The sequence below is a fragment of the Qipengyuania sp. L-5Y genome (assembly GCF_056859455.1).
In genome coordinates, this window is sequence record NZ_JBSXOM010000031.1 from 56,797 (window position 1) to 172,139 (window position 115,343).

At 59.2% G+C, this 115,343-nt stretch carries 87 protein-coding genes and 4 pseudogenes (2 of these 91 only partly in view); 47 read left to right on the plus strand and 44 right to left on the minus strand.

What is annotated here, in order from left to right; all coding sequences use genetic code 11:
* The 6 genes from AC13F2_RS11270 to AC13F2_RS11295 all read right to left on the minus strand — a co-directional run.
* Positions 1–1,060, minus strand: the 5' portion of a protein-coding gene (locus AC13F2_RS11270) for a DUF2254 domain-containing protein (protein ID WP_103022706.1). Its footprint begins 257 nt before the window's first position; the window shows 1,060 of its 1,317 coding nt (coding positions 1–1,060); the start codon lies at positions 1,058–1,060; its stop codon lies off the left edge, out of view.
* A gap of 59 nt (positions 1,061–1,119) precedes the next feature.
* Positions 1,120–3,237 (minus strand): prolyl oligopeptidase family serine peptidase, encoded by a 2,118-nt coding sequence (locus tag AC13F2_RS11275; protein WP_482965262.1) that lies wholly within the window; start codon positions 3,235–3,237, stop codon positions 1,120–1,122.
* Between the two features lie 24 nt (positions 3,238–3,261).
* Positions 3,262–4,248 carry a quinolinate synthase NadA gene (nadA, locus tag AC13F2_RS11280; RefSeq protein ID WP_103022442.1) on the minus strand — a complete coding sequence of 329 codons (987 nt, stop codon included), beginning with the start codon at positions 4,246–4,248 and terminating at the stop codon, positions 3,262–3,264.
* Between the two features lie 70 nt (positions 4,249–4,318).
* The gene (locus AC13F2_RS11285) at positions 4,319–5,095 is read right to left on the minus strand and encodes a hypothetical protein (RefSeq protein ID WP_482965263.1); all 777 of its coding nucleotides are present in this window, start codon (positions 5,093–5,095) and stop codon (positions 4,319–4,321) included.
* Positions 5,096–5,185: 90 nt separating this feature from the next.
* Positions 5,186–5,872: a DUF4230 domain-containing protein gene (locus AC13F2_RS11290; protein ID WP_482965264.1), complete on the minus strand. Its 687-nt coding sequence runs from the start codon at positions 5,870–5,872 to the stop codon at positions 5,186–5,188.
* Positions 5,857–6,729, minus strand: a complete 873-nt coding sequence (locus AC13F2_RS11295; RefSeq protein WP_482965265.1) for an MBL fold metallo-hydrolase — start codon at positions 6,727–6,729, stop codon at positions 5,857–5,859. Before AC13F2_RS11295 ends, AC13F2_RS11290 begins: the two co-directional genes overlap by 16 nt.
* Before the next feature lie 62 nt (positions 6,730–6,791).
* Between AC13F2_RS11295 and AC13F2_RS11300 the strand changes: the two genes are divergently transcribed.
* A complete protein-coding gene (locus tag AC13F2_RS11300) occupies positions 6,792–8,255 on the plus strand; it encodes a glycerol kinase (protein ID WP_482965266.1) in 1,464 nt (487 codons plus the stop codon).
* On the opposite strand, the gene AC13F2_RS11305 is transcribed toward AC13F2_RS11300, so the two are convergent.
* Together AC13F2_RS11305 and AC13F2_RS11310 are read right to left on the minus strand one after the other, a co-directional pair.
* The gene (locus AC13F2_RS11305) at positions 8,256–8,711 is read right to left on the minus strand and encodes a DUF1465 family protein (protein WP_103022447.1); all 456 of its coding nucleotides are present in this window, start codon (positions 8,709–8,711) and stop codon (positions 8,256–8,258) included.
* A gap of 94 nt (positions 8,712–8,805) precedes the next feature.
* On the minus strand, positions 8,806–9,015 hold the full coding sequence (locus AC13F2_RS11310) for a YdcH family protein (RefSeq protein WP_103022707.1): 210 nt from the start codon (positions 9,013–9,015) through the stop codon (positions 8,806–8,808).
* Positions 9,016–9,180: 165 nt separating this feature from the next.
* On the opposite strand from AC13F2_RS11310, the gene AC13F2_RS11315 reads away from it, so the two are divergent.
* The 5 genes from AC13F2_RS11315 to tilS all read left to right on the plus strand — a co-directional run bounded on the left by AC13F2_RS11315 (position 9,181) and on the right by tilS (position 14,667).
* Positions 9,181–9,336, plus strand: coding sequence for a YdcH family protein (locus AC13F2_RS11315; protein ID WP_103022448.1), 156 nt, complete (start codon positions 9,181–9,183; stop codon positions 9,334–9,336).
* Positions 9,337–9,407: 71 nt separating this feature from the next.
* Positions 9,408–11,678 (plus strand): phosphoenolpyruvate--protein phosphotransferase, encoded by a 2,271-nt coding sequence (ptsP, locus tag AC13F2_RS11320; protein ID WP_221597962.1) that lies wholly within the window; start codon positions 9,408–9,410, stop codon positions 11,676–11,678.
* Between the two features lie 142 nt (positions 11,679–11,820).
* Positions 11,821–12,648 carry a helix-turn-helix domain-containing protein gene (locus tag AC13F2_RS11325; protein ID WP_482965267.1) on the plus strand — a complete coding sequence of 276 codons (828 nt, stop codon included), beginning with the start codon at positions 11,821–11,823 and terminating at the stop codon, positions 12,646–12,648.
* Between the two features lie 104 nt (positions 12,649–12,752).
* A complete protein-coding gene (locus AC13F2_RS11330) occupies positions 12,753–13,682 on the plus strand; it encodes a tetratricopeptide repeat protein (protein ID WP_196846801.1) in 930 nt (309 codons plus the stop codon).
* A 64-nt stretch (positions 13,683–13,746) separates the two neighbouring features.
* Positions 13,747–14,667, plus strand: coding sequence for a tRNA lysidine(34) synthetase TilS (gene tilS, locus AC13F2_RS11335; protein ID WP_482965268.1), 921 nt, complete (start codon positions 13,747–13,749; stop codon positions 14,665–14,667).
* A gap of 9 nt (positions 14,668–14,676) precedes the next feature.
* Here the strand turns inward: tilS and AC13F2_RS11340 are convergent, their stop codons facing one another.
* The 8 genes from AC13F2_RS11340 to rimO form a co-directional block, all read right to left on the minus strand.
* Entirely contained in the window at positions 14,677–15,333 is a 657-nt protein-coding gene (locus AC13F2_RS11340) for a L,D-transpeptidase family protein (RefSeq protein WP_482965269.1), read from the minus strand.
* A gap of 83 nt (positions 15,334–15,416) precedes the next feature.
* Positions 15,417–16,028, minus strand: coding sequence for a bifunctional 4-hydroxy-2-oxoglutarate aldolase/2-dehydro-3-deoxy-phosphogluconate aldolase (gene eda / locus AC13F2_RS11345; protein WP_375246823.1), 612 nt, complete (start codon positions 16,026–16,028; stop codon positions 15,417–15,419).
* Positions 16,025–16,996, minus strand: coding sequence for a glucokinase (gene glk, locus AC13F2_RS11350; protein WP_103022455.1), 972 nt, complete (start codon positions 16,994–16,996; stop codon positions 16,025–16,027). Before glk ends, eda begins: the two co-directional genes overlap by 4 nt.
* 2 nt (positions 16,997–16,998) lie before the next feature.
* Positions 16,999–18,816, minus strand: a complete 1,818-nt coding sequence (edd, locus tag AC13F2_RS11355) for a phosphogluconate dehydratase (protein WP_482965270.1) — start codon at positions 18,814–18,816, stop codon at positions 16,999–17,001.
* Entirely contained in the window at positions 18,806–20,248 is a 1,443-nt protein-coding gene (gene zwf / locus AC13F2_RS11360) for a glucose-6-phosphate dehydrogenase (protein WP_482965271.1), read from the minus strand. Before zwf ends, edd begins: the two co-directional genes overlap by 11 nt.
* Positions 20,249–20,330: 82 nt before the next feature.
* The gene (locus tag AC13F2_RS11365) at positions 20,331–21,128 is read right to left on the minus strand and encodes a transglutaminase-like domain-containing protein (RefSeq protein ID WP_482965272.1); all 798 of its coding nucleotides are present in this window, start codon (positions 21,126–21,128) and stop codon (positions 20,331–20,333) included.
* Positions 21,129–21,324: 196 nt separating this feature from the next.
* Positions 21,325–23,595, minus strand: coding sequence for an EAL domain-containing protein (locus AC13F2_RS11370; protein ID WP_482965273.1), 2,271 nt, complete (start codon positions 23,593–23,595; stop codon positions 21,325–21,327).
* A 333-nt stretch (positions 23,596–23,928) separates the two neighbouring features.
* The gene (gene rimO, locus AC13F2_RS11375; RefSeq protein WP_482965274.1) at positions 23,929–25,305 is read right to left on the minus strand and encodes a 30S ribosomal protein S12 methylthiotransferase RimO; all 1,377 of its coding nucleotides are present in this window, start codon (positions 25,303–25,305) and stop codon (positions 23,929–23,931) included.
* Positions 25,306–25,382: 77 nt separating this feature from the next.
* On the opposite strand from rimO, the gene AC13F2_RS11380 reads away from it, so the two are divergent.
* The gene (locus tag AC13F2_RS11380) at positions 25,383–25,781 is read left to right on the plus strand and encodes a DUF1761 domain-containing protein (protein ID WP_482965275.1); all 399 of its coding nucleotides are present in this window, start codon (positions 25,383–25,385) and stop codon (positions 25,779–25,781) included.
* 1 nt (position 25,782) lies between these two features.
* Here the strand turns inward: AC13F2_RS11380 and AC13F2_RS11385 are convergent, their stop codons facing one another.
* From AC13F2_RS11385 to serS, 3 genes are read right to left on the minus strand one after another with little or no spacing between them, the layout of a single operon-like run.
* Positions 25,783–26,901, minus strand: coding sequence for a potassium channel family protein (locus tag AC13F2_RS11385; protein ID WP_103022462.1), 1,119 nt, complete (start codon positions 26,899–26,901; stop codon positions 25,783–25,785).
* 48 nt (positions 26,902–26,949) lie between these two features.
* On the minus strand, positions 26,950–27,714 hold the full coding sequence (surE, locus tag AC13F2_RS11390; RefSeq protein ID WP_222828352.1) for a 5'/3'-nucleotidase SurE: 765 nt from the start codon (positions 27,712–27,714) through the stop codon (positions 26,950–26,952).
* Positions 27,714–28,994 carry a serine--tRNA ligase gene (serS, locus tag AC13F2_RS11395; protein WP_482965276.1) on the minus strand — a complete coding sequence of 427 codons (1,281 nt, stop codon included), beginning with the start codon at positions 28,992–28,994 and terminating at the stop codon, positions 27,714–27,716. Before serS ends, surE begins: the two co-directional genes overlap by 1 nt.
* A 125-nt stretch (positions 28,995–29,119) precedes the next feature.
* Here serS and AC13F2_RS11400 point away from each other — a divergent pair, with 125 nt between their 5' ends.
* Positions 29,120–30,424 carry a sulfotransferase family protein gene (locus tag AC13F2_RS11400; RefSeq protein WP_482965277.1) on the plus strand — a complete coding sequence of 435 codons (1,305 nt, stop codon included), beginning with the start codon at positions 29,120–29,122 and terminating at the stop codon, positions 30,422–30,424.
* 61 nt (positions 30,425–30,485) lie between these two features.
* On the opposite strand, the gene AC13F2_RS11405 is transcribed toward AC13F2_RS11400, so the two are convergent.
* Positions 30,486–32,807, minus strand: coding sequence for a TonB-dependent receptor (locus tag AC13F2_RS11405; protein ID WP_482965278.1), 2,322 nt, complete (start codon positions 32,805–32,807; stop codon positions 30,486–30,488).
* A 126-nt stretch (positions 32,808–32,933) separates the two neighbouring features.
* Here AC13F2_RS11405 and AC13F2_RS11410 point away from each other — a divergent pair, with 126 nt between their 5' ends.
* The gene (locus AC13F2_RS11410) at positions 32,934–33,557 is read left to right on the plus strand and encodes a TetR/AcrR family transcriptional regulator (RefSeq protein WP_482965279.1); all 624 of its coding nucleotides are present in this window, start codon (positions 32,934–32,936) and stop codon (positions 33,555–33,557) included.
* Between the two features lie 53 nt (positions 33,558–33,610).
* Positions 33,611–33,883: a hypothetical protein gene (locus AC13F2_RS11415; protein ID WP_196846785.1), complete on the plus strand. Its 273-nt coding sequence runs from the start codon at positions 33,611–33,613 to the stop codon at positions 33,881–33,883.
* A 431-nt stretch (positions 33,884–34,314) separates the two neighbouring features.
* On the opposite strand, the gene AC13F2_RS11420 is transcribed toward AC13F2_RS11415, so the two are convergent.
* Both AC13F2_RS11420 and AC13F2_RS11425 read right to left on the minus strand, forming a co-directional pair.
* The gene (locus tag AC13F2_RS11420; protein ID WP_482965280.1) at positions 34,315–36,588 is read right to left on the minus strand and encodes a putative bifunctional diguanylate cyclase/phosphodiesterase; all 2,274 of its coding nucleotides are present in this window, start codon (positions 36,586–36,588) and stop codon (positions 34,315–34,317) included.
* Positions 36,589–36,649: 61 nt separating this feature from the next.
* Positions 36,650–37,750, minus strand: coding sequence for a FecR family protein (locus AC13F2_RS11425; RefSeq protein WP_482970471.1), 1,101 nt, complete (start codon positions 37,748–37,750; stop codon positions 36,650–36,652).
* Positions 37,751–37,898: 148 nt separating this feature from the next.
* Here AC13F2_RS11425 and AC13F2_RS11430 point away from each other — a divergent pair, with 148 nt between their 5' ends.
* Positions 37,899–39,539, plus strand: coding sequence for a ShlB/FhaC/HecB family hemolysin secretion/activation protein (locus tag AC13F2_RS11430; RefSeq protein ID WP_482965282.1), 1,641 nt, complete (start codon positions 37,899–37,901; stop codon positions 39,537–39,539).
* On the opposite strand, the gene AC13F2_RS11435 is transcribed toward AC13F2_RS11430, so the two are convergent.
* Positions 39,536–40,858 carry a sensor histidine kinase gene (locus AC13F2_RS11435; RefSeq protein ID WP_482965283.1) on the minus strand — a complete coding sequence of 441 codons (1,323 nt, stop codon included), beginning with the start codon at positions 40,856–40,858 and terminating at the stop codon, positions 39,536–39,538. The genes AC13F2_RS11430 and AC13F2_RS11435 overlap by 4 nt on opposite strands.
* 502 nt (positions 40,859–41,360) lie before the next feature.
* Between AC13F2_RS11435 and AC13F2_RS11440 the strand changes: the two genes are divergently transcribed.
* Positions 41,361–41,510: a hypothetical protein gene (locus tag AC13F2_RS11440; RefSeq protein ID WP_482965284.1), complete on the plus strand. Its 150-nt coding sequence runs from the start codon at positions 41,361–41,363 to the stop codon at positions 41,508–41,510.
* 731 nt (positions 41,511–42,241) lie between these two features.
* Here the strand turns inward: AC13F2_RS11440 and AC13F2_RS11445 are convergent.
* The 4 genes and pseudogenes from AC13F2_RS11445 to AC13F2_RS11460 form a co-directional block, all read right to left on the minus strand.
* Complete coding sequence (locus AC13F2_RS11445) at positions 42,242–42,928, minus strand: M13-type metalloendopeptidase (protein WP_482965510.1); 687 nt, start codon at positions 42,926–42,928, stop codon at positions 42,242–42,244.
* 105 nt (positions 42,929–43,033) lie between these two features.
* A pseudogene (locus tag AC13F2_RS11450) lies at positions 43,034–44,350 on the minus strand (M13 family metallopeptidase); the annotation flags it as partial.
* Positions 44,351–44,389: 39 nt separating this feature from the next.
* Positions 44,390–44,776 (minus strand): hypothetical protein, encoded by a 387-nt coding sequence (locus AC13F2_RS11455; protein ID WP_482965285.1) that lies wholly within the window; start codon positions 44,774–44,776, stop codon positions 44,390–44,392.
* 176 nt (positions 44,777–44,952) lie between these two features.
* A complete protein-coding gene (locus AC13F2_RS11460) occupies positions 44,953–45,237 on the minus strand; it encodes a hypothetical protein (protein ID WP_482965286.1) in 285 nt (94 codons plus the stop codon).
* Positions 45,238–45,409: 172 nt separating this feature from the next.
* On the opposite strand from AC13F2_RS11460, the gene AC13F2_RS11465 reads away from it, so the two are divergent.
* The 9 genes from AC13F2_RS11465 to AC13F2_RS11505 all read left to right on the plus strand — a co-directional run bounded on the left by AC13F2_RS11465 (position 45,410) and on the right by AC13F2_RS11505 (position 61,183).
* A complete protein-coding gene (locus tag AC13F2_RS11465) occupies positions 45,410–45,856 on the plus strand; it encodes a hypothetical protein (protein ID WP_482965287.1) in 447 nt (148 codons plus the stop codon).
* Between the two features lie 1,269 nt (positions 45,857–47,125).
* Positions 47,126–47,947 carry a tyrosine-type recombinase/integrase gene (locus AC13F2_RS11470; protein WP_482965288.1) on the plus strand — a complete coding sequence of 274 codons (822 nt, stop codon included), beginning with the start codon at positions 47,126–47,128 and terminating at the stop codon, positions 47,945–47,947.
* A gap of 322 nt (positions 47,948–48,269) precedes the next feature.
* The gene (locus AC13F2_RS11475; RefSeq protein ID WP_230279155.1) at positions 48,270–49,439 is read left to right on the plus strand and encodes a tyrosine-type recombinase/integrase; all 1,170 of its coding nucleotides are present in this window, start codon (positions 48,270–48,272) and stop codon (positions 49,437–49,439) included.
* A 570-nt stretch (positions 49,440–50,009) separates the two neighbouring features.
* Positions 50,010–51,851 carry an AAA family ATPase gene (locus AC13F2_RS11480; RefSeq protein ID WP_230279154.1) on the plus strand — a complete coding sequence of 614 codons (1,842 nt, stop codon included), beginning with the start codon at positions 50,010–50,012 and terminating at the stop codon, positions 51,849–51,851.
* A 192-nt stretch (positions 51,852–52,043) separates the two neighbouring features.
* Complete coding sequence (locus AC13F2_RS11485; protein WP_230279153.1) at positions 52,044–52,958, plus strand: ADP-ribosylglycohydrolase family protein; 915 nt, start codon at positions 52,044–52,046, stop codon at positions 52,956–52,958.
* A gap of 128 nt (positions 52,959–53,086) precedes the next feature.
* Positions 53,087–54,079, plus strand: coding sequence for a helix-turn-helix transcriptional regulator (locus AC13F2_RS11490; RefSeq protein WP_230279152.1), 993 nt, complete (start codon positions 53,087–53,089; stop codon positions 54,077–54,079).
* Between the two features lie 56 nt (positions 54,080–54,135).
* Positions 54,136–56,850: a PD-(D/E)XK nuclease family protein gene (locus AC13F2_RS11495; protein ID WP_230279151.1), complete on the plus strand. Its 2,715-nt coding sequence runs from the start codon at positions 54,136–54,138 to the stop codon at positions 56,848–56,850.
* Positions 56,843–60,016: a UvrD-helicase domain-containing protein gene (locus AC13F2_RS11500; RefSeq protein ID WP_230279150.1), complete on the plus strand. Its 3,174-nt coding sequence runs from the start codon at positions 56,843–56,845 to the stop codon at positions 60,014–60,016. The genes AC13F2_RS11495 and AC13F2_RS11500 overlap by 8 nt, the downstream gene beginning before the upstream one ends.
* A 33-nt stretch (positions 60,017–60,049) precedes the next feature.
* Entirely contained in the window at positions 60,050–61,183 is a 1,134-nt protein-coding gene (locus AC13F2_RS11505) for a hypothetical protein (RefSeq protein ID WP_230279149.1), read from the plus strand.
* 22 nt (positions 61,184–61,205) lie between these two features.
* On the opposite strand, the gene AC13F2_RS11510 is transcribed toward AC13F2_RS11505, so the two are convergent.
* The 6 genes from AC13F2_RS11510 to AC13F2_RS11535 all read right to left on the minus strand — a co-directional run bounded on the left by AC13F2_RS11510 (position 61,206) and on the right by AC13F2_RS11535 (position 72,658).
* Entirely contained in the window at positions 61,206–63,950 is a 2,745-nt protein-coding gene (locus tag AC13F2_RS11510) for a DEAD/DEAH box helicase family protein (protein WP_230279148.1), read from the minus strand.
* Entirely contained in the window at positions 63,943–65,889 is a 1,947-nt protein-coding gene (locus tag AC13F2_RS11515) for a phospholipase D-like domain-containing protein (RefSeq protein WP_230279147.1), read from the minus strand. The genes AC13F2_RS11510 and AC13F2_RS11515 overlap by 8 nt, the downstream gene beginning before the upstream one ends.
* Entirely contained in the window at positions 65,886–67,268 is a 1,383-nt protein-coding gene (locus AC13F2_RS11520; protein ID WP_230279146.1) for a hypothetical protein, read from the minus strand. Before AC13F2_RS11520 ends, AC13F2_RS11515 begins: the two co-directional genes overlap by 4 nt.
* Before the next feature lie 213 nt (positions 67,269–67,481).
* Positions 67,482–69,209 (minus strand): hypothetical protein, encoded by a 1,728-nt coding sequence (locus AC13F2_RS11525; RefSeq protein WP_230279145.1) that lies wholly within the window; start codon positions 69,207–69,209, stop codon positions 67,482–67,484.
* Positions 69,206–72,310: an SNF2-related protein gene (locus AC13F2_RS11530; RefSeq protein WP_230279144.1), complete on the minus strand. Its 3,105-nt coding sequence runs from the start codon at positions 72,308–72,310 to the stop codon at positions 69,206–69,208. Before AC13F2_RS11530 ends, AC13F2_RS11525 begins: the two co-directional genes overlap by 4 nt.
* 81 nt (positions 72,311–72,391) lie before the next feature.
* Complete coding sequence (locus AC13F2_RS11535) at positions 72,392–72,658, minus strand: DUF4258 domain-containing protein (protein ID WP_230279143.1); 267 nt, start codon at positions 72,656–72,658, stop codon at positions 72,392–72,394.
* A 75-nt stretch (positions 72,659–72,733) separates the two neighbouring features.
* On the opposite strand from AC13F2_RS11535, the gene AC13F2_RS11540 reads away from it, so the two are divergent.
* From AC13F2_RS11540 to AC13F2_RS11565, 6 genes are all read left to right on the plus strand, one after another.
* On the plus strand, positions 72,734–73,726 hold the full coding sequence (locus AC13F2_RS11540; protein WP_482965289.1) for a helix-turn-helix transcriptional regulator: 993 nt from the start codon (positions 72,734–72,736) through the stop codon (positions 73,724–73,726).
* Between the two features lie 33 nt (positions 73,727–73,759).
* On the plus strand, positions 73,760–74,560 hold the full coding sequence (locus AC13F2_RS11545) for an ATP-binding domain-containing protein (RefSeq protein ID WP_230279139.1): 801 nt from the start codon (positions 73,760–73,762) through the stop codon (positions 74,558–74,560).
* 193 nt (positions 74,561–74,753) lie between these two features.
* Complete coding sequence (locus AC13F2_RS11550; protein WP_230279138.1) at positions 74,754–75,185, plus strand: thermonuclease family protein; 432 nt, start codon at positions 74,754–74,756, stop codon at positions 75,183–75,185.
* Complete coding sequence (locus AC13F2_RS11555) at positions 75,083–75,361, plus strand: hypothetical protein (RefSeq protein ID WP_230281957.1); 279 nt, start codon at positions 75,083–75,085, stop codon at positions 75,359–75,361. Before AC13F2_RS11550 ends, AC13F2_RS11555 begins: the two co-directional genes overlap by 103 nt.
* Before the next feature lie 333 nt (positions 75,362–75,694).
* Positions 75,695–76,840, plus strand: a complete 1,146-nt coding sequence (locus tag AC13F2_RS11560; RefSeq protein ID WP_230279137.1) for an exonuclease SbcCD subunit D — start codon at positions 75,695–75,697, stop codon at positions 76,838–76,840.
* Positions 76,837–79,911 carry an AAA family ATPase gene (locus AC13F2_RS11565; protein ID WP_230279136.1) on the plus strand — a complete coding sequence of 1,025 codons (3,075 nt, stop codon included), beginning with the start codon at positions 76,837–76,839 and terminating at the stop codon, positions 79,909–79,911. Before AC13F2_RS11560 ends, AC13F2_RS11565 begins: the two co-directional genes overlap by 4 nt.
* 474 nt (positions 79,912–80,385) lie before the next feature.
* Here AC13F2_RS11565 and AC13F2_RS11570 read toward each other — a convergent pair whose 3' ends face one another.
* Positions 80,386–80,841 carry an RES family NAD+ phosphorylase gene (locus AC13F2_RS11570; protein ID WP_482965511.1) on the minus strand — a complete coding sequence of 152 codons (456 nt, stop codon included), beginning with the start codon at positions 80,839–80,841 and terminating at the stop codon, positions 80,386–80,388.
* Positions 80,833–81,158: pseudogene (locus AC13F2_RS11575) on the minus strand (transposase); the annotation flags it as partial. The pseudogene AC13F2_RS11575 and the gene AC13F2_RS11570, both read right to left, overlap by 9 nt.
* Positions 81,159–81,486: 328 nt before the next feature.
* On the opposite strand from AC13F2_RS11575, the gene AC13F2_RS11580 reads away from it, so the two are divergent.
* The 6 genes and pseudogenes from AC13F2_RS11580 (at position 81,487) to AC13F2_RS11605 (ending at position 86,287) form a co-directional block, all read left to right on the plus strand.
* The gene (locus tag AC13F2_RS11580; RefSeq protein ID WP_230279134.1) at positions 81,487–81,888 is read left to right on the plus strand and encodes a hypothetical protein; all 402 of its coding nucleotides are present in this window, start codon (positions 81,487–81,489) and stop codon (positions 81,886–81,888) included.
* 389 nt (positions 81,889–82,277) lie between these two features.
* On the plus strand, positions 82,278–83,057 hold the full coding sequence (locus AC13F2_RS11585; RefSeq protein ID WP_230279133.1) for a hypothetical protein: 780 nt from the start codon (positions 82,278–82,280) through the stop codon (positions 83,055–83,057).
* 221 nt (positions 83,058–83,278) lie between these two features.
* Complete coding sequence (locus AC13F2_RS11590; protein WP_230279132.1) at positions 83,279–83,926, plus strand: hypothetical protein; 648 nt, start codon at positions 83,279–83,281, stop codon at positions 83,924–83,926.
* Positions 83,927–84,045: 119 nt separating this feature from the next.
* Positions 84,046–84,423 (plus strand): annotated as a pseudogene (locus tag AC13F2_RS11595) (DUF7146 domain-containing protein); the annotation flags it as partial.
* Between the two features lie 20 nt (positions 84,424–84,443).
* Positions 84,444–84,782 carry a toprim domain-containing protein gene (locus AC13F2_RS11600; RefSeq protein WP_482965290.1) on the plus strand — a complete coding sequence of 113 codons (339 nt, stop codon included), beginning with the start codon at positions 84,444–84,446 and terminating at the stop codon, positions 84,780–84,782.
* Complete coding sequence (locus tag AC13F2_RS11605) at positions 84,779–86,287, plus strand: DUF3987 domain-containing protein (protein WP_482965291.1); 1,509 nt, start codon at positions 84,779–84,781, stop codon at positions 86,285–86,287. Before AC13F2_RS11600 ends, AC13F2_RS11605 begins: the two co-directional genes overlap by 4 nt.
* A gap of 51 nt (positions 86,288–86,338) precedes the next feature.
* On the opposite strand, the gene AC13F2_RS11610 is transcribed toward AC13F2_RS11605, so the two are convergent.
* Genes AC13F2_RS11610 through AC13F2_RS11620 form a run of 3 tightly spaced genes read right to left on the minus strand, consistent with a single transcriptional unit; the run spans position 86,339 to position 89,411 of the window.
* Positions 86,339–86,836, minus strand: coding sequence for a hypothetical protein (locus AC13F2_RS11610; RefSeq protein WP_482965292.1), 498 nt, complete (start codon positions 86,834–86,836; stop codon positions 86,339–86,341).
* The gene (locus tag AC13F2_RS11615) at positions 86,837–87,559 is read right to left on the minus strand and encodes a hypothetical protein (protein ID WP_482965293.1); all 723 of its coding nucleotides are present in this window, start codon (positions 87,557–87,559) and stop codon (positions 86,837–86,839) included.
* Positions 87,552–89,411: a hypothetical protein gene (locus tag AC13F2_RS11620; RefSeq protein ID WP_482965294.1), complete on the minus strand. Its 1,860-nt coding sequence runs from the start codon at positions 89,409–89,411 to the stop codon at positions 87,552–87,554. Before AC13F2_RS11620 ends, AC13F2_RS11615 begins: the two co-directional genes overlap by 8 nt.
* 592 nt (positions 89,412–90,003) lie before the next feature.
* On the opposite strand from AC13F2_RS11620, the gene AC13F2_RS11625 reads away from it, so the two are divergent.
* From AC13F2_RS11625 to AC13F2_RS11650, 6 genes are all read left to right on the plus strand, one after another.
* Positions 90,004–90,897, plus strand: a complete 894-nt coding sequence (locus AC13F2_RS11625) for a 3'-5' exonuclease (protein ID WP_482965295.1) — start codon at positions 90,004–90,006, stop codon at positions 90,895–90,897.
* A gap of 86 nt (positions 90,898–90,983) precedes the next feature.
* Complete coding sequence (locus AC13F2_RS11630; RefSeq protein ID WP_482965296.1) at positions 90,984–91,850, plus strand: hypothetical protein; 867 nt, start codon at positions 90,984–90,986, stop codon at positions 91,848–91,850.
* 205 nt (positions 91,851–92,055) lie between these two features.
* Complete coding sequence (locus AC13F2_RS11635; protein WP_482965297.1) at positions 92,056–92,733, plus strand: hypothetical protein; 678 nt, start codon at positions 92,056–92,058, stop codon at positions 92,731–92,733.
* A gap of 2 nt (positions 92,734–92,735) precedes the next feature.
* Positions 92,736–93,533: a hypothetical protein gene (locus tag AC13F2_RS11640; RefSeq protein WP_482965298.1), complete on the plus strand. Its 798-nt coding sequence runs from the start codon at positions 92,736–92,738 to the stop codon at positions 93,531–93,533.
* 122 nt (positions 93,534–93,655) lie between these two features.
* The gene (locus AC13F2_RS11645; protein ID WP_482965299.1) at positions 93,656–94,201 is read left to right on the plus strand and encodes a hypothetical protein; all 546 of its coding nucleotides are present in this window, start codon (positions 93,656–93,658) and stop codon (positions 94,199–94,201) included.
* A 1,651-nt stretch (positions 94,202–95,852) separates the two neighbouring features.
* Positions 95,853–96,983: a hypothetical protein gene (locus AC13F2_RS11650; protein ID WP_348032438.1), complete on the plus strand. Its 1,131-nt coding sequence runs from the start codon at positions 95,853–95,855 to the stop codon at positions 96,981–96,983.
* 65 nt (positions 96,984–97,048) lie between these two features.
* Here the strand turns inward: AC13F2_RS11650 and AC13F2_RS11655 are convergent, their stop codons facing one another.
* Positions 97,049–98,791, minus strand: a complete 1,743-nt coding sequence (locus tag AC13F2_RS11655; protein ID WP_348032436.1) for a hypothetical protein — start codon at positions 98,789–98,791, stop codon at positions 97,049–97,051.
* Between the two features lie 219 nt (positions 98,792–99,010).
* Positions 99,011–100,171, minus strand: a complete 1,161-nt coding sequence (locus AC13F2_RS11660; protein WP_482965300.1) for a S41 family peptidase — start codon at positions 100,169–100,171, stop codon at positions 99,011–99,013.
* A gap of 495 nt (positions 100,172–100,666) precedes the next feature.
* Between AC13F2_RS11660 and AC13F2_RS11665 the strand changes: the two genes are divergently transcribed.
* From AC13F2_RS11665 to AC13F2_RS11690, 6 genes are all read left to right on the plus strand, one after another.
* On the plus strand, positions 100,667–101,713 hold the full coding sequence (locus tag AC13F2_RS11665; protein ID WP_482965301.1) for a fatty acid desaturase: 1,047 nt from the start codon (positions 100,667–100,669) through the stop codon (positions 101,711–101,713).
* A gap of 149 nt (positions 101,714–101,862) precedes the next feature.
* Positions 101,863–102,507, plus strand: a complete 645-nt coding sequence (locus AC13F2_RS11670; protein WP_348114780.1) for an SRPBCC family protein — start codon at positions 101,863–101,865, stop codon at positions 102,505–102,507.
* Positions 102,507–103,688, plus strand: coding sequence for a zinc-dependent alcohol dehydrogenase (locus tag AC13F2_RS11675; protein ID WP_348114782.1), 1,182 nt, complete (start codon positions 102,507–102,509; stop codon positions 103,686–103,688). The genes AC13F2_RS11670 and AC13F2_RS11675 overlap by 1 nt, the downstream gene beginning before the upstream one ends.
* 2 nt (positions 103,689–103,690) lie before the next feature.
* Positions 103,691–104,485, plus strand: coding sequence for an SDR family NAD(P)-dependent oxidoreductase (locus AC13F2_RS11680; RefSeq protein ID WP_482965302.1), 795 nt, complete (start codon positions 103,691–103,693; stop codon positions 104,483–104,485).
* A 44-nt stretch (positions 104,486–104,529) separates the two neighbouring features.
* Positions 104,530–105,147 (plus strand): flavodoxin family protein, encoded by a 618-nt coding sequence (locus AC13F2_RS11685; protein ID WP_348051876.1) that lies wholly within the window; start codon positions 104,530–104,532, stop codon positions 105,145–105,147.
* A gap of 121 nt (positions 105,148–105,268) precedes the next feature.
* A complete protein-coding gene (locus tag AC13F2_RS11690) occupies positions 105,269–106,060 on the plus strand; it encodes an SDR family oxidoreductase (RefSeq protein WP_348110743.1) in 792 nt (263 codons plus the stop codon).
* Between the two features lie 87 nt (positions 106,061–106,147).
* On the opposite strand, the gene AC13F2_RS11695 is transcribed toward AC13F2_RS11690, so the two are convergent.
* Positions 106,148–106,645 (minus strand): MgtC/SapB family protein, encoded by a 498-nt coding sequence (locus AC13F2_RS11695; protein WP_050599070.1) that lies wholly within the window; start codon positions 106,643–106,645, stop codon positions 106,148–106,150.
* A gap of 252 nt (positions 106,646–106,897) precedes the next feature.
* Between AC13F2_RS11695 and AC13F2_RS11700 the strand changes: the two are divergent.
* Positions 106,898–107,095: pseudogene (locus AC13F2_RS11700) on the plus strand (plasmid stabilization protein); the annotation flags it as partial.
* A 14-nt stretch (positions 107,096–107,109) separates the two neighbouring features.
* On the plus strand, positions 107,110–107,319 hold the full coding sequence (locus AC13F2_RS11705; protein WP_050599068.1) for a hypothetical protein: 210 nt from the start codon (positions 107,110–107,112) through the stop codon (positions 107,317–107,319).
* A 268-nt stretch (positions 107,320–107,587) separates the two neighbouring features.
* Here the strand turns inward: AC13F2_RS11705 and AC13F2_RS11710 are convergent, their stop codons facing one another.
* The 3 genes in view from AC13F2_RS11710 to AC13F2_RS11720 are tightly spaced (at most 8 nt apart) and all read right to left on the minus strand, a layout consistent with a single transcriptional unit that may run on beyond the window.
* Positions 107,588–109,306: a hypothetical protein gene (locus AC13F2_RS11710; protein WP_482965303.1), complete on the minus strand. Its 1,719-nt coding sequence runs from the start codon at positions 109,304–109,306 to the stop codon at positions 107,588–107,590.
* A gap of 8 nt (positions 109,307–109,314) precedes the next feature.
* Positions 109,315–110,028, minus strand: a complete 714-nt coding sequence (locus AC13F2_RS11715) for a hypothetical protein (protein WP_482965304.1) — start codon at positions 110,026–110,028, stop codon at positions 109,315–109,317.
* A protein-coding gene (locus AC13F2_RS11720) for a hypothetical protein (RefSeq protein WP_482965305.1) crosses the window boundary here: on the minus strand, positions 110,028–115,343 show its 3' portion. The gene runs 501 nt beyond the window's last position; only the last 5,316 of its 5,817 coding nucleotides appear in the window; the start codon falls outside the window, past its right edge; its stop codon occupies positions 110,028–110,030. The genes AC13F2_RS11715 and AC13F2_RS11720 overlap by 1 nt, the downstream gene beginning before the upstream one ends.

A 115,343-nucleotide genomic window follows, 5' to 3' on the forward strand; every position in this document is an offset into this window, starting at 1 on the left:
GGGGGATGACCGGGCAATCGTCCGCATCCTTACCACAGATGTCCTTACGCAGATCCCGTCGCCCGATTTCGGCTGTGGCTGCCCCCAGCCAATGCAGGGCTGTTATGGCGGTAAAGGGATCATTAATCCCCGGCGATAAGGCCCGCAGTCCGATCTCTACCAGCTCGTCGATCAGAAATTGCGGATCCTGCTCGGGAGTGCGTGATGGGCCCAGGGTAAAGCATTTGCGAACCCGCTCCTCGACGTCGTCCGGGTTGCATCCGTCGACATCAATGAAGGGCATCTCGCAATGGACGAAATCGCCGGTGCGTATGCGTAGCGAAAAGGTACAGCCGCATTCTTTGGCGATTTTCTCCAGATCTTCGAAATCAATCAGCTGCACATACCCGGTATGCCAAGCTCTCAGCGGCTCGCCGCCTTTCTGTTCAACCGCGTCGCGAAACTCTTCCTCGACAGGATATGTTTCCCTGATTGCCTTGAGTAATCTCTCTCCGATCCCCTCGAGAACCTTGTTGATGCGAATGCTGGAAGGGATGTGGTTGAGGAAATAAACGAGGACGGCCACGCACATGCCCATGAGGGCATATGCCACAAGCAGTGATAATTGCGGTACGAAACCGGGAAGGGCCGTGGTTGCTGCATCGAGGGCATTCGTCGGCGTTTCGTCTTCTGTCCTGACAGCGCGCAGAACGACGAGGGCGTAAACGAAACTACCGATGAAGGTCGCCAGACTCAGTTGGTTGCCACGATCTTCCATGAAATTCGTGAGCAGCCGCGGACCGTAATTGCCACTGGCATAGGCAACTGCAGCGATTGTAATCGAAAATACGGTCGAGGCGACGCCGATCATGCTGCCAGCCATGACAGTGAGCATGTCGGACGCGCCCTTGGGACGTGCGGGGACGATCCAGCTTATGTCGTTCAGAAACTCCGCGAAGCCTGCGCGGTCGAGGGCGACCATAACGAAAGCCAGCACTCCCGCGACGATGGAAAACAACGCCGGATAGAACCAGTAATTCGCGTTAAGCCGTGCCCAGAAAAAACGAATGTCGGCGGTCAAGCGGCCATCCCCTGCCAATGTTGATCAGGGGATGAACGCTTCACCTGCAATTGCGTGCCTTAATCCGCATCCTTGCCGATTTCCCGGGTCAGATAGGAGAGCAGCAGGGCCGCGCGCTTTGCGTCTTCTTCATGGTCGGAACCGACCGAATGCCCACCTTCGCGGTATTCGTGATAATAGAATGTCTGGCCGTACGCTTCGTGCTTGGCGGCAGCCTTGCGAGCATGGCCGGGATGCACCCGGTCATCCAATGTGGACAGATAGTAAAAGGCGGCCGGTACGTCGGGCCCGTCCGACATATTCTGGTAGGGGGACCATTCCTTAATGAAGGCCCAATCCTCGGGAACATCGGGATTGCCGTATTCCGCCATCCAGGACGCACCCGCGAGAAGCTTGTTGTAACGGCGCATATCGATCAGCGGGCTTCCGCTGATGATGGCGCCGTAAAGGTCGGGCCGCTGGTTGGCGACGGCGCCCACCAGCACACCGCCGTTCGACCGGCCGCTCGCAGCGATGTGGCCCGGCGTCGTCAGACGGCTCGCCACGAGATCGTCGGCCACCGCATGGAAATCATCGAAACTGTTCTGCCGCTTTTCGCGCAGGGCGTCCTCATGCCAGCGTGGCCCGTATTCGCCGCCGCCCCGGATATTGGCGAGCACATAGGCATTGCCGCTTTCAACCCAGAACAGCCCCAGCGGCCCGCTTCGATAGGGTTCCGCCGTGAGGTACTTGGGTGTCTGCGCCGCGCGGAAGCCGCCATAGGCATGGATTAACGTGGGCAGCGGTCCTTGCGCATCTTTCGGCCGAACGAGGTAATAGGGAACCTTGGTGCCATCCTTCGAAGTGGCGAATTTCTGTTCGACCGTGAACTTGCTCGCGTCGAACTGGGCGGGTTCGCTGGCGATGGCGACCGCTTCGCCTTCGCTTGGAACGGCGTAGAGCGTGGGAGGCGTGAGCATGCTCTCTACCGTGACGAAGGCGGTATCGCCCCTGCCGCTGGTTTCGGCAATCTGGACCGTGCTGTTCGCAGGCAGTTCCATGTCGCGCGCCGTCCATCCCGACTGGCCGGGCGAAAGTTCGATCAGCTTTCCTGAAACGTCATCGAGAACCTTGACCCACAGCTTGGTTTCCGAAGCGGCCACTTCTTCGATTGCCTGCGTGTCGCTCGGCCGGAAAACGGCGAATGGCGCAGGGTCGGAGCCGTCGAGAACGCTTTGGAGCGACCATGCAACCAGGGCTCCCGGCTGTTCGGTGCCGCCCGTCGTTTCGAGCGCGGAATTGAGCTTTGCAATGACAAGGCCGTTCAGCACCGCCTCGAATTCGGCATCCTCGGGCAGGGGCAGGGGAACCGTGCTGCCATCCGCCTTTACGAGGGATATCTGGTTGGTCCAGAAGCTCGGACTACGATTGACGAAGCGCCAGCGTGTATCCCCATCGAGCACCGAAAAGCCAGAAGCGCTGATATCGGCCTGCTCGCCTTCCGCAATCTGGCGCGCAGTGGAGAAATCCGTGCCACGATCCCAGAGTTTGACCAGGCGCGCATAACCCGAATCCGTCAGCGATCCCTCGCCTTCGTCCGTGCCGACGAACAGCGTATCCTCATCGAACCACGCGACGTTCGACTTCGCTTCCGGCAAGGTGAAGCCGCCATCGACAAAGCGACCGGTGGTGACATCGAATTCGCGGACGACATCAGCGTCGGTGCCACCGGGGCTGAGCGCGATAAGGCAGCGGGCGTAGTCGGGGGCAAGGCAATTGGCTCCGTGCCAGACCCAGCTCTGTCCTTCGTCTTCGCCCAATTTATCGACATCGATCAGAACGCGCCACTCGGGAGCCCCGGCGATATAGCTTTCCAGGCTGGCGATCCGCCACAGCCCGCGGGGGTTATCCGCATCGCGCCACAGATTGGTCACCATATCGCCCTGGATGGCATCGGGCAGGGCGATCTGGCGCGTATCGTCGAGGATCTGCTTCGCCCATGCCTTGGCAAGCGGATATTCTGGCTGATCCGTCAGGGCGGCTTCGGTATCGGCGTTCCACTGATCGACCTTTGCCAGGGCCCGTTCGCCCTGGATTTCCTCAAGCCAGATATACGGATCGTTTGCGTCCGTATCCTGTGCGGCTATCGTCGTGGGAGCGAATGCAAGTGCGGCGGCCAGCGCCCAGCGTGCGACCATGATGTAATTCCCCTCGTACTCAGTTCAGACTTTGCCCAGATCGCCTTTGCCGATCGTTCCGCTTGCCATTTCCAGCATGCGGTCGAGGCTCTGCTTGGCTTTCAGGCGCAGGCCTTCCTCGATCTCGATGCGCGGTTCCAGATCCCGCAAGCAGGCGTACATCTTCTCCATCGTGTTCAGCGCCATATAGGGGCAGATGTTGCAGCTGCAGTTTCCATCCGCACCGGGGGCGCCGATGAAATTCTTTTCAGGCAGCGCCTTTTCCATTTGATGGATGATGTGCGGTTCGGTCGCGACGATCAGCGTATCGCCTTCGAAGGTCTGCGCGAACTGCAGGATGCCGCTGGTCGAGCCGACATAATCGGCATGATCGACGATCGTCGGCGGGCATTCGGGGTGGGCGGCAACCGGGGCGCCGGGATGCTGCGCCTTGAGCTTCAGCAGTTCAGTTTCGCTGAAGGCTTCGTGCACGATGCACACGCCCGGCCACAACAGCATTTCGCGGTTGAACTTGCGGCTCATATAGCCGCCCAGATGCCGATCGGGGCCGAAGATGATTTTCTGGTCTTCAGGTATCTGGCTGATAATCGTTTCTGCGCTCGAGCTGGTGACGATAACGTCGCTCAGCGCTTTCACTTCCGTCGAACAGTTGATGTAAGTGAGCGCGATGTGATCCGGATGCGCTTCGCGGAAGGCTTTGAACTTTTCGGGCGGGCAGCTGTCTTCAAGACTGCAACCGGCGTCCATGTCCGGCAGAACCACGATCTTTTCAGGGCTGAGGATCTTGGCCGTATCGGCCATGAACTTCACGCCGCAAAAAACGATCACGTCAGCATCGGTATCGGCAGCCTTGCGCGACAGTTCGAGGCTGTCGCCGACGAAGTCGGCAATATCCTGAATATCGGCGGTCTGGTAATAATGCGCGAGGATGATCGCGTTCTTCTCCTTGCGGAGGCGGTCGATCTCGGCAAGCAAATCCTGTCCGGTGGGCAGGTCGGTCTGTGCGGTCATTGCGTGTCCCGTTGGTCCAATTGTGGCCTCTATAGACCGAACGGGCCGGAAGGCGAGGGCGTTCCGGGTTTCACATGGTAAAGCCAGGCGGAAGATAAGCCTCGATCGGGCGTTCGGCTCCGGGCGTGCCTGCAATCACCCAATTGGTGATGGCATAACCGGCCGGAGAGAAAGCCAGAACCATCGATACGGCGAAACTTCCGACGAGAATCCCCATGCCCCACCAATAGGCAGGATGGACGCGCCCGAACTTGCGCTTGTCGGCCACCATGCCGATCACGGGAAAGGTCAGCGTCACGCAAAAGGAAATTGTCCACGCATTGGGTATCAGGAGGGGCATGGGCAAAAGCCGCCCGATACCCGGGCCGGTCAGAATGCTCATCGCGAACAGCATCAGCCGTCGGTGCCATCCCGTGTAGCGTTGGATTCTGAGCGCCCACCACGCCAGACCGCCAAAGGTCATCACTCCAACGAGATTGCCAATCAGAAATTCGCTGACATTGAAGAAGAATGGCCCACCGGTACGCCGAGCGACGAATATCATGATCGTACAGCCCGCTGCCACCATGGCAGGCACCCAGAAATAGGAGAGTTTGCCCAGCGATCTGTGCAAGGCCCATTGTCCACGCGAGGCAGTGACGTGTTGGGCTACATACAGGCCGACCCAACCCATGAAGATCATGGCATGCACATGAAAAACGATAGGCGATGCGAAGGTTGATCGGCCCATCGCCAGATTGAGCGAGAAACCGGCAACAATGACCGCCGCCATTGCGAAAGCCATTGTGGTGAAAAAACGCGTATTGCCGCGATCGACAAGAACCTGCGGCGCTGCAGCAGTGGCCATACTCGAAATCCTCAGGCGATGAACCGAGCGACCTTGTTCTGTGTGCGCAGATTTACTCCCAGAGGTGCCAGTGCGTCAATCCGGGATGGATCAGCCCGGCTGCTTCTCGCCATCGAACCGCACATTCACGGTGACATTGCCATACCCTGCCACTTCGAGTGGAATGGCGAGGTTCTGGCGCACCGCTTCCTTGGCCGCCTGGCGTGCCAGGGCGAGCACCTCTGGATTCTTGGCAAACTCCGCCGCCTTGCGTTCGGCCTGACGGGAATTGTTCCGTGCTAGATCGGCGCTGGCATCGCGGCTCACATAGGTGCCCTCGGTGAAGGTCTTCTGCTCGGCCTCGTCGAGATTGGGGCGCGAAATGCGCAACTGCGGCAACACCACCGTCATTGTGTCGTTGCTGTCATTCCATTCGAACCTGTCGCGGTCCATGGTCGAAAGATCGAGCCGATATTCGACTGTTGCGGGTATGATGGCCGCTTGCCTGCTCTTCAGCAGATCCACTCCCATGATGCCGCGTCGATCCTCGCTTTCCGCCACGACTTCGAAGCGGCTGGAGAACACTGTCAGCGAATTCTGCTTCTCGAAGGCCAGCATGGCGCTACCCACCGGATCGCCTTCCTCGTGATAGAAAAAGGCACGCCAGCCGAGCCAGGCTGCCGCGGCGAGCAGCACGATGACGATCAGCCACGGCACCGCCTGCGTGCGAGCGAGTGACTGTTCGCGCCTGACTTGCGGCTCTACGGTGGTTTTGCGGGTCTTCAGATCGTCTGCCATATATCGCCCGAACGAGCGACTAGGCCGCGCTGTTCCAGATCGATGAGATGGGCCGTCACCGACATCTCTGCTGCCTTGAACAGTTTGGGATCGAGACCCTTGTACATCTTGGGTATGAAATCGGCCGCCCGGTGTGGCCCTTCGGCAAGATGCCGAACAATCTGATTCTCCCGCTGGCGACGATGACCGATCATGCCGCGTACCAGCTGACGAGGCTTTTCGACCGCTTCGCCATGGGCAGGATAGAAAACCGTGTCGCTACGGGCGTAGAGCTTCTCGAGGCTCTTCATATAGTCGTTCATGTCGCCATCCGGCGGAATGACCACGCTGGTCGACCAGCCCATGACGTGATCGCCCGTAAACAGTGCGCCACTCTCCTCCAGTGCAAAGCACAAATGATTGGATACATGCCCCGGCGTTGCGACGGCGCAAAGCGTCCAGCCCGGGCCGATCATCTGTTCGCCATCTTCCATCACGCGATCGGGTTCGTACGTCCGGTCGAAGGCGGCGTCGGCACGCGGGCCGCTATCGTCCAGCACCAGGGGGGCACAACCTACGATGGGCGCACCGGTCCGTGCTGCGAGTGTTCTGGCGGCGGGCGAATGATCGCGATGCGTATGCGTGCACATGATCGCGCAGACATGCTCATCGCCAATGGCCGCATCCAGTGCAAGCAGGTGCGCTTCCTCATCCGGTCCGGGATCGATAACCGCGCATCCATCGCCCATGCCGACAATGTAGGTCTGGGTGCCGGTATAGGTATAGGGCGACGGGTTCGGCGCGAGTACGCGGCGCACCAGCGGCTCGAGCTGCATTGCCTTGCCTGTGGGCCACGGTTTGGGAGGAGGTCCAGCCATGGTCTTGCATATGGGGGCTGGGGTGCGCCATGTCACGTCCAGCCTGATGCAAGGGAGAGAGCATGGCCGACTGTATCCTCGTCCTGGACGCCGGGACCACTTCCACCCGTGCAATGATTTTCGCGGGCGATGGAACGATGGAGGCAGTCGCACAGGCCGAATTGACCCAGCATTACCCGCGGCCGGGTTGGGTAGAGCACGATGCAGGCGAAATCTGGGACAAGACCCTGAAATGCGCGCGAGAGGTCGTCGGCCAGGATGCTCCGCGGATCGCCGCCATCGGGATCACCAATCAGCGCGAAACAGTTGTGGCCTGGGACCGCAATTCGGGCGAACCGCTCGCTCGCGCAATCGTCTGGCAGGACCGGCGTACCGCGGATTTCTGCGCTACCATGAAAGCCGATGGCCACGAAGCGATGGTCCAAAAGCGAACCGGCCTGTTACTCGATCCGTACTTTTCCGGCACCAAGATGCGATGGATGCTGGATCACGACGCCGCGGTGCAGGCTGCCGCACAAAATGGTGCGCTCGCCTTCGGCACGATAGAGAGCTGGCTGGTCTACAAGCTATCCGGCGGGGCACATATCAGCGATGCCAGCAATGCCAGTCGATCGTTGCTGCTCTCGCTCGATGGGGCGCAGTTCGATAGCGATCTATGCGAATTGTTCGGGGTCCCGCCTGCTGCCTTGCCCGAAGTGGTGGATTCGCATGGGAGGCTCGCCGATTGCGATCCGCAATGGCTGGGCGCCGCCGTTCCCATTTGCGGTCTCGCCGGCGATCAGCAGTCGGCGACAATCGGGCAGGGTTGTCTGTCCTTCGGGGAAACCAAGGCGACATATGGTACCGGTGCTTTCGTTCTCACCAACAAGGGACGGGCGATTCCGCATTCGGATAACCGCCTGCTGGGCACCGTGCTCTATCAGGAAAATGGTGAGAGGACCTATGCGATCGAAGGGGCGTGTTTTGTTGCGGGCAGCCTGATCCAGTATCTGCGCGATCAACTGAACCTTATTGGCAGCGCAGCGGAAACGGAAGAACTCGCGCGCTCGATATCCGATAGCGGGGAGGTGGTTATTGTTCCGGCTCTGGCGGGGCTCGGTGCGCCGCACTGGCTGCCCGATGCGCGGGGGGTCATCTCCGGGCTCAGTTTTGCCAGCGGACGCGCGCAGATCGCCCGGGCCGCGCTGGAGGCAATGGCCCATCAGACGCACGATCTCGCATCGGCCTTCGCTGCCGATGGTGCTCCCTGGACGCATTTGAGAATCGATGGCGGGATGAGCGCCAATGACTGGATGGCGCAGGACCTTGCAGATATTCTCGAAATAGAAGTCGAACGACCGGACTTTATCGAAACCACAGCTCTCGGGGCTGCCATTCTGGCCGCGGTCGGATGCGGTCTCCACGCCGACCTCGAAACGGCAGCTCTCACCATGCGCAGCGAAACGACTACATTTTCGCCGAAGATGGATGGCGATGTGAGAACGTCGCGTCTCGCCCGCTACTCGAAAGCGCTCAGCGCGGCCTGATCAGCCTGTGGCAAACGCCTTGGCAATGCGGCCCTGTAGGGAGGCCACGGGCATCTTTACGGCGATATCTGCGCGCCTTTCGCGATCGAGTCGCGCGACCCGGGCATGCAGCCGTTCGCTCTCCTCGATCAACGCGCGCGTTTCCGGTTCCAGCCGGGCAAGATTGTCGGCATCGGCCTGTCGTTCTTCCGGCAAGGTGCCGCAATGCTCGAGCTGCGTATCGGACAATTCGCCGGCCATGTAGGCGCGGTGATTGAGAAGCCACGCCAGTACATGCATCAGGCGCGTGGTGGTGCGCAGACCTTCAATCGAAAGTGCAACGCGCGTCAGATCATTGCAGTCGGCTGCATTGTCCTGAAAGCGGAGGTCGAAGGCTGCCCGTGCGTCGTCCGCCAGGACCAGCGCTTCCGAATACAGTTCTTCGATGATTTCGTGATTGATATTACGTGCCGACATGGTGGGGGCCGATAAACCCAACCAGTCGAAGGCTCCAGCGGATTAATCTTTGTTGTCCCGGCCTGACGCACTCCGGCGGCGTGGGCCGGTCCGTCTACGCGATGATATCGGGCAGGAGAACGTCTTCGATCGCGGCGATGCGATCCTTCAGGACCAGCTTGCGCTTCTTCAGTCGCGCCATTTGCAACTGGTCCACGAAGCCGCGCTGGTCGCCGGCTTCGGTCAGTGCGGCTATTGCCACGTCGAGGTCGCGATGCTCGCTACGGAGCAATGCCAGCCTCTTGCGCAGTTCCTGTTCGTTCACCACGACCTTCCCGGACAATCGCCCCAATCGACCGCCTTGCCGCATGCCCGCAAGATGCCCCTTTGTAAATTGGCAATCCTATGGTTTCATGCTCTCCCGGCGGCTCGTTCCGCACAAGCAAACGAGTCGTTCCTGGGGTCGCACAAACGTCAAGGAGACAACCCGATGCAATCATCCCATGTCGACGCGCTCAAAGCCAAGCACGCCGGGCTCGAGGCTCGCCTGCACGAAGAACAGATCAGGCCTTCGCCCGACATTGCGATGATGCAGCAGATCAAAAAACAGAAGCTGCGCATCAAGGAAGAAATCGCTTCCTGCTGACTTTGACCAAAACGAAGCGGGGCCATGCGTCCCGCTTCCGCCTTTCGGTATATTTGCTATAGGCTGTAGCCATGTCAGCTGCAGCATCCGCCCGCCAGATCCTCACGCGCCTTCACGAGATCATGGCTGGGCGTACCCACGCGCAGCACAAGCTCGACCGGGTCGTCGAAATCATCGCCGAAAGCCTGTTGAGCGAAGTCTGTTCGATTTATCTGCTTCGTGAAGGCGCTCTGGAACTTTATGCGACGCAGGGCCTCAATCCCGAAGCCGTCCACGTCACGCGCCTGGCGATCGGCGAAGGCCTGACCGGCACGATCGCGAAGAATATCGAGACGCTGAACCTGGCAGAAGCCAAGGCTCACCCCGATTTCGCCTATCGCCCCGAAACGGGCGAAGAGAAATTCCATTCCTTCGCCGGTGTGCCGATCGTCTACCGGGAACGCGCCGTAGGTGTGCTGTGCGTCCAGCATGTCGACCCGCGCCGCTACGAAGAGGTCGAGATCGAGGCTTTGCAGACCACCGCCATGGTGCTGTCGGAGCTTATTGCCCACAAGGAACTGGTCGACGACGAGGAGCAGATCGACCTCGAAATCGCGCATGTCGAAAACGATGTGCTCGAAGGGCTGACCCTGGTGAAAGGTCTGGCGGCGGGCAAGGCGGTCTTCCACCAGCCCCGGATCGAGATCGATCAGGTCGTGGCCGAGGATATCGAGGCCGAACGCCAGCGCGTCTACCGCGCGTTCGACAAGATGCGCGACCAGATCGACACGCTCGGCAGGGAAGCGGAATTCGGCAAGGGCGGCGAACACATCGAGGTTCTCGAGACCTACAAGATGTTCGCCTACGACGAAGGGTGGAGCCGCCGGATCAACGAGGCGATCGACAGCGGCCTCACCGCCGAAGCGGCGATCGAGCGCGTCCAGCAACGCACCCGGATGCGCATGCGCGAAATCGACGACCCGCTGCTGGCCGATCGCATGCATGATCTGGAGGATTTGTCGAACCGTCTGCTGCGCATCGTCTCGGGCCAGCTCGGCACGGCCGCGACGCAAGGTCTGCGGCGCGATGCGATCCTGTTTGCGCGCAACCTCGGCCCGGCGGAACTGCTCGAATACGACCGGCGCCGCCTCAAGGGTGTGGTGCTGGATGAAGGGTCACTCACTGCCCATGTGGTGATCGTGGCACGCGCCATGGGCGTGCCGGTGCTCGGGCGCGTCACCGGGATCCGCTCGCGCGTCGCCGAAGGGGACGAGGTGATACTCGATGCCGACCGCGGCATGGTCACCCTGCGTCCGAACCAGCAGGTCCTCGAAGCGTTCGAAACACGCTTCGCCAAGACGCGCGAGAAACAGGCCGCCTATGCCGAACTGCGCGAGGTGGAGCCGTTCACCCGCGACGGGACGCGCATAACCGTCATGATGAATGCCGGCCTGCGCGACGATATGAGCGCGCTGGCGATGAGCGGTGCCGACGGGGTCGGCCTGTTCCGCACCGAATTCCAGTTCCTCGTCTCCTCGACCCTTCCCCAGCGGGATCGGCAGATGCGCCTCTATCGCGATGTGCTCGACGCCGCCGGCGACAAGCCGGTCGTGTTCCGGACCGTCGACATCGGCGGCGACAAGGCGGTGCCCTATCTCGACAATGCCGTGGCCGAGCGTGACGAGAACCCGGCCATGGGCTGGCGCGCCCTGCGTCTCTCGCTCGAACGCGAAGGCCTGCTGAAGGCACAGGCCCGTGCCCTGCTCGAAGCGGCAGCCGGGCGCACGCTGTCCGTGATGTTCCCCATGGTCAGCGAACCGTGGGAATTCGACGCCGGCCGCCAGGTCTTCGAAGACCAGCTGAAATTCCTGCGGGATCGCCGCAAGGTGGTGCCCGAAACGATCGAATACGGCTGCATGCTCGAAGTACCCGCGCTTGCGGACGTGCTCGATCTGCTTGCGCCCAAGCTGTCCTTCATCTCGGTCGGGACCAACGACCTCACCCAGTTCCTCTTTGCGGCCGACCGCGCCAATCCCAAACTGGCGGAGCGTTACGACTGGCTGAGCCCCGCGATCCTGCGGTATCTGGCGCGCGTCTCGCAATCGTTGATCGGCCAGAACGTCAGGCTGGGCGTGTGCGGCGAAATGGGTGGCCGGCGGCTGGAAGCATTGGCCCTGCTCGGCATCGGCTACCGGCGCCTGTCGATCACTCCGGCTGCGGTCGGCCCGATCAAGGAACTGGTCCGCAAGGTCGACCTTGGCGAGATCACCGAATTCATGAATCGTCTGCTGGCATCGCCGCCCCCCAACATGCGCGCCGAACTGCAGCAGTGGGCGAACGAGCGGGATATCGAGTTCGACTGATTTCGTCTCGAATGCGCCTCTTTTGGTCGGTCGTTCGGATATGTGTTATTAAGCATGCTTGACAGTTGCCCGGCAGGTTCGCTTTGCGTGGCAACAGGACTACATGCGGAACAACCGCAGGATCGGATAAATCGGGGATCGCATGAGCGACGAAGAAACTCTTGAACACGAAGCGGTGCCAGAGGCTGGCGGCGTCGGTGCGCGGCTCAAGCGCGCGCGCGAACAGGCCGGGCTCGATCTCGAACAGGTCGCCGCCGAAACGCGCATTCCGCAGCGGCACCTGCTGACGATAGAGGAGGGCGCCCTGACAGATCTGCCGGCGCGCACCTATGCTGTCGGCTTCTCGCGTACCTATGCCCGGCTCGTCGGGCTGGATGAACGGGAAATAGTCGATCAGGTGCGCGAAGAACTGGCGCAGGGCAACGATCGCAGCGTCACCCCGGCCAAGTTCGAACCGGGCGATCCTGCGCGTGTACCCGGCCGTGGTCTTGCATGGTTTGCGCTGTTCGCCGCCGTGCTTCTGATGGGCGGCATCTACGCCTTCTACAGCAGCTATTTCGCGCCGGGCCTCGGCCCCGCACCGCTGAAGGGGCCCGAAGAACAGGTGGCGACGAATGCCCAGGGCGCTGCCACGCCTGCCCCGGCACAGACTCCGGCTGCGACCGGGCCCGTCGTCTTCACCAGCGAAATGGATGATACCTGGGTCAAGTTCTACGACAGCAAGGGTGATCGGCTGTTCGAAGCGCAGATGGCCAAGGGCGACAGTTTCACCATTCCCGCCGATGCCGAAGGGCCGCAGGTCTGGACCGGGCGTCCCTACGCCCTCGCAATTACGGTCGGCGGCCGCGCTGTTCCCAAGCTTTCGGAAGAGGACGAGATCATCAAGGATGTTCCGGTGACGGCAGAGGCATTGCTGGCGCGCGCCGATCGGCCTGCCGGCCCTGCGACACCGGCGCCCAGCGGCGGCTGAATCGCCCTTCTGTCGAAAGGGGATAAGCCCCTTCATGGCCTCGACAGCTTCGCGGCCCTAGTGCAGTTTTGGTTACTATAAATACTCGTGTGGAGCTTCTCCCGATGACTTTCGGATCGTTCGCCCGTCACCTCTCCTTCGTGGGTGCGGGTTTTGCCCTGCTGGCTACTTCGACGCCTGCCTTGCCGCAGGACGGCAATGACGAAGCGCGCCTGCGCCGTCTCGAATCGGAAGTTCGTGCGCTTCAGCGCAAGGTATTCCCCGGCGCCGACGGGCGCTTCTTCGAACCGGAAATCAGCGCACAGCCCACAGCGCGGCCCACTGCTCCGTCGACATCCACCACAGCGGTCACGGATATTCTGGCACGGCTCGATGCGCTGGAAACGCAGCTCCAGCGCCAGACTGCCCTGAACGAAGAAAACGGCAATACCATCCGTCTGCTGGCGGAACGGGTCGAAGCCCTCGAAGCGGCGCGGTCGGGCAGCATGCCAGCGCCTTCGTCGACTTTCACACCGGTGCCCACCTCGACCTCGTCGTCCAGTGCCGGTGCGACGCCCGCACCGGCTCCAGCCCCTGCGGCCCAAGCCGGGCCTACGCAGGAACGACTGGCGAAGGTCCAGGCCATCGCCAAACCCCAGACGGACGATCCGCTCGACGATGAATATTCCTATGGCTTCCGCCTGTGGGAAGCGAAGCTTTATCCAGAAGCGCAGCAGCAGCTGACCATGTTCGTGGAACAGAACCCCAATCACTGGCGCGCTACCTATGGCCGCAACCTCCTTGGCCGTGCCTATCTCGACGATGGGAAGGCCAAGGAAGCGGCCCCCTGGTTCCTGAAAAACTATCAGGACGACAAGACCGGTGCGCGCGCTGGTGACAGCTTGCTGTATCTGGCGGAATCGATGATCGCGCTGAACGATACGCGCCGTGCATGTATCGCCCTGGCGGAATTTGCAGAAACATATCCCGCGCTCGCCTCTGGCCGCCTGCAAACCCAGTACGATGCCAATCGCGGCAAGGTGAAGTGCAATTGACGGATCGCTCGATCCGCCGCTGATCGAGCGTTTTCGGGGCGACCTCGCTCCCCTCTGGCCGGGAATGGACAGGCCCGGGGCCGCATTGGGCCTCGCTGTTTCAGGGGGCGGGGACAGCCTCGCCCTGCTCCTGCTCGCCAATGCGGCACTGCCCGGCAGGGTAAAGGCGGCAACGGTCGATCACGGCCTGCGTCCGGAAAGCGCCGATGAAGCGGACAGGGTGGCCCGCTATTGTGCCGAACTCGGCATCACGCACACGACGCTCACCGTATCCGTTGCGCGCGGCAATACGCAGGAACAGGCGCGCAAGGCCCGTTACGCGGCGCTCGGCGATTGGGCCGAAGAAAACGATCTCGACGCCTTGGCCACGGCTCATCAGATGGATGACCAGGCCGAAACATTCCTGATGAGGCTCAATCGCGGCAGCGGTCTGGCCGGGCTGTCGGCAATCCGGGCCCTTGGCTCGGTACCCTCGGTTCCGGTCGGGCTAGTCCGTCCCTTGCTGCGCTGGCGCCGCGATGAACTGGCGGCGATCGTCGAACGGTTCGGCTGGTCGGCTGTCGATGACCCGTCGAACCATGACGATCGATACGACAGGGTGCGCATGCGCCGGGTTCTGGCCGAATGCGACTGGCTCGACATTTCGGCGATCGAGAAAAGTGCCGGCTATCTTGCCGAAGCCAACAACGCGATCGAATGGATGGTTAACCGCGAATATGCCGAATGCGTGACCCCGGTCGACGACGCGGTTTGCTATGCGGCCCTGCGCACCGGCGTACCGCATGGCCTGATCAGGGCAGGCGTGATCCGCACGATCTACCGCCGGTTCGGCAAAAGCATCGGGCAGGGCGAGGCGGCGGAACTGGCGGACAGTCTGGTCGCCGGCAGAAAATCGAATGTCGGCGGCTTGCAGGCCCATGTGGAAGACCGTGGGGGCGAACGTCTGTGGGTCTTCCGCGCGGAAGTCCCGCGCCGGACCGGATGACCCGCATCGCTAGATGATGCTGTCGCCGTGGCTCATCCGCTGGCCATTGGTAATCACGACCTTGTCGCCCTTCTTGGCAATGGCGAACAGCCGCTCGGCGATCTCGTCCGGCACGCCTACGCAGCCGTGGCTGGCATAGCCGTTCTGGACTTCGCTACCGCCATGAATGGCAACGCCGTCGGATGTCAGGAACATGCTCCATGGCATGGGGGCATTACCGTATTTCTCGGACACATTGTGCCGCTGCTTCCACAGGATCGGGAATACGCCAGTGGGGGTCGGGTGGTCGTCCGTGCCCAGCATGACTGCAGCCGCGCCGATTTCATAACCGCCCCGGAAGATCGAGATGACCCGCGCTTCCAGATCCACCGTCACCAGCAGCGGGCCGTCCGGCACGCCTTCGTCGTCCCAGTGCCATTCGCCGTATTTGATCGGCCCTTCGATCGGAAGGATGCGGCGCACGGTATAAAGCCGCTTTGCATCGGCAATGGCCTTTGCAGCGATCGCACCATGGGCATGAACCGGTTTCGCCGCGACAGGCGCCTTGGATACGGATGGGCCGGCAAGCGGGTTTTCGGCGGACGCTCCGCTACCGATCGCAACGCCCGCCAGAACGAGCGCAGCCGCGACGGTTCCGCCGCCAATCCACTTCAGAATCACATCCATGGACAGGTTATGCCCGCAAAACGCTTAATGTTCCACTTTGCGCAAAAAGCCGTCCCATTGGGGCACGATGGCAGGCGGTCGCGCTAACCGCGCAGCGCGCAAGCCTCACGGGCGAGCTGTTCGACTTTGGCTTCATCTACCGCTCCACGCGGCGCGACCCAGCTGCCGCCCACGCAGAGCACGGGATCGAACGCCAGCCACTCTGCCGCATTGTCCAGCGAAACGCCGCCGGTCGGGCAGAAGCGACACTGGCCGAAGGGCGCTGCCAAGGCCTTGAGGGCCGGCAACCCGCCAGCCGCCATCGCGGGGAAGAACTTGAAATGCGTCAGCCCCAGATCGAGCCCGCGCATGATGTCTCCGGCATTGGCGATGCCCGGCAGAAACGGAATGTCGTCGCGGATTGCCGCCTTGCCCAGCGGCTTGGTCAGGCCCGGCGAAACGATGAACCGGCTTCCCGCATCGACCGCGCTGGCAAGGTCGCGCTCATTGGTCACAGTGCCTGCACCCACGATAGCACCTTCGACCTCGCTCATCGCGCGGATCGCATCCAGCGCGGCGGGTGTCCGCAAGGTTACTTCCAGGATGGGCAGGCCACCAGCGACGAGCGCCCGTGCCAGCGGCTTGGCATGTTCCAGATCGTCGACCACGATCACCGGGATTACCGGGGCGGTCTGCATGATGTCGGCTATGGTCATGGGTGTTCCCTGACGAAGGCTGCGGCGGCCCCGAACAGGCCGGGCTGCGGATGAACGATGAGCTTGACCGGGATCGAGGCCATCAGCTCCTGGAAGCGTCCCTTGGACTTGAACCTTTCGGAAAAGCCCGATTTGAGCAGCGTGTCCCGGATGCGATAACCAAGGCCGCCCGCGATCACGACACCGCCGAAACCGCCTTGGGCAAGGGCGATGTCGCCCGCAACACTGCCCAGCGACATGCAGAAACGATCCACTGCCGCAGCAGCTAGGCTGTCGCTGCCGTCCTGCCCGCGCTTCCAGATCGCGATATCGTCTTCCTCGGCGACCGGCCGGCCCTCCATGGATGCCAGCGCCTGATAGATGTCGGAGATGGCCGGGCCCGCCACCACGCGCTCGACCGATACCCGTACGTGCCGTTTGCGCAGACGAGCCAGGATGGCATCGTCGATCTGGTCGAGCGGGGCGAAATCGATATGGCCGCCTTCGGTCGCCGACACGCGGTATGTGCCGTCAGCTTCGCGATAGAGATGCGCCACCCCCAGGCCGGTACCGGGGCCGAGCACACTCAGCCGGCCCGTCGGCGCCAGCGGCTTGTCGGGGCCGGTCAGGTGGATGAACTGGTCCTCGTCGACACGCGCGACCGCATGGGCGACCGCTTCGAAATCGTTGACGATGCAGTATTCTTCGACGCCCAGCTTTTCCCTCACCAGTGCCGGGCGAATGATCCAGGGATTGTTGGTAAAGCGGATGACGTCGCCGCCGACGGGGCCCGCGATCGCCATCGACACGCGCGGCGGCAGGGATCCGCCCATCCGGCCGCGAAAATCCTCCCACGCCGTCTGGAAGCTGGCATGATCCTCGGTATGCAGCGTTTCCGGTTCGCTCAGGCTGATCGTGCCGTCATCGGCAACCGTCGCAATGGCGAAGCGTGCGTGGGTGCCCCCGATGTCGACGCTGACCAGTTCCATCGTCACAGGCCTGCCATCGCCATCATCGAAGACGCTCCCTGTTCGGCACCGTCGGCATTGCTGCGGAACATGGCGAACAGTTCGCGGCCCATTCCCGTTTCGGGTTCGGGCGCAGGGGCCGGCTCGCGTGCATCGAGATCGGCATCGGTCGAAAGCTGACCCGTAGCTGCGCAAACGCGCACGATATCGCCGTCGCGCAGTTTCGACAGCGGCCCGCCGCCCAGCGCCTCGGGCGTGCAGTGGATTGCCGCGGGCACCTTGCCCGATGCGCCGGACATGCGACCGTCCGTTACCAGCGCGACCTTGTACCCTCGGTCCTGCAGAACGCCGAGTGCAGGGGTCAGCTTGTGCAATTCGGGCATACCGTTTGCTCTCGGCCCCTGAAACCGCACTACAACCACTACATCACACTGTAGTTCGCCCAATTCAAACGCTTGATTGACATCCTTTTGCGTTTCGAAAACCCGGCAGGGCGCTTCGATGGTCCAGCGCTCGCGTTTCACTGCGGAGGATTTGAAGCACGCCCTTCCTAAATTCCCCTGCACGAGACGCATGCCGCCGTCTGCCTGAAACGGGTCCGATGCCGGCCGCAGCATCTCCGTATCCCCCGACGGTCCCGGGTCTCGCCACGTCAGATCGTCGCCGTTCATGCCGGGTTCTTTGCTGTAGCTTTCGAAGCCGCCGTCCCAGATGGTAAGGATATCGCGGTGCGCCAATCCTTCATCGAGCAGCGTGCCGATCACATAGCCCATGCCGCCAGCTTCATGGAAATGGTTCACGTCGCCCGATCCATTGGGGTAAACGCGCGCTACCAGCGGCACGGCGCTGGACAGCTCCGACAGATCGTTCCAGTCGAACCGGATGCCTGCCGCGCGTGCCATCGCCGGTATGTGGATCGCATGATTGGTCGACCCGCCCGTCGCCAGCAAGCCGATGGCTGCGTTCACGATGGCCTTTTCATCCACCACTCGCGCCAGCGGACGGAAGTCTTCGCTCGATTTCCCGATTGCGGCAAGGCGGTGGGTAGCTGCGCGGCTCAGCTCCTGCCGTAACTTGGCGCCAGGCTGCACAAAGGCCGCGCCCGGTACATGCAGGCCCATCATTTCCATCATCATCTGGTTGGAATTGGCGGTTCCATAGAACGTGCATGTGCCCGGCGAATGATAGCTGCCCATTTCGCTCGCCAGCAATTCATCGCGGGTGGCCTTGCCCTCTGCGTAGAGCTGGCGGGTGCGCTGCTTTTCCTTGTTGGATATGCCTGTGCCCATCGGTCCAGAGGGCACAAAGATCGCTGGCAAGTGCCCGAAACGCAGCGCCCCCATGAGGAGCCCCGGAACGATCTTGTCGCAAATGCCCAGCAGCGCCATGCCATCGTACATCGCATGGCTGAGGGCGATCGTCGTCGAGAGCGCGATCGTATCGCGGCTGAAGAGCGAAAGCTCCATTCCGGCCTCGCCCTGAGTGACGCCGTCGCACATGGCCGGGGTCCCGCCGGCCACCTGCATCGTCGCACCGACTTCGCGTGCCCAGATCTTCATCCGCTCGGGATAGCGATAATAGGGCTGATGCGCCGACAGCATGTCGTTGTAGGCGGTCACGATGCCCAGATTGGGTCCCCTCGCAGCACGAATAGCCTCCTGATCCTCTTCCGCCCCGGCAAAGGCATGGGCGAGGTTGGAGCAAGACAGGGAGCCGCGATTGACCTGTCGCTCGCCCTCCCGATCCATCAAGTCGAGATAGTCGGCCCGGCTGTCCCGGGAATTCTCGATCACGCGCTGGGTAACGCGATGAATAGTATCGTTGAGCGTTTTATTCGTCATGCCAGCTCACCCCGTCCCGTTCTGCAAGAGCGATCGCAGCATTTGGTCCCCAACTGCCCGCCCCATAAGTTTTTGGCTTTATGCCTTTGTCTGCCCACAATTGGCGGATGGCATCGATCCACTCCCACTGCGCCTCGATCTCGTCACGCCGCACAAACAAGGTCTGGTCGCCCTCGATGAGGTCAAGCAGCAAACGTTCGTAGGCAATGCGCCTCACAGTCCCGGAAAAAGCATCCGGCATGGCAATATCGAGCGGAATCTGGCGCAGCCTGATCCCTTCGCGATCGAGCCCGGGGACCTTTGCCATCATGGAAAGCTGGACATTTTCTTCCGGCTGGATTCCGATGACGAGGCGGTTGGGCTGAGTGGTCGCACCCCGGCCTTCGAAGATCGAATGCGGGACACACCGAAACTGCACGACGATCTCGGTTACCCGCTCGGGCAACCGTTTGCCGGTTCGTAGGTAGAAGGGGACTCCCTTCCAGCGCCAGTTGTCGACATGCGCCTTCAGCGCAACGAACGTCTCGGTAACGCTGTCCCTGCCTAGCTCTTCATCATAGCCGGGGACCGGGCTGCCATTGACTGCGCCGGCCCTGTATTGGCCGGTAACGGTTTCATCGGCAGCTACTGGACGAAGGGCGCGTAAAACCTTGACCTTTTCGTCGCGCACTGCGGTAGAGCCAAAGCTCGTCGGAGGCTCCATCGCCACCAGCGCCAGCAGCTGCAGCATGTGGTTTTGAACCATGTCACGCAACGCACCGCTATCGTCATAATAGGCTACGCGCGATTCCAGGCCGACGGTTTCCGCTACGGTGATCTGGACGTGATCGATGTAGTTCGAGTTCCACACGGGCTCGAGCAGTATGTTGGCAAACCGCAAAGCGAGAAGGTTCTGGACCGTCTCCTTACCGAGATAGTGATCGATGCGAAAAATGCGGTCTTCGCTGAACGCCTTGGCTACTGCATCGTTTATTTCTTCGCTCGATGACAGATCGATGCCGAGAGGCTTTTCCAGACCGATACGAACATTGCCTTTGGTCAGCCCGGCGTGAACAAGACCGTCGATCGTCGCTTCGAACAGGCTTGGTGCGGTCGACAGGAAGATCGCCAACCCCTTCACGTACTCGCCCACCTCGCGGGCAAGTTCGTCATAGCCTTCGAGCGTGGTAGCATCGACCGGCACGTAGCTTAGGCGATTGAGGAATTCGGCTACACCGCCGCGTCGGTGATCCGGCAGGTATTTTTCGAGCGCCTCCCGAGCGAAATCCCGAAACTCCTTGGTGGACATTTCCGATCGAGCCGTCCCCACGATCTTGAGGTCGGGTTCGAGCAGTCCATCGGCGTCGAGGGCGCATAAGGATGGAAGCAGCATGCGCTGCGACAAGTCGCCAGTCGCGCCGAACAATAGCAGTCGATCTGCGGTCAAGGTCATGCCTGGGGCCACCCACTCACATCTTTTCTCCCTCGAGCGGCGGTTATCAGGGGCACACAATGCATGCCAGCCGGCTGCATTCCTATTCTTTCGTAACGCGAATTGAACTTGAACGGAAATCATTGGCGCCGAAGCTTGTCAGAAAGCTGACGTCGGCGGCATCCCTTCCTACGCCGATCTTTATGGTTTCGGCGGGGTCGGCCATGCCCGTGGCATCCACGAGCTGCCATGTGCCCCCGTCGCGCGTGTACGGATCGGCCAGAAAAACCTCCGCTACCGCGTGGAAATCGGGCGGATCGACGCCGGGCGCGTAACATGCGACATAGCGGGCAGGAATGGTGCTAGCGCGCGCAAGCGTTACGAGCATATGCGCGTAGTCGCGACAGATGCCTTGGCGAGCGATGAAGCTTTCGGCCGCACCGGTCTTGGTCGTCGAACTGCCAGGAACGTAGCTGAAATGTTGGTTAATCCAGTCACGGATTGCCGCGATCCTTGCTCCACCGGTTGTATCGGCGAAGCGCGATTCCACGAATGTCTGAAAGTCGTCGGCGGGGCAGTAACGGCTATCGAACAAATACTCGACCACATCTCCGGGCATTTCATGGGGGGGAAGGCCTGATAGCTCTTCGAGCGGCGATAGCTGCCGATCAAGTTCAACTTTGGCCCGATACGCGACTTCGAAGTCGCCTTCGGTACGAATCCAGATTCTCTCACCGATGTCGTCTTTCGCAGGAACGCGCGCGCAATGGGCACCGCTGCCCAGCCGAGTATCGGTCGAAAGAATTCTCTGTTCCGGAATTTCCGCAGCTTCGAATTGCAGCAAGACATCCGTCGGGGCGCCCAGGTGAAAGGCGAAGCGGGTTTCTATGATGATCGGCATATGCGTGGTGAACGCTGCACGGGGGCGTTCGTTTCACCGGGCCCAGAAACGGTAAAGGGCTCCGCAAGGGAGCCCTTTGAAACTCGTTAGTCAGACACTTAGTCAGCCGTGAACAGCCACTTCCAAATGCTCCACATGGTGATACCTCCTGTTGGTGCAGGAGTTAAGTGCCATTAACCATACTTGTTTGTAAAGCCTAAACCATGTTTGCGGCGCCTCTGGTTTGGTCTGAACTGTTTAGTTCCAGTAAGTTAGTTAATGAAATCGGACGCGAAAAAGCGAAGCCTTGAACCTGTTGGCAGCCAATCAGCTCCAGCATGTCGATATCGTTAGGGTTTTCCAGACCTTCGGCTACGACATTGATTCGGGCCTCTCGACCCATCGCGGCGACGCTTGAGACGATGGCCCGGGCTTTTGGATCTTTCGCCATGTTCGATACGAAAAGGCGGTCAATTTTAATTTCGTCAAACGGCAACTCGTAGAATGCTTCGTAGCTCGCTGAGCCAATCCCGAAATCGTCCATCGAGACCTTTACGCCAACCAATTTGATTTCATCTAGAATACTTGCCGCAACGGCATAATCCGAAATGCGGGATGTTTCGGTAATTTCTAGTACCAGATATTCCGGATCGAAGCCTGTCGATTGAAGTGCATGTTGGATGATCCCGACTATTCTCATATCCCCGAGCAAAGTGGCCGAGATGTTGACCGACATCGTGATCTTACTCCCGCGAAAATGAAGTAGCTTTCCGGCTGAGCAAGCAGTGTGCAAAACGTATCGAGTGAGATGTTCCATCCTTCCAGCCTTCTCGCACTGCTGGATAAAGTGGACAGGCGATATGAATCCGCGCGCCGGGTCGTGCCAGCGAACTAACGCTTCAACGCCTGCTAAATTCTTAGACGCTAGGCAGATTTTCGGTTGGTAAACGCAATAAATTTCGCCGACGTCCATAGCCTGATCGATGCGTGCACGTAAGGAAATATCCCAGAGAAGATCGTTTTGCGATCCAGTCTCTGCAAAAGTTATTGGATCATGGGCTTCCGAGGTTTCTTCCGCTGCTGCGACAGCCGCTGCTAATCTAAGAGGGGGGTCCCCCTCAACCGCGGCGACGCCGAAGGTTATCCCGACATCAACTGAGAAACCGCCCACTTGTATGGGTGCTGCGAAAATCGCCCTTAGGCCCTCGAGATGCTCAATGACGCTTTCTGCATCATCATTTGCTACGTGCCAGCCAAGATGGTGACCTTCACTGTAGATAGCTAGTTTTGAGTCTGCGGCGCGCAAACGATCTACCAATTTGAGTACGTAAATTCCTTTGTCGTCCGATTTGAGGGTTTTTAGAACGCGCTCATAATTTTGTATCTTGGCAACCACTATATGGCCCGTCCCGACGTTCTCCTTGCCCAGGCGAGCTTCAAGAGCACGGAGCTTGGGTAGCCCAGTTTCAGTGTTAACCATCTCGACACGGCGCTTCCAGCGACTACGTGATCTGAATGCGGCGAAAGTTGCAAGCAAGGTCAGGGCGTACGATAGGTCTACACGTACTGCCAATTTTGAAGTAAAAAACAGCAATATTGGAGCAAATATTGCAATTGCGGTATACCCGACCCAGCGTCTTTTGCGTGAGTTTCCGAGAATTATTATAATACAGAGTAGCGCGGCAAAGATAAATAAGACAACCGCTCCTCGAAGATAGTTTGTATGCCCGGATTTAAGAGTCTCGCCGGCGTATATATCTACGAAGCTCAATGGAGCATCAATCATCATAGGTATGGGTTGCTGTGCCCCGGCAACCCGGTTGCTATGGCCCAGAATGGCCACCTTGCCAGTGACATCGACTCTCGAGGAATCGAGCGTCCCTCGAGAGTTGATGAGATCACCGATTGAAATGGTCGGGATTTTAAAATGTCCAAAGCCATAATCGACAGGGTATTTGGACGAGCGCTCTCCAATTGTGCCAGCTATAGCCGACCCAAATGCACGATAATCAGTGCCATTATACTTATATGTATGGTGAAGTTCCCAAGCAAAGCCAAACCAGTTTCGATCCGTCTGGTCGGAGATTACTCGTTCGGCTGAACCGGAAATAGATTTGTCGGTGGCCCGATGCGTTTTGTTGACACCGGAGGCAAATGCAACTCTATCCACAACGGTGATCCGAGCGCCCAAGTCGGCAATCGCGCGGGCTAGACGAGCATCGGCATTGGGATCATTTGATTTGGCAAAGGTCACATCGAGAAATACTTTCCCAACTCCGCGACGATCTAGCTCATCCAGGGCCTCGGCTACTTCATACCGCGCTTGGGGCTCGTCCGGATCATTCAAGGCCTCATCTGAAGATATGAAAACCACATCACCCGATGGGCTGCGTTCAGCTATTCGCGACTGCACCAGCCACAAGAACTGATCGACCGGTTCGAGCAGTAAGACGGCAAACATTGCGAGGCTTATGAAACCGGCCCACATCACGTGTCGCAGACGCTCTAACAGGCGCCCGCTAAAAAGCGAACGTGTCCGGGCAAGGAGATGCCTGGCAGGGTTCGAGGTGCGTGTTTCGCCCATCGATTACCCTTATGGAGGTCTTAAGTTTAAAAAAGGTTTGACGAAGGGTGAGAGAATCCACCGGGTTCGCAGCAAGCCGTGGGTTTCAGTGGTAAATTTGGCTTTAGGAATTACCGGTAAAACCCGCTGATACGTCGACAGGCAGTTGCGAACGCGCCGGTAAATTACCCTTGTTGCTGAACCGCATAAGGGTCGCGGTGTCGAAGGGGCGCATTCCGACGACGCCCTAAGTTCGCATTAGGCGCAGGCTGCTCCAAAAAGATCATGCGCATCGCTATCTTCGATCAAAACATCCACGATGTCGCCTGCCGACAGGCCTGGACGTACGTTGCGAAGGTAAACCGCGCCGTCGATTTCTGGCGCGTCGGCTTGGCTGCGACCGGTTGCGCCAATGTCGCCATCTTCGTCGGGCTCGCCAACCTCGTCGATTATCACGGGGATCGATTTGCCGATCTTGTCGCGAAGCTTGGCGGCACTGATACGCTCAGTCACTTCCATGATGCGGGCATAGCGGTCTTCTTTGACGGATTCCGGCACCGGGTCAGGCAGATTGTTGGCCTGTGCACCATCGACAGGTTCGAACCGGAATGCGCCCACACGGTCCAGTTGAGCCTCTTCCAGCCAGTCGAGCAGGTACTGGAAATCCTCTTCGGTTTCTCCAGGGAAGCCGACGACAAAGCTAGAACGAATAGCGATTTCAGGACAAATTTCCCGCCAGCCCTTCAAGCGTTCCAGCACCTTCGCCTCATTGGCAGGACGCTTCATTGCGCGAAGGACCTTGGGGCTCGCATGTTGAAACGGTATGTCGAGATACGGCGTCAGCAACCCTTCGGCCATGAGCGGAATGACCGCATCTACATGGGGGTAGGGGTACACGTAATGCAGCCGAACCCACGGAGGGGTGCCGCCGCCAATGTCGAGCTGTCCCAGTTCCCGCGCAAGATCGGTCATATGCGCACGAACATCACGACCCTTCCAGGTGCGGGTTTCGTGGCGTGTGTCGACACCGTAGGCGCTGGTATCCTGACTAATTACCAGCAGTTCCTTTGTTCCCGCGGCAACCAGCTTCTCTGCTTCGCGCAGCACCGCATCGATCCTGCGGCTGGCTAGCTTGCCCCGCAGATCCGGAATGATGCAGAAGGCGCAGGAGTGGTTGCAGCCCTCGGAGACCTTCAGATAGCTGTAATGGCGCGGCGTCAGTTTGATATCCGGCTGGGGGATCAGGTCGACATACGGACCTTGGGAGGGCGGGGCATAGGTATGGACCGCGTCCACCACCTGTTCGTACTGATGCGCACCTGTCACGGCGAGGACCTGCGGATGGGCAGCGCGGATGGCGTCGGCCTCCTCGCCCATGCAGCCGGTCACGATCACACGACCATTTTCCGCGATTGCTTCGCCGATGGCAGCAAGGCTTTCTTCCTTGGCCGAATCGAGAAAGCCGCATGTATTCACAAGGACCACATCGGCACCGGCGTAATCCGGGCTCATCGCATAGCCATCCGCGCGTAGACGGGTAAGAATGCGTTCGCTGTCGACCAGCGCTTTCGGGCAGCCGAGGGAAACCATACCGACCTTCTTCTGGTCGGGGATTGGGGTGGTAGTGGTGGTCATGATTGCGCGCGCCTCTACACCTCTATGCACCATTGCGCTAGCGTCGTGCGTATTGCGCATTAGCGGAAGGATGGGAAATGGGCGAAATCAACTGGTTGGCGGTGGTGCTCGGTGCCGTGGCGTTCTTTCTGGTCGGCGTCATCTGGTATGGAATGGTGTTCGGAAAGGCTTGGCAGAAAGCGGCAGGCATTTCCGATGAACAGTTAAAGCGCGGCAACATCGGCCTGATTTTCGGTCTCGCCTTCATCGCCGAACTGATGATCGCATTGACACTTGGACACTCGATTGCGCGTAGCGGGGCCAGTGATCGTGCTGTGATGATGATGGCTGTAGGCTTCGGCGCCACCATTATGGTGCCGGCGATCGGCATCAACTATCTTTTTATGCGCAAAACGCTGACGCTCTTTCTTATCGATGCCGGGCACTTCATTGTCGGCATGGCAGCGATGGGCGGAGTTTTTCTGCTGTTCCGTTAGTCTATGCGTCGATCAGATCGTCGCGATCCCGCCCATCGCCATTGGTTTCGCCATTCGGCGTGGGTATGATTTCCACCACGACATCGCCGCTCTGAAGAGTTTGGCATTCGTCTTCCCAGAAACCGAGCGCCCGGCCGTTGCGATAAACGCGCAAGCCGCGGCCTCCTGTTTTTAGCTCGCTGATGGCCAGGCCGCACTCTTCATCGGTAATCCGGCGCTCGACAAGCTGCACGCGGCCCGAAACGCTGGCGAGGTCGGCAAGATATTCAGCGATATGTTCGCCCTTTGCGCTTCCGGCGAGAAGCAGTCCGGTAAAACGAACGGGGTTGATCACATTGTTTGCGCCAGCCTGCCTGGCCAGGGATTCGTTATCGTCCGCCCGCACAACCGCGCTGATGGGCACATGCGGCGCAAGGGCGCGCACGGTCAATGTAATCAGGATCGTCGTATCATCGCGACCCGCGGATACCAGAACGTTCTGGGCTTCGCTAATGCGGACGGCCTTCAGCGTCTGATCGCGCGTCGCATCGGCAGCCATTATGTTGCAGCCCAGGGCTTCTGCCTCGTGAAGCCTTTCCTCGCTTGGATCGATAACGACGATGCAGGACGGGTCGGTTCCACGCTCGATCAGTTCACCGACTGCTTCGGAACCGGAAATGCCGTAGCCGAGCACCACGATGTGGTTGGAAAGCTGTTCCTGAATGCGGGCCATGCGCCATTTCTCCCAGCTGCGCTTGATGATGAAATTGTAGGCCGTACCCACAAAAATGAAGAAAACCGCGAAGCGAATTGGCGTGACGATCACCGCCTCGACCAGCCGCGCGCGATCCGAAATGGGGGCGATGTCGCCAAAACCGGTCGTGGTAATGGAGATCATCGTGAAATAGATGACGTCGAGAAAGCTTACCTCGCCGTCGAGATTGTCGACCAGCCCTTCACGGTCCCACCAGTGGATCATGACGACCACGAAGATGAGGAACAGCGCGAGACCGAGGCGGATACCGAGGTCCCCCCACACCGGTATCTTTAACGCGCGCCTTAGCGGCTGAAAGCGCGGACCGCGATAGGTGCGCACCGTGGTGCTGGCGGCAATCCGGTCGACCTGCTTATTGCTGCTCATGCTTACGCTAGGTGGGCGGGGAACGGTGCAAGGTCAACATAATCGCGCTTACGAAGTAAAACGGTCTGCGAGCGCGCCGAGCGACGAGTGGTGGGTCAGGTCCAGCTGGAGTGGGGTGACCGAAATGTAACCTTCGTCGATCGCCTCCAGATCAGTGCCATGATCCAGCGTGTGTTCGATCGCTTCTAGGCCAAACCAGTAGTATTTGAACCCTCGGGGGTCGCGGCCCTCGACTACGGTCCCGCGCGAATAGTCATGGAACCCTTGCCGAACTGCGCGGATACCTTTGACTTCCGCTGGGGGAAGGGGGGGGAAGTTGACATTGACGAGGGTGCGCTGCGGCAGCGGTGTGTCGAGCAGCGGCGCCAGCACCTTGGCACCCCATTCGATGGCGGCGCTGAACGGCACGTCCGCGCCCATGCCTTCCTTCGCATAAACCTGGCTGAGCGCGATTGAGCGGATGCCGGCTAGTGCTCCTTCAATCGCGGCCGAGACAGTGCCGGAATAGGTAATGTCGTCAGCCAGATTGGCACCGCGATTGACCCCTGACAAAATCACATCAGGTTGCGCGTCCATGACCTTGCGCATGCCCATGGTCACTGCGTCGGTGGGTGTCCCGGTCACGGAAAAGCGACGATCGTCGTGCTTGCGGAGCCGCACGGGGCGCGCGAGCGTAAGGGCGTGTCCCATACCCGACTGTTCCTCGTCCGGGGCGCAGATCCAGATATCGTCGCTGAACTGGCGTGCGATGCCTTCCAGAACCTTGAGGCCAGGAGCGTGAATGCCATCATCATTGGTAAGGAGAATACGCATCAGGACACGGCCTCCAGCCTGTCTACTCCGCCCATATAGGGCGTGAGCGCATCCGGCACGGTAACGCTGCCATCGGCGTTCTGGTAATTTTCCATCACAGCGACCAGGGTGCGCCCGACTGCGAGGCCCGAGCCGTTGAGAGTGTGAACGAAAGCGGTCTTCTTTTCACCTTCCGGGCGATAGCGTGCGTTCATGCGGCGAGCCTGGAAATCTCCCGTATTCGAGCACGAGGAGATCTCGCGCCAGGCGCCCTGGCCAGGCAGCCAGACTTCCAGATCGTATGTCTTTCTCGCGCCGAAACCCATGTCGCCGGTGCACAACAGTACGCGACGGTATGGCAGATCAAGCGTTTGAAGTAGCTGTTCTGCACACTCTGTCATACGCTCGTGTTCGGCAGCGCTGTCTTCAGGGCGGCAGATACTGACCATCTCCACCTTTTCGAACTGATGCTGGCGGATGAAGCCGCGCGTATCGCGGCCCGCGGCGCCTGCTTCCGAGCGGAAGCACAAGGTGTGCGCCGTCAGGCGGATCGGTTGGGTGAGATCGGGCAGGATCTCACCCGCAACGGAAGCCGTCAGCGAAACTTCCGACGTCGGTATCAGCCAGCGGTCATCGGTCGTGCGGAAGCTGTCTTCGGCAAACTTGGGCAGTTTGTCGGTGCCATACATGGCGTCGTCATTGACCAAGACCGGCGGGTTGCACTCGGTATAGCCGTTCTTGCGGGTCTGCGTATCCAGCATGAACTGCGCCAGCGCGCGGTGGAGCCGCGCCATGTCGCCGCGCAGGAAAGTGAACCGGGCGCCCGACAGCTTGGCCCCGGTTTCGAAGTCCATACCCAGCGCAGGGCCGAGATCGGCATGTTCCTTCGGTTCGAAATCGAATGCGCGCTTTTTGCCCCATTGATGGACTTCGACATTGTCAGCCTCGTCCTTCCCATCGGGCACGTCGTCGGCTGGAAGGTTGGGAAGCGTAGCGAGCAGATCGTCGAGTTCGCTGCCGGCGGCACTGGCGGCATCTTCCCATTGCGGCATGCTGGCCTTGATTTCGGCAACTTCGGCCTTGAGCGCTTCGGCCTTGTCCTTGTCGCCCTGGCCCATGGCCTGTCCGATCGCCTTGGAGGCATCATTTCGGCGGCTCTGCGCCTGCTGGACCTTGGTGCTCGCTTCGCGCTTTTTCGCGTCGAGGGCGATAATGCGATCCGCCACAGGATCGGCGCCGCGACGTGCAAGAGCGGCGTCGAAAGCTTGCGGATTGGCTCTGATATAGGCGATGTCGTGCATGGTCGCGGCCTATGCCTTTTCGTACCATGATTGGCCAGCCACTTCCCGCGTGGCCCCCCTTTTGCGGGCACGACTTGTCGAAGAATACGTTGAGGGGCACCTACCACAGTTCGAGAGGCCCCACCTTGATCGACCAGCCAATCCAGCCGCCACGACGTACGCATTTCATCGACGTGGCGGCTGGCGTGATAAGAGCGGGTCGCAAGCTAGGGGCGATAGATCCTGCCCAACTGGATAAGAATGCATTGCTGGACGGTGCGATGCAGGCAACCGGTCTCGATGATTTCGGCGATGATTGGTTCGAGCGGCCCTTCGATGCGCTACTGGACAGCGTGAAGAGCGAAGCGCGGCTCAACGCGGCAGGCGACTTGTCCGCGATGAAGCAATTTCACCATATTTTGCGCGATCGGCTGTATGCGCAGATGTGGTTCAAGCGGCACCCTGAAATTCTGGCTCGGCCATTGAGGAACCCGGTCGTGATCGTCGGGCCCATGCGGTCCGGAACGACGCGCCTTCATCGTCTTTTGGCGGGAGACAAACGTTTCGCGCATCTGCGCAGTTTCGAGACGATCAGTCCGGTACCACGTCCGGAGTTCGAACAAGTGCTGGCCGGAGAAAAAAAGGATTTCCGCCCGAAGCTGGCCAGCCGGATCATGAAAGTTGCACGGCTGGCCAATCCGCGCACTCTCTCCATCCATCCCACCGGCCCGTATGAACCTGAAGAGGAACTCGGTCTGCTGGTGGCAAGCATGTGGAGCATGAAGCACGACGCCCAGTGGCACGTGCCCTCCTATGCGCAGTGGTGCGAAAACGAAGACCCGGTCCCCGCATATCGTCACATGGCGAACCTTCTGCGTCTGATCGGCTGGTCACAGCAGGAAAGTTCCCTGCGCCCGTGGATCCTTAAAACGCCGCAGCATATGCTCGACCTGCCAGCCTTGCTCGAAGTGTTTCCCGATGCACGGTTGATATTCACTCATCGCGATCCGAAGCAGTTCGTGGCCAGCGCAGCCTCGCTGGCCTGGAATCAGCAGATCATTTATTCGGATCACTGCGACGCTACGCGTACAGGCCGGGAATGGCTGGGCAAGACCGCCACCATGATCGAACGGATGCGATCTTCGCGCGACCTGATTCCGGCCAACCGCATGATCGACATCCAGTACGAGGATATGGAAAGCGACTGGCGCGGAACGATGGAACGTGTCTACCGCTTCCTCGGACTCGATATGGCGCCGGCAATCCCCGCCATGCAGCGCTATCTCGACCGTTCGGCGAGGCTCAAGCGCCTACCGCACCGTTACAGTCTGGAGCAATTCGGGCTAAGGGAGCAAGAGGTGAGCGAACGGTTCGCCGATTATACCGAGACTTATGGTATTCCGACCGGCACGCCGATCAGCGATGCGAAGCGTTTTCGGTCGGGCGCATGACGAAAGGGGCGGAGCAATCGCTCCACCCCTTGCATTTACAACTCTCCGAATTTCCGCGTGGTCAAAATTTGACCTGGCCAGTCACGAATACGCGGCGTGGATCGCCGTAGAAGGCAGTCAGGTTCCCCTCCAGCCCGAGGACGGATCCGGTGACGAAATCGTATCCGGACACGATGTAGCGCTGATCGAAGAGGTTTTTCCCATGGATCCCGATGGACCAGCGATCACTGTCGTCGGTGTAGACGATGCTGGCATCGACCAATGCATAACCATCCTGATCAAGCGGCCCGGGAAGTTCGAACTGGCTCGCGTCTGAGCGCAGCGAAATCGAACCGAGGAAATCCACGATCCCTCTGGCCACGGGAATGCCCAGATCGAACCCGGTATTAACGGTTACGTCGGGGGTGTTCTGGAATACGCGCTGATCCGCAACGTCATTGCCGAGAGCGTCGATGAATGTGTTGTATTTGGCATCCAGCACGCCAAGCGCCCAGTTGAAGGTCAGGCGGCTGCCGGGTCCGGCAAAATTGCGGCCGACAACGGCCCGACCTTCGAATTCGACGCCGTTGACGTCCGCATCGCCCGCATTGGACGTAATGCCCACGAAGCTGTCGCTGATGCCATCGCCGTTGCTGTCGACGCCGACCGAGCCGGGGATCTGCACGTCGGTGTAATCGCCTTTGAAAGCGGCCAGGCTGATGAACAGACTGTCGTCGAGCAGGGAGGCTTTCCAGCCGATTTCGTAGCTGTCGACCGTTTCGGGCGCGAAGCTGAGAAATTCATACTGGTCCGCATAGTCGATATCGCCATCGCCATCGAGGTCCGGCGCTTGGCTCGTCTGGCCGCGCGGATCGAAACCGCCGCCCTTGAAGCCTTTCGAATAGGTGGCGTAAAAAGTGTGATTAGCGTTAGGTTTGAAAGAGAGCGAGGCGCGCGGGGTGAATTCCTTGAACGTAGCACTGCCGTTGAAGTCGCTCGTGACGGCAATCGGGACCGCGTCAGTGGGCGGGAAGAGATCGGAATACCCGCCGACGAATGTGGTGCGCAGAATGCGACTGGTCCGCTTGTCCCATGTATATCGGCCTCCGAGCGAGAGACTGAACTGATCGGTCAGATCGTAGGTGAAATCGCCGAATATCGACCAGGTCTTGGTATCGACATCACCCAGCGTCTGCGCATTGAGGCCGGGAAGATTCACGGACGGAATGGCGCCCGTTGTGAACAGTGCCACATCGAATGCAGTAAAGGCACTGGCATCGAGATAGTAGGCACCAAGGACGCCCGATAGGCGATCACCTTCATAAAGGAACTGGAGTTCCTGGCTGAATTGCTTGTTGCGGTAGATGGCGGGCACATCGAGATCGGCCTGGGGCAGGCTGTCGAAATCGATGGGAGTGGTCGAATGATCCTTGCGATAGCCGGTGATCGACTTGACCGTCATGGTGTCATTCAGCTCATACGCGATGGTCAGGCCGCCGCCATAGGCTTCGACCTCCTGATCCACGACATCAAGCCCGGCGCGGGTATCGTAGACATCGTCGAGGACGGGCGCGCCGGAAAATGCACCCGGCAGCAGGCGGTGGCCCTGGCGCGGGTCCGAATTGTCTTTCACATAATCGCCAGACAGGCGGATGAAGAGAGGGCCATTGTCGAATTCGATCGTGCCGCGGGCCCCCCAGACATCCTTGTTGTAGTTTTCGACACCTTCCTGAACCAGATTGTCGCCGAAACCGCCGCGCGACAGCCGGGCACCGCTGACACCCACCTTCAGGCTATCGGACACTGGTGTCGATGCGGTGACGATCAGATCTGCCTGATTATAAGATCCGTAGGTCCCACGGACCTTGATCTCGGTCTCGTCGGGCAGGGCGGCCGTGACGTATTTGATCGCGCCGCCGATCGTGTTGCGGCCGTACAGAGTGCCCTGCGGTCCGCGTAGAACTTCAATCCGCTCGACATCGTAGATATCGAGCACGGCACCTTGCGGGCGGTTCAGGTAGATGTCGTCGACATAAAGTCCAACTCCGGCTTCGAAGCCAGCCACAGGATCTTGCTGACCGACGCCGCGAATGAATGCGGTCAAGGTTGTATTGGTGCCGCGGCTGACCTCGAGCGTGAGGTTGGGCACTTCCTGCGCTAATTCAGTAATTTCGAGCGTGCCACTTTTGGCCAGTGCTTCGCCGGAAATGGCAGTGATGGAAAGCGGCACGTCCTGAATGCTCTCCTCACGCCGGCGCGCTGTCACCACGATTACGTTGTCGTCATCCACGACCGGGGCCGCCTGGTCTGTGTCCGTGGTCTGGGCAGACGCGGGCGCTGCAAGGAACGCGGCGGTTGCGGCGCTGCCAAGCAGGCCCGCAACGAGGAATCTGGTGGTTTTCATAATGTGAATCTCCCTCCCAATATCTTTATATGCTTCCCTGATACTGAAACCTGAACCACCTTTCAAGTTTGTTGTTGCGTCGAGTGGATGGCATCGGTAGCGTCGAGCCATGCGAGGGGGATTGAAATGAAGGCTGAGCAGGGGCCCGACCTGGCCAAGGCGCCCCGCACGGAACGTGGGCGAAAGACGCTGCGCAAACTGCTCGATGCAGCGACGAGGGAGTTCGCAGATCACGGATTTCACGATGCGTCGATCAGCGGTATTACCCGCCGTGCGGGGGTGGCGCTGGGCAGTTTCTACACCTATTTCGATAGCAAGGACGCGATTTTCCGGGCGCTGGTTTCGGACATGAGCGAAGGCGTGGGCCGCGCCGCGCGTCAGGCGCTTTCGCCTTCGATGGGGGCGCTGGAAATCGAACATGCGGCGCTGCACGCGTTTCTTTCCTTCGCGTCAGAGAACAAGGAAATCTACCGCATCATCGACGAGGCTGAATTTGTCGATCCCGACAGCTACCGCGCACATTACGAAACCATCGGGACCCGTATTGAAGAGCGGCTGAAGGCAGGCGGCGATAGCGGCGAGTTCGTATCCGGTCTCGGCGCGCCGGAAGCCTGGGCGGTTATGGGGATGAACGTATTTCTGGGGTTACGCTATGCGATATGGGCGCGAGAGGGCGACCCGGCTTTCGAGGAAATCGCGCGGCGCGCCAACGATTTGCTGGCGCATGGCATCGCTTCATCCGGGGATTGATCCGCGGAACTCCCGACGGGCCAGACCGTTCAGTGCCCAAAGGAGAAATCGACATGATCGGCAAGATTATCGGAGCAGTCGTCGGCGACAGGGTCGCCAAGCAAACCCGCGGTGTCGGAGGACCGGCAGGTGCTGCGCTCGGTGTAGTGGCCGCCACGGCCATCCGTCGTCTCAGCCTGCCTGCAATGGTGGTACTGGGCGCAGGCGGCTATTTCGCGAAGAAGCATTTCGACAAGCGGAATGCGGAGAACGAAGCAACTACGCCACCTGCGACATCGACAGCCCCTCACAAGGCCAAGTCCGCAAAGTCCGCGAAGGTAGCCTGATCTATCGGCGACGCGATGCGAAGGCCGTCCCGCCGGGGCGGCCTTTTGCATTTGTAAGGGCGGAAAATGGTGGGCGCGGCAAGGATTGAACTTGCGACCCCACCCGTGTGAAGGGTGACGAGAATACCGCTCAATGCTCTGAAAATAAACGCTGAACTTGATTCTAGGAATATGGCGCGTACGGCGTTTGTACGAGCTCCTGACGATATGTCCGTTGGTCGTTGATCGGGCTTATCCCAGAGTTAGGATACTTGGGCGGAGTTTTGCGCCGATCAAATCGGTGTCGGCTTTGCGCCCTCATAACGGTCATTCGAGAGATTGATGTAGCAACCCAAAAGCGGACGTTCGCTTAACAATGAAAGGTTGCCGAGCGTGTCGGGTGCTGAGGGCCGGGTGCTATCAGTCGATAAGCAGAAAATTGTTAGTCGCGTTCAGGCCGCAAGTGACGTGTGCGATGTAAGTATTTCCCTTATGTCTTCTAGGTTGGTCGGTCTTCCAATGAAATAGCCCTGAGCAAGATCGCAGCCCGCTTCCCGAAGGAAGGTGAGACAGCTTCGATCCTCCACTCCTTCTGCAACAACTCGCAGACCAAGCCGATGCGCAAGGTCGATGGTCGACTGCACAAGAAGCGCATCGTTTGGGTCCTCATGGGCGTGTTGAACAAAGCTCCGGTCGATCTTCAGTTCGGACAAGGGCAGCTGCTTGAGATAAGTCAATGTCGACTGGCCTGTGCCATAATCATCCATCGAGATTGCGATGCCAAGATCGCGAAAGTGCTGAAGTGCGGCGACAGCGGCGCTGGGATCATCGATTGTTGCTGATTCAGTCACCTCGAAAATCAAACGATCCCGCGGAATTCCTGTCTCCGTGAGGATCCGCTTTGCCTTGTCGATGAATTCGTTTGAATAGACCAGCTTTGCAGAAATATTGACTGCAGCGCTGACGACTAGACCATGTTGGCACCAAGCGGCCAAATCATCGATGGTTCTTTGCAGAACATACAAGGTCAGGTCACATATGCGGTTCGCATCTTCGGCCATCGGAATGAATAGGTCGGGTCGTAACGGACCGCGTTGCGGATGATTCCAACGGACGAGTGCTTCGACGCTGGTGATACGATCAGTCTTCAAATCAAGCTTCGGCTGATAGACGACCTCAAGCTCACCCAAATCGATTGCCACATCGAGCTCTCCCATGAGGGAGATCTGCCGTTCCACTTCGGTTTGCTCATCAGCCAGATGAATGTGCCAAGGTTCGGCAGTTCTCAGAGCCGTTGCAGCGGACAACGCCGCCTCTGCTAGGGCTTGAGGTGCGGCAACGCCAAATGCTATCTGGACATCAACGCGTCGCCCTCCGACCTCGATGGGACTTCGCATCAGTGCATGCAATGCCTTTAGCATTGCCTCCATCTCTCCGGCTTCAAGAGAAGAATGCCAAGCGAGCGTGCGGTCCTCTATTCGATAAACTGTGCTGCCGAAGTTCCCTACGAGGAGCCGCTCGGCAACGCGTTTGAGGAGTTCTTTCGTATTGTGATCGCCCAGAACGCTCGAGAGCGCCGCGAAATTACCAATGATTGCCGTAATGCACGCGGCCGACGCCGGATCAATCTCTCGTTCCATCGACAGTCGGTTCGGAAGCCCTGTGTCGGAGTCATGGACGCGCCTATGGTCCAAATCCTTTTTAAGAATTGCCAGCAACTGCGCAGCGCCTGCAAACAATACCGCGACTGCGGCGGGTGCGGCTTCGAGCATCGTGTAAAATGCGAACCAAGAAACGCCGTAGGCACTCACAACTGTGCCCAGCGCTACGGCGCTGCGCGTTGCGGCCTGGCGCATTGTTGTCGCCCGTAGCAACCAGGCGAAGCCTGCACAGGCTATTGCCATAAGAACAAACGGGCCTGCGCTGGCAGGCAAAGCCGCAAAGAGAGTTTCAGCTGCAATCGCTTGAACAATGACCCCGGGAATGACGCCATGTTGAGGAACAGCGTACCTGTCGCCCATTTCTATTGCCGTGGCACCGACCAACACATCTTTTCCACGAAGATCGGCTTCGGCAAACCGACCGTGCTCGATATCAGAGAAGCTGTGGCGGGGTATAGTCAGAGGGTCGATCGACAGATCTAATGGAAAAGGCTGATCGACCGTCCCGGGTCGGCCCGCAATCTGCGCGGACAATGATGGCCGGGGAATGCCCTGCGTAAGAGTGCCTAATGGCATTCGCCGCACGAATCCGTCGCCGTCTGCTGCGATGGAAACCGAACCCAGGATTGCATAATCCCTCAAGGCCGGGATCGGCAGGGCGTCTAGCATCCTTGTGTCGTGCCGAGATGCTCTTTGCGCAAATGTCGGCAGGACGATCGTTGGCTTGGCCTCGGCCAGCGCCGCGGCGAAAGCGAGATCCTGCTCTGTTTCAGATGGAGTGGAAAAATCGACGTCGAAGGTAATGCTCCGCACGCCCGCATCCGACAGCCGACTGACAAGTGCACCATAGTGGCGCCGGTCCCAGGGCCACCGGTCTATCTCTGCCAGGCTTGCCGCATCCATCTCGACGACGTGAAGCTGGCCGCTGGCTTCGCGGGAATGGATGCCGAATAGGGAATTGCGCAAAGCATCTTCAGCGCCCTGCAAAAACCCCGAGCCCCACAGTAACATCGCAGCTGCCAGCGATAGTACGCAGATCAGCAGTCGGCCGATAGTGGCGCTCATACCCATCGACCGCACATTGCGAGATGTCGAAAGGCATCGAAGGCGTTAACGATTTGCACGACTAGTCACCCTTGCCGGGGCCGCCGTCCTTGCCCGGACCGCCAGGTTTGTCGTCCTTACCGGGCTTGTCATCCTTGCCGGGCTTGTCGTCCTTACCGGGCTTGTCGTCTTTGCCGGGCCGATCATCCGTGCCGGGCAGGCCAGGCTTGTCATCCTTGCCGGGATTTTCGCCGCGGCTCGGTTGATCCGGACCGTTCACGCTCTTGTCGAGCGGAGCCTTGCCTACCGAAACGGACCGGGAGCTTGCAGCCACTTCCGCAACGAGTGCGACAGGGGCCGGACCAGATACTACTCCTGAAGTCGCCTTACCCATATCCGCAGGCTTACTTACAATCGCTGAAGCGATAAAAGGCAGCGCTGACCCCGTAGGACCGCCGCCGCTCTTCACAGGTGTGCTGGTTGAGCGAAGGTCTGATTGGCTCCCTTTCTCGACATCGCGAGACGCTGGCGCCTGAATGGTGACGGGCTCTACCTCTACCTCTACCTGCTCCTTCTCTTCGTTCTGAGCCGCAGGACGTGCAGGGGAATCGATCACGATTGACTGATCTCCCGAAATCGACAGGCGATACTTATCGCCAGCTGAAATCATCGCGACGTCGCCGGGCCGAACAAGATCGCGCGCGCCGCCATCAAGCGTAGATACTTCGACGAGCCCTTCGGTGACTTGCAACGACGAGCCCTCTGCGCCCACCGTAACTGAAAAGGTTGTGCCCTTCACGACAGCAGCGAGGTAAGGCGTATCAACTTTGAAATGCGGGGTTCCCTTTTTTTCGACACGAAAGATAGCGTTCCCGATTTCCTGGAAGAATTGGGTTATCGAAGAATTCTTGGACTCCCTGGGAATGCGAACACGGCTATTCGAAGCCACGGTCACAAAGTCGTTCTGATGAACGAGAACCGCTCGGGCTCTTGCCCCAGTCGCAATCGTGTCGCCTACTTCCACGGCGACACCGCGCCGTGCAGCGACACGCTTTCCATCCCGATCGACGAACACTGGCCCGCTGACCTCGCTCACCATCCAGCCAGACGACTGCGCAATCGCTTGTGAGCTTGCGCACATAAGCAGCGCAGCCGTTACACTTCGGGTGAGGGATTTGATCATGCGTGCGACTCCATTCAATTTGCCAGATGTAACGGAGAGGCTTGGGGCAACGGTTGAGGAACAGGGTTTATCAGGGATCAAATTTTATGATTTCTAAATCTTTAAGGCGCAGTCCCGCGAGAACTTAATCAGATACTTAGAGGATCCCGTGGGTCGCAATTACCTCGCCATCGCCTCGTTAACATTCAGTTTGCTCGCCGTTCCCTGCTATGGACAGGTCGCGCTCGACCGTGTCGATCCGGGGCGTGCAGAAGAACGCGTGACGAATGAACGTGAAGAAATTCCAACAACAAACGATCCGCAAATCTTAGAAACTTCCACTGCGTTTCAAACGCAGGATGACGTATTCGTCGGCGCGATCGCTATCGATGGGCTGCACGTCATGGCGCGCGGCGATTTCTCGGATATTGTCGAAAATTACATCGGCCGCACGCTGAGCGGATCCGAATTGACCGAACTAGTCGAGCGGCTCGCAAACCGGGTGAAAGCAAAATTCCCCTTGGCAAGCGTCTATGTCGAGCCACAAAAAATCACTGCTGGTGTGCTTCAGGTCACCATCGACGAAGGCGCAATCGACGAGGTTAGGATCGAGGGGGCGCAAAACCGGTCGGTCGTGGCAGCTCTATCAAAATTAGCATCGGGACAACCGGTCACGGCAGTGGACCTCGAGCGCAGCCTTCTCGTGGCCGGAGATATCGACGGGGTAACCCTGGGCAACGTCCGTGTCATGCGCGAAGAGAACAGAAATGTCCTTTTGGTAAACGGCACCTATGAGCGTGTCGGTGGCAGCGTGACATTCGGCAATGACGGATCGAAGCCGCTCGGGCCGCTCGAACTCTACGGACACGTTAGATTCAACGGCCTCTTTGCCCAAGATGACACCTTGCAGGTATTTATTCTCGACACAGTGCCCGAGGTAGAAGAGCTTGTTTTTGGTCAGGTACGATACGGCAAACGGGTTAGTCGCGAAGGAACTGAAATCTCGGCCACCGGGTCTTTTTCGCGCAGTGCGCCCGGGGCATATCTCGAACCGTTCAATATTCGTGGAGAGAGTTGGACAGTATCGCTAGGGCTTTTGCATCCAGCGCTCCGGCGACAAAATTCGAGTATCTGGATACGCGCGGACGCTTCCCATCGACAAATTGAACAAAGTCGTGATGGAGCTCTCGCGCGCCAGGATCGACTGACCACCTTATCAGCTGGCATCTACGGCTATTCACGTCTCGCCGGTGGATGGTTGCGCGCCAATGCGCAGCTTAAGCAGGGACTGGATCTTTTCGACGCGACGCAGCTCGGAGATCCCTTATCGTCCCGCCAAGATGCCGATGGAACTTTTACGACAGCCACGTTCGATATCGGCTGGCGAAAGAATGTGGTCGCCGACTTGGGAATAAATGTCGCGGTTCGCTCGCAGTTGGCCTCGCAGCCGTTGCTCATCTCCGAAGAAACGGGACTTGGGGGTGCTAACTTCGTTCGCGGCTACGACTACAGTGAACGGACCGGCGATCAGGCCCTTCTAGCCTATGGGGAAGTCCACTATTCCTGGGACAGTCTTCCAGGGCCACTATCTGAGATGGAAGTCTACGGTTTCGTGGATGGTGGTAAGGCATATAATCTTGACGAGGGCTTCGGCGGGGGGAGTCTCTTTTCTTCAGGTGGTGGTTTCAGAGCTGACATCGGAAAACGCCTCGCCGGTGGTTTAGAAATAGCTGTGCCGCTATCGGGCGTGCGCTATGATACGGGAGATAGCTCGGCCCGGGTTCGATTTCAGGTCACCCAGGCATTCTAAGCTGCTGATAGCAACGAACTCGGGACAAGGATGTGAGCGGTCAAGCCCCCGCAAGGGTTACGCGAGAACTTCAAAGAACCATTGAACCTAGTCAGCAATATATATGCCGTTGGAATCCCGAGGCCGAAGCCGTCGGTGTTTCTCTGCCGGGCTTGATCGATGCGGAAGAACGGTTCCAATAATGATGGGAATTGATCCTCGTCTACCCCAGGGCCGTGATCGATGATGTCTATCGTATAGCCCTTTTTACCGACACGGACCGCAACCTCAGCCGACCCAGCGAACTGAACGGCATTTTCTATCAGCGCATGGATTGAGCGCTTGAGGGGCTCTTTGAATGTCTTGATGACGATATTCGTCATACCGATCACCGTAACGGCTTCTCCGTAGCGGCTCGTTACGTCCACCAGCAATTCGCCGAGATTGACCTCTTCAGGATCGCTCTGAAGGAGTTGTGCACCAAGATAGCTTTCGAGGGAATCCAGCAAGCGGACCATCTCGTCTACGCTTTGATCATGTATGCCGACGAGTTCCTTGTCTTCAATCATTCCAGAAATCGTTTTAAGTCTGGATAGCGGAGTGCGAAGATCGTGCCCGATCGCCCGATACGATTTGGTTTGATCACTCAAAATGCGATCAATTCGTTCCTGCATCGCGTTCATTGCGTGCGCCAGGTCCCGAAGGTCTCGAGGCCCCATTTCAGCGATTTGGACCTTGCGCCCCTGACCAATTCGCTCGGCCGCATCAGTAAGGGCGCGCAACGGCTTCGAAACCAGGTACAAGAGCACCAGACCGATGACCAGAAACGCAGCCGTGATCACTGTAGTGAGAACCATGGCCCGCCAGGCGACTGGCCACATGCTCGTCATGTCCCGCGAGACGAAGTTGAGCCAGGTACCATCGTCCAGCTGCAAGGAGCCCTCCAGATCGCGACTGCCGTTATTCGACTGGGATGTGGACAGGTGGAGGGGCCTTCCGGCCAACGATGGTTCCCATGCTATTATATCTTTACCGATGCCAGTCAGCATTTGATCGCGGCTCGAACCTTCAACGTTCGGCGCAGGTGATACGTCTAAGGAGAGGTATCGTGTGGTCATGTTTGACGCCATCTGATCGGGCGCAAGTTTGTGCATTCTCTGCCCCACGACGAGAAGTTCGGCGACGCGCCGCGCATGGTCGTCCTGGAGCGTCTGGCGATCAATAAGTTGATAGAATACGAGACTGCCGGCGAGTTGGATGATGCCAAGAGCCAAAAATACGGCGGCGACATAAACCCCAAATCCGTGAGCCTTAAAGCTGCCTATCGGTGAGCGTTTCAAACCTCTTCATCCATTACAGGCCATTCTGGCTACAGTTGCGAGAGTGCTTCGCAAGCTTTTTAGCGGTGAAGAAAATTATAAGAACGCTTGCGCCTGGTATTCTGCTAAAGAAATTTCTCTGAAAGATAGCGTTATGAGCCGGACGTCTGTTCTGCGCTACCTGTCTCCACAAGCCGACAGTCCGCGGCCAACCTCATTCCAGTCGGTCTGCCCGGCGTTCAATCCGTAAGCCTTCCAATAGCTCCGCGCTATTACTTACGGCTACGAATTTTTCGTGACGCTCGGCTCAAAATTTCTACAATGGAAACGAGGCGACAGGCGGTCCACGTTTGAATGCGACCCGGCGTGGTAAGGCGTCCCTCTGTTGGTCTGCCGTCTCACCAAACATCCCCGGACTGACTTGGATAATTAGTAGCGCTCAGGCTCCAAATAATTAACACAGTTCACTTGGTGTTTATCGCGTTTGCCGCTTGAGCCACGTGGAGATGCAATGGAGAAAAGGTTGCAACAGCTCGCCGAGCACGCCCAGCAGGTTGCTGATTGCGCCAATCGCGCCATCGAAAGCTCGTCTGCAGCGACAGAGATGAATGCGCTCAATGATGCCATGATGGCCTACCGGAGCGCCGCGGTCTTTTATCTTACCCATCCCTAAATTGCCGACTACGTCCGTGCAGATGCCAGAAAACACAGTCCAGAAACACGTGAGGCGATTGAAAGGATCGCAGATCTGATCGACAGGCTCAATGAGCCTGATTAATCGTCGTTAATTGGTGGTCGGCTTACACTTGTAAGTGATCACGGGATTTGTGCTGACGTCGGATCCTGCTCCTTGGAAAATGAATTGCTAACCATAAAAAAGGCCCCACCGAGAGGTGGGGCCTTCAAGGAGACGGCGTGGAAGAATCCAAAGCCCTCCGGGTCGCAGGAAAGACAATACGCCATCCGGATGGTAAGCATTGTAACCTCGCGACATATGCGAATATGTGCCACATGGGGGCTCATTCTTGTTTAGTTAAACGGGTGACCTCCATATCTCAATGGACCGGGATTCAGATCACGGTCCATTAACTTGGTGTCGATGTGAGATATGCTCTGCTGCTGGCGGACGGGGTGAAGGGCTGCTTCGCGCTCTCATACCGGTCGTTGTTCTGCTTCTTTTAGATCACGTGAAAGCGGACGTCATCGTGGTTTACTAGAGCCCCATACCGGACACCCTCGTCGTCAATTCGCAAAATGATAGCGACAACGCTGAAGCTGAATTGTCGGATTGGCTACGGTGCTCAGGACAGGACCGTGGCACGCAACTGGCGAGACGATTGAGACGATTGAGACGATTGAGGCGATGCGGATAGATCGTGCGCCGATCAATCCGTTCTCGGAGATCTACCAGATATGCACACGTTGTTCCGGTGGAAGGTAGAGCGCATCGCCCGGCTCGACGTCGAATGCTTCATACCAGCCGTCGACATTCCGGACTGCGCCGTTGGCGCGGAATTCTCCGGGACTATGGACATCGGCAGCCAGGCGGCGGCGCGTCTCGGCATCGGTCGAAAGCATGCGCCACAATTGGCCCCAGCCGAGGAAATAGCGCTGATCGCCGGTGAAGCCGTCGATCACCGGGGCCTTGCCGCCCTGCTTGTCATTCACATACCGGCGATAGGCGGCATAGCCGACGGTCAGCCCGCCAAGGTCGCCGATGTTTTCGCCCAGGGTCAGGGCTCCGTTCACATGCTCGCCTTCGATCGGGGCATATTCGTCGAACTGCGCGACAAGGCGGTCCACACGCTCGCGAAAAGCCGCCTCCGACTGCGGCGTCCACCAGTTGCGGATCTTGCCGGTCCCGTCATAGCTTTTTCCCTGATCGTCGAAGGCGTGACCGAGCTCGTGGCCGATGACGGCACCGATCGATCCGAAGTTCACCGCGATATCGCCGTCCGGATGGAAGAAGGGCGGCTGGAGAATTCCGGCGGGAAAGGTGACCGAATTGCGCGCCGGCACGTAGCCTGCGTTGATCTCCTGAACGGCAAACGGCCATTCCCAGTCGCGGGTTGGGTGCCCCAGCGTGCTCATGTTGTCCGCCCGGTGCCATTCAGAGATTCGCCTGACATTTCCGACGAGATCGTCGGGTGCGATGCGGATCGAAGTGAGGTCGTGATAGCGCTCGGGAGAGCCGATGTAGGAGGTGACCTGATCGAGCTTGGCCAGAGCCTCGGCGCGGGTCCGGTCATCCATCCAGTCGTTGTTTACGAAACGGTCGCGGTACTCGTCCCTGAGATAGCCGATCATCGTGTCGATCGTTTCCTCGTACTCGGGCGGGAAATACCGCTCGGCATAGAGCTTTCCGATCGGTTCGCCGAGCAATTCGCCCAGCATGCCGATCGCCTGTTCTTTCAGCGGGCGCTGGGTCTCGACCCCCGAAAGGGCCGTTTCCGTGAAGGCGAAACTGGCATCGGCCAACGGGGTGCTCAGCAAGGGCGCATAATCGTTGAGCAGGTGGAACACGAGATAGGTGCGCCAGGTCTCGATCGGGGTTTGCGCCACCAGCGCCGCAAGATCGCGCACGGCGGTATCGGTGTTCACGTTGATTTCGGTAGCAGCGCCGGCGCCCGCCGCATCGAGCAGGACGGGCCAGTCGATCCCCGGGGCATAGGACTGGAGTTCGGCGATGGTCATCGGGTGATACATCTTGACCTGGTCGCGGCGCTGTTGTGCCGACCAGCTCCTGCGCGCGACCTCCTTCTCGAGTTCGAGCATCGTGTCCGCGCGCTCGCGCGCATCGGCGAAGCCTGCCTGCCGGAACAGGGTCTCCGTATAATCGAGGAACGCGGCGCGAGCGGCGTCGAATTGCTCGCCTTCGCCAAGGTATTAGATCGGGTCGGGCATGGTCAGTCCGCCCTGGACGGCCACCAGCATCGGCTTTTCGGGATTGCCGGGGTCCGCCACGACGCCGAAATTGACAGGGCGAGTGGCTTCGGCAAGTCCCATCTTCTTCATGAGATCGGCGCGGTCGTCGATCATCATGAAACCATCGATCAGGTCGCGCAACGGCTCGATCCCGACCCTGTTGCGTCGTTCGACATCCATGTAGCTGCGATAGAAGTCGGCAAGTTGCTGCTCGCTCGTTCCCGCCTCCTGGGGCGAAGCCAGCAGGTCGGCAATCATCGCGTCGACCTGCTGATCCGTCTTGCGGCCAACCTTGGTGAAGGCAGTCCAGTTCGGATAACCATCGGGTATGGTGGAACGCGCGAGCCATTTACCCGATACGTAGCGATAGAAATCGTCGCCCGGATCGACGCTGCGATCCATGGCAGTCAGATCTACGCCCCATTCGCCGTAGCCGTCGCCATCCATGCTTTGCTGTGCGGAGGCGAAGCTGCCGATCGACAGGGCTGCAATCGAAAGCCCGCCGGCGGCCAGGCAGGAAAGAACCCTTTGCGAAATAGGCATCAACGAACTCCCTCTGTCAGTCGAGCAGCTCCAAAGGCGCCTCATCCAGTCACTGGTTGCAGTCTCGGTCCCTGAAGCTTCTCGTCAGTTCTTGGCGACCTCCAATTCATATGATCGCGTCGCTCCTGAATCCTTGTCGTTCCCCATCATGTAGACGATGATCGAGTATTCGCCGGTGGCAGGCGCAACCGCCGACCAGGTGTCGGCGTCATCGACCGCCCTCGACCCCACAAATATCGCGTCACCGGGACTGCCGCCGTGCGGCAGCACGTTGAAATACATAGATCCCGGACCATCGAGCGTGACATTGACCGTGTCGCCCTCCGAAGCCGTGAAACGATGCGTGGCGATGGCATTGCCGGTGATATCGCCCGCGAAACTGGTTGGACCGCTTGTCCGGCTCGCATTGCGACAATCTACAAGCTTGGACTGCGCTGTTCCAGCAGCCCACGACGAATGTCCACTTCCCACCCTAATTGCTGCCGTTAGACGTCTAATTGAACAAGCCCAAAACCAGTCATTCTCTAGCGGATGTCGATAACGCGTAGTTCGCTGAATCACATTTGACCGGCAGCCGTAAATTACGAACTGATCAGAATGTCTGTTAGGCCTATAACCGGTCGTTCAGCAAACGACCCAAAGCGGACTCAATCGTCTTTCTTTGCGGGGTCAGGTCCAAACATGGTCTCGTTGAACCACTCGCTGAGTCTGAGGCCGCCTTGCCAGAGAAACCAAAAGGCGATTCCACAACCGAACATTGCAAGACCGATTTTTACATCGTTCCAACCGTAACCCCACCCAAACTCCAAGAAGGAGTCAGCGGCAGCAGCAATCGTGAATAGCCCAATGAATGCCAGCCAAATCGGAATAAAAATCCGACCATAGCCTCGGTTGAAGCGAGCCATTCTATGAGCGAACGAACCGAGCGGCATCATTTTAGCCTAGTATCGCGATTGGCAGTTTTCCACCCCAAATGCGGACGTTGGCAGCAGTTGTCGCAGCGCTTCAAAGCCGAAAGTCCGATGATCGAGCAAGCACTTAAAAGCAGTCCGGCTGCTCACGACCCCATTGCGGACGTCGCCACCGTCGATCAAAGATACGAAAATGTCTGGCGAAGATAAGTTCAACCGCTACTTGGCCCCAGGCACCAAGGTGAGCCTGAGCAATCCGGCTGATGGTCAGGATGAGCACGGCGTGGTCATCCACTGTTGGTGCGACGAAGACATCAAAGCCTACGACTGTTATGTCGCATTTTTCGGAACCGAAATCCCCATCCGCAAACCCTCAAAGAGGCCATATGTGCTGCGCTACGCGGCGAGTTCCCTTCGGATTACGGAACCTTCCCCGCACGCCTTAATACTGCGCGATACCGTGATCGAAATGAAGGACCACCTAAGCGACCTCACAGGCGAAACGGACTTTGATCGAGGCTACGCCATGGCATACGATTTCGCGACGAAAACGCTCAAGCGGCAATGCGATGTTTTTGACCTCCGCGATGATTTGGGCTGGATGGAGCCGGATGTGTCGAAGTGGCTGCGCGAAGAGTAGTGTCGGCTAACCACCTCAATCTCTGACATTCGGAGTAGCGGGCGAACGCCCCACTAGCAGACTGGCAGCATGGAGCGATGCTCACCCAAATCCAGACGGGCCGCCAACGACCCCATTGCGGACATCCCAATCACTGGTAACTTCTTGTTTCGGAGGAACTAGAATGATCCAAGCCGTTATCGCCTTTTTTGCATTGCTGACGCTGATAGGCATGTCTTTGCGAGCGAACCGAAAATTCGCGGGAGAGCGTCGACTACCAATGCAATGGTCCATGCCAGGAACAGTCAACTGGACTGCTCCGCGGCCTTTGGCATTATCCTTTACGCCTATGCCGGCGGGCCTTGTCCTGGTCGCCGCAACCGCCGCAACAATCATGAGCGAACCTCGGCCCGGTCAGGAAGGGATGGCGGTCCCGGTTATACTGTTTCTGTCCGCAGCTTTCCTAGCCGCTCACAGCTTGCATCTGCGGTTAATCAGCAAACTGACAAATCCGACCGGCAGCTAACCACCCCAAACTCAGACATTTGGAGCAGCGGGCGAACGCCCCACTAGCAGACTGGCAGCTTGGAGCGATGCTCACCCGAATCCAGATAAGCCGCTAACGACCCCCTTTCGGTCGTTAGTGCGGCCCGTTGCACTTGGGTTCTGAGAGTTTCTGGGGAGGTGCGCTCAGATGGATTTGGATAACGAGGCAACCTCCGCCTGATGACATCGGTAAGTCCAATTTGGTGGGAACCCACCTCCTATCGCCCGCATCCGCAATTCCATAATCGGTCTGGTCGCAAGGAAACCCATTAATGGGGTTGCTATCACAAGCCTCCTGAACCCATTCCCGCCTTACGTGGCTATTCGGAAGATGCATCACAAAGAGACCGTCTACTGCGCCGTCCTCGTGCTCAAAGTAATACTGGGAGTAATCGCCAATCGAAGTCAGCGGCAGTCCGCCTTCACGGTCACCGCGAGATCTTAGCCAGTAGGCTGCAACAGTTGGTTAGGAAGAACCTTGGACCCCTACGGGGCACGACCTATTGGGCCCGCGGACGCATCACCCACCAAGGCCAACCGCTCGGCGACTACGTCCGCTGTAGCACTGGCGCATCTAATGAGGCGGGCGCATGGGCTTGGTGCCGAGAAGAGGAAGCGAGACGCGTCAGGCGTTTCCTAATTGGCGATGAGAGCGCTCTCACGTTTGCTGAAGCTGTTTTGCTTTACGAAAGTGATCCGAAAACCGCAAATTATCTGATACGGGTAGTTCAAGAAATTGGCGACATGACTGTGGCAACCATTACGCCGCGCATGGTTCGCGAACTCGGTGCCATACTCTACCCGACCGCAGGAACTTCGACTTGGACACGCCAAGTAGTCAGTCCAGTGAGGGCTGTAATCAACAACGCACACGATTTGGGCAAATGTGGGCCGATACGTATCAAGGGTTTCTCCAAATCGGATAAGGTCGCACAGGACAAGAAGCGAGGTTCGACCGGCCGGAGCACTTATCCTCCGGGTAGTTGGGAGTGGCTTTTAGCGTTTCGTCAGCATGCAGAACGCAAAGTTGCCACTCTGGCTCTGTTTATGTTCGTTACGGGAGCCCGGATTGGGCAGGCTACCGCAATGCACCCGGACGAGCACCTTGAGTTGCAGAATGCACGTGTCTGCGTTCCCGGTGCGAAGGGCCATCACGACCGCTGGCTGAAAATTCCGATGGAACTGGTAGCAGAACTCGCTAGCCTTCCCCGTCTCTGGCCGCGGGGCCGGAAGCGGACAAGCGCTAACCTGCGCGTGTTCGGCTACGCCGACCGAACTGCGCCCCGCAAGGCGTGGAAATCCACAATTAAGGCCGCCAAGATCGAATTCATTCCTTTCCACGCCGCTGGCCGACATGGATTCGGGCAGGAAATGAACGTTCGGAGAGGTGTAGACGAAAAAGCCGCCGGGTCGTGGGGAGGGTGGAGCGACACTAACCTAATGCGTCGCACCTACACCCATGCGGAGGCCGTTGAGGCGAAAATGCACGAAGCTTTTTACGAAGGTCTGAGAGAGGCTGAGAGAAAAACCGGATTATCCCTTGCCGAAAAGCAGAACTCTCGCTGAGAAAAATGGCCTAAGAACGCTGTACGTGGTTTGTACCACACAGCAGCGTAATAGCCCGAATTTTCCTGCAATGATCTACAAGTCGTTCTCGACTACTTTTTGAAAAACCAGGGGAACTCATTGAAATAAGGGGCTAAAATGGTGGGCGCGGCAAGGATTGAACTTGCGACCCCACCCGTGTGAAGGATGGGAATAACGGGAATCTGCGGTTCTTAAAAATAGAAAAAGACAATAAAAACAATGTGTGAATCCCGCTGGTGTTCGCCGCTGCCCACCCAAGTTTTTCATGTTTTTTTCATGGATTTTGGGATAGCGGTTTCGAATGCCAGATTTGAGCCGCATCGGGGATCGTGAAAAGTTGAAGCCAAAGGCGGGTGATGAACCGCATTGGCATCGCCTGCGCCAAGGCGTCTACCTTGGTTATAGGCCATCGAAGAAGACGGACGGCGGCACGTGGTTTGCTCGATTCTACGACGCGGACACCAATCGCAACAAGCGCAAGCGGCTTGGCGATTACGGCACGCTGACCGGACATGATGTCTTCAAGCAGGCCAAGACCGATGCTGAGGCCTGGGCGGCAATTGTGGAGACCGGCGGCGAACTCGCCCGTGATATGGAGACGGTGAAGGATGCCTGTTTCGCTTATCTGGAGGAAAAGCCCAATTCCATCGCTGAAGGTGTGTTCCGGAGACATGTCTACGACGATCCCATCGCCAAGGTGAAGCTCGACAAGCTTCGGCGGCACCACTTGCGCAGCTGGCGCAAGCGGCTGGAAAAGGCGCCCGCCTTGTTGTCCCGGACCAAGGAAGGTGAGAAGCGTTGGAAGGAACGAGCGAAATCGACAGTGAACCGCGACATGGTGCCATTGCGCGCAGCGCTGGGGCGTGTTCTCACGGCCGGCTCCCCCAATACCGATGCAGCTTGGCAAGAGGCGCTCAAGCCCTTCAAGGGCGCTGACAAGCGCCGAGAACTCTATTTGGACAAGGCTGAGCGCAAGAGACTGATCGATACCGCCCGCGCGGAGGTGCGGCCGTTCCTTAGGGCGCTATGTCTCCTGCCATTGCGTCCCGGCTCGCTTGCAAGCCTTGTCGCACGTGACTTTGATGAGCGCACCCGCACACTTACAGTTGGCAAGGACAAGAACGGCAGCCCGCGGCAGATTTCGTTACCACAAGTGATCGCCAATTTCCTTGCCGTTCAGGCGAAGGGCAAATTGCCAACCGCGCCCGTCTTTGCTCGGCACTCGGGCGCCGCTTGGAACAAGGATACTTGGAAGCATCCGATCAAGGATGCTGTAAAGGAAGCCAGCTTGCCAGATGCCGTGTCGGCTTACACCTTACGCCATAGCGTAATCACGGACCTTGTACGCGTGCGCTTGCCGATCCTGACCGTTGCCCAATTGTCAGGGACAAGTGTCGCGATGATCGAGAAACATTATGGCCATCTTGTGCGCGACGATGCCGAAGACGCGCTGGCGACCTTAGTCCTCTAGCAATTGGTCGGCCAAGAAGCTTCCAGACAGCATCAACAAATTTGCATGGGAGAGAGGCTACGAGCCCCCTTTATCTGCCCCCCCTGAACCCCCACCCCGGAAAACCGCAAATTCGCGCGCCGCGAAATCGGCGTGTGAACGGGTAAGCGTCACAACACCTGCACGTCTGCAAGGATGGCTGAAGAATGACGCGCAGGGACACGGTGAGGGGTGACGACTTAGCGAAGCCTCAGCGTCAGCGAAATGTCCGCTAGACGAAGACACAAAAAACTCCCTTCTGGGAAAGTTTATTCGATCGCTAAACCTGGACAAGGATCAGATGGCAACACTGCAGGATGCGCACGCCGCGCTGACCCTCGAATGCCGGTGGAGCGGATTAAAAAATTGATCTGGATCGACCGAGAAACTCGTCAGGAATAGAGGATACGACGGCGTCAAACTTATTCATGTTGTGACCCTTTCAATAAGCAGATTGGTTAGCTCACCTAAGATAGTCGGAGCAAGAGAGGCAGTGCCGAGGACCGATGTCCCACGACCATTCCTGTCGTATGCGTGCGTCAGACGGATCACATGACGATCTACTCCGCTCTTCGCCCACGACGGCGCCGCAATAGTTCCTACGCTTCCGCCGCCGCATCATCCATAACTGCCGCCGAGCATCGGGTATTCCTCCACGCCTGGTGCTCGGCAATCGATCGGATGACATCGCGCCAGTTGCGTGGGCGCGGGAAAGACATGCTCGAGGTCTGGCACGATCATATCGACGATCCCGATCATGTCATGGACGATCCGGAGGATTTCGATAAGCTGACGACACAGAGCTACGTGCCGCTTCTCCGCAGTCTCGCCGACAAACACGCCCTGCTCAAAAAGCCCGGCCCGGCACCTCTCGACCGCCGCATTTCTTGGCTGGGCGCAACGCTCGGGCTCGATGACATAGAAAAGACAATCGTCGCCAGCGTCGCACGATACGCGCTTTTCGAATGCTGGGAAAATTTCATTGATGCGCTGCCCGGACGCAACTCGAATTGCAGTATCGGACGCATCGCCTTCGCCAGCGGGCTCTCGCCCGCGCGGGTGGAGGCGCGGCTGGCGACAGGCTCGCGGTTGTGGAGCACCGGCTTGATCGATCAATCGCATGACGGATCGACCAATGCCAACGCATTGCTAAGCTTCATCGCGGGTGTCCGATCGGGGCCTTCAAGCCTGCCAAGCCTCCTAATGCCCTCGGCTTCGCCGTCCTCGTTGACGTGGAGCGACTTCGATCATCTGGGCCCCCAGCGCGAGCTTGCGAAGCGCCTCATGGCGAGTAATGAGGGGGTCGCGATCCTGCTGTATGGTCCGCCCGGAACCGGCAAAAGCGAGTTCGCCCGGCTGCTTGCGTCAAGACTTGGTCGCAAAGCAGTTTTCGCCGGACTTTCGGATGACCGTGGAGGCGAACCCTCACGGCGTGAACGGATCGCGCATCTTACGATCCTGCGCGCGCTTACCCTCAATGATGCCAGCAGGATTGTCGTTATGGACGAGGCAGACGACATCCTCGTGCTGCAAGACCCCGGCGACCGCGAGCATCGATCGAAATTGTGGCTCAACCGGCTGATCGAGGATGGCAAGCGTCCGACGATCTGGATCGTCAACGAGCCAAGGATGCTCGAGGAATCGATTATCCGGCGCATGAGCCTCGCGCTCGAATTTCCTCGCCCTCCGCTTCACGTGCGCCGGAACATCGTTGGAAAGCACGCCAAGGCTGTCGGCATCGACATGTCCGAACAGGACCTCGCTCGCCTTGCCGCGCTGCCGGCAGCACCAGCCATTCTCGCCTCCGCCATTCGTGGAGCCAGCATGGCGCGCGGGAGCGCCGGGGACGCCCAGGCGATCGGCGAGGGACTTGTGACGGTAATCCAGGGCCGCCCTCCCGAGCCGTTCTCTCTTCCCGTGGCTTATGATCCGGACCTGTCATTGGCGGATCAGGACCTTGGAGGCTTGGCGACCAGACTCGCAGCGTCGGCTGCCCGAAACTGGTCATTGCTGCTTTCCGGCCCAAGTGGAACGGGAAAAAGCGCCTACGCTCGCCATCTCGCTGAGCGGCTGGGCATCGAGATTATCGAAAAGCGGGGTTCCGACCTGCTTGGTATGTTCGTCGGCCAGACGGAAATGCAGCTCGCGCAGGCCTTTGCAGAGGCGTCGCGCGCAGGGGCAATGCTGCTGATCGACGAAGCCGACGATTTTCTCTCGGATCGCCGCGATGCTCAGCGTGGGTGGGAGCGCAGCATGGTCAACGAGATGCTGCGCCAGATGGACGGCTTGGCAGCGCCATTCGTAGCGACCACGAATCTCGCTGACCGGCTCGACCCGGCGGCGCTTTACAATGCATGCGGAATTCCGCGCTCTCGACCCGCAGCGGGCAGCTGAGCTATTTTCAAGCTGGTTCAGCTTGCCGCTACCAAAGGCGATTATCTTGTTTGGGCAGACCCCCGGCGATTTCGCGGTCATTGACGCGCGACGCAAGTTGCTGGACGAACGCGACCCGCACATCCTTGCAAGGTGGCTGCGTGCCGAGGCAGAGGCGCGAGGATGCGGTCGGAAAATAATGGGGTTCGCAGCATGATCGACGACAGCGTTCGGGATAGAGCGCGCGGTGCGCTTCTCGGACTGGCAGTGGGTGACGCTGTCGGCACCACCCTGGAATTCAAGTTGCGCGACAGTTGTGCGCCGTTGACCGATATGATCGGTGGCGGACCCTTCCGCTTGGCCCCCGGCGTCTGGACCGACGACACCAGCATGGCCTTGGCACTCGCCAACAGCATTACTGAGCGGGGCGCGCTAGATCCGGTCGATCTGATGGAGCGCTTCGTGCGATGGTGGCGGCAGGGCAAGTACAGTCCGACTGGTGACTGTTTCGACATTGGCATTACGACGCGATCTGCGCTCGCGCGGTTCGAGCAAACGGGCGATCCCTTAGCCGGCTCCCGCTCGCCCGATGCAGCGGGCAATGGCTCGCTGATGCGCTTGGCTCCCGTGGCGATATATGGCTTGTCCGCGGGAGTTGCTGTCATGCGGAATGCTGCGCGGATACAGAGTGCGACTACCCACGCAACGCGGGCCTGCCTCGATGCCTGCGAGGCGTGGAGCGTCATCGTTTATGAAGCGATCAGTGGAGCATCGTCGGAACATGCGATGAGGGCTGCGACCGACCTCGATCTTGTCGAGCCTATCTCGGCAATCGTGCGCGGATCCTGGCGCGGGAAAGTTCGCGATGAAATCTGCAGTAGCGGTTATGTCGCGCACTCGCTTGAGGCAGCGTTATGGTGCGTCGGCCAAGGTGGTGATTTCCGAGAGGTAATCCTTCGCGCGGCCAATTTGGGGGACGACGCCGACACCACTGCCGCGATTACTGGGCAATTAATGGGCGCTCTGGTCGGCGAGAATGGCATTCCTGCTGATTGGTTGATCAAACTGGCGTGGCGCGATCATCTTACCCGCATGGCCGACGGCTTGATAATGGCGACAGAAAGCTAGGCTAAGTCGAAACCCGTTTTAGTTCGGATCGCCAAAAAAATTCTGCGAGACCAATGTGCGGATTGATGTGCTAATTGCGTGATTTTCGATAAAAGCGCGAAAAATGATCTTGGGAAAATCATTCTGCGATGACCAAGCGCCTTAGCAATCTCGACCGCACAATGAAGCTGGTGCATGTGCTTACGCAGAGCATCGAAGGTCTCACTCTTGACGAAATGGCGGCCTTGCTTGAGGTCAACCGGCGAACAGTCGAGCGCTTGCGGAACGTCATTCTGATTCATTTTGATCTCGAAGAAACAATCGATGGTCGGGTCAAGCGATTTCGGATCAAGGACAGCCCGGGACGTGCCTACGCAAGGCCGAGTTCTTCGGAGGTTGCTGCACTTCAGTCCGTGGTTGATGCCGGACGCCGCGAAGGTACGGTCAACACCGAAGCGCTTGAGAAGTTGCTTTCCAAGATCAAGATTGCCTTCGATAGCGCGGAAAGGCGTCGGCTGGACAACGACCTCGATCTGCTCACCCGCCTACAACGGTCGCGTGTCGCAGCGGGGCCTGCCGTCATTGCCTCGCCCGAAGATCTGACGACGATCCAGTCTGCCATCCTCGCATCCCATTGTGTCGACTTCGATTATCAGCCTGATTGGGCGGATGAGCCGTCGTGGCGGAGGGTTATACCCCATGGTCTGATCCATGGACCGATCACCTACCTCGTGGGCAAGATGCCTGACCGGGACGATCCGCCGTGTACCTTCCGCCTGGACCGCATGACCAATGTTCGGGACAGCGGGATTGTCGGATGCCCTCCCGAGGATTGGGATCTCGATGCATGGATGGCCCGCAGCTTCGGCATCTGGCACGAGGCAGGTCATGAGATCGTTCTGCGAGTGCTAGCCCCGGCGGTTGATCGGGCGCGGGCTTGGCGGTTCCATCCCCATCAACAGTTTGAAGAAGTTGGCGACGAGCTGCTTGTTCGTTTCCAATCAGGCGGCTTGTTTGAACTCGCCAATCACTTGTTCGAATGGGCCGGCGAACTGGTGATCGACGGCCCTGACGCACTCAAGGAAATAATGGAGAAGCGCATCGCTGCCGCGCAGACAATGCTGCGACCAGATTTGTCGTAATTTGCAGGTAAGGGGTGACACTGTGGTGCAGGGCGAATTCTGAGGGGTAATCTTGAATGTTTGAAAACTGCCATCTTCGGATCGGCGAAGCGCCCTTTACGAGCTGCATGCCCCTCAGCGCGCAGCTCCTGGGAAGCCTTTATGCCTTACCTCAGTCCACCGAGAAGCCGCTGCGCGAGGCCCTTGATGCCTTGGGTGACAGCGTCCCTTGGGCAGAAAGCTTCGCGGTAGCGCCTGAGCAGACCACTGGTGCCGTGGGGGCGATGCTCCGCCACATGATGATGGCGACGCGTGATCTCGATCCGGCGTCGATCGAGATTGATGTGCTGCCTGGCGAGGGAAGGGCGCGCCTTCATTTGGAAGCGCTGCGCAACCTCTGGATCATCAGCGATACCCTTGTTCCGTCCGATCTTGCGACGCTCAAGGCTTTCCTTGCAAGTAACGCAGATGATGCTCTGCAGCCGTTGCAGGTTGTCTGGGATCGAGACTGCGTTCAGCTGACCCCGCTGGAGCGAGCGGTGATCGAGCACATCGAAACCCATCATGGCCAGCTGAGCGCGGACGATAATGACGTCGTCCGTCTGATTTCTGACCGGAAGCTGGCGCGGGCAACCGGATCGTGTCTGGCAGGCCATGTACAACGCCATCTTCTGGATCCGGATGTACCGGTCATGCCGCTCGACGACAGCCTGGCCATACTGTCCGTCCGAGACTCCCTGACCGAATGCGAGGCCGCGGCGGCCATCGTGCAGCGATTGCTGACTGATGATGCAACTCTCGCAGCCAGCGACATTGGCATCATCGTCCCGCAGGGGGCGGAATATGGTCATTATCTGGCAGAGACCTTCGCCCACGCTGGTTTGGTTGCCTCATCGCTTCCTGGGTTTGGTCAGCGGAGGAACATTGGCGGAGAGGCTCTTCTGCATTTCCTTCAATGCCGACGTCGGCCAGCTCCCGCCATGGCGCTCGCATCGCTCTACTGTTCACCAGTCCTGTGCTGGCCCGAAAAAGTGGGGACGGCCCTGGCGGCTGCCGTCATGGACGGCGATTTTCAGCCAAGGGATGTTCGTGACTTCACAGGCAGACAGGCCGCTCTATTCGCCCTGATCCGCTCGAATTCGCCTTCGACCAACGGCCAGCTCAAGGAGCAGGTTCGATCTTTCCAGAGGCTGCTCAGCGACAACGAGGCGCTCGCTGAGGATGTCGCTGAAGCGAAGCAACAGGCATCGCGCCTGATCGCTGCCCTTGGCAATGCCAATGACGCGGCAGAAGCGGAACTGGAGAAAGCCATCCAGATGGCAGCGGCCTACCAAGCTGCGCCACCGGCGAGAGGAGCTTACTTCCTCGGTGGCATCTCGGTGATGATGGCCCACGAAACACCGAAGCGGCCGTTTCGCAAGCTTCTCGTCCTGGGCTTCAATGACGGTGCCTATCCGTCACCGCCCGCGGGCAATCCGTTTTTCCTCGACAGCGAAGTCGCATCGATTGCCGATGTGACGGGCATCCAGCTGCCATCGCAGGCGCAGCAACTCGCTGCCGCGCTCGAGCTCTTCACGCGCCAGATTGGTGCAGCGAGCGAGCAGGTTATCCTCATCCTGTCAGAGCGTGATCGCAGTGGTAGCTCGCTTTCGGCGTCGTCGAGCCTGCCGCTGATCTCGCGGCTTGTGGAAGGGATGGAGGACCCAGAGAATCTGATCGTGCCTTTGAACCATAGCGAGGGAACGATCTGGGACAGGCTGGTGGCGTGGAAGCCCAGACCAGTGATTGAACCGGCGCTGATGCCGGAGGTGCCGCCGCACTATGCGTTCGACTTCAATCTTCTGGGGCTGCGCCAGAAGCAAGACGGCAGTGTGCGAGCGCAGAGCCCGAGCCGGCTCGAAAAGCTTCTGGTCAGTCCCCTGGCCTGGCTCCTCGCTGAGCTGGGCGCCGAACATGTTTCCTGGCAGCCCGAGGCGCTTGACGTCATGCTTCGCGGATCCCTCGCGCACGAGGTTTTCGAGCGCCTGTTTGTGCCGGGCAAGACGCATCCGTCCAACGAAGAGATCGAAGCCAAGGTCCCCGACCTACTGCTCGATCGCATTCGCGCATTGGCGCCGTTTCTCCAGACGTCGGCATGGGCGGTCGAGCGCAACACGCTTGAGGCAGAAATCACCAAGTCCGCGAAGCATTGGTCGTTGGTCCTCAAATCTCTGGACGCCGAGATCGTGGGCAATGAGTTCTGGCTGTCGGGAGAGCTGTTCGGTCATCCCGTGCACGGCAAAGCCGATTGCTTGCTGCGGCTTTCCGATGGGCAGCCGATCGTCGTGGATTACAAGAAGAGCAGTTCCGGCACGCGGCGTCAGCGCCTCCAGAAGGGATGGGATCTACAGGTCGATCTCTACCGGCGCATGAGCGTTCGGCTCGACGAGCGCAGCAACGAAGGCGTGGTCCGTATTGCCGAGGCGTTGAACGGGTGGTCGAAGCTCCCGGCAGTCGCCTATCACACGCTCAATGACGAGAATGTCCTGCTCAACGGGATCGACGAGTTCGATAGCGCTGAGGTCGAACTTGTTGCGGGCGATATTGCCGAGCATGCGCTGGCGCTCATTTCGGCGCGTTTCGATGCCCTCAAGGCAGGACGCCTCGATACCAACACTACAGCCGATGAGAAGTTCTTCCAGCGCTCTGCCGCGCTCGGCACTTATGCGCTGGAAGACAGTCCGTTGATCGCCGCTTTCATGCGCGACGACATTAACCCCTCGGTGGCCCTTACTGACAATGAAGATGACTGAGCTTTCGATCGTTCCAGCCGGTGCAGGGGCTGGCAAGACCCATCACATCCAGGAAACCCTCACCCAGTGGGTGCGCGACGGCAAAGTTCGGCCCGAGCGGATACTGGCGGTCACTTTCACGGAGGCCGCGGCTGGGGAACTTCGCCAGAGGATCCGTGGAGCACTGATTGCCGACGGCAATCTGCAAGCGGCTTTGGCCGTTGAGCGAGCCTATGTTTCCACAATCCATGGCCTTGGACGCCGATTGCTGATCGAGCACGCCTTTGCGGCAGGCTCTTCGCCGCAGCAACGTCTCATCGCCGAGGACGAGCAGGACCTGCTCATCCGCCGCTCGATCGAGGAGAACCAGGCGCTAAGCGAGCTCTCCCGTAACCTCGGGGCCTATGGCTACCGGGGAAGTTTCACCTCGGACGACACGGCTGAAGACAGCTTCCGCAAGACGTTGCTCGGCGTGATCGCACTGCTGCGAACGCTTGGACCGCGGGGCGGTGATCCGGCGATGGCCGACTTTGTCGATGCGTCGATCAGGCAGGGATATCGCCAGCCGGTCGGGACGCCAGTGGCCCTGGCGGCTGGCTTGAAACAGGCTGTCGACGCGCTGCTTCTCGCCTTTCCGAGATCGCTGGCGGACGACGCTGGAAGTGCCGCGGCCAAGACGGCGTTTCGGGATAATTTCCGCGCCTTGAAGCAAGCCGAACAACTCCTCTCGACCGGCGGAAAGGACTGGAAGCTCTGGCAGCGGCTGCGTGATCTCCGCCAGTCCAAGCGCGGAAGTCCGACACCCGATGGTTACGATGACCTGGCCGCTGCAGTCATGGCGGCGGCCGATACACTGGTCTATCATCCAGGCCCGCTCGAAGATGCGGTATCCCATGCTCGCGCGCTCGTGGAAGGCGCGCAATCAGCTATGTCAGACTACGAGATCCGCAAGCGGGAACTCGGCGTCATCGACTTCAGCGACATGGTCACCAACGCCGCGCGGATACTCGACGAGCAGCCCGGCGTGCTTGCTGCGATCATGGACGAGGTGGACTGCGTCATTGTCGACGAGTTCCAGGACACCAATCCGATCCAGTTCACGTTCCTATGGGCCTTGGCGCGGCAAGCGAAGCGCTCACTCGTCGTCGGCGATACCAAGCAGGCGATCATGGGCTTTCAAGGCGCAGACCCGAGGCTGACGGTCGCGCTTACGAAGCAATTCGAAACCAGCCCGCTCAACCGGAACTGGCGTTCCGATCCACGGATCATGGATTGCGTCAACGCGCTCGGCCCTTGCCTTTTTGGCGATGACTACACTTCGCTCACCGCGCAAAATCCCACCGGGCATGAAACGGCGCTTGAGGTCATAGAACTGGCGAACAAGCGCGGCGCGCGCTCGGGAGGGAAGCCCCAGCATTTCGTCGCGGATCGCCTTCTCTCCCTGCTGTCCGACGATCATGTGATGATCATCGACAGGCATACGAAGACTTTGCGGCCGTTGGAGCCCAGAGACATCGCGGTTCTGTGCCCCACCCATAGCCATTGCTCGAGCTATGCCAGCGCGCTGCGGTCCCTCGGCCTGCCGGTTCGCGTGGCTGAGGGTGGCTGGTGGCAGAGCAAGATCGTCCAGGCCGCGTGCTTTGCCCTGCGGTTTGCCGTCGATCCTGCAGACAGCCATGCCGCGATTTGTACGGCCGCGCTTGGTCCTGGAGCCACAGCACTTCCGGACGCGATCAGGGCGCTTGCCGAGCAAGGCTGCATCGACACGCCTGAATTGTCTGCGCTGCAGACACTTTGGCCCGAATCGCTTGCGACCCCGGTAGACCGTCTGGTGCACCAGGTCATCGAGGTGTCGGGGCTTCGCGACTGGTGCGACAGGCTCGATGACCCACCCCAGATGAGAGCAGACCTGCTCCGGTTCGAGGCAGAAGCGGCAGCATTCATGGATGCTCACCGCGACATGCGCGAAGCATCCGGCTTTTATGGGCAGAGCGCTAACGTCTTTCTCGGCTGGCTTGAAAATAAGGTCGGTCTCAAAGGTGAAGATCTGCGGCCTAACCCTTCGGGCAGTGAAGCCGATGGCATCGAAATCGTTACCTGGCACGCATCCAAGGGACGTGAATGGCCAATTGTCGTTGTCTGCGGACTCGACCACAAGCTCGACCCCCGTGCTGGGACATTCAGCACCAAATTTCCGGGGTTCGATGATCTCGATCATGTGATCGAGGGAGCAACGCTCGCCTATGCACCCGAATTTGCCGCGCCTGAAGCGACCGATCGCTTTCTTCATGAACTCCATCCGGTGTCCGAAGAAACAGCGAGGCGGCTGCTTTACGTGGCCCTGACCCGTGCGCGGGACCGCCTGATTATCGAATGGCCGCAGGACGATGGCAAGCTTGATCCGCCTCTGCCGATCACTGGCCGCCGCCTTCTGAACGATGTCTGCGGCATCAGATTTCAGGGTAACCAGATCAGCGTCGGCAATGAGGATTTTCCTGCCCGCATGACGATCTGCAGCAAGGAGTTGCCAGCCTCGTTCGAGGCTGAGAACAAGGTTCATCTCGACGCGTCCGACCGCGAGCTGCGATTTGCCCTGGAGCGGCGCCCGATCGACGCAATGACATCTGTGGTAAGCCCCTCGCAGGCAATTGCTACGTCACGCCCGCTTCCATCTCACATCGAGACGCGTGTGATCGCACCAGGTGTAAAGCTGGCCGGACCTGATCTCCTGCAGGCGACCGATAAGGGCACGGCGATCCACGAAGCGCTGCGCATTCTCCTCTGCCGCCCTGATCTACGCCACAGGGTTCAGGCGCATTGCCGCATTCTCGATGCCGAGGTCGAATTTCTATCGCAGCAGGCAGATGCCCTACGCCAGGCTCTCGCGGACCTTGGCTATCCGCGACTGCATGTTGAGCAACCGATCGAGGTTCCTCTTTCAGATGGTGGGAGCCAGAGCATCATCCTGGATCTCATCGCTGAAAGTCCCAATGGCTTCATGATCATCGATCACAAGAGCGGGGCAGTCACAGATCATGCGCTGCGCTTCGAACGCTACTGGCCGCAACTGGCAGCTTACATCGATGCAGTCGGCACTAAAGGGGCAAAGGCTGTTGATGGTGCGGCTATTTTTTGGACGGAAACCGGCGAGCTGACAATCGGACGCGGTCACCAGCCGAGTGCATGAAGATTGAACTGCGAACGGGTTGTTTGAGAAGTCATGACAATAATCAGCGCATCCGATTTTCAGCCACACTTTGATCGGTTTCAGGAGCTCATTACTGCCGAAAGCAAGGGGCACTCGTTTATCAATTTCACGGAGGGCAAAATCGCCGCATGGGAAGGCTACAAGCCAACGCTGCGTCAGGCTGCCCTTGCACGGCTTTCCCCCGATACATGGTCTCGCGAAAGCATCGGGTCGGGCTCAATTATTGAGCATGCCATCGACAGCATCGAGATACAGGACAACAAGGCCAATTTCGTCAACAACCTTGTCTTCTGGCAAAACCGCTTCGGGCACGCCAATCGGGATCACCGCATCTTGCTTGAAGCCCGTACGAACCGCAGTTTGAAGCACGCACTCGATGCTCTGCTGTTCGATCTCTACCGGGGAGATCGTCAAGAGGGCGTGGTCTTCGAAGAACTGGCCGAACTCACCGGGCACAAATACCCGCTGATCGCCTATCTCTACTTTCTGAAGGATATGACCCGCTTCATGCCGATCCAGCCAACGGGCTTCGATCGCGCCTTTGCGGCCATGAGCCTCGGGTTTTCGACACGACAGCAGTGTTCCTGGGACAACTACAGGAGGTTCAATGAGATTCTGTTGCAGCTCGTCCCGCTGATCGAGGCTGCTGCCGGCATCCATAATGTCAGGCCGATAGATGCTCACTCATTTTGCTGGATATATGCCCATCTTCTGAAATTGGAGGCTGAGGGTTCAATTGGTCAAACCGCGTTAGGCAAAGACGCGGGCCGCGTGGTCGGCGGCCAAGAAAAGTCTATCATTGCCATGCGTCTGTCGATCGAGGATACGGTGAGGAAATCGAACGGCCAGAGCATCGAACGCAGGATCAAGAACAAGGAATCAGGCCATTCCGCCCAAGAGCTCGAAGCTCTTCTCGCCGAATTGCTTGAACTTCAGGGAAACCGCTGCGCGCTGACCGGCATTCCTTTCCACTTTTACGGCCCTGACACCGATAGCAACCTCTTGCCGTCTCCTGACAGAATCGACAGCAGCGGGCATTACGTTCGGGGGAATATCCAAATCGTTTGCCGCTTCATAAACTTCTGGAAAGGGGCAAGCGACAACGAGGAGTTCAAGGAGCTCCTCATGCTTGTAAGGTCCGTGTGATCGCGCGCTTGTCTGCCGACGGTCATCTTCGGCTAAACAACGCAGGGTAGGGGTCGGATAACATTGCGTCCGGCATAGGTTTTCTCAAGAAGACCTCCCAGCCAGATCGGTTCAAGTGGATTTCCCTGTCGAAGTCCCCTTGCGTACATCGATCCATTTTGTCTTCGACTTCATATTTTCGCTCGATGAAGGAGCCGACCTGATCTTCGTCGAAGCTGTCCTTGAGATAGGGATAATTTATTTCCAAGGCGCTCGTGTCGGGACCCTGCTGCTGCAAGAGGCTGTTCACCTTCCCAAAGAGACGATCGACGCGGCCCACACGCTGCTCGTTATCGCCCGGTGTCCATGCGATACCGTAATGATGAACTTTTCTGCATTGCAGGTGCAGATTTACCCCCTCCTGGAAAACCGAAGTTGCCATCAGTGTGTTCGGATAAAAGGGGCTGTTGAAGCCGAGGATCAGGTGTTGCCGGTGGCTGGATTCGCCGCTTGCATACCACGCCGGGCTGGAAAGTGTTGTGAGTGTTCGCCACCCCTTGTTCCAAGCGTCGACTTCGTGATCGATGATCTTCGTGCAGAGCTGCTCGAAGGTTGCGATGGCTGAAGTAAAGTATTTCAGCAACAGGGAATCTGGAATTTGCAGGTCTGCAAATTCCAAGAATTTCCGGTAGCGCCGCTGGACATTGGCGTGCTTTTCCTCGTCGGCAAGACGCCGCTCGAAGGTCACATACCAGCCATAGAGTTCGACGATAACGGGGCTGGCGAAGAGAAATCCGGCTTTGATGTAGTTGGCAAAGTTTTCGGCAATGCGCGGCTGAGCGGTTGCCCAATCAACAAGTCTATCCCGCTGTGGCGCGGGCAGGTGATCGAATACCCGACCCCAGATCGTTTCGATCGGCGCATCGTATTCGCGCTGATCTCCGTCGTGAGGGCGCAATGCATCCAACGCGTCTCGGGGAAACTCGGGCCGTGTCTCCATTCGTTGCATCTGTGCAGCCTTGGCAAAATCCATGCGCTGCTTGCCCCCCTGCACGAAGTGGTAGTGCCAATGATAGGCACCTGATTGATAGTCAGAGGCGGGTTCCAGGAGCATCGAGAAGATGCCGGTTGTTTTGCGCAGATTGAGGCTGAAGCGGGAGCAGTCTGTCGGTGGTGCAGGCGGTCTGCCATCAGCCGCCTTCTTTGTCACAAACAGGTCTGCAACCCTAGAGCGAAGATAGTCGTGTTCGTCGACACTTTCGCTCTCGCCTTCGATCTCGTCCATCTGGTCGTCGTCGCTATCGATGTCGCGGCGATTGCTTGCACCTGTGATTTCGTTGAACACCTCACGCGACCAATTGCTTTTCTGCCATCGAAGACGAGCTTCTTCATCCCAGCCGTGGGTGTCCGCAATGTGCTTTGCGAGCAATTCGTCGTAACGCTCATTGATGCGCTTCGTGAGCTCTCGGACCGACGGGATACGGCGCACAAAGACGAGGTGCTTATCTTCATGCAGGCAGCGATCTGTGGTCATTTCGAACAGTTCTGATGGCGTACAGAGATTGACGATGCCATCGTATTTGGGGTGATCGGGAGCCGAGCCGAAAAGGCCGCGAAAATCGCCGCTCATGTCTTGCAGGAGCTGTGTGTCCGCAGCAGCCCTGAAGTCCTTCGAGCGCTCGTCATCCGATCCTTCGTTCTCGCTCTGCGCGTCACGGGCCAGATCACGATGGCCTGCGGATTCGAAACCTTCTAGATAACCATAGAGAGCCCGCCTCTTTTCATCCGCCACACCGCAGTCTTCGATCAGGCGCTTCTGGTAGAGCGCAAAAAACATCTCATCCTGAGGGTTGTCTCCAAATCTGCACGGAGTTGCGATTTCCCGGCGGTATTGGTGCTTTGTATAGCTAGTGCCCTGACCCTCCATGCGCCGAAACCGGCGAAGCGCGTAGGTGCCCATCAGCTCATCGACTTCCTTCCCTTCAAGTGAGACCTGGTCGACAAAGTAGGACAGGATGTTCGCCACATCACCAAGGCGAGTATGGCTCGGCGTTGCCGTCAGGAGTAAGGTGCGCCGAGCAATTTGACTCTCAGGCTTGCCGAAAAATTCTTCGGCGGCAGCGACGCGCTGCGATCCACCGCGGCGATTGCGGAAATAATGCGCCTCATCGACGACCATCAGATCGAACCCAGTCCCGCCTGTCGCGGCCAGAATTCGTTGCTGGAGCTTTCTGGCTACCTTCCCCGCAGCTCGAGCCTTGTCGTTGGATGCGTCGGCGCTATCGAGAAGGCCGCTGAGGGCATGGATTGTTGTGATGTAAAATTGGGCCGGCGCGTCATCTTTGGACCGCTGTTCAATTGCCTCGGTCAATTCCGGTAGGCGATAGTGGACTCCGATAGGCGGCACGGGTTTTCCGTCCATCTTGCTCTTAACGAAGCCATCGGCCTTTACGTAGAGGTCTCGAGTAAAGGACGAGAACTCACGTTGCCAATGCGCGCATATGTCGCGGTTTGGCGCGATCACCAGAATCTTTGCGTCGGGCTTCTTTCGCCACAGAAGTGCTGCTACGCCCAGTGCTTCAAAGGTTTTGCCCATGCCGACTTCATCGGCCAGGAGCGCAACCGGACTTCTTGAAAGCACGTTCCACAAATGAGCGACGCCTTCGGTCTGAAGCGCGGCCATTCCTGTCGGTTGGTCAGGCGCATAAGTCCATTCCCCGCTGACCCCGCCGAAGTTGATCCACTTCGCGACCTCCATTGGTTTCAAGCGTCGCCAGAACTCACTCATATGCTGCCTGCGCCCTTACCAGTGTGACATATTCTGCGGAGACCCCGTTCGGGGATTTGGGCACCGACATTGCTATGCTGTTCCATCGTGATTTGGGCGCCGGGGTATAGTTTGGCTCGCGACGTTTGTAGCCGTGAAGTAGCTTGCGGCGCCGGTCTTGAGCCAAGGCGCAAACGGTCGCGACTTCATTCGCGAGGAACCAATTGAACACTGAGCGATCCTCGGTTTGGATGGTTTCGCCGGCCTTTTCGACCAATTCGAGTAGACATCCAGGCGCTACGAAGACCTGCTTTTCCAACTGCTCCAGTTTGTCCACTGCAGAATACCGTTCGCGATAATCATGCATGGCTTTGAAAAGACGGAAATAGCTAATCGAACTGTGCTCGGAAATTTCTCGTTGGAGTAGCTCCCAGCCCAAGTCCGGTTGAGCGGGAGTGTCGTCAGGAAAGCTGTCGCTGTCGTCAGGACCTCGAAGGGGAAGGTCAGTAAGCGATCCCGGGTCATCCCCAAGCAACAAGGCTTCCAGGAGATCACTCAAGTTGTTGAAGATCTGAGCCCTGCGGGACTTCAGGTTGGTTTCACCGACGATGCCGCGATGAACCTCTTTCCCGTCGTGGTGCACACGAAAGATCCGATCTCTAAGCAGCACGCTATCATTCACACGGATTTGCGCCGGTTGCACGGGCTCACCGCTGCGGGCCCACTTCAATCGCAAAAGCGCATCTACACCGGGCAGTCGGACAGAGAATCCCTCGCGTCCTCCATTTCCCATCCACGCACCCGAAAACGTGTAGACTTGTGCATGCCAATCGAAGGTCACGTGCAGATCAAAGGGTGGCAGATCGGCGGGATTAAGTGCTTCCTCGGCCAAGAGCTCATCCGACGCGCAATCCCCATCGCTCAGCGCCAGTGCTTTGCCATGCATCAGCCGGCAGTCATTCGCATCTTCGATGATGATGCCTGCTTCAATGTTGTTGTCTTGGCTCCATTTTCCCCAGTCGTCGCAAAGGCTGTTGGAGCCGGGGGCAGTGAAGTTCCACGAGCCAACAGCCAATGCCTTGCCGACCTTCCAGATCTTCGCATGACATAAATCAGTTCTGTGGTCGCGTTCGACTGGAATATCATAGAACGTCAGTTGCCCGCGCGCGATCAACTGCCCTAGTTCCTCGCTCCATTGAGTTCTGAGGAATTTGTTCTGGATCCGATCAGCCACCAAATGGACACGCAGGTCACTGATCGCCGTCGAAGTTTGCAGCTTGCCGATAAAGTTTGCGAGGTTACGAGGCAGATATGGCGACCAGACGACGATGTCTGATGCCGCCGATCCGTCGAATAGTTGCGCTACGAAAGATTGGCTCTGGAGGCTATGGACAAATCGCCATTTTTCCTCGGTCTTGGCAAACTTTCGGCGCTCGGGGAGTTTGCCGCCACCGTCATGAATGTCGCTGGCATCCCAAAGCCGGTCGAAAAACCTGCGGATTTCTCGATAGTTATTTAGGCTTTCAACCTCACGGAATACGAATGCTTCCAGATTTCGGCCCCAGCCGGACAGCGTTAGATTGGCGCTACCTGCGCCGATGATGCGCCGACCTTTGTTGTCCTCAAGGTAGATGACTTTGGGATGAAAAAGACTGCGTTCGCCGAACCGCTCCGACAAGCGGTCGGGACGGACTGGGTGTATGGGAACGCATGTCCTCTTGATGCGGTTGGTGTCGATGAACCGCGGATCGCAAAAGACTCTGACATCAATGCCTTGATCCGTAAGTTCTTGCTGTAACTGCTCGAACTCGATCCGGCTTCGTGGAGGCTCGGCACCTACCACCGCAGGCAGGACAAATGTCTCGAGAAACTCGATGTCCAAGTTGAAAGTGGTGAACCATGCTCGGCGCAAGGGACCCATGCCGGTCACCTTACGCTTCAATTCCTGCAGGAGCTTCATACGACCGCCCCACGCAGGCCGTTCACGAAGCTGCTGAACTGGGGGAGATAATAGCTGTTGAGCCATGAACCCGGCGCACGGCTGTCAGGCTCGGGCAGAAAGACAGTTCGCGCGTGAACATTGATGGCGCCGCCGCTGCTGACATTAAGCCATGAAACCTGACCGCGGGATTGCATCACTGAGCCATGGTAATTCGCCATTTCGCGAATTTGATCGTCGAGACTGTTCGCGTTTGCAGCTTTCAAAAGCTGCTTGAGACGCTTTGCCCCCTCCGTGCCCTTAATGGCTGGCAGATCCGCATAGTCAGAAACCGCAGACGATACGCCTGGCAATCGCGTTGCGTCCCTGCCGAAGTTTGCCCACGCGTTCGCTACGTCAGCGGTTGATTGGGTTCGCCGAGATGCCATGAGAGTGAAAAGCAGCGAGCAATCCGCCAAGAACGGCTCCAAGTGCACAATATGCTCGAGCTTGGCCTTTTCTTCGGGCGCTAGATCATACGAAAGTGCCTGCTCGATTGCCCCCTGCGGCGAGAGATCGTCTGTTTTTTCGAGAACATCGAAAATTGCGCCGGCCGCACCTTGATTGAGCTCTGTCTGTAAAAGCCAAAAGTCCTTTGCGTAACTTCCGACTGCCTGAGGTGAGGCAAATGCTCGAGCGTATGCTCGGGTCAAATCTGCTGGGACATCGGCAAATGGAAGTTTCCCGCCTTGGATCGGTTGGGAGACGCATTCCTTGAGAAAGTCGTATGCCTTGCGTGCAACCTTGCTGAGCAAGCTCTTCGGTTGGCCGATTATGAGCCGTTCGGCATCAGCCCACCGACTTTGAAATGCTGGTTTGTGATAGTGATAATTGCCATCGAAGAAGCCCATTTCCATTAACGGAGTCTTGTAACGACCACTGACCCCGAGCCCGAGCTGCCGGACCAGGATTTGTCCGGCAGATTCATGAGTGAAGATGAGTGCGGGAGGGCGATCTTCATTCCCCCAAAGTCGCCGCGCGTTGGAGATCCCAAGTATTCCTGTCGATTCTACATCTTGCGATTTCTCATGACGCAGGATCGAGAAGACGAAAACATTTTCGAGGAAAAGCAGGCACGCCTGCTTGAAATTCAGACTGTCCTTGCTCTGATATCGCCGCGCCAGCGCGTGACTGAGACGAGCGCCGTCACCGTCATCTTCAACCAGCTTTTTCACCAAGTAGTGGTTGAACAGATTTAGCGTAAAATTTCGAACATCGTTCGAGATGGAGTTTATCCTGTTGCGAAATACCTGCCTGCCGAATGCTGACCAGATAATAAGTGTGCCGACTGGATCAATGTATGAATCAGACGATAGCGTGTCATCATATTGTGTAAGAACTTTTTCCAGAAGATGCGCCATTATTCCTCGTCACTTGCAATTTTGAGGTTTTAGAAGATTTCTGTTAGAAAACTTTTCGAGAAATCAATTTCGTCAGATGTAATAAAAATGATAGAATTTTTTTCGATGGCAGTGATGTAGGATTAGGAAGGTTCTTGCGCCAATTTACAAAAACAGTTTGTTTTATACTTTTACGTAGGCCTTGGGGTCGCATCAGATGACACAGTCTGTCACCTAGACGTAGTCCTTTGAAATGTAGGGCTGCGTCGCTCCCTGCCGCGGCTCTATATCCGGAACCTGCGAAGGCAATTTGAGCTCGAGGAGTTCGGGGATGTCTCGGGTCAGACCGTAGGCAAGGAGCAGTCGCGATGGATCGGCAACACCGGTGATGCTGAAAGCTGGTGGTTCCGGCCGCATGATCGGGAGCGATCCCAAAATCTTGGGATCATTCTTGTCTTCAATAAAGGTACTGTGCAGCGTGCTCGCGCATCCTCCTCCGGTCGTAATGAGCTGCACTTCGCGCGAGCGAAGTACGGGGCTGAAGCCATTGCTTCCGCGCGATGGACGACAGGCATCGCCAAAAACGGAATTGAACTGGCGATCACAGGCCCAGCGGAAATCCTCATTGGTTATGTTTTCCGCAAGAGCGGCTTCGAGCGCTGCGGCTCCTAGAAGTTCGACGCCTGCACTGATCACGGCGTTGCGCTCTCGGCGAACGTGATTGAAGGCCACGATGTCGACGGTTGATGCGCCGACGTCGATCAGGACGTGTGCGCCATCGAGCGAGGTCGGCTCGGAAGTGTATCCGGCAATGGCAGCGGTCAGTTCGGGAATGAGTTCCCATCCTGCAGGCAGGCTGCCGCTCGACGATTGGTGCGTCTTGCGGACATCGGCGAGCGCCAGCTGCTCAGCAAATGGGACAAGCTCGCGCGCAGCGGAGACGATGTGCCTGAAGGATTTGAAAGCCCTTTCGTCGTCATGCGCCGCAACCGGAATGCCGATATTGATCGACAGAAAGCGCTCGCCTCCCGACGCGAGCGGGCGTGTCTCTGCGTACCAGCCAAAGAAATGGGCCATCTGAAGTGCAATATAGGCAATGGCAGCTTCTGCGCGCGTGACCGGAAGGTCATTATGCACACGCGCTCCCCCATGTCCGCCGATAATGCCGGTCTTGAACCCTTCGAGCACTGCCATCCCGGATTGTGGGAAAAGTGAAAAGGTCTCGCTTTCAGGATCAAACCAGAGCGCGGTCTGCCATAGGAGGCTGTGACTGCCCGACCGCAGTTCGTCAGGTACCGACAGGAACGCGATGTTGGGTCCGACCTTGTAGGGTTGCCGCACAGCGAGCTTCAGAGAGCTCGTTCCGAAATCGAAGCCGACGATGAAGCCGTTGTCGAGATCGGGTTCCGGGTGGGCTGCAAAGTCGGCGGCGCCGCGCGTGATGCGCGCTTCGATCTGCTGGGCGGTATGCGCCGATATGGCCTTCGGCCTTGGCTCGATGGAAGGTGAGCGGGAGCCGACGATCTCGCGAATGCGCTTGAAGGCTTTCCTGTGTGCTTCAGCCGGATCCAGGGCGGGTTCCGACGCGGGCGTCTTATCGCCCTCTCGTGCGTTCTGCTCCTCTTCTTTGAGCTGGCGAAGAAGCGCCTTGGCACCAGGAAACTTAAGGATCGTCTTGATCCCGCCGGCCTTGCCGCGCTTCTTCTTTCCCTTAGCCTTCGCTTGGCCGTTGTTCTGCGCAGCTCGCTGCTTCTTGCGATTGCGCTCTTCAGTTTTGGCCTTCCTGCGCAGGGCCTGCTCGATGTCGGCAAAGCCGTTCGCTTCGCTCTTGGCGGCACTCGTGGTGGCAGTCTTAGGCTCCGGGGATGCAGGCTTGGCTTCCTTGCCTTGATCGGCAAAAGCCTTCTTCAGCATGTCGGCGGCATCGCTGAGGGACTGAAAACCGCGCTTTTTGTTGCTCATTTGCCATCTCCAACGATCTCGACGACGGCAATGCCGACTAGGGAGTGAGCGGGGAAATGCAGGGTTCGCTTGGATACCTCGGCGAGCTTCAGGTCCATCCGGGCTAGGAATTTGTCGAGCTTGGCTTTGACGGCGTAGGACAGGTTCATGCGCCGATCGCTCCCGGAAAGCCGGTGATCGTGGATCTGCTCTTCGGCGCGCCGCGTCTCACGCTCCTTATGCTCATGGATCAGCGCCAGCTGGGTATCGACAAGGTCGAAATGGCGGGCGGCTTCCGCGTCTTCGAAGTCGGTTCGGCGGCTGTTAAGCGATGGCAGGATGGTGGACTCCACCAGAGCAACGGTGGCGGCTTGTTCCCCATCGCCCAGAGGCCTTAGCTCGGGCTCCTCGATCAGAGCTTCCATCAGAATTTGCTCCGCCATGTCCTCGGGAAGGATCGCTCCGCCCTCCAGGCTCGCGCCGACAAAGGCGAGCCGGTCGATGGGGATGATGCCTTCCATCGACCACTTCTCGATGCAGATGGCGTAGCGCCCTGGTGCAACCTCCCACTCGGGACGGTCGGGCGTGCGAATGGCTGTGACAGGACGGGGTGTAATGCCCGATTGCCGCTCTTCGATCAGCCCTGCACAAAAGCGGGCGAGTGGATGCGTCATGGGAATGGCTTCGATGGCGCGAAACTTCACCGGATCAGGGTTGCTGCCAAAGACGGACTTGACGCCTGTATTCCCTTCGCGCGCAAATCGGGTCGGATAGCGCCGCGCCTGCGACGTGCGATATAGGGAGAACTGCGCCTGCGCGGTGGGCGATAGCCTGATCTCGTAAGCTTCGATATCGGTCTCGCTGGTCGGCTGGACGCGGGAGCCCTCGAAGAGATTGACGAGCGCGGTGGCAACGTAATCCTTGAGATCATCACCCGTCAGTCGCCTGAAGGGAGCCTGGGCGTCATTGATGCGCTGGAGGATGCTGTCGCCGTGAGCGACGAGCCCTGGGGCTTCGCGCTCGAGTTCTTCGGCCTGCGCTTTGCGCTCGGCGGCAGCGAGGATTGATTGGTCGAGCCTCGCGTCGCGCTGCTCCTGCGTAAGCTCGGGATCAGTAAGAACAAGCTCGATGTCACGGATGATCTCACCGAGGATGGGTTCGAAATCGCCGAGCGTCTGCTGGATGATGCCAAGCCGCAGATAAAGGCGGTCGTAGACATGCTGCTCGATCGTATCCTCGGCGATCAGATTGATGATGTCGATCGATGGCGACTGCTGGCCAATGCGGTCGATACGGCCAATACGCTGTTCGACCTTCATCGGGTTCCAGGGCAGATCCCAATTGAAGAGTATGCGGCAGAACTGAAGGTCGAGGCCTTCGCCCCCGACCTCGGAGGTCAACAGGATCGTGCCGCTGGGAGATTCGGCGAAGCGGGCAATGGTTTCCTGGCGGTCGGCCTTGATACCGCCGTGCAGCTCCATGACTGAATAACCGGCATCGCCGAGACGCTTGGCGAGATAGTCGATGGTCTTGCGGAAGCTCGAGAAGATAATGATCCGTTCGTCGGGATCGCGTTCGCGGATGGTCTTGAGCCAGCCAGTCAGTCGGTCGATTTTCGAATCCTGACGTTCGAGCTCGGCGAGCACCAACGGATCGTCGCAAATCTCGCCGAGTGTGGCGATGAGCGGCCCTGGCATCTTATTGCGGCTGGCATCGTCCTCTTCCTCGTCGAGCTCGAGGAAACCGCTGCGCCCGCCCCAGTGGCGGTAGGCTGTAGCAAGGCTCGAGGCGAGCAGGCGCTGGGTCTGGGCAAGGAGGAAACGCTCGTTGATGTCGTGCGCATAGGCATAGGCTTCAATCTGCTGGGTGGCCAAATCGTAGAAGTCGCGCTCGGCCTTGGACATCTCCCACGCGGCGGTCTGTGGTTTGCGCAGCACTTTGAATTCGGCAACGTCGCGGCGGCGGGTGCGATTGATGATCGAGCCCAGGAGCGACATCTCTTCAATCCGCGCGGCAAGGCGCACGCGGTTTGAAGGCGTATCTTCCATCCCCTTGGTAAGTTCGGCGCGCAGGCGTTCCAGCCGTTTGCCGGTCTTGAGTACCTGGCCCTCGGGGAGGTCGGCAATGATCTCAGCGATTTCGCTCAGAGGCACACGGCGGTCGCGGGCTGCTTCCCAAGCCTTGATGAGCGGCGCGTTCTCGTCCTGTAGAACGTCGAAGAGCCACTCGCGCTCGAAGGTATCAGGATCGATCAGCTTCAGAAGTGCGCGCAGATCATTGGCGCGAAGATTGATCGGCGTGGCTGAAAGGAAGAGCGAATAGTCCGATACATTGGAGATCAGTTGCCCGAGGCGGTGGTTGGTCGTGTCGGTGTTGCGCAGATGGTGGGCTTCATCGATGATCGTAAGATCGAAGAGGTCGTCTTCGGCATCTGCGAGGAAGGTTGCCAGATCGGCGCGCGCACCCTTGGCCGGCTCGTTGGGGTCGTTCCATTTCCTCGGTGGACGCAGTGAAGACAGCGAAGCGATGGCGGTGAAGCCCTCGCGGCGAACCTGATCATCCTTGAGAATCTCAAGCAGCTCTGCCGCGTTGCAGACGGGCGCGTTAACATTGAACTTGTTGCGCAGCTCGTCGCGCCATTTCTGAACCAGGGCCTTGGGGCAGATAACGAGCAGGCGGCGGCTGTCGAAGCGTGCGACAAGCTCGGTCCAGATCAGACCTGCTTCGATGGTCTTACCGAGGCCAACTTCGTCGGCAATCAGGAGACCGCGCGACGGCGAGTTTAATAGCTTTAGGACTGGTTTAAACTGGTAGGCGTGAAATTCGGTATTGGTCGCCCCCATACTGTAGATCATGTCGGCCAGCCGCCCGGTCATGCGCAGATGGGTAAGCGCTCGCCTGAGATCGGCAGGAGCGGAAAGCTTGCCGGACTTGAGATCGGCCAGGGCGTCAGGCGCTGCGATCACTGCCTCGAGCTGGTTGACGGGACAGGCGGTGCGGCCTGAGGGAAGCTCGATTTCAATAAAGCGGCGACCGGCACGCTCAAAGTCGCGCTCGCCTGTGACCACTCCAATGACCGACGGATCGTCCTTGAACCGAACCCGGTCGCCTGCTGCAAACATGAAGCCCCCAAACTCCGCCCTTTGCGGGGTGCAATGTGTTGTAAGTAATTGTGAATTGGTCAAGACGATACTGCCGCAGTGTCAGAATTTGAGCCGCTGCAGGCGGTGCGCTGCAGTAATCACAGTGCCATCGTCTCCGACGACCAAATAGGCGTCGAGCGCCTTTTCGAGGCGGCAGAACGTGCGTTGGCCAAGTGCGGCCCTGGCACGGGAGCGAGCCTGCTTGTCGAGAAAGTAGATGTCGGCGCCATGATGGCGGCGCGTGTTGCCGTAGGCGAGCAGGGCATCAACGGCTTCTCCCGGAATGCCGCGCTGCTGAAGGCGGGTCTGAGCGTGAGCGGTGTACATCGATTCGGTCCTTTCCTTGTTTGGTCCATTCGATGTAGCCAGTGGGGGCGACAGAATCGGTCATGGGGGTAATGCATGTCCTTTGGAAAGGCAGTCGATCTGCTGCGGCTGGCGATGATGGCGACGGGCAGTCGGGGCGTCTGCCTGTCGGAGATCGAGCAGGAATTTGCTGTGGTGCGCAGGACGGCGCAGCGCATGACTGCGGCGCTGGAAGAGGTCTTTCCGGCCACGGAGCGCGAGATCGACGAGGCTGGCAGGCCGCGCTGGCGCGTTCCGGCGCGCGCGATTGCTCAGCTGCTCTCGCCAAGCGCGGACGAACTGGTTGCGCTCACCTCAGGGGTTACCCAGCTCGAGCGCGCAGGGATGGGTCCAGAAGCACGGAATCTGGCATCGCTAGAGCGCAAGGTGCGCGCCCTTCTGCCGTCTGGAAGCGGATCGCGGCTGGCAGTGGATGAAGAGACGCTGCTTGAGGCGATGGGGTATGCGGCCCGACCTGGACCGGGTCCTGCTTCGCTCGAGGAAGTGGATCGCGCGATCAGTCTGGCCCTGAAAGGTCCGTTTCTGCTTAGGATCGCCTATCAGTCGCGGGGTGATGCAGCTCCGAGCGAACGACTGATCGAACCCCTGGGAATTCTTTTGGGAGCACGGCGCTATCTGGTGGCGGTGGATACGGCCAAGCGCGACGGGCGCAATCGTCATTACCGTGTCGAAGACATCGTTTCGGCTGAAGTGACCGACACTTCCTTCAAATACCCGCTTGACTTTCAGATTCGCGAGTATGCCCAGAGGGCGTTTGGATCTTATCATTTCGATCCCGAATATGGCGAGGTTGTCTGGAAGTTCGCGCCGCGAGCTGTCGATCGGGCGCAGCGTTTCCAATTTCATCCTTCGCAGCGCACTGAGCTTCTTAAAGATGGTTCGCTGATCGTGACATTCGATGCTTCAGGCCATCTGGAGATGGCGTGGCATCTTTATGCCTGGGGCGACGCGGTCGAAGTCTTGGAGCCTAAATCGCTCAGGGACATGGTCCACCCTTTCAGAAGGGGCGATTTCCCTGCCCTCCCGTAGATCGCCGCGGGGGCAAGATCAGTCTGGGGACTTTTGGGTTTCAAACTGAGCGCGGACGACTTGGCTGCGTTTCTTGCTCGCTTGCCCGCCAATCGTTGGACCCGGCTTCTCGAAAGGGGCGTCGATGCACTCAGTCGGGAGATTGGCGCCAGTCGCATGGCGGTGCCAGATTTGGTCGAATGGATTGCGGAGTGGTCCTATGAAACACGGGGTGAGCAGCAGGGGCTGCTTTTGTTGACGGCGCACCGAGCGAAGGGGCTTGAATTCGACGATGTTGTGATCCTCGATGGCGACTGGCAAAGTAAATCTAGGAATGAAGATCGTGATGCGCCCCGGAGGCTGTTTTATGTGGCGATGACACGGGCAAGGCGCAGCCTCTCAATCGTGACACAAGGCGCACACCCTTTCGTAGCTGGTGAGACCGACGCGATACTTGAGAGAACGGTCCAGTCCGATCCGGCCCAAGGTCCGCTCGATGAAAGAAGTTACCAGCCGCCGGACATGGCTTTGGTGGATCTTTCATTTGCCGGTCGATTGAAGTCTTACAATCCTTCCCTTGCGGCCATTGCGCAATGCCAGGTGGGTGATCGGGTGAGTTTGGAAAGAGGCGAGAAGGCCTGGATGATCAAGGACGCAGCTGGCCAAATCATTGGCAGAATGAGCCGATCCTTCGCGCCTCCGGCCAGGTATGAAATAGCCCACGGCGAGGTCGGAGCCGTCGTTCGCTGGCGTCGTTCGGACAATGCTGAAGAGTATCGGGAAGCTATCGTGCGAGACGAGTGGGAGACCGTTCTGCCCGACATTACCTATGTTCGCTCAGGTGCCGTAAGGTGAATACGTTCGGTTGGCGGATGTGGCGTTTAGAAAGTCAGCTACTTCGGCTTGTCGAAGCACCCGTTGGCCAGCTAAAATCTTATCATGAAGACTAAATCACTCCTCCCGTGGGGCGGCGCACTCGCCTTTTGGTCGTTTTTCCTCATTGTCTCGCTCGATAGGGTGCTGTGGAAGTTGGGGTGATCGCGCCGTTATGCTGAGCATTCTTCTAACGACTGTCTTGGTGGTCCCAGCCGGTGAAACCTTTGCCTGTACGCCTACACATGTCTGGGATGGTGACGGCCCCGTTTGGTGTGCTGAAGGTCCTCGCGTCAGACTTTCCGGGATCGCTGCTCGTGAGATCGATGGCACCTGCCGTTCCAACCAGCCTTGTCCTTCTGCGTCTGCCGAGGAAGCGCGCGACACGCTCGTTGCTCTGGTTGGCGAGCCTTATGGGCGAGGGCCGAACGGCCATGTCCTTGTCCGGGGACCAACTATGACCTGTGTTTCGGTCGGCAATGGAGGCGGCGATCGCACCGCCGCTTGGTGCATGTCGCCGCGTGGCGGCGATCTATCCTGCGCTATGGTAGCAAGTGGCACAGCCTTGCGCTGGGACCGCTACTGGGCTGGCCATCGCTGTTCGTGATCTCTGACTGGGAAATCTGGGCCTGCGCAGAGCATGGTGAGGATGCGCTGATCATCGCGGCCATGCGTGCCGACAAGCAGATGTCGGAGGGCGACATGCAGGGCGCGCGCACAATTCAGATGATTGTGAAAAGGATCAACCAGTTGCTCCAGCTCCCATCCGGCTTGCTCCATTAGAGCTGCCCACCAGGAATTCATGCGGGTGACTATTTTTGTCACCCCTTGCGCGCATAGTTTGGGTCTCGGGCCGAGTCGGTTCGGGAAGAGAGACAGCATAGGCATGAAGGAGGCGTCAGATGGCAAAGGGTGGCAGTTATCGCAGCGCAAAGACGGGGCGCTACGTTTCGGAAGCTCAATGCAAGTCGAACCCGCGAACGACGGTGCGCGAGGCAGCTGGCAGGAGCGGGAGCTCCGGCCCGCATTACCGCAGCACAATCAGTGGCCGCTACGTGACGACTAAGCACGGCAAGGCAAGCCCGCACACAACCGTACGCGAGGATTGAAGCAACGATGCGCATACTTCACACCAGCGACTGGCACCTGGGGCGACAGTTCCACGGACTGCCGCTTGACGAGGACCACGATGTCATTCTCGACCAGATCGCTAAGGCCATCGAGCAGAAGAAGCCCGATGTCCTCATTATCGCTGGTGACATATTCGATCGCGTCAGCCCGCCGCAAAGCGCACTGACGCGGTTCGGCGACTTCATCAAGCGCGTCACCCAGGACAATGATTTGGCGGTGGTCGCAATCGCCGGAAATCACGATTCAGCGGCACAGATCGGCATGCTTGGCGTCCTGCCGACCGGTGGAAGGGCCCTCGTGCGAGGTCCGGTCGATGCTGAAGAGCGTCCCCTTATCATCGAGGACGAGCATGGGCCTGTTGCGATCTCCGCTCTACCCTTCTGCTACGAGTTCGCGGCCCGCGCCTGCTTCGAGGATGAGGCCATCGCCTGCCCTGCTGATGTCCTGCGGGCGCAGGTGGAAAGCGCCCGCCGCCACCTCCCCGATGGTGCCAGGTGGGTTATTGTTGCGCATGCCTTTGTCGAGGGAGCCTCAGCGAGTGAAGGTGAACGTCCGTTGTCGCGCACCGTGGGCGGCATCGAGACCGTTCCTTCATCAGCCTTCGATGGCGCGCATTATGTGGCGCTGGGCCACCTTCATCGACCTCAGAAGGTGGGGGCGACCCATATCCGCTATTCGGGCGCGCCGCTTGCCTTTGGCCTTGATGAGGAAGGAGATGGAAAATCGATGACGCTGATCGACCTTGCAGCCGATGGCTCGGTCACAATCGACCTCCTGCCGCTCAATCCCTCGCGCACGGTGAGGACCGTGCGAGGCAAACTGTTGGAGCTGATCGAGACACCTGAAATTTGTCACGACTTCACCGGTGTCGTGCTCACGGACGAGACGCCGCAGATCGATCCGATGAAGCGGATCCGGGAGAAATTCCCGAATGCGGTCAAGCTGACCTACGATCGGAACAGTGAGCGGGAGCAGCAGGAGCGGAGCGAAAGCGAGCCGGTGCTGACCGACCCCAAGTCGATCATTGCCGATTTTCTTCAGTTTGTGCGCGATGAGGCACCCGGGGATGCCGAACAGCATTTGATCGACCAATTCCTGGTTGATGCGGACCATGAGGAGAGCGCAGCGTGAGGCCGATCAAGCTGAAAATGGATGCGTTCGGGCCCTACGCCGGAACACAGACGATTGATTTCCGCGACGCGACCGATGCCGGTCTGTTTGGCATCTACGGGCCCACGGGATCGGGCAAATCCTCGATATTCAGTGCTATGACCTTCGCGCTGTTTGGAGAGGCAGCCAAGAAGGAGCAGCCGACAGCCACGCTGCGCTCGGCGCATGCATCGGCAGAGATGCCAACTGAGGTCGCTTTCGTCTTCGAGCTTGGTGACAAACGCTATCTGGTGCGCCGCCAGCCGGAACAATCCCGGCCCAAGATGCGGGGTGAAGGCGAGACCAGCCAGGCACATGCAGCATGGCTCTTCGATGTGACCGGTATTGAGGTCGACATGATCAACCTTGATGGTTGCGGGGTAATCCTTGCCGAGAAGAAGGTCGGACAGGTCGCCGACCAGGTCAGCGCGCTCCTTGGCTATGGAGCCGACCAGTTTCGGCAGATCGTCCTGCTCCCGCAGGGCCGATTTGAGAAGTTTCTGACCTCCGACAGCAGCGAACGGCTGAAGATCCTTCGCGAACTGTTCGATGTCAGCCTGTATCGATCGATCACCGATCGCCTCAAGGAAGAGGCCAGCGCTGCGAAGCGCGAGGTGCGGGATGGCTACAGCGTCCATGCACGCCGGTTGGTGGCGGAGGGCTTTAACAGTTCCGACGAGCTCGACGAAGGGATTGAGGCGGCGCAGGCCAGGAGCCGAGAGGCGGCGTGCGAAAGCGCGGAAAAGGAGAAGGCGGCTGCAAGTGCCGACCAGGCGTACGCCGCTGCCCAAGCCATTGACGCGCGGTTTGTCGAAGCGAATCGCGCGAAGGAACAGCTGACGGTTCTTGAGGGCCGGGAGGCCGAGATTGCCGAAATACGTCTTCGCAGAGACAACGCGCGGAAGGCTCAGCGTGCCGCAGACAAGGCGCAGGCAATAGCTGAGGCCAGTGATCGGCTGAACGAAGCCGTGCAAGATGAGGTAGGCGTTTCTTCGGCAGCGGCTGAAGCAGCCGACAGATTGAAACAAGCCGAGGCTGCGCTGCTAGCCGAGCGAAATCGATCGGGAGAAATTGACAGTCTGCAGCGGCAGAAGGCCGAGCTTGACCGGTACGAGAAAGCCTTGGCCGATGCGTCGGACCTGCGGGACAAAATGGAAGAGGCGGTTGCTGAAAAGGTCGCGGCTGAGCAGGCGCGTGATACAGCCTCACTTGAAGTAGACCGGTTGACCACTCTCCATAAGGAAAGCGAGGCAACCCTCGGTCAAGCAAGGCAGAGCGAATTGAGGCGTTTAGCGCTTCGAAGTGAGCGGGTTACGCTCGATGCCGGTCTGCGGCATGCGAAAGCATACCAAAAAGCCGCGGACGCTTTGAAAACCGCGCAAGCGAGCGCAGGGAATGCCGCCAAGCATTTGGCAACTGCGGAAGACGCGCATACCGCCGCCAGCGAGAGCTATGCCCGTGCCGAGACGGCATATTTCTCGGCGCAGGCGAGCATTCTGGCGCATCGCCTCGTCGATGGAGAACCCTGTCCGGTGTGCGGCGCGGACGAACACCCGCACCCCGCTCTGGGGGAAGGCGACCCCGATGCTCTCGATGAAGAGCTGGCGAGTGCGCGCGAGACGCTTTCGAGCGCCACGGGCGACCTCCAAGAGGCAAGGGTTGCGCACGGCTCTGCGCGGAGCCGGGTAGCCGACAGGGAGAAGGCTCTCTCGGAAATTGAAGTGCCGGAAGCGGACGTCGCATCTCTTGAGCGTGAGCTCGAAGTGATTGATGCCGAACTGAGCGGGCTGGGCGAGGCGGGCGAAATCCAGAAGCTTCAGCTGGCCATGGATGAGGCAAAAGAGCAATTGGAGCTCGCGGCCAAGGCCTTGTCCGAGGCTCAGCAGAAGCTTCAGTCTGCCACAACGGCTGAGGCAGTTGCATGTCGGTCCTATGAGGATCAGATCGCTGGTGTGCCGGAGCAATACCGCGATGAGGCCGGCTTGAATGCGGCTCGCGATGTGATGGTCGAAACCATAGCGGAACGACAGCAGGCCTTGGCGGATGCTGAAGCCAATGCCCAGGCAGCGCGTGAGCTTGTCGCCACTGCGAATGCCAACCTGAGGAACGCCGAGAAAACGAAGATCGATGCCGAGAAGCGGTGCAAAGTCGCCCGGGATGAGTTTGCGACCAGGCTCGCTGAGCTAGGACTGTCACCGGAACAATACGCGCAATTTGCTGCGCACATCCCTGAAATCGACGATCTGACAGCAACCGTCGAGGACTTCGAAACCTCGCTGCGCGAGGCGACGGGCGCTGCAAAGCAGGCAGCGGATGCGATCGCCGGAATTGAGCGCCCTGATCTCGCATCAGCCGAAGGTTCGCGCGATGCAGCGCGTACGGCAGCGAACGAGGCCGTGGATTTCGCAGCCACTATGAGGGCGAATCTCGAGAAGTTGGAGAGCCTCAAGAATGTGCTCGCGGAAGAGTTGGCACGTCTCCGCCGCTTGGAAGAGGAGACGGGTCCGCTTCGCGCGCTCGCTGACGCCTTCTCAGGGCAGAATGAAATGAACACAACGCTGGAGAGCTTTGCCATTGGCGCAATGTTCGACCAAGTGCTCGAGGCTGCCAATCTGCGTCTCGAGCCGATGACATCAGGCCGCTATCGTCTCGAGCGCGATGTGGAATCGGCAGGCGGTCGTTCGAAACGCGGGCTCGATATTCGCGTACATGACATTGAGACGGGTCGAGCTCGCGATTTGACGACACTTTCTGGTGGTGAGACCTTTATTGCCGCTTTGTCGCTTGCCCTTGGGCTTTCCGACATCGTCGAAGCAAGCCACGGGGCCATTCGCCTCGACACCATCTTTATTGATGAGGGGTTCGGCAGTCTCGATACGGAGAACGATACCGGCACTTTGGACCGCGTCCTACAGGTTCTCCAGGACATTGTCGGCGCCAGCCGCGCCGTGGGTCTGATCTCGCATGTGCCACTGGTTCAGCAGGCCGTGCCAACAGGCTTCACGATCCTCAAGGGCGTTGGTGGCAGCAGAATTGAAAGGAGAGCTGCTTGATGTCAGCGGATTTGGTTAGGCAAGTTGCCCGCAGTTGGGATGGCTCGAAATGCCTCGACACGCTAATGAACGCAGCGCCAGTTTGCCTTGCAGATGTCCCGGCCGGACCTGGGATCTATGCGCTTTATGATCATTCAGGACGACCGCGATACATAGGGATCACTGCAAAGTGCCTGAACGACCGCATCTTCAGACGGCATGCCGCCGGGGATGGGAACAGCCACAAGTTCTCGACGGTCTACAATGCTGGGCGCATGTTCCATAGTCGCAAGGATACAGGGACCTGCCCCGCCGATGGACCAATATCGAAGGAGCTCCGTCGTCTTTTTATCCGTAGTCACTGCGCCGCAGTGGCAATTCCATTGCGTGGATATGGGAAGACCCAGCTCCTAGCGCTGGAGGCCGAGGTTTGCGAACTGGCCCCCGATGACATGACGCGTTGGAACAACGCCCGCGCTCTCGAGGCTGAAGAGCCTACAGAGCTTCTTGACAGTTTTCTACTGACCCTTGGATGGCCGGCGACGAAGCTTGCTGCCGTAGAGAGGCAAGCAAATCGTTGGAAAACGCGTTGAAGTTGATTGGCCTGATCTCGCATGGGCCGTTGTTGCAGCATGCGGTCCCAACCGGCTGCACAATCCTGAAGGCTGTGGGGGGGGGCTTAATCGAGAAACGAGCAGCCTCGGTAAATTTGCTTTTTTCAAAGAGCTTCGAAATCCCCTTGCCGTCCCAAACGTAGAAAAGATTTCGCTCTTGGCGGCAGTTTGAGAGTAGCCGTGGCCGAAAAACGGCAACGCATTCGCCCCGATTATCTCGAACACTTTGATAGATGATCCCGTCGGAGTTAGCGGCACGCAGCTGCGATGCCAGTGCCTGCGCGGCTGAATATTCATTGGGAAGGTAGAGCAGGGAATTCTTCGATCGTCGTCTCACCCATCCGCGATCATGCTTTTATTTGGAGCAGACGCTTCTCAAGAGTGAGGTCAGCCACACATTCCGTCAGATCGCGGGTCTCGCGGCGCAAATCCTTCACCCCATCCGTGGTGGCGGCACGGGCGATGTCACCCGCAAGGCGACGCATACCAGCCTCCATGAACTCTTTCGACCGGGTGTAGTACAGGCTGGGCAATACCTTCCTTGCGGCAAAGCTGGGCAATGGAGTCGTCTCCACTTAAGACTTCAAGCATGATCCTAGGCTTGTCTTCAGCAGAGAAGTGTCGGCGGGTCTTGCGGCGGATGTCCTCTACCACCTTCTAGGCAAGGGATTTTGCATCCGAGGATTTGGGCATAGTCTTCGTTCCTTCGTTACTGCGACGAAGCCCGAACCTTCCCTAATTTACAACCTCAAACCTGCGCCATAGGCGCTGATGGGTAACATTGAAGATTACTTTAGATGAAGCGCCCAGGCTGAACCTTATGTATGACCGCGCCTCTGAACGAGCGCGACGGCTTATTGAGACCATCCGGTTGTTGTAAGGGAACCAATTTTATCGCGCACTCTATCGATGTAACAAATTCGATTGTCATGCGCTGCGGTAAAGAGGTTGGTCGAGCGCACAGCCCATCCTACAAGGACTCATGGAACTCGATAAAACACTCGACACGCTCGGCAATCTGTTAGAATCCATCATTGAGGCGAGGGTGGCTGAAGGCGTTGCGACTCCGAAGGACTTTGAACGTGTCCTGGGGGCTCTCAAGGTCATGCTTTGGTCACTGACAAGATCGCCGGACGAGATTGATACTGTCGACCGCCCGGTAGCCGAATTGTCCGTGTTGCTCGCCGATGCCCGCGTGGAAGCACCGCAATGTTACATACACAGCACGGACAGCCAGGAGATCGTCCAGAATCTCGCCAGTCGCGGTTATCTGGAGGCGCCAAGCGAGATGCAGGGGTGGAAAGATCCCATGCACCGTGACACGGCCAAGATCATTTTGGCACTCGCTGCTCCCGTCATCGGAGTGATGTGCAAGCATCGCTAAGACGATGGTGTCGCCGCGGTGGCTAGAACCTTGTGTTGGGCGCCCTGACAGCCGTGCCGCTCGCAAGCCTCGGCGGGAGCGACCGCAGCGCGACGGACCGAGCACCCCCTGCGCTTAATCAAGGTAAATTTCTTAAGAACAAAAGAAGGTGGCTCTTCGCCAGTGATGGGCCGGATCCAGGGCGTTTGTCCTGAGGCGATGTTCCTAAAGAGCAAGTAATCCCAGAGTACGTAATGTCTGCATCGCCTCAAAGCCTTGCTTAGCGCGATAAGCTGCGCCGCTCTCCTGTTGATCGGTTTCATGCCGGTGCGATAAATTTTGGTCGCATGATTAACACATCCTTTGCCCTCGCCGGATAACACAGAGCTAGAAGACAGGGTGCTAAATTCATGAGTGAAATCAGCGGTATCACAATTCAGGCGGCTTTGGATTCAAGTCACGCGCCGGCGGTGTGCCAAGCGCTCGTGGGCTGTGAATTCGTGCCGGATGGTAGCGAGAAGGCGTTCGAGATCACCGGGACGGACGCGAACCAGCGGGACAATTTGCTGGTAGATGCCAACGGTATCAAGCGCGCTGTGAGTGTCGCGCGAGGGAGTGTTGATGCCAGCGAGGACCTGCTGCAGGTTCTTGCATCGGCTGATCGCCCGGTTCCTGGAGACGCTGATCTGCTTGCAACCCGGGGCATCTCGGGGATCGGCACCCGCGCTGGTGCAGCGCTCCTCGCGAATGCTTTTCGTTCGATGCGCGTCCCTGACGCAAAAGATCGCAAGGAGATTATCAGGCGGGTGCGTGATCTACCGTCGGATGAGGGGCGGCGCGCGCTTTTCGTTCACTGGGTCGGACTGATGCCTGACGACGTACCGCTCGATCCGGTGCTGGCTATCGAATGCGCGAAATGCTTGCGCGATCTTGATGACCCGGCGGTCGCTGTCGACGTGATTGATCGGGCCCTGAGATGGAATATGGACGCGATCTACCGGACCATATTGCACACGCAGCGAGCCGCTTGCCTCATGGACATGCTGTATGCCCAAGTGGATGATAACAGCAATCTGGAACAGGAAATTCAGCGCAGCATCGAGCATATCGAACCTATGCGGACGTCCAATGATAACGCGCACAAGGTCCTCGCGCGCTTCGAGAGGATGAAACGCCAGACGGGTGACTAGGCGTCGGAACCTCGTCGCCGGAGAGGTTTCTGAACAAACGCGAACTTGGTTCTGACTTCGCCCGACACCGGTGGCCTCTGTCCCCTATTGTCACTATTGTCACTATTGTCACTATTGTCCCGCGTTTCGCCATGAGGGCCCGGGCAATAGTAAAGGGTTATGCATCTTCAGCTAGGCAAACTGCTTCTGCATGGGAAAGTACCGATCGGGAGACGCGAAAGGTGATTGCGAAAAGTCAAGTTCCGTGGATCCGCTCGCTGGAGGCGCTGAAGCTTTTATCGAGCGTTCCTGCTTCCCGGATCGAGGATCCCCAAGCGCGACTATTGATTGGTTTCCAGGCCGATCTGGTCCGCGTACAAGCTCGCACGGCCCACTTTCATTGTGCCTCAGGCGAAAAGATTCGTTACAACTGGCCAGTGCCTAAATGGGTATGGCGGCTCAGGACGGGGCGGCTGCTTCTTGGTGAAGACCGCTTCTTCGCGGTCATTGACGAGTTCGCTCCGCCTGTCGAAGCGCGCACGGAGCCCTTTGTGGAACTCTGGAAGGTCGAGCTCTTCGAGCTGAAGATTCACGAAGCCGAAATGGTGCGGCACCTGCAACTCGAGCCGATTGCGGCAAACGATGCCATCAGCCCCCGCGCTCCTGGGCGCATCGATAACAAAGTGGGCATCTCGGACCAGTGTGCCAACTGGCTCAAGGAGGCCTTCGCCCAAGATCCTGAAAGGCGAAAAAAGAAACGCGATTTCCGCGATGATGCACTCCTCCATTTCCAGGACAAGCTTAACCCATTCGGCTTCGATCAAGCTTGGCGTAAGGCCATTGCAGATGATCCGGTGCGCGCAAAACGGGGGCGCCGCCCCTTGCAATGATTGAAGAAAACGAAAACCCGAAGTTGCTATTTCCATAGCCGTTTCATTGTTGTTTTATTGCGATTTTCTGACCTCTACCTGGTCTTCTGCCGCGCCAATGGCGGCAGAAAGGACCAACGATGAAAACGAGTAGAGGCACATCTAGCGACCACGATGCGCACCGCCGTGACAAAAGTGACAATGGTGACGAAAGAGGTTTCGCGGCCGAAGCCGATAACGCTAATCCCAACCAGGTTTTCGCTCAGAAGACCTGGTTGCGCAGCACCCCCATCGCCGGAACGCCGGCGGAACGCTACCTTCGCAGTCGTGGTCTCGACCCCGATATCTGCGGCCTTAACCTGCGTTTCGCACGCCTGAAGGCTGAAGGGGCATTCCACCCCTGCATGGTGGCGCGCGTCCAAGGAGCAGATGGTTCGCTTCAGGCCGTCATGCGGACCTTCCTCGCCCCTACCGGGAACACAAAGGCTGAAATCGCGCATCCGCGTATGGCGCTTGGCCCCGCCTTGCCGGCGGCGCGGTGCGCCTGCGTGAGGCACAAGATCAGCTCATCCTGTGCGAGGGCATCGAAGATGGCCTCGCTCTCACGATGGCGCTCGGCGAACCGGTATGGGCAGTGCTGGGTGCAGCGAACTTTCGCCATGTCGTCCTGCCGGATTTCGTGCGCCACATCATCATCGCGAAGGATAATGATGCAGTGGGTGAGCGGGCCGCGCAGGCAGCCGCCACAACGTTCGCGTACCAGGGGTTCGACGTTTCGTTCATAGCGCCGCCGGCGCCATGCAAAGACTTCAATGAAGCACTCCAGTCGCCCGGCTCGCCCGTTCACGAAGACCGCTCGCAAGGAGAGTTGGCATGACGGTGTCGACCATTCAGCAGGCCTACGACGACCGCGACCATTTCGAATGGCCGGAGCCGGATCTTGCCTACCTCCAGGCCGGCGACTCAAACACGCCCGTCATGCCGAGCGCCCTTTTCGGATCGCTCTTCCCGGTCGTTCAAGCTCTGGCTGATGACTGCTCGGCATCCGTCGACTACGTCGCCCACGCTCTTATCGCTTCAGCGGCAAGTCTGCTGTCAGGGCGTCTGCGGGTACGCCCCCTGTCGAAGTCGCGGTGGCTGCTGTCGCCAGTCGTGTGGATCGGGCTGGTTGGCGACCCGAGCTCGCGCAAGACCCCCGCGTTGGAAGCCGCGGTCAGAGCTCTCTATCGCCTCCAGGGCGATCTCGACCGGGCGACGGCCGAGGAGCGAAAGAAGCACGCAGACGCAAAGCTTTATAGCGAGAGCGCTGCGGAGAAGTACAAGCAGGATGTCAGGACTGCAGCGCGGGAAGGGAACGCGCCCCCAGTGCGTCCCCCCGAGGCCGAGGAACCGCCCACGCCGCGCGAACGCAGGCTCCACACCACCGATACGACGGTCGAGAAACTGTGCGATATCCTGTCCGACAACCCCGAAGGCATCCTGCTCAAACGAGGCGAACTGGCCGGGTGGTATCATGGCATCGATCGGTACCATAACGGCTCCAAGCAGTTCTGGATCGAGGGCTACGATGCCAATCCCTATACGGTCGATAGGCGCAATCGTGAAGAAACGCTCAAGATCGAGGCGGTGTGCATCTCGCTTCTGGGTACCATCCAGCCCGATCTGGTGAGCGAAATCCTGCGGGACCCCGAAGATGGTTTCGCTGCTCGCATGGTCTTCATCTGGCCGGAACGGCGTCCCTTCAAGGCACCGGACACGCTCGTCGACGATGACCGTCTCTACGAGATCTACGTCTGGCTCGATACGGTCGAATTCGACAGCGGCCCGAAGGGAGAAAAGATCCCCCGCGAGATTCCGCTGTCACCGGCTGCTTCGGTGCGCTTCGAAGAATGGTACGCCAATCTCGACAAGCGGAGCCGCGGGGTCACGGGCCATTATGGCTACTTCCTCGGCAAGGCTGCCGGGACCGTAGCACGCGTCGCCCTGGTCAGCGAGTACCTCAAGGCTGCGGCCTCCCAAAGCGCCTGGAAGCCGCCCGAGGTCAGTCTCGATACGATCGAGGCGGCAATCGAATGGATGGAAGATTATGCATTGCCCATGGCGCTCAAGGTATACGGCTGCGATAGCCAGGAGCCGGCCGAGCGCGATGCACGCCTGCTGCTCGCCTTTCTCCAGAGGCACGCGACGCTCTTCTTCAACAAGCGCGAGCTGATGCGCGAGCACAAGAGCGAGCTGTCCACGATGCGCAAGGGACGCGAGTTCGATGCTGCCATTTCCAGGCTCGAGGAGGCTGGGTGGGTGCACAAGATGGAGTCGAACGGATCCGGCCGACCGCGCGGCGATTACCACGTTCACCCTAGGCTCCACCGGCACGCCGATTGACTGGTCAGGGCCGACTTCGGGGCCGAAGCCGGCCCACAGGGGGCGCAGGTTTCAGCCTAGAAACACCATGAAAGCAACGGTGCATCCTACCAAGCCGCTTGCAAAACAGCCCGCGATTAACAGAGCTGCATATCGCGACGAGAAGGCTGCTGCAGTTTCCTGGTCAGGAGCCGGAATATACCCCAGAAACGGGTGATAGCCGACCTTGGCGCGCGCAAGATCGCGCGCTTCGTTCAGCGCCTCGCGTGCTGCATTCACATCACCTCGCAGCTCGCTCAGATCGCGCTGCAGTCGTTGGTAGGTCTCGCTTATCAACGCGGTCTTCTGGCGATTTTCCTCCATTGCCTTTGCGAAGTTGCGCAGCACTCTAAAAGGGCTCGCCTTGTGCTCAATGAGGACAAGAAAGAGCATCCGGACCGTGATGGCCGCGAGCAGGGTTACAGCATCATCCCGGTCGAACTTTTCGCTGACGCCGAGCATTACTTCTTGCTCGAGCATCGTGATGTCCTTGTTGAACAGGCTCCTCCAGAGCTCTTCCAGGTAGGTCATCTACCGGGCCAGGATCGCTTTGAGGAAGGTTTCGAGATTGTGCCTTGTCTCCTGCAACGTCCAGCTGCCGGTGCATTTCTTGAGCGCATCGTGCAGGTCGGCGCTATCGGTCCACAATGCCCCGGTGATCGAACGATCGAGCCACGGGACATAAAGGCCCTCCTGCTTGTCTGCCGCCAACCCGCGAGCGGCGGGCTGGCAGATGAAGGTTTGCGCAATCTTCCTTGCGATCGCGTTCCTTTCGTAACGGGGCTGCAGTTCGTGCCGTGCGCAGATATAGAAGATGGTGGGCGCGAACCCCGCGTCCAAATCGCTCATCTTCGCCGCGAGACTGAGCGTCTCGGTGTAAAGCGCCGGCTCGAACTCGAGGATGGCCGCACGTTCGGGATGTGCCAGCCGAAAATCCATGGCATGCTCGATCCTGCCTTCATCGTGCGACGAGAAATGGGCATAACGGCCTTCAACACGGTTACTCAGGGCAGGGCAGCGATTGCCGCCGATCTCGATGATCAGCGCCTCCTGGCGCATCAGGAATTCGAGGATAAGGGCAAGCGTACTGGTGCCTGTTCCGCCGTAGCGCTTGGCAAGAATGATCGTGCTTGCAAGCGTGCGGCCGGACCCTTCGTCGATAGCCAAGACCGGGGCGTTCGCTTCCCATTTCTCGTCGAGCTTCTCGCGCAGCACTCGCGCCGCAGGATCGCTCTTCACAATCTCGCTAGTCATCTTCCCAGACCTCTTCTTCGTTGCCGAAGAGAGGCACGGCCCCCTTCGGGTTACCTTGTGCGCAATCCTGTCTGTCGGCACTTTCGGTAGCCTCATCCGCGGTGCCCGGTGCATCTTGGGACGCGGCGCAAGGCGGCTCTTGCGCTACCGCTGTCCCGGGCGGCGCTCCTTCGATCTCGTCGCTGGCGCCGAGATCGCTCCGGTCGGCGTCCCCGCCTTTCTCTACGTCATCCGAAGCGGGCGTGACCTCTGCACGGTCACCACCTGTCAGCCCATCACGGCCCTCTTGGGGGTCGGATGCGTCTTCTGCTTCTGCGATCAGAGCGTAGAAATCGACCTCTTCACCTTCGTCCTCATTCTCATCCTCATCCTCATCGGAGCCTGGCTCATCGGGCGAAGGCGAGACGTGCGGGTGTCGGACGACATCTTCGCTGGACGTCGTGTCGCAGGGTGGCGAGCTGGTCAGCAGCCGAGCCGAAGACGCGGCGGCCTCCACCGCCGCGATGCAATCCGGGCCGATCGTATCGTCATGGTCGCCGGCAACATTGACGGTCAGATAGGCCTGCGATTCGATCTCGTCATACCCCTCGTCGCCTTGCACCACGGGGTAACCGAACTGATCGATCTTGAAGGCTTTTCCCTCCAGTACCGCGCCGCGAAGGAGGCGCAGGCGAGTTAATTCGACATCTTTCGAAGAACGATTCTCAGCCACGCTTTCGAAATGCCGGAACGTGTAGCTGGAGCGCATTGCAGCGTGGAGAAGCGCGTAGAAACCATCTTCGCTGTTCAACCTGTTGCCGAAAATTTCGGCAATATTGCTCAGCTTCTCGGTAACGGTCTCCACCCACTCGCTGGCCGGTTTGACATGCGCGTTTGCATTGTCGACCACGCGCCGCATCACATCGATTTCCACCCATGTTGGCAGCTCAGGGTGAGACGCGACCGATTGTACGCGCAGAAAGTTCAGCAGCACTTGCAGCTTGAGAAGATCGCCTTCCGTTTCCAACCCCAGAAACCGTCCGACTTGCTCTGCATCCTTGTCCCGGACGAGGTTGTGCGCATCGGCATAGGCCTGCGCCAACCCGTCGGAAAGCGAGCCCAACGAACGCATCAGACGGGCCGCTCCCAGCGCCACGCCGGTGCTGACCGCAAGGCCTTCCGGCAGGAATTCGCGTGCTGCCCGCAGCGCCTCGGTCGCCTCTTCATTGCCGCGCAGCTGAGCGACGTCTAGCAGCCTCGCCTCGTCCTCGGTCAGCCCCGTGCGGTAGGCGTCGAACACTCCGGCCCTGTGGATCGCGACCCAGGGGTTTGCGGGGTCTTCGTACTGCGGATCATCGTACGCGGATTGGATGAGCTGGGCGATCACGTCGGCTTCGCTGGCCCTGCCGCGGGAAATTGCGCTGGGGGTCACGCCCCTTTCGATCATGGCATGGACGAAGGGTGCGGCAATGCGCGCGATGCTGTCCTGGGCATGCTCCTCGCGGCTCCTGGGCACCAGCTTGATGCCATCGTCCCTGTCATCGAGCAACTCGTACTCAATCTTCCATTGATGGTAGACGACCTTGTGGGCAAGCGCCGTTGCGGTGGATTTTTCGTACCTTGCCTTAGCCTTGCGAAGCTGCTTGCCGACTTCCTGTTTTGCGCGCTTGTAGGGCCGCATGTCGAGCAATCCACTGCGCAGATACTGCCTTGCATCGTGCGCCGCGCGCGTCAGATTCTCATGCCCGTCGCGCTCCTCCAACCGATCCAGCGCCTCGTTGAAAGCGTCGAGTTTCTGTTTGGCTTGCGGGAAGTCCTGGGCACACTGTTTCAGCGCGTCGGCGAGCAGTTCGTCTAGTGGTGAGGTCTCCATCTACCAGCTTGTAGGATGAGATTCTCGCTAGCCCAAACGGGTCGGAAAGTTTTTTCGATCGCGTTTGCAATGGTCTTTTCCCGGCTTTCCTAACGCCACTCCGGTTCGTAGCTTCTGAATTATCTGTTCGGATCGGGGGCCCATCCCCGATCCGTACGAAAAAGTTGTTTTTTGTCTGAACGCTAAGAGACCAATTTCACCCGAAACTGTCGGAAACGCGCAATTCCGCCATTCCGAACGAACGACCGAACTTCCGGCGTTCTCGTTTTATTATGCGCAATACCGCAAAAAGGTATGCACCTAATGGCGCGAACCTTTTTGCTACGCCTGTTCGGACCCACAGGGTCCTGCCAGGGATAGCTCGACCCTGTCTCGCACGTCGGTCTGGCAAACCTCCTTGGGTGCGACCGCCAGCGGTCTGGGGCGGCGTCACAACGCCTTGGAAGGAAGCGCGGACCCTGCGCTGACAGCTGCGGGCCGCCAAAGAAGACGTCATCTTGGCCTGCCGGTTGAAGCCGGCAGGGCGAAAGGAAAAGGGATGCGGAAAGCGCGTCCCGCGCCTCGCCGGTTTCGACGAAACCGGAGAATAGGAATGATCAACACCGACCACCTGGCACCAGACGCCGAAGCGCTGGCGGCTGAGCTTCAAAGTAGCGACGATTATCGCGTGCTGCGGCGCGTCCCAAAACCCTATCCATCGATGCCGCACATGGGGCCTATGCCCGAAGGCCGATGCATTGCCATTGTCGACACGGAAACGAGCGGCCTCTCGGCAGAGAATGACGTCATCATCGAGCTCGCCATCATGCTCTGCTTCGTCGACGATGGTGGCGAGCTCATAGGCCACCTCGGACCGTTCAGCTGGCTGCAGGATCCGGGCAGTGAACTCGACCCCAGGATCAGCCTCATCACAGGGCTCGGCGCGCAGCATCTGAAGGGCCAGAAGATCAACGATACTTTCGCGCGCGGTCTGCTCGATCGCGCTGACCTGATCGTCGCTCATAATTCGCGCTTCGACTCCAAGTTCATAGAGCGCCGTTATCCCGATCTGGCGGGCAAAGCCTGGGCCTGCTCGTGCAGCGAAATCGATTGGCTGAAATTGGGCTTCGACGGCCGCTCGCAATCCGCGCTTCTCGCGCATGCCGGATGGTTTTCGGACGCGCATCGCGCGGCCGCAGATGTCTGGGCGCTGTTCTGGCTGCTACGCCACCGCCAACGCGATTCCGGCGGAGGTCCGGTCCGCACGCACCTAGCGCGCCTCATCGACGCTGCCGACACGCCCTCGGTCATCGTGCAGGCCGAACGCGCGCCGTACTCAAAGAAAGAGATGCTGAAAGCGCGGGGCTATCGATGGAATCCCGACGGCCCGTTCTGGCAGATCGAACTGCCGCCGCAGAAGGTCGAGCACGAACAAGCATGGGGCTATCGCAACGGTCTTCCAACGATGACCACGCGCACCGTGACGGCGCACGAGCGGCATCGCTGAACGCGGCCGTTTCTTCATTCACAATTCAACGCAAATGCACCGGTGCACTTCTCGGTTGTCACCGGTGCGCCACAAGGAAATACATCATGACCAATATCGTACCGCTGGGCGGCGAACTCGAGCGCCTGTCTCGCAAGCTCGAGCACGAAGCGCAGATGTTCTTAGCGCGCAAGCGTGACGGCCGTTTTGAAACAGCGCGCCGCTGGCTGATCTTCGATCTGGAATTCCTTTTCGATCGCTCGCGTCACAAAGGTTACACGAAATCCGAAGGAAAGGACGCCGAGCTGTCGATCCGTTGGCCGTTCCACCAGGTCGCGGCAGTATGCTGGATGACGCTGGAGTTCGTCGCCGATGGAGCTGTTCCGGCGATCGCAGGACCGTTCGTCCTGACTGCCGAGAATGCGGACGAGCGTGACATGGTCACGGCGTTGTTCGACGCGCTCGAGCAGGATCCCGGTGCGGTCGCGACTACGTGGGGAGGGGAGGCTCGCGACCTTGCCGTCCTGCGCCGTGCAGCGGCGACCCATGGGCTGGTGTTGCCCCACCAGCTGATCGACGGATCTCCGCACGCGAGGGAGCGGCTCGATCTGTGCCGGGCTAGCTGCGTTCAGGCATCCAGTGTGCATCTACCCGAGCTGGCGGCCGCGGTCGGTGTTCCATCCAAGCCGACACCATCGGAAGACATCGGCAAGCATTGCGAAGCGGGCAATTGGGCAACGGTGCGTGACCAGGTGCTCGCTGATGTCCTCACCACGGCCGTTCTGACAGTCCGGCACCTGGCCGCGCACCGCCAGATCGAATGCCATCAGCCCGATACGCTGGTGGCTATCGCGGACGCCGCAGGCGCGGCCCTGCCGAACAGCGAATTCATCCGTCGGTCCTTTGCACCCTGGGCACGAGGTAAGAAGGCCGAAAGCGGCCTACGCGGTACTGTCTACCGAGCCGCCGCGTAACCGATTGAGTACTCGTCAGAACCATGACGGCAAAAAGCGATCTGAAAGAGTGGAGGAAAAGATGACTTAGGAAATGCCAACAGGAGACCGGCACGGGCCTCGAAACACAGCATCGTGCCGCGAAGATCTGCCGCTAGCAGATCGTACCCGAGCCGCTCGTCCACCGAGGATGCGCGGCATTTTTTATGTCTGAAGGAAACTCAAAATGCCGAAGAAGAAAGCTACCGCCGGCCGTGCCGTCGCGACCGCAAAAAACACCAACCTCGCTCGCCTGCCCGAGCGCATCGCCATCGGCGATCATGAGGTGAGGCCCGAACAACTCTACATTATCAAGAAGCGCCAGCCGCGAGGGTCCGGGCCGTGGAACGATGAAAAGTTCGACAAGGTTGCCTGGAACGACGCTGAGACAGGTCTCGACTGCATTCTGCTGCGCCAGGCATCGGGTGTCTGGGGCGGGTTCGTCGCGGTTCCTCCTGATCATCCGCTTTACGGCTACCGCGAGGATGCCGTCCCGGCGGCAATCGGCCTCACGCCGCATGGGGGAATCGATTACGCCGAAGCCTGCTCGCGGTACGAGGACGAGGCTGTGCGCGTGTGCCACGTCCATAGCAGGCCAAATGCTCCACAAGCTGAGGATCAGACAGGGGACAACGCGTGGTGGTTCGGCTTCGCTGCGGACAGGCCGGGCGATCTGGTGCCATCGGATTCCAAGCCGATCCTCGCGCGCGAAGAGGGCGAGACCTACCGCGGCATCGACTACATGTACTCGGAAACCGTGCAGCTCGCCCGGCAGCTGAAAGCGATCGACGACAGCAGCATCGCCAAGGCCGACCCCGTTCTGGCACCGCCGCCGCCGCGGCTAGGCAAGCCGGGAGGGCGCTGATCATGGACCAGCACGACATCCCCTATGAAAAGCGCCGCAACCCGAACCTGCCCTATGGCTATTGGTGTATCGCGGATCCGGACGGCTACCCGCACCTCATCGATGAGCTTGGGCGGCGCTGGCCGTCGCTGCGCGAGTATATCTGGTGCGGTCGCCTTGGCATGGCGCGCGGTTCCAACTTCCAGTTCACCGCCATGACCGAGTTCCTGCTCGCCGTGCTCGCTGCGATCGATCGACGCATCGTTTATATCGAGGAGCGCGTCAGCGATCTGTTCGCTGGAGCCTGGGATGGCGAGCGCCATTACGCGTCGTGGCTCGAAGGACACAAGCTCGCCGAAGGCTTGACCGGCGATCTCACTCCGGAGGGAAGAGCCATCCTCGTTGCGCTGGCCAGCACGCGCGGTGCCGAGGCAGCCCCGATCCCGATCGGACTACCAACGATTGCTCCGTGGCGTGGGCTCGATGGCGGCGATATTTGGGAAGAGCGCGAGCGGGCTTTCAAGGTCAACGCGGCGTTCGCCGAAAATCTGCCGGGCCGGTTCGTCCGTGAACAGATCGCAAGGGAATGGGGGATCAAGCTCATCGGTGCGCCCGAAGGTGCGAATATCCCGCTCGGCCGCGTGCTCTGGACCATGACTTTTCCCGACCAGTACGCGCGCGATCGCCTGTTCGCCTGGCTGGTTCACCGGATCGACCGGTGGGAAGCGTGGACGGCGCTTGCGAGCAAGAACGGAGCGCAGGCGTTCACCGAACACATCCTGCGGCTGCGGTTCGCCGACGAGGCAATCGACCTAGACTGACCGCAAGCCTTTTAATCTTCATCCAATCAGCAGCGGGCGGTTCTCGAAAGGAACCGCCCGCTGCGCTTATCCTAGGATATTTTGAGATGCGATATCGAAATTATTCGCGCTTCCCCGAACGCATGGTCGCGCTTTCCATCTTTCCCCCGCCGCTGGCTCTCGACCGGCAAGCGCCATACGGTTTTGGAGCATTTATCGTCACACGTCGCTGGCGTGACGAAGTGGAGTTCGCGTCATATGCCCACGGCTACGGCGCAGGCTACGATCCTGAACGCATGCGCGGGCACATCGAAGCGCTCTTCACGCCGGAGACAAAGGCGTTGATCCACATTCCCGCATCATCGGTTTCACGGCGTCATAAACTGGCACCACTGCCTTATTCTTCCTCTTACTCGAAGTACGTTCCCCGGTGCGGGCTCAAGCGAAACATCCACGCGGTAATCCCGCACGATCAACTGGTTCACGCAGCCCGGATCGGCGGAATTTCGATCCATGGACCGAACCCGACAGCAATTCAGCGTATCGGCCGCCTCCATACCGAGGCGCAAGCCACGTGGTTGTTCTGGGTGATCGCAGCCTGCCCGCCACGCATCCGCAGAAGCGTTTTGGCAGGCTATGTGGCTTGGACAAAGCTGCAAAAAGCGAAAGGGTGTGGTTCGACTGTTTGACGGAAAGAGGCGCGGTGATCCGCGCCCCTTTTTTATATCCACACTCGTCCCAGACTTTACTCTGAAATCGCTCCCGTGTCGCCTCCCTCCCCGAAGGGGAATCCTGCACTGGGGGCGTAGTACCGACGGTTCTGTAATAACCCTATGCAATAAAAGGATTTAGTAAGGAATTAGGGGCATCAGAATCCCGATGCGGAAATCCGATATGACCCCCTTCATTAAACGTATGCGGAAAGGGACATGCCTGCGCCCAGAAAGCGCCCGCGCAATCCTTCATGCAGAGCGGTATGCCTATGCCGCACGAAGGCCGCTCAATATTTTCATTACCATGAAATTCCCTAAGGTCAGCAGGTCCGGCGAAAAACCTTATGACGTTTTCCGCAAAAAGTTCTGGGAGAATACAAGGCGACGTTGGAACACGATGGTGAAGGAAAAAAGGAAGTTTTCGCCATTCGACGCAATTGCGGTATTCGAAAACCCGCCAACAGCGAACAATTCAGGGCGAAGGCATCATGGCCCGCTCCATGTACACTGGATGCTTCGTTGGCCTTTCAGGAAGTGCGGCCGCCTAATGTATTTCTTACGGCGACAATTCCATTGGGAATTTGGTGTTGCACCTCCGAGTTCCGTTCGAATGCAACGGGTTCGATACGGTCCCAGAGCTGCTGCCTATCTTGCGAAAGGCATCGATGCACCATTCGCGAAACACTTCCACATAGATCACGCCCCGCAAGGGCCCATTGCCCATCGCAGAGTGATCATTTCGCGTTCGTTAGGGCCAACCGCGCGAAAGCGTGCAAAAGCCGCTGGGCGAGATCCGCTCCCGAAAAAAAGAAAGGGCTATTACAGGAAGTTTCGGCCCGTCGATCTAGCTCGTCTTATCGGAAGCGGGGGATGGAATGCGCTGCCGCAAGCTCCAAAAAAATCCAAAATTTCCAAGAATCATCGTCCTCCAAATGCGCGCAGCGCATTTGCAATGGGCAGGCGGAAGCGAGTGATGGACCTCCGGAATCCCGCCGTTTCCATTCAGCCGTAATTGTTCGCGGTGACTAGCGAGTGTTCAGATCGGTAATTCGATGCAATGAAGTTGTCTGCCGATCACCTCGTGCATCTAAGGTTGCTGGCTGCGGAGTGCTGACGAAGGCCAGCGCATGGTTCTGCAGGACGAACTCTGATGCCATGACCGCACTTGGGGCGCTTTGCAGACCGGCTGAAACGGGGCCGGAAGCGGACTGTCGCCTTTCGTTTCGCATATAACGGATTTGGACATTCCGAACTCCCTCTGAGATCAGCAAAGCCAATTCAGCAGTGTCAAAGTCGATAGCTGTCGGCAGCGTAATGCTAGAAGCCGGTTTGCGCTCAGCCACCGCTTCGCATGCCAATGCTGCCGAGCGCCCTATTCTCTGGTAGGATACTGCCGAGAACCGTTGGGGTGTTACAGTTCTTATACACCCAATAAGCCTGCGTATTGAATCGAGCTCTGCCCAACCCCGATTCCCTCGTTACTAATTGTTTGACCTGAACTCGCCATCGCACAGCGCATTTGCGGCTTTCCCTGATGCGGATTGCCTGCCGATTGAAGATGCCCGCCACCATACATCATTGACTCCGACCGATTCTGCCATTTTGTTGCTCCGCGAAGGGGGAAGCGATGCGTTTCATGAGTTCAGGTCGATGCGCTTTTCTGGTTTCGGCAGCGGTAGCGTTGGCGGGGTGTTCTTCTAATGCCGACAGCGAGGCTGGCGACGCGGCACCAGAAGCAGCACTGGCAGTTGAAGATGCGGAAAATGCGCAGACTGACACCAGTCGGTCCAAGAATGATCTTTACGTTTCTGGTCCGGAACGGTCGGGGCAACTCGAGCTCAACGCGACAAATCTAGCCTACCTGTATCATCGGATGTCGGGCGAACCCGCTTCCCTTGCTCGAATGATGACCAAGCCGCTCGGGATGAGGTTCGACAACGAATTCGCTCGACGTCGCTTTCTTGAAGAAAACTTCGACGAGTTTACTGATTTGGTGGACGAAGCCGTTGCAGCCAAAACCTACTTGGTCGAGCTTAATGGCAGGCTCGAAGACTATGACTTTGATCGCGTAGGATTCCCGATTCACGGTCTGTTCGACAGGACAATGGTTAGCTTCAGTGCAAGCGAAAGCGGGTCGGAAGGACTTGATTTCGCATTGGCGCTCGAGGGGACCGGGGAGATGAGCTTTCTCCCGATGTCGCCCGAAGAAGCTGAAATTTTATCAAACTCGCGAAACAGTCGGTCTGTAGATCTCGAAGTGGCGTTCACCCCTATTGAGGCCGGATGGGAGCAAGTCCGCAGCGATCAACAGCGCGTTGTAAGGGCTAAGGCCTATCGTGTGCGAGTTCTTTCGCGAGATGGCAGTGAGATCGGGAAGATTACTTCGGATGCACAACCTTCCAACGCTCCGCTTCGTCTATATGCTGACAATCCCTTCGCGAAGGCGAAGCTGACAAACCCTTGGTCAGCGGACAATGCCCCCGAAGCCGTTCTGGACCGGTATGCCTGGATTATCGACGACCGGTGGCAAATGTCGAACTATAGCGATGGCGACAAGTTCGACGAGGCCATGAGTTTGAATGCGAGCTCTGCAGGCGGCTGCGTTGACCAATTTGGATATAGCGAGTGTCAGCGAATATCCGAGCGGCGAAGCGACTTCATCGCACGCTGCACGCAGAGCGTTCCAGAACAACGCAAGCGGGACTGCTATTCAATCCGTCATCTGCCATACACCCGACAAGAAGCTGACGCGCTCTGATCGGCTGAGAGACAAGCTGCTGCGACGGCGGCATTACTCTCCGGCCAACTCGTTGCGGGGCTGGGTTAGAACCAGCTATCCTTCTTTTTCTCATCCTTCTTACCACCCCAGGAGTGTCGCATTCCGAACATCTCGACGGAAACCTGACCGTCCGACCGCACATCGACCCCGTCCGTTACCCGGGTCGTCGTCTTGCCGTCGCTGTGCAGGGTTACACCGTCCACGATGCGCGTGTTCACCCTGCCTTTTGTATCGACCGATACGCCATCGACGAGCTCGCTCGTGATCGCTCCATCAGAAGAAACATTCAAGCCAGCGACACCGTAGGAAAGACCCTCTGATTGATATGCTGCCGGAGCTGACCTTTCTGGTCGTTTCCCAGTGCCGGACGTGGACACAGCGCTAGCGTTTTCTGCGACACGCTGGCGGCGACTGTGCGCTACAATCTGGTCTCTGGGAACACCTTCCGCGTAGAAATCCAGATACCCTATTACGACATCGGGGTCCTCTTCACGCTCGGGCGATCCGGTCAGCCTTATGGCTAGGTCGCGTTCTTTTCTTCCGAGAGCTTCTTTTTGTTTCGCTGCAATAAGCGGGTGGCGCGCAAAGCCGAGTGCAGCGAAAATCAGTCCAAAGAAAGGTGCGTCCTGAACCCACCAACCACTGGCAAAAAAGCTAATCGGGATCGTTCCCAACATCAGCACTAGGATCGCGATCGAAAGCATGACGCCTGTTCGGCGTTCCGTTGCCATCGCCGCATATAACGTAGCAAAATATGCCGACATGACGACGAGTGCGAGCATCGTTCCATCGGTAAACTGTTCGCCTAACGTCCAGCCATTTGGTGCCCAGATACCCATGATTGAGGCCAGCGCCATTGCCCCGCCGTAAAGAATAGCGTGGCCTTTTTGCGAAAGCCGGGGCAACGGCCAGTCTTTCCCTGCGGCCTCTATTTCAGCCTTGTTCGCTTGGATACTCCTCTCGATCGCGCCAACCTCTCCTGCCGCTATCATAGAGGCGGTGCCTAATGCGAGATCAATACCCAGGCCGGGTTCCGGATGCCTTTTCAGCAGCGCGGCAAACCAACTTCGAGACAGCAACTCGCGCGTGCTTTCTGCTTCTCGGTCGAACCGGCATCGAGCGGCGAACTCCGGATCGAAGAGCGCATCGAAAATTTGCACCTTGGTGCTGCTAGCGATTTTGCGGGCGGCCGACGCGTCGCGCTGACCATTCATAAAATGAGCGATGTAAAAGGCTTCGGAGTGCGGGTCTGCCAGACATAGCTCGAGAGCGCCACCGCGGTCGTTCCAGATTTCTTCGTATGACAGCATATCGGCGTGGGTGACGCAGTAGTCCAGGAATTCCCGCTGCCAGTGTTCATCGAACCGAAGCAATCGTTCATCGCCCGACGCTTTGGCGGCTAGTGGGAGGATCCCAAGATGGTGGATGTCGCAGACGAATTGGCGTTTGGGTAAGCCTTCTGGCAATTGATCGAGCGCAATCTGTTCAAGCTGTTCCCAGTTGATCGCGACGCCCATAAAAGGCGGCGCTCCATCCTTCCAATGAGCTGCCAGAAACGTGTAGAGCTTTTGCTGTGGGTCGAGATCTTGGCCAAGAAGGCGATCGTGATCGATCTTCGCGTCGATGTCGCCAAGTGTGTGCTCGATCCATTTCCCAATGTAGCCACCGAGCAAATGCTCTTGGGCCTTCGCAGGTTTCGGAGCCATTGCTGTGACGAGCTCAACAAGTGTCGAACACTGTTCACCATCAAAGACGTAAGGACGACTTGGCTCTTCGGCTTCTCTCATGTTCCCCCCAAGGCAATCTCCCGAAGACGGGCTTTCGATTCCTAAAGAAGGTTATCAAATAGCAATTTTCACTCCAACGCAAATCAGCCAGCGAAGCCTCCACGAAGCGTCGGCTTTTGGGACGTCGTCTCGGCCGTCAACTTCTGCGGACTGTCTGTTTCTGGATCACAAAAGGCGCAAAGCGGTCATGGCCGTGGCTTGGGTAATTTGACCATGTAGTCAGTAGGAAGCGATCATCTCGGTCAAAGCTTCTACTGCACGCCAATGTCCCTCGACCGGAGCGCCTTCAGGATAAACCTCTAGCGCTGTCGACGGCTTGATCCCGGTCTCCTCATAAACGCTGCCGTCGGGCGCGGCGAAGACCTCGTTCGAAAGCTCAAGCAACCAGCCGTTGGGCAGTCGCTTGGCCAACGGAGTGGAGAACGCACCGCGGGTTGTGGCCCCGGCATGCACCACCCGCGGGTTCTGTCGCAGAGCCAGTGTGGCAAGCTCTCCCCCGCTCACCGTGACATCACTGGTGAGCAAATGGACTGGGCCGGTAAAGCGCGGCCCCGGCGCAGGCTCTATTACGTGCGGAAAGGGAGGGAGGGCGGACCCACGGGTCACGGTTGTGAAGCCAATATAGGCTTCGTCCGTGAAACGCGCTGGGATCGCCTTTGCGATCTTGTCCCAGCCACCGCGGTTGTTCGACAGGTCAACGATTACCCCTTCTACACCAGCTTCGGCAAAGGCAGCGAAGGCTTCATCCATGATGCGATCAAACTCGGTCATTTCCGCTGTTGCCCAGGCTTCGCTGCCGAAGTCCTCTCGAGCCGTGAACCCGCCCATCTGAAAAACCTGCAGGTAGCCAACCCGCCCGTCAATCACGCCCCACACTATTCGGTCGTTGCCGGTGTGGTGGGCGGTTTCACCGAGCTTCTTCATCGTGGTGTCGATCAGGCCGACCAGCCATGCAGTCTCGCCGCCTTCTGCTGCGCGCATCCGGGGCAAGGTTGTGCCTTGGCCGTCTTGCACCCGGCGACGTTCACCACCGACTTCGCCGATTAGCTTGGTGTGGCTGTCCGACAGTCCATCCATGTATCCGGCCAGCGCATCCCACAGTTGGGCGTCGCTCATGTCGGGCCGGATTGCCGAATTCACTCGTTCGGCGCGCTTCGAATGGTTCGGCGGTCGACGGTCGAAGAAGGCGTAATGGCGGTCGAACGCGTCGAGGAAGGCATCTGCCACCGCTCGCGGAGTAGTTGCCGGGGTTTCAGTGCATTCCTCGGGAAGCGCTTCGAGTCTGTCGAACACCACATTGGTATCGCCTCGCAACAGTTGGAAGATCGCGCTCCTGCTCTCCGGCAGGGCACGGAAATAGCGGTAGGAAACCGAGTCCATTGCGCTCAGAGCCTCGCCCGAGGATGCCGGACGATAACAGGCCGCTCCGGTTTCAAACTGAGTGACGCCTGCTTCGTCAATGCGAAGCAATCGTCCATAACCACGGCTTTTCCAAAAACCGCGAATTGCCGGATCTGTGGTTCCGTCTGCTGTAATGATCGCCTGGAAAGGGCCCGCAATGCGCCACGGCGGCGGGGCCTCGTCAGGTGTGGAGGCCGTTGCGCATGCAGCAAGCGGGGCCAAAAGGAGAGGGGCGACAAACTTGGACAGGCGGAGCATCCATACCATGCTGCCGCTTGCCCGGCGCCCGGACAAGACCGGCAATGCGAAATGTCCACGACGTTCGATCAACGTTCATGATGGCAGGTAGAGGTCAACTTTTGGGCCGTTAGTGGACAGTCCGCTTTTGGCGCGGGACACATGAAAGCCGCCAGCATTTCTGAGCACAGTCGATCCTGCGTGACAATCGCACGATGCAACATTAGCGGATCGCGAGTGAGTGTTTCCTGTTCTGAAGCGGCCTTGGCAGCCGTGCGCCCCGCCATGCCCGACCCTCGTCAGTTAATGCGCGACCTTCAGGTGTTCCGCGATCCCCAGCCGGGGCGTAGCCTGTGGGAGCTTGGTATTACGCTGATCCCCTTTCTTGGGCTGTTCGCAACGATCATCGTAGCAGCGGACGCGGGTTACCTGTTCGCCCTAGCGCTTACTCCGCTCGCTGGACTGTTCCTACTGAGGCTATTCATAATCCAGCACGATTGCGGCCATGGATCCTTCCTGCGGAATCGCGCGAGCAACGACTGGTTCGGGCGGTTGCTGGGCGTCTTCACGCTCACGCCCTATGATTGCTGGAGCCTCAGCCACGCGCGTCATCACGCCATGACTGGCAACCTCGACAAGCGCGGCTTTGGCGATATCGATACGCTGACGGTGCGCGAGTATTGCGAAAGATCGAGGACCCAGCGGCTCGGCTATCGCCTTTACCGCCACCCTTTGACGTTACTTGGTTTTGGCCCCGCCTATCTCTTTCTCCTGCGCCACCGCCTGCCCGTGGGATTGATGAAGGAGGGCTGGAAGTTCTGGATCAGCGCCCTGGGAACGAACCTTACCACTCTCGCAATCCTCGCTCTGCCAGTATGGTTGGTCGGCTTCGGAGTGACGCTGGCGGTGTTCCTGCCGACCCTGCTCTTCGCAGCAAGCATGGGAGTGTGGCTGTTCTACATCCAGCACCAGTTCCCCCAAGCATACTGGGAAAGCAAATCCGACTGGTCCTTCGCCGAAGCCGCCCTGATGGGCAGCACACATTTAGACTTGCCGCCGGTTCTACGCTGGTTCACCGGTAATATCGGCATCCACCACGTGCACCACCTTTCAAGCACGATACCGTTCCACCGCCTGCCCGAAGTCCTGAAAGCACATCCGGCTCTACGCGACCTCAACCGTTACACGGCATGGGAGTCGCTCAGCGCGTTCCGCCTGGCTCTGTGGGATGAGGAACAGCAGCGTATGGTGACGTTTGCTGAAGCCAAGAAGATGACGGGCTAAACTTTCGCTTTTATACAGCTAGATCCGGCCCTGCACGCCGCCGAACAGTGCCTCGGTAGGATTGATCCCAACCCACCAACGCCTCGCCGAAAATGGCCGGAACTGTTTGAGCGGGAATTCGCTGCGTCATCATGTCGCGGAGAAAATCTATGTCTCAAAATTCGAAAATCGGCGCCGGATTGGGCGGCGTCGTTCTTACTGCCGGAGCGATCGCATTCGGAGCGTTCCTGTCCAACAGGCACCAAAATCGCGGATATGACGATGCCGCCAACCATACCAAACGCCAGCCTAAAGGCGACAACGCGCAGGTCGGCCGATCGGTAACCATCCGCAAGCCGCGAGCCGAAATGTTCGCGTTCTGGTCGGACTTCTCCAACCTGCCGCAATTCATGGAGAATGTGGAAGCGATCGAAGCCGGCGCAGACGGGGTTTCAACCTGGCGGATCAAGGCCCCCGCGGGCCAGACGGTCGCGGTGAAAACCGAAATCGCCAGCAAGAAGCAGGACGAGGTGATCGCCTGGCGCTCGGTCGAGGATTCCGAGATCGAAACCAGCGGCGAGGTTCGCTTTGAGGATGCACCGGGCGAGCGCGGAACCAGGGTCAGCCTGGTGATGGCCTACGACCCGCCCGCAGGTGCGCTCGGCCGAGCGGTGGCGAAGCTGTTCCTGCGTGAGCCGCAGGTCCAGGTCCGGCATGATCTGAAGCGTTTTAAGATGCTCATGGAAACCGGGGAAATAGCGACATCGGCGCGAACGCGGGACGAAACCCGTGCGGCGAAGCAGGAGAACGGATGATGCGAGCACTTACCTGGCATGGAACCAACGACGTTCGCGTGGACACGGTCAGCGATCCGGAAATCATCAATCCGCGCGATGCGATCATCAAGATCACCAGCACGGCCATCTGCGGGTCCGATCTTCACCTGTATGATGGCGTCATTCCCGGCGTGGCGCCGGGCGATGTGCTGGGCCATGAATTCATGGGCGAAGTCGTCGAGACGGGGTCTGCGAGCGATCTGAAGAAAGGGCAGCGCGTCGTCGTGCCGTTCACGATCAGCTGCGGGGGCTGTTTCCATTGCAAGCAGCAGCAGTATTCCGCCTGCGACAATTCGAACCCGGCTGAAAAGCAGGATATGTCGGCGACGCTCTACGGCCAGCCGATGGCCGCCCTGTTCGGCTATTCGCACCTGACCGGCGGCTATTCCGGCGGACAGGCCGAATACGCCCGCGTGCCCTTTTCCGATGTCGGCCCGATCGTCGTTCCCGATCATCTGGAAGACGACAAGGTGCTGTTCCTTTCGGACATCCTCCCGACCGGCTGGATGGCGGCGGAAAATGCCGACATCCAGCCCGACGATACGGTTGCGGTGTGGGGCTGCGGCCCGGTCGGATTGTTCGCGATCCAGTCGGCCATCGTGATGGGCGCATCCAAGGTGATCGCGATCGACCACTATCCGAACCGCCTGGCGCTGGCGAAGCAGCTGGGCGCGGAGATCATCGACTTCCGCGAGACCGATGTACGCGAGGCCCTGATGGAAATGTCCGGCGGGATCGGCGTGGATGCGGTAATCGACGCGGTCGGCATGGAAGCGCACGGCTTCGCCATCGACAACATGTTCGACGTCGTGAAGCAGAAGGTCGGCATGGGCGCCGACCGCGCGAGCGCGCTGAAGCAGGCGATTCTCGCGGTCCGGTTCGGCGGCAAGGTCTCGATCCCGGGCGTCTATGGCGGGATGACCGACAAGTGGCCGCTCGGGGCGATGATGGAGAAGGGCCTGCAGGTCCGCGGCGGCCAGACCCATGTCCAGAAATATACCAAGAAGCTGCTCGAGAAGATCGAGGATGGCACGCTCGATACCACGTTCCTGATCAGCCACCGGCTGCCGCTCGAACAGGCGGCCGAGGGCTACAAGAATTTCAAGGAGCAGCAGAATGAATGGACCAAGGTCATTCTGAAGCCCGGGATGGAGAACTGATCATGGCCGGCAAAATCGACAAGCTGTCCGGGCTATGCGTGATCACCGGTGCTTCGAGCGGCATCGGGCTTGAGCTCACGAAACTGGCGGCCCGCGATGGCTGCGACCTGATCCTCGCCGCCGACCGCGATCTTGGCGCGGCCGAAGCCGCCGCGCGGCAATGCGGTGCCGCAGGTGTCGAGACGGTCGAAGCCGATCTCGCCACCCGCGATGGCCTCCAGGCCCTCGTGACGGCGCTCGGCGACCGTACGCCCGATGTCCTGCTCGCCAATGCCGGCCATGGGCTGGGCGAAGCGTTCCTCGATCAGGAGTGGAAGGACATCGCCCATGTCATCCACACCAATGTCACCGGCACGACCTGGCTGCTGCACCATGTCGGGCAGAAGATGCGCGCGAAGAATGCTGGCCGCATCCTCGTGACCGGTTCGATCGCGGGGCACATCCCGGGCGCTTTCCAACTCGTTTACAACAGCACCAAGAGCTACATCGATTACTTCTGCTTCGGGCTGCGCAACGAGATCAAGGATACCGATGTAGTCATCTCGTGCCTGATGCCGGGGCCGACGGATACCCAGTTCTTCGACCGCGCCGGGCTCGAGAACACCGATGTCGGCAAATCGGACAGCAAGGATGATCCCACCATGGTCGCCGAGGCGGGCTACAAGGCCCTTCTCGAAGGCGACGCGCACACCGTCAGCGGTTTCATGAACAAGATCCAGGATATGTTCGCCGGCGTGATCCCCGACACGGTGCTTGCCCAGATGCATCGCCGGATGGCCGAACCCGGCGATCGCTAGGGCCGCACGCCTTCGCCAATCTGCAACAACCGAGGAGAACACCTATGCCTCTCACCGCCATCGCCCTGAACTGCTCGCTCAAGAAATCTTCGGGCGAAGCAAGCTCGACAGACGCCATGATCGCCGTGCTGAAAGAGCATTTGGCCGAGCAGGATGTCGAACTGGCCGAAACCATCCGCATCGCCGATTACAATGTCCCGCCGGGCGTGACGTCGGAGGAGGGCGAGGATGACGACTGGCCGGGTATTCGAGAGAAAATCCTGAGCCACGACATCCTCGTTTTCGGCGGGCCGATTTGGATGGGCCAGATCGGGTCGGTCGCCAAACGCGTGCTCGAACGTATGGACGCCTTTACCAGCGAAACCGATGACCAGGGCCGGATGCCGAGCTTCGGCAAGGTGGCGATTGCCGCGATCGTCGGCAATGAAGATGGCGCGCACTGGAGCTCGGCGCAGCTGTTCCAGTCGCTCAACGACACCGGCTGGACGATCCCGGCGGGCGCGGCCTGCTATTGGGTCGGCGAGGCGATGGGCAGCACCGACTTCAAGGAGTTCGCCGAAACCCCCGATGCGGTGACCGAGACCGCGCAGATGTGCGCGATCAATGCCGCGCATCTCGCCAAACTGCTTGCAGGCGACACCTACCCCGGGACGAAGGCCTGACGGCCCGGAACGCTCACACTCGGTAATCTCTTGGGAGACCATCATGTGACAAGGAACCACCAGCCGGATCGAGCCGCCCCTGCCTGAGCAGCAACAGCGTGTTCCGGGCGCGACCGAGGCAATGCACCCCAGGCCCGATCACGGCGAAGACAGCTACGAGGGCTCCGGCCGTCTCGAAGGAAAAAGGGTCGTCATCACCGGCGGTGACAGCGGGATCGGTCGCGCGGTCGCAATCGCCTTCGCGCGCGAAGGCGCGGATGTGCTGATAGCCTATCTGTGCGAGGATCACGACGCGCAGGAAACGAAGGAATGGGTCGAAAAAGCCGGACGCAAATGCGCCTTGATGCGCGGCGATATCAGCGATGCGGCGCATTGCCGGGCGATTATCGACGAGGCTGCCCACACCTTCGGCGGGATCGATGTGCTGGTAAACAACGCTGCCCACCAGATGACTTTCAGGACGTTGGAGGACATTCCCGACGAGGAATGGGAGCGGACCTTCGCCACCAACATCCACGCGATGTTCTATCTTGCCAAAGCCGCTTTGCCCCACATGGGTGAAGGCAGTTCGATCATCAATTCGGCATCGATCAATTCCGACCAGCCCAATCCCACGCTGCTGCCCTATGCGACCACGAAGGGGGCGATCCAGAATTACACGGCAGGCCTCGCGCAACTGCTGGCAGACCGGAAAATCCGCGTGAACTGCGTCGCGCCCGGGCCGGTCTGGACACCGCTTATCCCCTCTACGATGCCCGAAGAGGACGTCGCCGAATTCGGGAAAGATTATCCGCTTGGCCGCCCGGCGCAGCCCGCCGAACTCGCGCCGCCATACGTCATGCTGGCGAGCGATGAAGCGAGCTACATCTCGGGAGCCACAATCGCCGTTACCGGCGGCAAATCGATGATGTGATCTGCCGGCTGCCCGAGTAAGGGGGCGATACAGCGCAGCTGACCAGTTTGGGCTGCTCCGACGAATACGCGGATCTGAGGCGGACGCCTATTCGTCGGGCGACCTTCCGATCGAGCGCGCGATGTTGCGATCCTCCTTGCCGAACTTGTCTTCGGCAACCCGCAGGACCGTGATCATGATCAGGCTGACTACGGTCAGTATTGCCACCAGGGGCCATTGCGCGGCACCGCAGGCAATACCCACCATGGTCGCCAGCCATAGATGGGCCGCCGTCGTCAGATTGTGGAGTTGGCCCTTGCTGAAGACGATCAGACCGGCCCCGATTATCCCGATGAACGCTCCGGCTGCCTCGAACAGTCGCAGGGGGTCCATCCGCGGGCCGTCGAGCTGATGGTACAGGGCCATGATCGACACCACCATGGCCGCAGCCGAAACACAAATCAGGCCATGCGTTCGCATGCCGGCGGCATGGCCGCGCCATTCGCGATCAAGCCCCAGCACCAGACCGAGAATCGCAGCCACGCCAAGCCGGCTGATGATATCCCAATCGAGCCATTCGAGGGATGTGACAGGGTTGAGTTCCATGATTGGCTGCTCCGCTTTCTGCCCGGATCCCGGGATGGGTCTTTCCGCTCGCCGCAAGCTGATAGGACAACCGACCCGAGTGCTGCAATCGCCGGGTTGGATGCTTTCTTATGTAGACAGCCGGGCAGCGCTCCTACGACAACCCGTTGCAAAGGTGAGACAATCTCTTCGTGGGACCCTTGCCCGATGCGGGGTCGCCCATGTATTCTCTTAGCGCGGACGGGTTCTCGACACGACACGAGGAGAAACGTGATGGCGAAGGGAGACAAGGACAAATACACCGACAAGCAGAAGCGCAAGGCCGAGCACATCGAAGAGAGCTACGAGGACCGCGGCGTCTCGCAGGAAGAGGCCGAACGCCGCGCCTGGGCGACCGTCAACAAGGAAAGCGGCGGCGGCAACAAGTCCGGCTCCGGCCGGGGTGGCCAACAGAGTTCGCGCGAAAACGGGGCGGAAAGCAAGTGATGCATAGCTACAAGCTGCGCGCCCGCGATGATCACAATTCAGTGATTGAAGAGATCGACTTCGAATGTCTCTCGATTGCCGGAGCTTTGGACAAGGCCAAGGCCATGGTCAAAGCCGGCCACGCGGATCTCTACGAAGATGGCATGCCGATCTGTTCGATGGAACTGGTGGCAGAAACAGGCGTGTGGCTGGTTGGTAAGCCGCGGTGATCTGAACGCTAAACGGAATTATAACCGAGCAGCCCTTAGCTCGCGGGCAGTTTCCAGCTCTGCGTCTGCTTTCGAATTCGCCGCATCGGCAGCTAAAAGGGGATCCGAAAGCAGCCGTGAACGTCCAAAATCAGGACGCCTTATCGACGGCGGCTGCTGGGCCGGAAGCGGAACGTCCGCTTTAGTTCCACTTCAACCGGAAAGCAGACATTCCATTCGTGGCAGCTGACGCGGTTTCCTACGCGGTCAGATGTGAAGTCTAGATTTCTTAACTCTCGTCCTTGCGCGTCTGCGCGATCAGGGCATCGACCTGCGCGGCATCTTTCTCTTTGTCCGAGGCCTCTAATTCTTCCCAAGGCACGAGATCGCGGTGAAGCAGCTGCTTTGGGTCAGTGGCGGCCCGGTCGGCCGTGGGGAGCCAGCCGTCCAGCAGGCGCTCGACCGACCAGCGTTCATGCTCGTTGCGGCGCATCTTCTCCTGCGCCGCCGGTGAATCGCTCAGCCGCGCCAGATCCGATTTCTTGATGGGATCATGCTCGGCCGCCGCGCGACTAGCGTGCACATAGGTCTCGTCGAGATGACGCCAGGGCTTGTTGGCCGGCAGGTCCGCCACGTCCGGAAGGCCTTCTTCATAGGTAAGGTGCTTGCGCGCCGCAGCTCGGTCGCGCTGGCGCGACATGAGCGAGCCGGCATGGCGTTGCAGCGCCAGAGAGATGGGTTCCTCGAAATTCATCTCGCCCTCGCGATAAAGCGCACGGACCGAATGGGTCGACCGGGTCACCGGCTGGATCGAGTAGTGTAGCGCCGCCGCGCGCCAGAGATGGAGGCCGATCCGGAACGCCGCCTCGACCGTTGCCCCATCGTCTTCGAGATCGATGATGATTCTCGTCAGCGTGGGATCGTTGATCAGCGTGTCGTGGCCGCTGGCAAGGGACACGGGTTCGGCATCCTTACCGAGCACTTGCGGAAAAGCATCGAACGCCTGCCGATGCAGTTCGAACCATCCCTCCCAGCGCAGGGCATAGGCCGGGTCGATGGTGATGCGGGGAGGAGCAAGGCCGACAGACCAATTATGCCGCAGGACGAAGGTCGCGACCTCTTCCAGCAGTCGCGAATGGCCGATGATGCCGACATGTACCCCTTCCTGTTCGAAGTGATGTGCGGCATCAGTCAGGTCCGCATCGGCGAGGACTTCGCGCACGGCTGCCTGGTAGAGCGAGAGGGGGCGCAGCCGCGCGTCGTCCCGTGTCAGGATCGTCCGCGACAGGCGCATCGCACGGTGCATCTGCGCGCTCTCAATCCGGACGAGGATGTCTTCGTGGCGCGAAGTTAGCAGCTCGCCGATCTTGAGCGCCCTCGCGAGATTGTCGGCATCATCCGCGCCCCACACGACGAGCCGCGACGCTTTCTCGGCATTGGACTGGCGCAGGGCCGTCGGCAATTTGGCGTCGATCAGGATGATCCCGAGATTGCCCATAGCCTCGATCCGCTCGGGGCTCGGTTCCCTTTCCGCCTGGATGACGACCTCACCGTCGCTGGTGAGGCGGCGCGCGATACCGTCGCCTTCGCCGGGTTCGGAAAAGAGGATCACGTGGCCGCGGGCCAGCGGGAGCAGCGCATGCGCCATGCGCCGCCGTCCCCAGGCGATGGCGGCCCAGACGATCGCGTAGACCGGTATCGCGGCGCCGAAAAAGCGACCGAACCAAAGCAGCGGGTCGGTGAGGAGCGCGCTTTCCGTCTGGTTGAGATAGCTATCCTGGGGCGCGAGGAAGGTGAAGGGAGCGTAGAGCGCGTCGGCGAGGCGGCGGCCGACATCGGGCTCGGGGCTGGCCTGCCACGCACCAAGACTGGTCAGCGAGAACCAGCAGAGGATGAGCAGCAGGAAGATGACCGGCTTGCCGATCGTGCTGCCATGGCCGCGCTTCGTCGCCCAGACGGCCATACGTGCGGCGAGGTTGGGCGGTGGCAATTGTTCGTCCGTATCCATGCGTTTTCTTACTCCCCGGCCCGCGCGGCGGCCAATTCTTCTCGCCGATCAAATTGCCGCAAAGTCATGCAGACAAACTCGCGTGACAGCGCCTGAAGGTCATCCGTCTTGCCAGCCATCGCTCCGTCTCCCCGAACCTCGCCGTCTGGCGTGACAAGCAGAACCGGAAGCGCCCGCTCGCAAGCCAACTCGACGACATGCCCGGTTCCGCCTTCGCCGCGTGGTTCCTCGCCGTCCCAATAAGCGAGCAGGCCGTCGGCTGCAGTCACCATCCAGCGGGCAAGCTCAGCATAGGATAATGAGGTGGGCGGTTCCGAGGTGTCACAGATAACTGTCTGCCTTGTCGCCCCGTCTGTCGCCCGGTGATAGCGTGCCCGAAGCCCAGCGGTAGCATCGGGCCGCACTTCGAGACCGTCGAACAATGTCGTTTCAAAGAGTGCCGGTGAACAAGGCAGAACATGCCAGTCTTTCGCGGCTGGGAAATCCCGCTTGCGTGTCTCCGCAAAGAGCAGGTCGGCACCAGCCGCCAGTCCGTTGGCGATCAGGGGCGGCGCTTCGTCCCGACCGCACGCCGACCATTCCTGCCCAAGCGTGCGCCACAAGCGGCCAAGCACCTCTTCGAGCGTGGTTTCGGCCCGCGCCGACAAGCGGCGATGCCCCGACACCGCGATGACGGGGGTATCGGGAAGACCGTCTTGCGCGGGCGGAAAGCCCATCGACATCAGCCGTCGCCTTTCAGCCGCTGCAGCAGCGCAAGTGCTCGCGGATTGCCGTTGCGGACCTCCAGTTTGAGGATCGCCAATGCTTCCTGCTTTTCCCTCTGGTCAGAAGATGAATCGGTCAGCGTGGCGACGATATAAGACATGGCCGCAGTGCGATCCCCATTGTCCAGCGCCAGCTTCGACCAGCGTCGCGCTCCGGCCAGATCCTGCGGGCCGCCTTCGCCTTGCATCAGCATGTTCGCAAGATTGGTGCGGGCCTTATCAAGTCCGCCCTCTGCAGCCATGGTCAGGTACTTGCGCTCACTTTCCTTGGATGGAGAAGAAGCGCGACCGGCATGATGCATTATGCATAACGACCAGGCAGACTCTGCAAAGCCCGCCTTCGCAAGCTCCTCGAATATCGCCTCCGCTTCCGCGCATCGACCCTGTTCATCAAGCAAGATGGCCTCATCGTGTCGCCGTGCCATGTCCGTTTTTGATAGGTCCATGAATTCTTGCTCCCTTGTGCTGCTATTAGCCCGATTTGATGGCTCTGATGGCGAGGGCGGATTTTCGATAAGATGGAAGAGATCTGAAAGCTCTCGCTGCGACGACGTATCCACCCCGGCAGCCTCGATCTGGGTGCGGATGGCGTAGTTTTTCGCCCGAACCTTTGTTGCGACATCCGGTTGAGTGAGAACTGCGCTGATGATCGCATCCAGCCAAGGCTTTACCAACACCTCCGCATCTTCCGTCGAAGAACTGACGAAGCGTTCCCGGCGATACGCTTCGAAATCCAGCTCACCGCCAAGCACTTGGTGGAGCGCTGCCAGCCTGTGGGCCAAACCGGCACTCGTCGCGTGCGAATTGTCACTCGCGGCACCACTGATCAGGGCTTCGAGCAGGAACATGTCCTTTTCCGCTTCCTTGATCTTCCCGGTCATGAGATTGGTTTCGATAATCTCGGGCAATTCGCGGCGTTGGTGGGCTGTTTCCTTTTCCTTTGAGAACACCATGCCATGTCCTGCTTCGGGAGGCGACATACCCGCGACCTTGTCGACGAGCCCCAACCGGCGAAGCGCGCGCCGCTCTGGCGCTCCGTGTCGATAGGGGAGTTGTTCGGGGACGATCTCGGCAGAGCCACAATGCAATAACTGTTGCACGCCTTCGCTGCGGATGAGGATCATGAGCATCCCCGCATGGTAGACCGCATCGAGCAGGTCGTATCCGGCGGGGAAGAAGAAGGGCCGCTGGCCATCTCCGTCGCGCATGGTGATTCGGTGGTGATCGAGTGTGGCGGAAAGCCTGCCATGCGAGAGCGTGAAGGTGAGGTCGTCGGGGACCGGCATTTCCCAATAGGTTCCGCCATCGTTCGGTCCGTGAATTTCCTCCATTCGCTCGCGTAACGGCAATGGCAGGGCGATGGCTCCCTCGACAGGCTCTACGGAAATGTTGCCATTCGCCGCGTCGCAGGTGAGATGCTGGAACTGCCCCTTTTCGTCGCGGTAGGCAAAGCCGCGTGTCGTCAGCACGAGGCCTTCGGGGGCGACAATGAACTTGGCTCCGCAAACGCCTTTCTGCGAATCGAAGCTCTGGAACAGGCGCGCTTCGGATCCCTTGCCCCGGTAATGATCCTGGATCGCGGTTAGCCCGATACCAAGGCGCGCGAACCAGGCGGTCGCTTCGAAATGCGCATTGGGCTGGTCGAACATGAGAACCTTGCCGTCGAGCAAAGTCGTGCGCTCGAAGTCCGTCAACAGGCTGTTTCTTGGCACGAGTTTCTCGATCGAACGCCGTCGCAGCAGCAGGATGCCATCAGGAGTCGCCATAATGCGCTTCACGCGGGAGAGGCTTGCAAGCGCCTCCACCTCAGGTTTGTCGTCGCTGGCAATGGGGAAAATGGACGAAGCGATTCCGCCGTTGAGACCTGTAACCAGATGATCGCCGCGGATGGCGAGGTAGGCGACGTTGGGATGGCGTTGTCCGATAACGGGATCGCGTGCAGTGACCATGCAGTCGATGCGTCCCTTGCCGGCTGCCGCGACTTCGCCCAGCGGGCCCGAGGTATCCGCGACGACGAGACCGGGCTCGTTGCCGTTCTGGCCGAACAGAAATGTGCCCAGCGTCGCAAATCGGCTGAAGCCGGCGTTTCGGGAGCGGTCCCGGCGAACAATCTCGCCATTGGCGAGGAGCAGCGACTGACCCGTCAGCCGCGCCGCCGCGGGATTGTTGCTGTCATTGTCCTCTGTGATCCAGCGGATGGTGGCGTCGGCGTCCCAGAGGACGGCGCGTTGATCCTCGAGCGTCAACAGCGCCCGCCCTTCCCCGAGATCGGTACACGTAGCGATGTCCGACACCAAAGGCTCTAGATCGAGTGATTGGCCATCGGCGAACAGCAGTTGGGGACTGCCATTGTTGATCAATATCGCCGCATTGCCGGGCAGATGCGGGCCCGAGATCAGCGAGAGGGCCATCTCGCGCAATGAAATTTGCGCTATCTCGCCGCTCGCATGATCGAGCAGGAAATGACCTTCCGCACTCCATGCCAACAAGAGCGGTCCAAGCGGTGTGACGCCACGCGTCATGAACGATGTCGCGTGCCGAAAAAATCCCTGATCGGCAATGTTAGGCCAATTCTGTTGCTCGATGACCTGGAGCGTGGCCGGGTGGACGATTTCGGTCGCGATTGTCCCATCGTCTTGCTGACGGAACACCAACAGACGCTCATCGTCGATACGCTCCACCCCGCCGACAGCCCGCGCGGGCTTCTCGATCACCATGCTGATGGCTGCAGGATCGAGACGCGCTAGGCCGCCCCCTCTCGACAGGACGAGGATATCGTTACCATCGCGCCGCACCTGCCAAGGCACCCACTTGTCGTTCTCGATCTGGTTGGCGCTGAACAGCACCTTGCCGTGTCGAACCGACCACACAACCAGCAATTGCAAGCCGTAGATCGCGACTAGTCCTTCGCCCAGATTGGCGATGTCGGCTTGCTGGTCGAAGTGCATGTGGCCGCGGCGTCCCATCAATGCCGATGCGAGTTTCTCGGGCCTGAAGCGCCACGCTTCCTCGAGTCCGTCATTCGTGATCTTCACCGATGGCCCCGTCTCGAGATCGAACGGATCGCTTCCCAGCGCATCGCCGCTCGCATCGAAGCGGTGTACCGCGAGGGGGCTGCCGCCGACGACCAGCCAGCCTCCGTCCTCGGTCGGTACGGCGCCGAGGACAGGGCCCGATCCGATGTCGAAACGGTGCAATTCGCGCGCCGCGCTGACGCTCGACAAAGCGAGATCGCCGCGTGGGCCCCAGGTGAGGATGCGCCCGCTTTCCGGGACGATCACCATGCCCTTGATCTCGCCGTGGCCGGGCAGGGTCGCACGGAGGTTTCCGTACTGCCCTTCAACAATGCTGATCGACCCGTCCTTCTGGCCGATCGCCAAGTCTCGCCCAACGGGCTGGATGAAGCTCACATGACGCGGCGAAACGGCGTCCGCCACCCGCACACCCGGAATGCGCGGAGATTGGAAGCATAGCCGCGCGACGCTCTCGTCCTCGCGGAAATGGCCGCGCAGCGGGTTCGAAGCGAAATCGCGCCCGACGCGCTGGCGCAGGTAGAGGGCTCGTTCGCTGGCATCCTCGAGCCGAACAAGATTATGCCGTTCCTCGCCGATCATCTCGGCATATTGGCGGATTACGGGCGAGCCGAGCCAGTCGGCGGCGCGCAAGGCATCGAGTTCGGCCAGCGTATCGGCGAGCATCGCCCGCCCCGTCTTGGCCGCCATGAAGTGCGGATCAAGCAGTTGTTTTTCGAGTCTTTCACGCGACGGCGTGCCGAGGGCGGCGGCCTGGAATACGATTTCGGAAAGGCTGTAGGGTTCCTCGTATCCTTCTGTTCTCGACAGTTCGATCCGGTCGGCGGCGAGGTTGAAAAGCCGCTCGTGAGCCCACTGACCGCACGATTCACCAACGCGCTCCCAGACGGCCCGCTTCAGCGCCTGGTGCACGAACGCGTAATGCAGTTCGCCACCCCGCTCGGTCATCTCCAGCAGCGGAGAAAGCGATCCGACCAGCCTGCTAAACGCGGTTCTCGGTAGCGTGTCCAGCGCGATTCCGTCGGGGAAGGATCGGCGCAACCAATCCATGATCGCGGCATCGTCGCGGACCGCCTCGAACAGCGTTGCTTCGGCAACGCTTCGGCGCGCCGCCGCCAACAATGCGAGAACCGTCTCGGCAAGTCGCCGCCCGTGGCCCTCGCGATCGACGAGATGCTCGATCCAGCTGGCGACCCATGCCTCCAGCCGCGCATCGGTCGGCTGGAGCAGATCCTCGTCGGAGAGCGAGCGCGCGATTGTCGAGGCGATGCGTGTCGCGACGGCCTTGGCGGGCATGTCTCCCAGACCTTCGAACAGGGTCGCAAATTGCCCCGGCTGCAGTTGCCGCCCGTCGGCTCCCAAAAAGCTCTCGATCGCCTGCCGCGTTTCCTCCTCGTCGAATTCGGCGAGCGGGATCACGGCGTCGTGCGGGAAAATGTCGGCAAAGGCGTCGCGAATACCCTCGTCGCTGGTTGTGATGGCGAGGGTGAGACGCTCGCCCGGTTCGGCCGGGATCCACGAAACGGCTTCGCCGACATCGCGCCAGTCGCATTCGTCGAGCCCGTCGACGACCAGTAGCACATTGCTCGAGAAAGGTCGCTCGAGCCGCCGCCGCAGCGCCGCCAAAGCCTCGGACGCTTCGCCGCTTTGGTCGACGCCGTCGCCGACAGCGCTGCCCATCAGCCGGGCGAAGCCATCGCCGTCGAGCCGTTGCCTTTCGCGACCCGGACGCAAGACGATGGCGTCCGGCATTCGCTCGACGAGCTGATCGACGACGATGCTCTTGCCACAGCCGCTGGACCCGAACACCAGCAATGGCTGTGCGGCCGTTTGGCCGAGACGCTCAGCCAGTGGCGCTACGCATTTACGCTCGATGAGCGCCGCCGGTCCCGCAGTCGGATCAACTGCGCTCTCGGCGGCATCGTGTCCGCTGGAGGCATGCAGCAGAACCTTGCGCGCCCATTGTTCGAACGCGGCGCGATAGGCTTTGTCGCCGTCGCCCGAGCGCTCAAGATTCTCGATGCGCGCGCCCTTGTCGGCGAACATGCGCTCGACGCGCTGGCGCCAGCGGCCATCGTGCGGAGACTTCGCCTTAGCCATGCGTCCGAACAGCGAGCTTTTTTCGCTTCGCCACATCGCGCCGATCCGTTCGGCATCCCCGTCGACGAGACTGAGCCCGAGCGCGAGTTCCTGCATCGTGACCGGCGTCGACAGGCGTTGCGCCAGGTCGGGCGACAGGCG

Coding starts and splice junctions, on each gene's coding strand:
- AC13F2_RS11290 (WP_482965264.1), bottom strand. CDS start 5,872: ATGGCAGACGATCTGAAGACCCGCAAAACCACCGTAGAGCCGCAAGTC.
- AC13F2_RS11445 (WP_482965510.1), bottom strand. CDS start 42,928: ATGAGCACGCTGGGGCACCCAACCCGCGACTGGGAATGGCCGTTTGCC.
- AC13F2_RS11460 (WP_482965286.1), bottom strand. CDS start 45,237: ATGCCGCTCGGTTCGTTCGCTCATAGAATGGCTCGCTTCAACCGAGGC.
- AC13F2_RS11585 (WP_230279133.1), top strand. CDS start 82,278: ATGAGTGAAATCAGCGGTATCACAATTCAGGCGGCTTTGGATTCAAGT.
- AC13F2_RS11405 (WP_482965278.1), bottom strand. CDS start 32,807: ATGAAAACCACCAGATTCCTCGTTGCGGGCCTGCTTGGCAGCGCCGCA.
- AC13F2_RS11495 (WP_230279151.1), top strand. CDS start 54,136: ATGTTTGAAAACTGCCATCTTCGGATCGGCGAAGCGCCCTTTACGAGC.
- tilS (WP_482965268.1), top strand. CDS start 13,747: ATGGACAGGCCCGGGGCCGCATTGGGCCTCGCTGTTTCAGGGGGCGGG.
- AC13F2_RS11275 (WP_482965262.1), bottom strand. CDS start 3,237: ATGGTCGCACGCTGGGCGCTGGCCGCCGCACTTGCATTCGCTCCCACG.
- AC13F2_RS11510 (WP_230279148.1), bottom strand. CDS start 63,950: ATGAGTGAGTTCTGGCGACGCTTGAAACCAATGGAGGTCGCGAAGTGG.
- AC13F2_RS11415 (WP_196846785.1), top strand. CDS start 33,611: ATGATCGGCAAGATTATCGGAGCAGTCGTCGGCGACAGGGTCGCCAAG.
- AC13F2_RS11615 (WP_482965293.1), bottom strand. CDS start 87,559: ATGACTAGCGAGATTGTGAAGAGCGATCCTGCGGCGCGAGTGCTGCGC.
- AC13F2_RS11530 (WP_230279144.1), bottom strand. CDS start 72,310: ATGTTTGCAGCAGGCGACCGGGTTCGGTTCAAGGACGATCCGTCGGTC.
- AC13F2_RS11580 (WP_230279134.1), top strand. CDS start 81,487: ATGGAACTCGATAAAACACTCGACACGCTCGGCAATCTGTTAGAATCC.
- AC13F2_RS11525 (WP_230279145.1), bottom strand. CDS start 69,209: ATGAGCAACAAAAAGCGCGGTTTTCAGTCCCTCAGCGATGCCGCCGAC.
- AC13F2_RS11295 (WP_482965265.1), bottom strand. CDS start 6,729: ATGGCTGGACCTCCTCCCAAACCGTGGCCCACAGGCAAGGCAATGCAG.
- AC13F2_RS11675 (WP_348114782.1), top strand. CDS start 102,507: ATGCGAGCACTTACCTGGCATGGAACCAACGACGTTCGCGTGGACACG.
- AC13F2_RS11680 (WP_482965302.1), top strand. CDS start 103,691: ATGGCCGGCAAAATCGACAAGCTGTCCGGGCTATGCGTGATCACCGGT.
- AC13F2_RS11330 (WP_196846801.1), top strand. CDS start 12,753: ATGACTTTCGGATCGTTCGCCCGTCACCTCTCCTTCGTGGGTGCGGGT.
- AC13F2_RS11465 (WP_482965287.1), top strand. CDS start 45,410: ATGTCTGGCGAAGATAAGTTCAACCGCTACTTGGCCCCAGGCACCAAG.
- AC13F2_RS11410 (WP_482965279.1), top strand. CDS start 32,934: ATGAAGGCTGAGCAGGGGCCCGACCTGGCCAAGGCGCCCCGCACGGAA.
- ptsP (WP_221597962.1), top strand. CDS start 9,408: ATGTCAGCTGCAGCATCCGCCCGCCAGATCCTCACGCGCCTTCACGAG.
- AC13F2_RS11385 (WP_103022462.1), bottom strand. CDS start 26,901: ATGAGCAGCAATAAGCAGGTCGACCGGATTGCCGCCAGCACCACGGTG.
- AC13F2_RS11690 (WP_348110743.1), top strand. CDS start 105,269: ATGCACCCCAGGCCCGATCACGGCGAAGACAGCTACGAGGGCTCCGGC.
- glk (WP_103022455.1), bottom strand. CDS start 16,996: ATGGAACTGGTCAGCGTCGACATCGGGGGCACCCACGCACGCTTCGCC.
- AC13F2_RS11470 (WP_482965288.1), top strand. CDS start 47,126: ATGACTGTGGCAACCATTACGCCGCGCATGGTTCGCGAACTCGGTGCC.
- AC13F2_RS11515 (WP_230279147.1), bottom strand. CDS start 65,889: ATGAAGCTCCTGCAGGAATTGAAGCGTAAGGTGACCGGCATGGGTCCC.
- AC13F2_RS11535 (WP_230279143.1), bottom strand. CDS start 72,658: ATGTACACCGCTCACGCTCAGACCCGCCTTCAGCAGCGCGGCATTCCG.
- AC13F2_RS11620 (WP_482965294.1), bottom strand. CDS start 89,411: ATGGAGACCTCACCACTAGACGAACTGCTCGCCGACGCGCTGAAACAG.
- AC13F2_RS11560 (WP_230279137.1), top strand. CDS start 75,695: ATGCGCATACTTCACACCAGCGACTGGCACCTGGGGCGACAGTTCCAC.
- AC13F2_RS11695 (WP_050599070.1), bottom strand. CDS start 106,645: ATGGAACTCAACCCTGTCACATCCCTCGAATGGCTCGATTGGGATATC.
- AC13F2_RS11315 (WP_103022448.1), top strand. CDS start 9,181: ATGCAATCATCCCATGTCGACGCGCTCAAAGCCAAGCACGCCGGGCTC.
- AC13F2_RS11610 (WP_482965292.1), bottom strand. CDS start 86,836: ATGACCTACCTGGAAGAGCTCTGGAGGAGCCTGTTCAACAAGGACATC.
- AC13F2_RS11365 (WP_482965272.1), bottom strand. CDS start 21,128: ATGCCGATCATCATAGAAACCCGCTTCGCCTTTCACCTGGGCGCCCCG.
- AC13F2_RS11685 (WP_348051876.1), top strand. CDS start 104,530: ATGCCTCTCACCGCCATCGCCCTGAACTGCTCGCTCAAGAAATCTTCG.
- AC13F2_RS11285 (WP_482965263.1), bottom strand. CDS start 5,095: ATGGCCACTGCTGCAGCGCCGCAGGTTCTTGTCGATCGCGGCAATACG.
- AC13F2_RS11645 (WP_482965299.1), top strand. CDS start 93,656: ATGGTCGCGCTTTCCATCTTTCCCCCGCCGCTGGCTCTCGACCGGCAA.
- AC13F2_RS11540 (WP_482965289.1), top strand. CDS start 72,734: ATGTCCTTTGGAAAGGCAGTCGATCTGCTGCGGCTGGCGATGATGGCG.
- AC13F2_RS11500 (WP_230279150.1), top strand. CDS start 56,843: ATGACTGAGCTTTCGATCGTTCCAGCCGGTGCAGGGGCTGGCAAGACC.
- AC13F2_RS11630 (WP_482965296.1), top strand. CDS start 90,984: ATGACCAATATCGTACCGCTGGGCGGCGAACTCGAGCGCCTGTCTCGC.
- AC13F2_RS11485 (WP_230279153.1), top strand. CDS start 52,044: ATGATCGACGACAGCGTTCGGGATAGAGCGCGCGGTGCGCTTCTCGGA.
- AC13F2_RS11475 (WP_230279155.1), top strand. CDS start 48,270: ATGCCAGATTTGAGCCGCATCGGGGATCGTGAAAAGTTGAAGCCAAAG.
- AC13F2_RS11325 (WP_482965267.1), top strand. CDS start 11,821: ATGAGCGACGAAGAAACTCTTGAACACGAAGCGGTGCCAGAGGCTGGC.
- nadA (WP_103022442.1), bottom strand. CDS start 4,248: ATGACCGCACAGACCGACCTGCCCACCGGACAGGATTTGCTTGCCGAG.
- AC13F2_RS11505 (WP_230279149.1), top strand. CDS start 60,050: ATGACAATAATCAGCGCATCCGATTTTCAGCCACACTTTGATCGGTTT.
- AC13F2_RS11625 (WP_482965295.1), top strand. CDS start 90,004: ATGATCAACACCGACCACCTGGCACCAGACGCCGAAGCGCTGGCGGCT.
- AC13F2_RS11635 (WP_482965297.1), top strand. CDS start 92,056: ATGCCGAAGAAGAAAGCTACCGCCGGCCGTGCCGTCGCGACCGCAAAA.
- AC13F2_RS11670 (WP_348114780.1), top strand. CDS start 101,863: ATGTCTCAAAATTCGAAAATCGGCGCCGGATTGGGCGGCGTCGTTCTT.
- AC13F2_RS11370 (WP_482965273.1), bottom strand. CDS start 23,595: ATGTGGGCCGGTTTCATAAGCCTCGCAATGTTTGCCGTCTTACTGCTC.
- AC13F2_RS11520 (WP_230279146.1), bottom strand. CDS start 67,268: ATGGCGCATCTTCTGGAAAAAGTTCTTACACAATATGATGACACGCTA.
- AC13F2_RS11490 (WP_230279152.1), top strand. CDS start 53,087: ATGACCAAGCGCCTTAGCAATCTCGACCGCACAATGAAGCTGGTGCAT.
- serS (WP_482965276.1), bottom strand. CDS start 28,994: ATGCACGACATCGCCTATATCAGAGCCAATCCGCAAGCTTTCGACGCC.
- AC13F2_RS11605 (WP_482965291.1), top strand. CDS start 84,779: ATGACGGTGTCGACCATTCAGCAGGCCTACGACGACCGCGACCATTTC.
- AC13F2_RS11705 (WP_050599068.1), top strand. CDS start 107,110: ATGCATAGCTACAAGCTGCGCGCCCGCGATGATCACAATTCAGTGATT.
- AC13F2_RS11550 (WP_230279138.1), top strand. CDS start 74,754: ATGCTGAGCATTCTTCTAACGACTGTCTTGGTGGTCCCAGCCGGTGAA.
- AC13F2_RS11660 (WP_482965300.1), bottom strand. CDS start 100,171: ATGGACTCGGTTTCCTACCGCTATTTCCGTGCCCTGCCGGAGAGCAGG.
- AC13F2_RS11710 (WP_482965303.1), bottom strand. CDS start 109,306: ATGGATACGGACGAACAATTGCCACCGCCCAACCTCGCCGCACGTATG.
- AC13F2_RS11480 (WP_230279154.1), top strand. CDS start 50,010: ATGACGATCTACTCCGCTCTTCGCCCACGACGGCGCCGCAATAGTTCC.
- AC13F2_RS11655 (WP_348032436.1), bottom strand. CDS start 98,791: ATGAGAGAAGCCGAAGAGCCAAGTCGTCCTTACGTCTTTGATGGTGAA.
- edd (WP_482965270.1), bottom strand. CDS start 18,816: ATGACGAATAAAACGCTCAACGATACTATTCATCGCGTTACCCAGCGC.
- AC13F2_RS11425 (WP_482970471.1), bottom strand. CDS start 37,750: ATGATCAAATCCCTCACCCGAAGTGTAACGGCTGCGCTGCTTATGTGC.
- AC13F2_RS11340 (WP_482965269.1), bottom strand. CDS start 15,333: ATGGATGTGATTCTGAAGTGGATTGGCGGCGGAACCGTCGCGGCTGCG.
- AC13F2_RS11380 (WP_482965275.1), top strand. CDS start 25,383: ATGGGCGAAATCAACTGGTTGGCGGTGGTGCTCGGTGCCGTGGCGTTC.
- AC13F2_RS11715 (WP_482965304.1), bottom strand. CDS start 110,028: ATGTCGATGGGCTTTCCGCCCGCGCAAGACGGTCTTCCCGATACCCCC.
- AC13F2_RS11305 (WP_103022447.1), bottom strand. CDS start 8,711: ATGTCGGCACGTAATATCAATCACGAAATCATCGAAGAACTGTATTCG.
- zwf (WP_482965271.1), bottom strand. CDS start 20,248: ATGACCTTGACCGCAGATCGACTGCTATTGTTCGGCGCGACTGGCGAC.
- AC13F2_RS11640 (WP_482965298.1), top strand. CDS start 92,736: ATGGACCAGCACGACATCCCCTATGAAAAGCGCCGCAACCCGAACCTG.
- eda (WP_375246823.1), bottom strand. CDS start 16,028: ATGACCATAGCCGACATCATGCAGACCGCCCCGGTAATCCCGGTGATC.
- AC13F2_RS11420 (WP_482965280.1), bottom strand. CDS start 36,588: ATGAGCGCCACTATCGGCCGACTGCTGATCTGCGTACTATCGCTGGCA.
- AC13F2_RS11300 (WP_482965266.1), top strand. CDS start 6,792: ATGGCCGACTGTATCCTCGTCCTGGACGCCGGGACCACTTCCACCCGT.
- rimO (WP_482965274.1), bottom strand. CDS start 25,305: ATGACCACCACTACCACCCCAATCCCCGACCAGAAGAAGGTCGGTATG.
- AC13F2_RS11650 (WP_348032438.1), top strand. CDS start 95,853: ATGCGTTTCATGAGTTCAGGTCGATGCGCTTTTCTGGTTTCGGCAGCG.
- surE (WP_222828352.1), bottom strand. CDS start 27,714: ATGCGTATTCTCCTTACCAATGATGATGGCATTCACGCTCCTGGCCTC.